General features: G+C 72.4%; 102 protein-coding genes, 4 tRNA genes and 3 pseudogenes (1 of these 109 cut by a window edge). 78 read left to right on the top strand and 31 right to left on the bottom strand.

The genetic code is table 11. The features are described 5' to 3' along the window. The 6 genes from OP86_RS15870 to hemB all read left to right on the top strand — a co-directional run. A protein-coding gene (locus tag OP86_RS15870; RefSeq protein WP_078589101.1) for a 3'-5' exonuclease crosses the window boundary here: on the top strand, positions 1-125 show its 3' portion. The gene continues 724 nt to the left of window position 1, outside the view; the window shows 125 of its 849 coding nt (coding positions 725-849); its start codon lies off the left edge, out of view; it ends in the stop codon at positions 123-125. 107 nt (positions 126-232) lie between these two features. Continuing rightward, on the top strand, positions 233-1,129 hold the full coding sequence (locus OP86_RS15865) for a redox-sensing transcriptional repressor Rex (protein WP_051830137.1): 897 nt from the start codon (positions 233-235) through the stop codon (positions 1,127-1,129). A gap of 25 nt (positions 1,130-1,154) precedes the next feature. Beyond that, a complete protein-coding gene (locus OP86_RS15860) occupies positions 1,155-2,495 on the top strand; it encodes a glutamyl-tRNA reductase (RefSeq protein WP_051830129.1) in 1,341 nt (446 codons plus the stop codon). Positions 2,496-2,536: 41 nt separating this feature from the next. Continuing rightward, the gene (hemC, locus tag OP86_RS15855; RefSeq protein ID WP_051830128.1) at positions 2,537-3,544 is read left to right on the top strand and encodes a hydroxymethylbilane synthase; all 1,008 of its coding nucleotides are present in this window, start codon (positions 2,537-2,539) and stop codon (positions 3,542-3,544) included. Further along, positions 3,541-5,190 (top strand): bifunctional uroporphyrinogen-III C-methyltransferase/uroporphyrinogen-III synthase, encoded by a 1,650-nt coding sequence (locus OP86_RS15850; RefSeq protein ID WP_030259122.1) that lies wholly within the window; start codon positions 3,541-3,543, stop codon positions 5,188-5,190. The genes hemC and OP86_RS15850 overlap by 4 nt, the downstream gene beginning before the upstream one ends. A 76-nt stretch (positions 5,191-5,266) precedes the next feature. Then, on the top strand, positions 5,267-6,247 hold the full coding sequence (gene hemB, locus OP86_RS15845; protein WP_030259124.1) for a porphobilinogen synthase: 981 nt from the start codon (positions 5,267-5,269) through the stop codon (positions 6,245-6,247). Positions 6,248-6,344: 97 nt separating this feature from the next. Here the strand turns inward: hemB and OP86_RS15840 are convergent, their stop codons facing one another. From OP86_RS15840 to OP86_RS15830, 3 genes are all read right to left on the bottom strand, one after another. Further along, on the bottom strand, positions 6,345-6,611 hold the full coding sequence (locus tag OP86_RS15840; RefSeq protein WP_030055686.1) for a hypothetical protein: 267 nt from the start codon (positions 6,609-6,611) through the stop codon (positions 6,345-6,347). 210 nt (positions 6,612-6,821) lie between these two features. Then, on the bottom strand, positions 6,822-7,169 hold the full coding sequence (locus OP86_RS15835; protein WP_030055687.1) for a hypothetical protein: 348 nt from the start codon (positions 7,167-7,169) through the stop codon (positions 6,822-6,824). Between the two features lie 86 nt (positions 7,170-7,255). Further along, a complete protein-coding gene (locus tag OP86_RS15830; protein WP_030259131.1) occupies positions 7,256-7,603 on the bottom strand; it encodes a hypothetical protein in 348 nt (115 codons plus the stop codon). Positions 7,604-7,905: 302 nt separating this feature from the next. Between OP86_RS15830 and OP86_RS33600 the strand changes: the two genes are divergently transcribed. After that, positions 7,906-8,625, top strand: coding sequence for a hypothetical protein (locus OP86_RS33600; protein WP_051830127.1), 720 nt, complete (start codon positions 7,906-7,908; stop codon positions 8,623-8,625). Between the two features lie 72 nt (positions 8,626-8,697). Here OP86_RS33600 and OP86_RS15820 read toward each other — a convergent pair whose 3' ends face one another. The 3 genes from OP86_RS15820 to OP86_RS15810 all read right to left on the bottom strand — a co-directional run bounded on the left by OP86_RS15820 (position 8,698) and on the right by OP86_RS15810 (position 9,813). Further along, the gene (locus OP86_RS15820; protein WP_030055690.1) at positions 8,698-9,078 is read right to left on the bottom strand and encodes a hypothetical protein; all 381 of its coding nucleotides are present in this window, start codon (positions 9,076-9,078) and stop codon (positions 8,698-8,700) included. A 113-nt stretch (positions 9,079-9,191) separates the two neighbouring features. Continuing rightward, a complete protein-coding gene (locus OP86_RS15815) occupies positions 9,192-9,461 on the bottom strand; it encodes a chaplin (RefSeq protein WP_030259137.1) in 270 nt (89 codons plus the stop codon). A gap of 109 nt (positions 9,462-9,570) precedes the next feature. Then, a complete protein-coding gene (locus OP86_RS15810; RefSeq protein ID WP_030259139.1) occupies positions 9,571-9,813 on the bottom strand; it encodes a chaplin in 243 nt (80 codons plus the stop codon). Between the two features lie 577 nt (positions 9,814-10,390). Between OP86_RS15810 and OP86_RS15805 the strand changes: the two genes are divergently transcribed. Then, positions 10,391-10,630, top strand: a complete 240-nt coding sequence (locus tag OP86_RS15805) for a chaplin (protein WP_030055692.1) — start codon at positions 10,391-10,393, stop codon at positions 10,628-10,630. Between the two features lie 245 nt (positions 10,631-10,875). Beyond that, positions 10,876-12,558 (top strand): RICIN domain-containing protein, encoded by a 1,683-nt coding sequence (locus tag OP86_RS15800; RefSeq protein ID WP_234435027.1) that lies wholly within the window; start codon positions 10,876-10,878, stop codon positions 12,556-12,558. 21 nt (positions 12,559-12,579) lie between these two features. Here the strand turns inward: OP86_RS15800 and OP86_RS15795 are convergent, their stop codons facing one another. Next, positions 12,580-13,167 (bottom strand): DUF4291 domain-containing protein, encoded by a 588-nt coding sequence (locus tag OP86_RS15795; protein ID WP_030055693.1) that lies wholly within the window; start codon positions 13,165-13,167, stop codon positions 12,580-12,582. A gap of 155 nt (positions 13,168-13,322) precedes the next feature. Between OP86_RS15795 and OP86_RS15790 the strand changes: the two genes are divergently transcribed. The 3 genes from OP86_RS15790 (at position 13,323) to OP86_RS15780 (ending at position 16,681) form a co-directional block, all read left to right on the top strand. Further along, positions 13,323-14,603 (top strand): glycosyltransferase family 39 protein, encoded by a 1,281-nt coding sequence (locus OP86_RS15790; protein WP_030259141.1) that lies wholly within the window; start codon positions 13,323-13,325, stop codon positions 14,601-14,603. Between the two features lie 63 nt (positions 14,604-14,666). After that, on the top strand, positions 14,667-15,155 hold the full coding sequence (locus OP86_RS15785; RefSeq protein ID WP_030055694.1) for a MarR family winged helix-turn-helix transcriptional regulator: 489 nt from the start codon (positions 14,667-14,669) through the stop codon (positions 15,153-15,155). Between the two features lie 86 nt (positions 15,156-15,241). After that, entirely contained in the window at positions 15,242-16,681 is a 1,440-nt protein-coding gene (locus OP86_RS15780; RefSeq protein ID WP_030055695.1) for an MFS transporter, read from the top strand. Between the two features lie 63 nt (positions 16,682-16,744). On the opposite strand, the gene OP86_RS15775 is transcribed toward OP86_RS15780, so the two are convergent. Further along, positions 16,745-17,227: a hypothetical protein gene (locus OP86_RS15775; protein WP_078589103.1), complete on the bottom strand. Its 483-nt coding sequence runs from the start codon at positions 17,225-17,227 to the stop codon at positions 16,745-16,747. Positions 17,228-17,666: 439 nt separating this feature from the next. Between OP86_RS15775 and hemL the strand changes: the two genes are divergently transcribed. The 7 genes from hemL to OP86_RS15740 all read left to right on the top strand — a co-directional run bounded on the left by hemL (position 17,667) and on the right by OP86_RS15740 (position 24,778). Next, the gene (gene hemL / locus OP86_RS15770; RefSeq protein ID WP_030055697.1) at positions 17,667-18,995 is read left to right on the top strand and encodes a glutamate-1-semialdehyde 2,1-aminomutase; all 1,329 of its coding nucleotides are present in this window, start codon (positions 17,667-17,669) and stop codon (positions 18,993-18,995) included. 63 nt (positions 18,996-19,058) lie between these two features. Then, positions 19,059-19,709, top strand: coding sequence for a histidine phosphatase family protein (locus OP86_RS15765; RefSeq protein WP_078589118.1), 651 nt, complete (start codon positions 19,059-19,061; stop codon positions 19,707-19,709). 209 nt (positions 19,710-19,918) lie between these two features. Next, on the top strand, positions 19,919-20,536 hold the full coding sequence (locus OP86_RS15760; protein ID WP_106973429.1) for a TlpA family protein disulfide reductase: 618 nt from the start codon (positions 19,919-19,921) through the stop codon (positions 20,534-20,536). Continuing rightward, entirely contained in the window at positions 20,533-21,324 is a 792-nt protein-coding gene (locus OP86_RS15755; protein WP_078589108.1) for a cytochrome c biogenesis CcdA family protein, read from the top strand. The genes OP86_RS15760 and OP86_RS15755 overlap by 4 nt, the downstream gene beginning before the upstream one ends. Positions 21,325-21,326: 2 nt before the next feature. Continuing rightward, the gene (gene resB / locus OP86_RS15750; protein ID WP_030055701.1) at positions 21,327-23,111 is read left to right on the top strand and encodes a cytochrome c biogenesis protein ResB; all 1,785 of its coding nucleotides are present in this window, start codon (positions 21,327-21,329) and stop codon (positions 23,109-23,111) included. Positions 23,112-23,114: 3 nt separating this feature from the next. Next, positions 23,115-24,245 carry a c-type cytochrome biogenesis protein CcsB gene (gene ccsB, locus OP86_RS15745; RefSeq protein WP_030055702.1) on the top strand — a complete coding sequence of 377 codons (1,131 nt, stop codon included), beginning with the start codon at positions 23,115-23,117 and terminating at the stop codon, positions 24,243-24,245. A gap of 122 nt (positions 24,246-24,367) precedes the next feature. After that, positions 24,368-24,778 carry a hypothetical protein gene (locus OP86_RS15740; RefSeq protein WP_030055703.1) on the top strand — a complete coding sequence of 137 codons (411 nt, stop codon included), beginning with the start codon at positions 24,368-24,370 and terminating at the stop codon, positions 24,776-24,778. A gap of 36 nt (positions 24,779-24,814) precedes the next feature. Here the strand turns inward: OP86_RS15740 and OP86_RS15735 are convergent, their stop codons facing one another. Then, on the bottom strand, positions 24,815-25,915 hold the full coding sequence (locus OP86_RS15735) for a ScbA/BarX family gamma-butyrolactone biosynthesis protein (RefSeq protein ID WP_051830126.1): 1,101 nt from the start codon (positions 25,913-25,915) through the stop codon (positions 24,815-24,817). Positions 25,916-26,266: 351 nt separating this feature from the next. On the opposite strand from OP86_RS15735, the gene OP86_RS15730 reads away from it, so the two are divergent. After that, a complete protein-coding gene (locus OP86_RS15730) occupies positions 26,267-26,893 on the top strand; it encodes a ScbR family autoregulator-binding transcription factor (protein WP_051830125.1) in 627 nt (208 codons plus the stop codon). A gap of 58 nt (positions 26,894-26,951) precedes the next feature. Here the strand turns inward: OP86_RS15730 and OP86_RS37455 are convergent, their stop codons facing one another. The 4 genes from OP86_RS37455 to OP86_RS15710 form a co-directional block, all read right to left on the bottom strand. Beyond that, positions 26,952-27,569: a ScbR family autoregulator-binding transcription factor gene (locus tag OP86_RS37455; RefSeq protein ID WP_030055706.1), complete on the bottom strand. Its 618-nt coding sequence runs from the start codon at positions 27,567-27,569 to the stop codon at positions 26,952-26,954. A gap of 258 nt (positions 27,570-27,827) precedes the next feature. Next, positions 27,828-28,037 (bottom strand): acyl-CoA carboxylase subunit epsilon, encoded by a 210-nt coding sequence (locus OP86_RS15720; RefSeq protein WP_030055707.1) that lies wholly within the window; start codon positions 28,035-28,037, stop codon positions 27,828-27,830. A gap of 72 nt (positions 28,038-28,109) precedes the next feature. Further along, complete coding sequence (locus OP86_RS15715; RefSeq protein WP_030055708.1) at positions 28,110-29,711, bottom strand: acyl-CoA carboxylase subunit beta; 1,602 nt, start codon at positions 29,709-29,711, stop codon at positions 28,110-28,112. A 451-nt stretch (positions 29,712-30,162) separates the two neighbouring features. Beyond that, positions 30,163-30,585 (bottom strand): PLD nuclease N-terminal domain-containing protein, encoded by a 423-nt coding sequence (locus OP86_RS15710; RefSeq protein WP_030055709.1) that lies wholly within the window; start codon positions 30,583-30,585, stop codon positions 30,163-30,165. A 94-nt stretch (positions 30,586-30,679) separates the two neighbouring features. Here OP86_RS15710 and OP86_RS15705 point away from each other — a divergent pair, with 94 nt between their 5' ends. Then, positions 30,680-32,137 carry a menaquinone biosynthesis decarboxylase gene (locus tag OP86_RS15705; RefSeq protein WP_030055710.1) on the top strand — a complete coding sequence of 486 codons (1,458 nt, stop codon included), beginning with the start codon at positions 30,680-30,682 and terminating at the stop codon, positions 32,135-32,137. After that, positions 32,125-33,030: a menaquinone biosynthesis prenyltransferase MqnP gene (mqnP, locus tag OP86_RS15700; protein ID WP_030259152.1), complete on the top strand. Its 906-nt coding sequence runs from the start codon at positions 32,125-32,127 to the stop codon at positions 33,028-33,030. The genes OP86_RS15705 and mqnP overlap by 13 nt, the downstream gene beginning before the upstream one ends. Before the next feature lie 89 nt (positions 33,031-33,119). Here mqnP and OP86_RS15695 read toward each other — a convergent pair whose 3' ends face one another. Both OP86_RS15695 and OP86_RS15690 read right to left on the bottom strand, forming a co-directional pair. Beyond that, positions 33,120-33,875, bottom strand: a complete 756-nt coding sequence (locus tag OP86_RS15695) for an alpha/beta fold hydrolase (protein ID WP_030055713.1) — start codon at positions 33,873-33,875, stop codon at positions 33,120-33,122. A 77-nt stretch (positions 33,876-33,952) separates the two neighbouring features. Beyond that, positions 33,953-35,176: an FAD-dependent oxidoreductase gene (locus OP86_RS15690; protein WP_030055714.1), complete on the bottom strand. Its 1,224-nt coding sequence runs from the start codon at positions 35,174-35,176 to the stop codon at positions 33,953-33,955. 111 nt (positions 35,177-35,287) lie between these two features. Between OP86_RS15690 and OP86_RS15685 the strand changes: the two genes are divergently transcribed. Next, positions 35,288-36,076, top strand: coding sequence for a TetR/AcrR family transcriptional regulator (locus OP86_RS15685; RefSeq protein ID WP_033332047.1), 789 nt, complete (start codon positions 35,288-35,290; stop codon positions 36,074-36,076). A gap of 33 nt (positions 36,077-36,109) precedes the next feature. On the opposite strand, the gene OP86_RS15680 is transcribed toward OP86_RS15685, so the two are convergent. Then, entirely contained in the window at positions 36,110-36,826 is a 717-nt protein-coding gene (locus OP86_RS15680) for an MOSC domain-containing protein (RefSeq protein ID WP_030055716.1), read from the bottom strand. Positions 36,827-36,914: 88 nt separating this feature from the next. Further along, positions 36,915-37,673, bottom strand: coding sequence for a cyclase family protein (locus OP86_RS15675; RefSeq protein ID WP_030055717.1), 759 nt, complete (start codon positions 37,671-37,673; stop codon positions 36,915-36,917). A 66-nt stretch (positions 37,674-37,739) separates the two neighbouring features. Between OP86_RS15675 and OP86_RS15670 the strand changes: the two genes are divergently transcribed. The 6 genes from OP86_RS15670 (at position 37,740) to OP86_RS15645 (ending at position 43,723) form a co-directional block, all read left to right on the top strand. Continuing rightward, positions 37,740-38,417 (top strand): UbiX family flavin prenyltransferase, encoded by a 678-nt coding sequence (locus OP86_RS15670; protein ID WP_030055718.1) that lies wholly within the window; start codon positions 37,740-37,742, stop codon positions 38,415-38,417. Between the two features lie 119 nt (positions 38,418-38,536). Then, on the top strand, positions 38,537-38,995 hold the full coding sequence (locus OP86_RS15665; protein WP_030055719.1) for an Lrp/AsnC family transcriptional regulator: 459 nt from the start codon (positions 38,537-38,539) through the stop codon (positions 38,993-38,995). A 3-nt stretch (positions 38,996-38,998) separates the two neighbouring features. Then, entirely contained in the window at positions 38,999-39,961 is a 963-nt protein-coding gene (locus OP86_RS15660) for a threonine ammonia-lyase (RefSeq protein WP_030055720.1), read from the top strand. 106 nt (positions 39,962-40,067) lie between these two features. Continuing rightward, positions 40,068-41,231: an aminofutalosine synthase MqnE gene (mqnE, locus tag OP86_RS15655; protein ID WP_030055721.1), complete on the top strand. Its 1,164-nt coding sequence runs from the start codon at positions 40,068-40,070 to the stop codon at positions 41,229-41,231. A 127-nt stretch (positions 41,232-41,358) separates the two neighbouring features. Next, the gene (locus OP86_RS38070; RefSeq protein WP_051830124.1) at positions 41,359-42,654 is read left to right on the top strand and encodes a L,D-transpeptidase family protein; all 1,296 of its coding nucleotides are present in this window, start codon (positions 41,359-41,361) and stop codon (positions 42,652-42,654) included. 124 nt (positions 42,655-42,778) lie between these two features. After that, entirely contained in the window at positions 42,779-43,723 is a 945-nt protein-coding gene (locus OP86_RS15645) for a beta-ketoacyl-ACP synthase III (RefSeq protein WP_030055724.1), read from the top strand. 315 nt (positions 43,724-44,038) lie between these two features. On the opposite strand, the gene OP86_RS15640 is transcribed toward OP86_RS15645, so the two are convergent. Then, positions 44,039-44,686 carry a TetR family transcriptional regulator gene (locus OP86_RS15640; protein WP_030055725.1) on the bottom strand — a complete coding sequence of 216 codons (648 nt, stop codon included), beginning with the start codon at positions 44,684-44,686 and terminating at the stop codon, positions 44,039-44,041. A gap of 449 nt (positions 44,687-45,135) precedes the next feature. Here OP86_RS15640 and OP86_RS15635 point away from each other — a divergent pair, with 449 nt between their 5' ends. Continuing rightward, positions 45,136-47,538, top strand: a complete 2,403-nt coding sequence (locus OP86_RS15635) for an outer membrane protein assembly factor BamB family protein (RefSeq protein ID WP_030259162.1) — start codon at positions 45,136-45,138, stop codon at positions 47,536-47,538. Between the two features lie 135 nt (positions 47,539-47,673). Here the strand turns inward: OP86_RS15635 and galE are convergent, their stop codons facing one another. Next, positions 47,674-48,654 carry a UDP-glucose 4-epimerase GalE gene (gene galE, locus OP86_RS15630; protein WP_030055726.1) on the bottom strand — a complete coding sequence of 327 codons (981 nt, stop codon included), beginning with the start codon at positions 48,652-48,654 and terminating at the stop codon, positions 47,674-47,676. 269 nt (positions 48,655-48,923) lie between these two features. On the opposite strand from galE, the gene OP86_RS15625 reads away from it, so the two are divergent. Beyond that, a complete protein-coding gene (locus OP86_RS15625; RefSeq protein WP_033332043.1) occupies positions 48,924-49,991 on the top strand; it encodes a S1C family serine protease in 1,068 nt (355 codons plus the stop codon). Between the two features lie 129 nt (positions 49,992-50,120). Here the strand turns inward: OP86_RS15625 and OP86_RS15620 are convergent, their stop codons facing one another. After that, on the bottom strand, positions 50,121-51,290 hold the full coding sequence (locus tag OP86_RS15620) for a sensor histidine kinase (RefSeq protein ID WP_033332042.1): 1,170 nt from the start codon (positions 51,288-51,290) through the stop codon (positions 50,121-50,123). A 367-nt stretch (positions 51,291-51,657) separates the two neighbouring features. On the opposite strand from OP86_RS15620, the gene OP86_RS15615 reads away from it, so the two are divergent. The 11 genes from OP86_RS15615 (at position 51,658) to htpX (ending at position 62,714) form a co-directional block, all read left to right on the top strand. Beyond that, positions 51,658-52,074: an NADH-quinone oxidoreductase subunit A gene (locus tag OP86_RS15615; RefSeq protein WP_030259562.1), complete on the top strand. Its 417-nt coding sequence runs from the start codon at positions 51,658-51,660 to the stop codon at positions 52,072-52,074. Then, positions 52,065-52,709, top strand: coding sequence for an NADH-quinone oxidoreductase subunit B (locus tag OP86_RS15610; protein ID WP_030055730.1), 645 nt, complete (start codon positions 52,065-52,067; stop codon positions 52,707-52,709). Before OP86_RS15615 ends, OP86_RS15610 begins: the two co-directional genes overlap by 10 nt. Then, on the top strand, positions 52,706-53,842 hold the full coding sequence (locus OP86_RS15605; protein WP_051830123.1) for an NADH-quinone oxidoreductase subunit C: 1,137 nt from the start codon (positions 52,706-52,708) through the stop codon (positions 53,840-53,842). Before OP86_RS15610 ends, OP86_RS15605 begins: the two co-directional genes overlap by 4 nt. A gap of 2 nt (positions 53,843-53,844) precedes the next feature. Continuing rightward, the gene (gene nuoH, locus OP86_RS15600) at positions 53,845-54,798 is read left to right on the top strand and encodes an NADH-quinone oxidoreductase subunit NuoH (protein WP_033332038.1); all 954 of its coding nucleotides are present in this window, start codon (positions 53,845-53,847) and stop codon (positions 54,796-54,798) included. Further along, positions 54,795-55,352 (top strand): NuoI/complex I 23 kDa subunit family protein, encoded by a 558-nt coding sequence (locus tag OP86_RS15595; protein WP_033332025.1) that lies wholly within the window; start codon positions 54,795-54,797, stop codon positions 55,350-55,352. The genes nuoH and OP86_RS15595 overlap by 4 nt, the downstream gene beginning before the upstream one ends. Further along, positions 55,349-56,047 (top strand): NADH-quinone oxidoreductase subunit J family protein, encoded by a 699-nt coding sequence (locus OP86_RS15590; protein WP_033332023.1) that lies wholly within the window; start codon positions 55,349-55,351, stop codon positions 56,045-56,047. The genes OP86_RS15595 and OP86_RS15590 overlap by 4 nt, the downstream gene beginning before the upstream one ends. Continuing rightward, a complete protein-coding gene (gene nuoK, locus OP86_RS15585; RefSeq protein ID WP_030055736.1) occupies positions 56,047-56,421 on the top strand; it encodes an NADH-quinone oxidoreductase subunit NuoK in 375 nt (124 codons plus the stop codon). Before OP86_RS15590 ends, nuoK begins: the two co-directional genes overlap by 1 nt. After that, positions 56,418-58,439 (top strand): NADH-quinone oxidoreductase subunit 5 family protein, encoded by a 2,022-nt coding sequence (locus OP86_RS15580; RefSeq protein ID WP_030055737.1) that lies wholly within the window; start codon positions 56,418-56,420, stop codon positions 58,437-58,439. The genes nuoK and OP86_RS15580 overlap by 4 nt, the downstream gene beginning before the upstream one ends. A gap of 59 nt (positions 58,440-58,498) precedes the next feature. Next, positions 58,499-60,055 (top strand): complex I subunit 4 family protein, encoded by a 1,557-nt coding sequence (locus OP86_RS15575; protein ID WP_030055738.1) that lies wholly within the window; start codon positions 58,499-58,501, stop codon positions 60,053-60,055. Between the two features lie 56 nt (positions 60,056-60,111). Continuing rightward, positions 60,112-61,665 (top strand): NADH-quinone oxidoreductase subunit N, encoded by a 1,554-nt coding sequence (locus OP86_RS15570; protein WP_030259567.1) that lies wholly within the window; start codon positions 60,112-60,114, stop codon positions 61,663-61,665. A gap of 185 nt (positions 61,666-61,850) precedes the next feature. After that, on the top strand, positions 61,851-62,714 hold the full coding sequence (htpX, locus tag OP86_RS15565) for a zinc metalloprotease HtpX (RefSeq protein WP_030055739.1): 864 nt from the start codon (positions 61,851-61,853) through the stop codon (positions 62,712-62,714). A gap of 27 nt (positions 62,715-62,741) precedes the next feature. Here htpX and OP86_RS15560 read toward each other — a convergent pair whose 3' ends face one another. Beyond that, the gene (locus tag OP86_RS15560) at positions 62,742-64,196 is read right to left on the bottom strand and encodes an aminotransferase-like domain-containing protein (RefSeq protein ID WP_030259569.1); all 1,455 of its coding nucleotides are present in this window, start codon (positions 64,194-64,196) and stop codon (positions 62,742-62,744) included. Here OP86_RS15560 and OP86_RS15555 point away from each other — a divergent pair. The 3 genes from OP86_RS15555 (at position 64,195) to OP86_RS15545 (ending at position 66,679) form a co-directional block, all read left to right on the top strand. Further along, complete coding sequence (locus OP86_RS15555) at positions 64,195-65,103, top strand: DMT family transporter (protein ID WP_030055742.1); 909 nt, start codon at positions 64,195-64,197, stop codon at positions 65,101-65,103. The genes OP86_RS15560 and OP86_RS15555 overlap by 2 nt on opposite strands. Before the next feature lie 136 nt (positions 65,104-65,239). Further along, complete coding sequence (locus OP86_RS15550; protein ID WP_078589218.1) at positions 65,240-65,719, top strand: BlaI/MecI/CopY family transcriptional regulator; 480 nt, start codon at positions 65,240-65,242, stop codon at positions 65,717-65,719. Positions 65,720-65,722: 3 nt separating this feature from the next. Next, entirely contained in the window at positions 65,723-66,679 is a 957-nt protein-coding gene (locus OP86_RS15545) for a M48 family metalloprotease (RefSeq protein WP_030259572.1), read from the top strand. A gap of 52 nt (positions 66,680-66,731) precedes the next feature. Here OP86_RS15545 and OP86_RS15540 read toward each other — a convergent pair whose 3' ends face one another. Further along, positions 66,732-67,421, bottom strand: a complete 690-nt coding sequence (locus OP86_RS15540; protein WP_030259574.1) for an NAD(P)H-dependent oxidoreductase — start codon at positions 67,419-67,421, stop codon at positions 66,732-66,734. A gap of 74 nt (positions 67,422-67,495) precedes the next feature. Between OP86_RS15540 and OP86_RS15535 the strand changes: the two genes are divergently transcribed. Continuing rightward, positions 67,496-68,476, top strand: coding sequence for a sigma-70 family RNA polymerase sigma factor (locus tag OP86_RS15535; protein ID WP_234435046.1), 981 nt, complete (start codon positions 67,496-67,498; stop codon positions 68,474-68,476). Positions 68,477-68,551: 75 nt separating this feature from the next. Here OP86_RS15535 and OP86_RS32940 read toward each other — a convergent pair. Further along, positions 68,552-69,516 (bottom strand): annotated as a pseudogene (locus OP86_RS32940) (zinc-binding dehydrogenase). Here OP86_RS32940 and OP86_RS15525 point away from each other — a divergent pair. After that, positions 69,413-70,195 (top strand): annotated as a pseudogene (locus OP86_RS15525) (LysR family transcriptional regulator); the annotation flags it as partial. The pseudogenes OP86_RS32940 and OP86_RS15525 overlap by 104 nt on opposite strands. 32 nt (positions 70,196-70,227) lie before the next feature. On the opposite strand, the gene mug reads toward OP86_RS15525, so the two are convergent. The 4 genes and pseudogenes from mug to OP86_RS15505 all read right to left on the bottom strand — a co-directional run bounded on the left by mug (position 70,228) and on the right by OP86_RS15505 (position 74,245). Further along, on the bottom strand, positions 70,228-70,920 hold the full coding sequence (gene mug, locus OP86_RS38065; RefSeq protein ID WP_234435047.1) for a G/U mismatch-specific DNA glycosylase: 693 nt from the start codon (positions 70,918-70,920) through the stop codon (positions 70,228-70,230). Further along, positions 70,917-71,915, bottom strand: coding sequence for a phosphatase PAP2 family protein (locus tag OP86_RS15515; protein WP_157849744.1), 999 nt, complete (start codon positions 71,913-71,915; stop codon positions 70,917-70,919). Before OP86_RS15515 ends, mug begins: the two co-directional genes overlap by 4 nt. 200 nt (positions 71,916-72,115) lie before the next feature. Then, positions 72,116-72,862 (bottom strand): annotated as a pseudogene (locus OP86_RS15510) (M24 family metallopeptidase); the annotation flags it as partial. Between the two features lie 30 nt (positions 72,863-72,892). After that, positions 72,893-74,245 (bottom strand): dipeptidase, encoded by a 1,353-nt coding sequence (locus tag OP86_RS15505; protein WP_030259583.1) that lies wholly within the window; start codon positions 74,243-74,245, stop codon positions 72,893-72,895. A gap of 340 nt (positions 74,246-74,585) precedes the next feature. On the opposite strand from OP86_RS15505, the gene OP86_RS15500 reads away from it, so the two are divergent. After that, entirely contained in the window at positions 74,586-75,080 is a 495-nt protein-coding gene (locus OP86_RS15500) for a hypothetical protein (protein WP_033332032.1), read from the top strand. Positions 75,081-75,487: 407 nt separating this feature from the next. After that, positions 75,488-75,805, top strand: a complete 318-nt coding sequence (locus OP86_RS15495) for a hypothetical protein (RefSeq protein WP_030055754.1) — start codon at positions 75,488-75,490, stop codon at positions 75,803-75,805. A gap of 84 nt (positions 75,806-75,889) precedes the next feature. Here the strand turns inward: OP86_RS15495 and OP86_RS15490 are convergent, their stop codons facing one another. Then, positions 75,890-76,378 (bottom strand): YajQ family cyclic di-GMP-binding protein, encoded by a 489-nt coding sequence (locus tag OP86_RS15490; protein WP_030055755.1) that lies wholly within the window; start codon positions 76,376-76,378, stop codon positions 75,890-75,892. Between the two features lie 217 nt (positions 76,379-76,595). Between OP86_RS15490 and OP86_RS15485 the strand changes: the two genes are divergently transcribed. The 8 genes from OP86_RS15485 to OP86_RS15450 all read left to right on the top strand — a co-directional run bounded on the left by OP86_RS15485 (position 76,596) and on the right by OP86_RS15450 (position 87,250). Next, a tRNA-Tyr gene (locus tag OP86_RS15485) sits at positions 76,596-76,676 on the top strand. 394 nt (positions 76,677-77,070) lie between these two features. Then, the gene (locus OP86_RS15480) at positions 77,071-78,903 is read left to right on the top strand and encodes an APC family permease (RefSeq protein ID WP_030055756.1); all 1,833 of its coding nucleotides are present in this window, start codon (positions 77,071-77,073) and stop codon (positions 78,901-78,903) included. A 377-nt stretch (positions 78,904-79,280) separates the two neighbouring features. Then, the gene (kdpF, locus tag OP86_RS35850) at positions 79,281-79,370 is read left to right on the top strand and encodes a K(+)-transporting ATPase subunit F (RefSeq protein ID WP_033332018.1); all 90 of its coding nucleotides are present in this window, start codon (positions 79,281-79,283) and stop codon (positions 79,368-79,370) included. A 1-nt stretch (position 79,371) separates the two neighbouring features. Further along, positions 79,372-81,036: a potassium-transporting ATPase subunit KdpA gene (gene kdpA, locus OP86_RS15470; protein ID WP_030055757.1), complete on the top strand. Its 1,665-nt coding sequence runs from the start codon at positions 79,372-79,374 to the stop codon at positions 81,034-81,036. Further along, the gene (gene kdpB, locus OP86_RS15465; RefSeq protein ID WP_030259585.1) at positions 81,036-83,150 is read left to right on the top strand and encodes a potassium-transporting ATPase subunit KdpB; all 2,115 of its coding nucleotides are present in this window, start codon (positions 81,036-81,038) and stop codon (positions 83,148-83,150) included. The genes kdpA and kdpB overlap by 1 nt, the downstream gene beginning before the upstream one ends. 22 nt (positions 83,151-83,172) lie before the next feature. Next, on the top strand, positions 83,173-83,802 hold the full coding sequence (kdpC, locus tag OP86_RS15460; protein WP_030055760.1) for a K(+)-transporting ATPase subunit C: 630 nt from the start codon (positions 83,173-83,175) through the stop codon (positions 83,800-83,802). A gap of 121 nt (positions 83,803-83,923) precedes the next feature. Next, positions 83,924-86,506 (top strand): sensor histidine kinase, encoded by a 2,583-nt coding sequence (locus tag OP86_RS15455; protein WP_030259588.1) that lies wholly within the window; start codon positions 83,924-83,926, stop codon positions 86,504-86,506. A gap of 69 nt (positions 86,507-86,575) precedes the next feature. Further along, the gene (locus OP86_RS15450) at positions 86,576-87,250 is read left to right on the top strand and encodes a response regulator (protein ID WP_030055763.1); all 675 of its coding nucleotides are present in this window, start codon (positions 86,576-86,578) and stop codon (positions 87,248-87,250) included. A 316-nt stretch (positions 87,251-87,566) separates the two neighbouring features. Here the strand turns inward: OP86_RS15450 and OP86_RS15445 are convergent, their stop codons facing one another. Continuing rightward, a complete protein-coding gene (locus tag OP86_RS15445) occupies positions 87,567-88,835 on the bottom strand; it encodes an amidohydrolase family protein (RefSeq protein ID WP_033332015.1) in 1,269 nt (422 codons plus the stop codon). A 252-nt stretch (positions 88,836-89,087) separates the two neighbouring features. Between OP86_RS15445 and OP86_RS15440 the strand changes: the two genes are divergently transcribed. From OP86_RS15440 to OP86_RS15405, 8 genes are all read left to right on the top strand, one after another. Continuing rightward, positions 89,088-89,160 (top strand) — tRNA-Thr (locus OP86_RS15440). 43 nt (positions 89,161-89,203) lie between these two features. Continuing rightward, positions 89,204-89,276 (top strand) — tRNA-Met (locus OP86_RS15435). A gap of 83 nt (positions 89,277-89,359) precedes the next feature. Further along, the gene (rpmG, locus tag OP86_RS15430) at positions 89,360-89,524 is read left to right on the top strand and encodes a 50S ribosomal protein L33 (RefSeq protein WP_006604855.1); all 165 of its coding nucleotides are present in this window, start codon (positions 89,360-89,362) and stop codon (positions 89,522-89,524) included. A 131-nt stretch (positions 89,525-89,655) separates the two neighbouring features. Beyond that, positions 89,656-90,114: a MaoC family dehydratase N-terminal domain-containing protein gene (locus OP86_RS15425; RefSeq protein ID WP_030055765.1), complete on the top strand. Its 459-nt coding sequence runs from the start codon at positions 89,656-89,658 to the stop codon at positions 90,112-90,114. A 5-nt stretch (positions 90,115-90,119) separates the two neighbouring features. Further along, complete coding sequence (locus OP86_RS15420; RefSeq protein ID WP_030055766.1) at positions 90,120-90,542, top strand: MaoC family dehydratase; 423 nt, start codon at positions 90,120-90,122, stop codon at positions 90,540-90,542. Positions 90,543-90,625: 83 nt separating this feature from the next. Continuing rightward, complete coding sequence (locus OP86_RS15415) at positions 90,626-91,195, top strand: TetR/AcrR family transcriptional regulator (RefSeq protein WP_234435048.1); 570 nt, start codon at positions 90,626-90,628, stop codon at positions 91,193-91,195. Between the two features lie 87 nt (positions 91,196-91,282). Next, the gene (locus OP86_RS15410) at positions 91,283-92,785 is read left to right on the top strand and encodes an MFS transporter (RefSeq protein WP_030259593.1); all 1,503 of its coding nucleotides are present in this window, start codon (positions 91,283-91,285) and stop codon (positions 92,783-92,785) included. Positions 92,786-92,861: 76 nt separating this feature from the next. Then, the gene (locus tag OP86_RS15405) at positions 92,862-93,905 is read left to right on the top strand and encodes a UDP-N-acetylmuramate dehydrogenase (protein ID WP_030055770.1); all 1,044 of its coding nucleotides are present in this window, start codon (positions 92,862-92,864) and stop codon (positions 93,903-93,905) included. A gap of 25 nt (positions 93,906-93,930) precedes the next feature. On the opposite strand, the gene OP86_RS15400 is transcribed toward OP86_RS15405, so the two are convergent. Together OP86_RS15400 and OP86_RS15395 are read right to left on the bottom strand one after the other, a co-directional pair. Beyond that, positions 93,931-95,004, bottom strand: coding sequence for an adenosine deaminase (locus OP86_RS15400; protein ID WP_030259596.1), 1,074 nt, complete (start codon positions 95,002-95,004; stop codon positions 93,931-93,933). Between the two features lie 116 nt (positions 95,005-95,120). Continuing rightward, positions 95,121-96,368, bottom strand: a complete 1,248-nt coding sequence (locus OP86_RS15395; RefSeq protein WP_030055771.1) for a pyridoxal phosphate-dependent aminotransferase — start codon at positions 96,366-96,368, stop codon at positions 95,121-95,123. Between the two features lie 284 nt (positions 96,369-96,652). On the opposite strand from OP86_RS15395, the gene OP86_RS15390 reads away from it, so the two are divergent. The 13 genes from OP86_RS15390 to OP86_RS15330 all read left to right on the top strand — a co-directional run bounded on the left by OP86_RS15390 (position 96,653) and on the right by OP86_RS15330 (position 113,324). Next, a tRNA-Trp gene (locus tag OP86_RS15390) sits at positions 96,653-96,725 on the top strand. Positions 96,726-96,871: 146 nt separating this feature from the next. After that, positions 96,872-97,201 carry a preprotein translocase subunit SecE gene (secE, locus tag OP86_RS15385; RefSeq protein WP_030055772.1) on the top strand — a complete coding sequence of 110 codons (330 nt, stop codon included), beginning with the start codon at positions 96,872-96,874 and terminating at the stop codon, positions 97,199-97,201. 210 nt (positions 97,202-97,411) lie between these two features. Beyond that, positions 97,412-98,314, top strand: coding sequence for a transcription termination/antitermination protein NusG (gene nusG / locus OP86_RS15380; RefSeq protein WP_063832387.1), 903 nt, complete (start codon positions 97,412-97,414; stop codon positions 98,312-98,314). Positions 98,315-98,479: 165 nt separating this feature from the next. Continuing rightward, entirely contained in the window at positions 98,480-98,914 is a 435-nt protein-coding gene (rplK, locus tag OP86_RS15375; RefSeq protein ID WP_030055774.1) for a 50S ribosomal protein L11, read from the top strand. 77 nt (positions 98,915-98,991) lie between these two features. Continuing rightward, complete coding sequence (gene rplA / locus OP86_RS15370; protein ID WP_030055775.1) at positions 98,992-99,714, top strand: 50S ribosomal protein L1; 723 nt, start codon at positions 98,992-98,994, stop codon at positions 99,712-99,714. A gap of 200 nt (positions 99,715-99,914) precedes the next feature. Then, on the top strand, positions 99,915-100,697 hold the full coding sequence (locus OP86_RS15365; RefSeq protein ID WP_030259602.1) for a hypothetical protein: 783 nt from the start codon (positions 99,915-99,917) through the stop codon (positions 100,695-100,697). A gap of 124 nt (positions 100,698-100,821) precedes the next feature. After that, complete coding sequence (locus OP86_RS15360) at positions 100,822-101,667, top strand: SCO4651 family lipoprotein (protein WP_033332011.1); 846 nt, start codon at positions 100,822-100,824, stop codon at positions 101,665-101,667. A gap of 100 nt (positions 101,668-101,767) precedes the next feature. Continuing rightward, positions 101,768-102,724: an SCO4651 family lipoprotein gene (locus tag OP86_RS15355; protein WP_078589228.1), complete on the top strand. Its 957-nt coding sequence runs from the start codon at positions 101,768-101,770 to the stop codon at positions 102,722-102,724. A 165-nt stretch (positions 102,725-102,889) separates the two neighbouring features. Beyond that, positions 102,890-103,765, top strand: a complete 876-nt coding sequence (locus OP86_RS15350; RefSeq protein WP_157849743.1) for an SCO4651 family lipoprotein — start codon at positions 102,890-102,892, stop codon at positions 103,763-103,765. Between the two features lie 360 nt (positions 103,766-104,125). Beyond that, positions 104,126-104,689: a 50S ribosomal protein L10 gene (gene rplJ / locus OP86_RS15345; protein WP_030055779.1), complete on the top strand. Its 564-nt coding sequence runs from the start codon at positions 104,126-104,128 to the stop codon at positions 104,687-104,689. 85 nt (positions 104,690-104,774) lie between these two features. After that, the gene (gene rplL, locus OP86_RS15340) at positions 104,775-105,158 is read left to right on the top strand and encodes a 50S ribosomal protein L7/L12 (RefSeq protein ID WP_198959424.1); all 384 of its coding nucleotides are present in this window, start codon (positions 104,775-104,777) and stop codon (positions 105,156-105,158) included. Positions 105,159-105,853: 695 nt separating this feature from the next. Next, positions 105,854-109,330: a DNA-directed RNA polymerase subunit beta gene (gene rpoB / locus OP86_RS15335; protein ID WP_030055781.1), complete on the top strand. Its 3,477-nt coding sequence runs from the start codon at positions 105,854-105,856 to the stop codon at positions 109,328-109,330. A 100-nt stretch (positions 109,331-109,430) separates the two neighbouring features. Next, positions 109,431-113,324, top strand: coding sequence for a DNA-directed RNA polymerase subunit beta' (locus tag OP86_RS15330; RefSeq protein WP_030055782.1), 3,894 nt, complete (start codon positions 109,431-109,433; stop codon positions 113,322-113,324). The last annotated feature ends 92 nt before the right edge of the window (positions 113,325-113,416 follow it).

The following is a 113,416-nucleotide window of genomic DNA, read 5'->3' as shown; positions in this document are numbered from 1 at the left end:
GTGCTGTGACTCCTCCCTCGTGCGAGCACGGGGGCTTCTCGGTCGGATCGGTCGACCCTCACGACGGCCAAGCCCTGACCGCGGCCGGAAGGCGGTGCGCCGACACTACCGGTTCGACGGCGTGATGCGCATCACTGTGCGGGGACAAATCGGACACCATCTTTGTGCACACGTTCACAAACGCATAGCCTGGCTGCCAAAGCCCAGCTTCACCCACAGGAGCACCGTGGCAATCGGCCGATCACCACAGAGCAGTTCGCAGACGCCCGACCAGGGCGCCGCGCGCCGACCCTCGCGTGCCCGGGGCATCCCGGAGGCGACCGTCGCGCGCCTCCCCCTCTACCTGCGGGCCCTCACCGCGCTCTCCGAGCGCTCGGTGCCGACCGTCTCCTCCGAGGAGCTGGCCGCCGCGGCCGGCGTGAACTCGGCCAAGCTGCGCAAGGACTTCTCCTACCTCGGCTCGTACGGCACCCGCGGCGTCGGCTACGACGTCGAGTACCTCGTCTACCAGATCTCCCGCGAGCTCGGCCTGACCCAGGACTGGCCGGTCGTCATCGTCGGCATCGGGAACCTCGGCCACGCCCTCGCCAACTACGGCGGCTTCGCCTCCCGCGGGTTCCGGGTGGCCGCCCTGCTGGACGCCGACCCGAACGTGGTGGGCACCAGCGCGGCCGGGCTCCCGGTGCGCCACATGGACGAGCTGGAGTCGATCGTCGAGAGCCAGCACGTCTCCATCGGCGTGATCACCACCCCGCCCGGTGCCGCCCAGCAGGTGTGCGACCGGCTGGTCGAGTCCGGCGTCACCAGCATCCTGAACTTCGCCCCGACCGTGCTGACCGTCCCGGACGGCGTGGACGTGCGCAAGGTGGACCTCTCCATCGAGCTGCAGATCCTCGCCTTCCACGAGCAGCGCAAGGCCGGCGAGGAGCCGGACGACCGCTCCGAGTCGATGCTCGACCGCGCCCCCGGCCCGGTCCGGGCGGCCGCGGCCAAGCTGCGCCGCGCGGCCGGCGGCAACGGCAAGGCCCGCGGCGCCGCCGACCCGGCGGCCAAGGACCCGGCCGAGCAGGCCAAGGGAAAGACCGCCAAGGGCGGCGACGGGGATCTCTCCGCGGTGATGCCCGCATGAACACCGAGAGCTGTGGGGGGCGGGCATGAGCCTTCTCGTCGTAGGGCTGAGCCATCGCACGGCCCCGGTCGGGGTGCTGGAACGCGCCGCCCTGACCGGTGAGGTGCCGACCCGGCTGCTGCACGACGCGGCCGCCACCGCGACCGTCGCCGAGGCCGCGCTGCTGAACACCTGCAACCGGATCGAGCTGTACGCGGACGTGGACAAGTTCCACGCCGGCGTCGCCGAGCTGTCGCTGCTGCTGGCCCACCACAGCGGGGTGGACCTGGAGGAGCTGACCTCCCACCTGTACGTCCACTACGAGGACCGCGCCGTCCACCACCTCTTCTCGGTGGCGTGCGGGCTGGACTCGATGGTCGTCGGCGAGGGCCAGATCCTCGGCCAGCTGCGCGACGCGCTGGCCAAGGCGCAGGAGGAGCACACCGCCGCGCGCGGCCTGAACGAGCTGTTCCAGCAGGCGCTGCGGGTCGGCAAGCGGGCGCACAGCGAGACCGGCATCGACAAGGCCGGCCAGTCGCTGGTCACCTTCGGCCTGGAGCAGGTCGCCGCGGGCGCGGGCGAGATCGCCGGCAAGCGCGCGCTGGTGGTCGGCGCCGGCTCGATGAGCTCGCTGGCCGCCGCCACCCTGGTCCGCTCCGGCGTGACCGACCTGCTGATCGCCAACCGGACGCCGGCCCGCGCCGAGCGCCTGGTCGAGATCCTGGGCCCGGACGTGGCCCGCACCGTGGACCTCGCCAAGGTGCCCGAGGTGCTGGCCGACGTGGACCTGGTGATCTCCTGCACCGGCGCGGCCGGCGTGGTGATCAAGGCCGAGGACGTGGCCGCCGCCGTCGCCTCCCGTACGTCCGCGCACCCGCTCGCCCTGCTCGACCTGGCCATGCCGCGCGACGTCGACCACGCCGTGCACGAGCTGCCCGGCGCCCTGCTGGTCGACCTGGAGAGCCTTTCCCACGCGCACGCCGCCACCCCCGGCGCCGGCGACGTCGACCAGGTCACCCGGATCGTCGCCGACGAGGTCAGCGCCTTCGGCGCCGCCCAGCGGGCCGCCCGGATCGCGCCGACCGTGGTCGCACTGCGCGCGATGGCCTCCGACGTGGTCGCCGCCGAGCTGGGCCGGCTGGAGTCCCGGCTGCCCGACCTGGACGAGCGCTCCCGCGCCGAGATCACCCAGACCGTCCGCCGCGTCGTCGACAAGCTGCTGCACGCCCCGACCGTCCGGGTGAAGCAGCTGGCCGCCGAGCCCGGCGGCGCCTCCTACGCGGAGGCCCTGCGCGAGCTGTTCGACCTCGACCCGGCGGCCGTGCACGCCGTGTCGGGCACGCCCGTCGGCGGCGCGCCCCAGCCCTCCGCCGGGGGCACCAGATGAACCGTCAGCCATCCCACGAGTACCACCGGGACGATCACCTCATGAATGGTCAACCGATCACGGAGCAGCCTCCGGCCGCCGCGCCCCTGCGGCTCGGCACCCGGCGCAGCGCCCTCGCCATGGCCCAGTCGGGCATGGTGGCCCGCGAGGTGACCAGGCTCACCGGGCGCCCCGTCGAGCTGGTCGAGATCACCACCTACGGCGACACCTCCCGCGAGGCGCTGGCGCAGATCGGCGGCACCGGTGTGTTCGTCTCCGCGCTGCGCGACGCGCTGCTGGAGGGCCGGATCGACTTCGCCGTGCACTCGCTCAAGGACCTGCCCACCGCCGCCCCCCAGGGCCTGGTGCTGGCCGCCGTCCCGGAGCGCGAGGACGTCCGGGACGCGCTGGTCGCGGCCGAGGGCCTGGCCCTGGACGAGCTGGTGGAGAAGCTCGCCGGCGCCGGCCGTACGGCCCGGATCGGCACCGGCTCGCCCCGCCGGATGGCACAGCTGAACGCCTGGGCCACCGCCCGCGGCGCCCAGCTGGAGACCGTCGCGATCCGCGGCAACGTGGACACCCGGATCGGCTACGTGACCGCCGGCGAGCTGGACGCGGTGGTGCTGGCCACGGCCGGCCTCAACCGGCTCGGCCGCAGCGCCGAGATCTCCCAGCACCTCGACCCCGAGGTGATGATCCCGGCCCCCGGCCAGGGTGCGCTCGCGATCGAGTGCACGAGCGCCGACCCGGCGCTGACCGCCGCGCTCTCGGCCCTGGACCACGCCCCCACCCGGGTCGCCGTGGCCGCCGAGCGCGCCCTGCTGGCCACCCTGGAGGCCGGCTGCTCGGCGCCGGTGGCCGCACTGGCCACCTGGGGCCGGGAGAACGAACTGCGGCTGGACGGAGTGGTCGGCAACCCCGACGGATCCGCCCTGCTGAAGATGTCCGCCAATGGTCCGATCGTCCTCGACGAGACCGCCGAGCAGCAGGCGGCGGCCCTCGGCCGCGCGCTGGCTGACCGGCTGCTCGCCGGGGGCGCGGCCGCCCTGATGGGGGAGCGAGCCCGATGAGCCCCACCGCCGCCACCGACGCCCTGTTCCCGGCGGGACAGCCCGCCACCGGACGGTGCACCTTCCTGGGCGCGGGCCCCGGGGACCCGGGCCTGCTGACGCTCCGCGCGGTCGAGGTGCTCTCCACCGCCGACGTCCTGGTCGCCGACCCGCTGACCGCGGCCGCCGTGCGCAGCCACTGCCCGGCCGCCGTGCAGGTGCACACCCCGGCCGCCGAGGGCACCGACTTCGACCTGGCCAAGCTGGTCGCCGAGGCCGTCCGCTCGGGCAAGCACGTGGTCCGCACCGTCGACGGCGACCCGGGCCTGGACGGCTGCGCCGCCGAGGAGATGCTCAGCTGCGCGGGCGACGGCATCCCCTTCGAGGTGATCCCGGGCGTCGCCCAGTCGGTCGGCGTCCCGGCGTACGCGGGCGTCCCGCTGCGGGCCGGGGCCGGCACCGACGTGCGCTTCGTGGACGGTGCCCAGCTGCTGTCCGGCGGTCCGGTGGACCTGGGCGTGGCGGAGACCACCCTGGTGGTCCGCACCACCCTGGGCCAGCTGCCGGCCACCGCGAACGCGCTGGTCTCCAACGGCCGCAAGCCGGAGTCGGCGCTGAGCGCGACGCTCTCCGGCACCACCACCCGCCAGCGGACCTTCACCTCCACCCTGGCCGGCATCGCGGCCGACCTGAAGGCCGCCCGGGTGCTGCCCTCGCCGGTCTCCGCCCCGGTCGACCCGGCCACCTCGGTGATAGCCGTGGTGGGCGAGCAGGTCGCCCACCGGGCCTCGCACTCGTGGTTCGAGACCAAGCCGCTGTTCGGCTGGAACGTCCTCGTGCCGCGCACCAAGGAGCAGGCCACCGGCCTGTCCGAGCAGCTGCGCTCGTACGGCGCGGTGCCGCAGGAGGTGCCGACCATCGCGGTCGAGCCGCCGCGCACCCCGCAGCAGATGGAGCGGGCCATCAAGGGCCTGGTCACCGGCCGCTACGAGTGGATCGCCTTCACCTCGGTGAATGCGGTGCGCGCCGTCCGGGAGAAGTTCGAGGAGTACGGCCTGGACGCCCGCGCGTTCGCCGGGATCAAGGTCGCGGCGGTCGGCGAGACCACCGCGCAGGCCCTGGTGGACTTCGGCGTGAAGCCGGACCTGGTGCCCTCCGGCGAGCAGTCCGCCGCCGGTCTGCTGGAGGACTGGCCGCCCTACGACCCGGTCTTCGACCCGATCGACCGGGTGCTGCTGCCGCGCGCCGACATCGCCACCGAGACCCTGGTGGCCGGCCTGGTCGAGCTCGGCTGGGAGGTCGACGACGTGACGGCGTACCGGACGGTGCGCGCCTCGCCGCCGCCGGCCGAGACCCGCGAGGCGATCAAGGGCGGCGGCTTCGACGCGGTGCTGTTCACCTCGTCCTCGACCGTCCGGAACCTGGTCGGCATCGCGGGCAAGCCGCACAACGTCACGGTCATCGCCTGCATCGGCCCGGCGACCGCCAAGACCGCCGAGGAGCACGGCCTGCGGGTCGACGTGATGGCTCCGGCGCCGTCGGCGGCCGCGCTGGCCCAGGCGCTGGCAGACTTCGGGGCCAAGCGCCGCGACACCGCGACGGCGGCCGGCGAGCCGGTCTACCGGCCGAGCGAGCGCCGTCCGGGCTCGCGCCGCAAGGCCCGCTGAGGGCCTGCCCCAACCCCCGGCCGGGGGCGGCGAGTCACCGCCCCCGGCGCTGTACGACCGTTCGGAGAGAGAAGCCGTGTCCGCTGAATTCCCGTACGTACGCCCGCGCCGACTGCGCCAGAGCCCGGCGATGCGCCGGCTGGTCGCCGAGACCCGGCTGCACCCGGCGGAGCTGATCCTGCCCGCCTTCGTCAGCGAGGGCATCACCGAGGCGAAGCCGATCGCCTCGATGCCCGGCGTGGTCCAGCACACCCGGGACACCCTGCGCAAGGCCGCGGTGGAGGCGGCCGAGGCCGGCGTGGGCGGCATCATGCTGTTCGGCCTGCCCGTGGTGAAGGACGCCGTCGGTTCCGAGGGGACCAACCCGGACGGGATCCTGCAGCAGGCCATCCGCGACGTGGTCGCCGAGGTCGGCGACCAGATGGTGGTCATGTCGGACCTCTGCCTGGACGAGTTCACCGACCACGGCCACTGCGGCGTGCTGGCCGAGGACGGCAGCGTGGACAACGACGCGACCCTGGCGCGCTACGCCGAGATGGCCGTGGTCCAGGCCGAGGCGGGGGTCCACATGGTCGGCCCGTCGGGCATGATGGACGGTCAGATCGGAGTCGTCCGCCGGGCGTTGGACGAGGCCGGCCACCAGGACGTCAGCATCCTCGCCTACACCGCCAAGTACGCCTCCGCGCTGTACGGCCCGTTCCGTGAGGCCGTCAACTCCTCGCTCAAGGGCGACCGCAAGACCTACCAGCAGGACCCGGCCAACGCCCGTGAGGCACTGCGCGAGCTGGAGCTGGACCTCGCCGAGGGTGCGGACCTGGTGATGGTGAAGCCGGCCATGCTGTACCTGGACGTGCTGCGGCAGGTCGCCGACGTCTCCCCGGTGCCGGTGGCCGCCTACCAGATCTCCGGCGAGTACTCGATGGTGGAGGCCGCTGCCGCCAACGGCTGGATCGAGCGGGAGCGCACCATCCTGGAGACGCTCACCTCGATCCGCCGGGCCGGCGCCGAGCAGATCCTCACCTACTGGGCCGTCGAGGCCGCCGCGATGCTGGGTTAGTCGCCCGCTCGGCGCGTTCGCCCGCTCGGGGCGGGGGCGCCCGTGCACGCAGAAGGCCGGGCCGATCCCCGCGGGGATCGGCCCGGCCTTCCGGCTGCTACTGCCAGCCCTTGATGTGGGCGAAGCCCTCGCCGCCGCCGATGATGTCGGTGGAGGTGGCGGCGACGGTGCCGAAACCGCCCGCGGCGGTGTCCGTGGTGTGGGCGATGCCGAAGCCCTCGGCCGCCAGGAACGGCTCGTCGGCGGAGGCCGCGAACGCGCCGCCACCGACCAGGCCCGCGTGGGCGAAGGCCGGGGTGGCGGCCCCCGCGAGCGCCAGTGCGGCGGTGGCGGTCAGTGCGGCCTTGGCCAGCATGCTCTTCATGGATCTGCCCTCTCTCTGGGAGCGCCCGCTCGGGCGCTCTGACACGTGTTCACATCCGGTCGTCCGGCCGGGCGCCCGCGCGCCGGCCCGGACGACCGGTCACCCGGCTGGTCCGCCTTGTGGCGGCCGGCCGGACACTTCGTCCGCCAAGCCCGGAGGGCCCGGGGAGACCTTCCTCCCCGGGCCCTCCGTCCGTGCCGTGCCCCTTGATCAGCCGATCAGGTGCGAGATGCCCGCGTCGCCCGAGGACTGGGTGTTCTGGCCGACGTTGCAGATCTGCTTCGGGGTGCTGTTCAGGATCGGCACCTCGATCGGAACCGCGGCGCCGATGGCGGCGGCGACGGCGATGTTGTGGATCTCCGGCAGGCAGAGGTTCGGGTTGTCCAGGGTGTGGAAGTTCGGGCTGCCGTTGCCGTGGGTGCCGGTCTGGTTGGTGCCGCCGTGGCCCTGGACGGAGGTGGCGGCGCCGTCCGAGTCGGCGATGGCGGAGGCCGAGCCCGCGGACATCGCGAGGGCGGCGGCGGCCAGGCCGGCGGCGGCGAGGGTCTTCTTGATCATTCCGGTTTTCCTCTCGGGGGGTGAATCGGGGGGCGATTCGAAGGTGGATCAGAGGGGGAGCTGAGCAGGGAGCTGAGCGGGGAGCGTCAGCCGATCAGGTGGGACACGCCCGCGTCGCCGTGGCTCTGGGTGCCCTGCCCCTGGGTGCAGTACTGCTTGCCGCCGCTGTTGGCGATCGGGACCTCGATCGGGAGCGCGATGCCTCCGGCCGCGCCGACGGCGATGTTGTGGATCTCCGGCAGGCAGATGTTCGCGTTGTCCAGGAAGTGGAAGTTCGGGCTGTTGTTCCCGACGGTGCCGGTGAAGTTGCTGCCGCCGTTGCCCTGGATGGTGGCGGCGCCGCCGTCCGCGTCACCGATGGCCGAGGCGGGCGCGGCGGCGGCGGCCAGCGCGGCGACGGCCAGGCCGGCGGCGGCGAAGGACTTCTGGATCATGGGGAGATCCCTCTCTGAAATGCTTTCGGTTTCCGTGCGTAGCAACGCGTAGAGCGCTCGGACCCGGTCTGCAGTCACTGACGTCCAGATCAAAGAATGACGGCACGGAAGGTTACGGGCATTTTTGAAAAGAGTCCCGGAGGCGCGTCCGCAGGTGGTTTTCGATCGGATTATTAGGCCGAATCGGTTAACCGCCGCATTCCGCATTCCTGGTCACTCGTTGGCAGATTGCTTTCCGGCTGCGCCCCGCAGCCGTTCCCCACAAGAGATCTCCAGTACGGACAGGCAGAACGGTGAAAAGCATGAAGTTCTCCAAGCGGGCCGGCGCGATGCTGCTGGCGGTCGGTGCGGGCATGCTCGCCTCCCAGGGATCGGCCTCCGCCGCCCCGGTCGGCCCCGAACACGTCGGGGCCCTGGAGGACGCGCTGGCCACCCGGCAGGTCCCGGCGGACATCCCGCTCACCCCGCTGGGCAGCCACGTCTCGGCCGGCATCCCGACCTCGCTGCTCATGCCGCCGGTGCCCGGCCGGACCACCAGCACCAGCACCGAGCTGGTCCCGGAGCGGATCGTCCCCCAGCTGAGCACCGGCAAGGTCGGCCCGGGCGCCAAGGCCGACCTGCCGCTCCCGCTGGTCGACCAGGGCGCCGACCTCGGCCGGGTGCTGCTGGACGCCCCGGCCGCGCCCCTGCACGCCGACACCCCCGGCCTCACCCTCGGCAAGCCGCTCTCGCTCACCCAGGACGGCGCGGGCCAGCTCGCCGACGGCCGGTTCAAGGTGGGCGAGGCCGACCCGCGGCTGCTCACCGGCGCCGTGCAGGCCGTCCCCGGGGCCAGCGCGGGCCTCGGCACCGAGAACCACCGGCTCTCCGTCACCGACGAGGTGGACGACCTGACCACGACCACCGCCGCGACCGCCACCGAGGTGGTCCAGCAGACCGGACTGGCCGACCCCGCGGCCACCACCGCGACGGCCACCGGCGTGGTGCAGCAGACCGGGCTGGCCGACCTCACCCGGCTCTGACCCGGGCGGCAGCGCCGGAGCCCGGCACCCCACCGTACGAGCGGGGCGCCGGGCTCCGGCGCGTCCGGACGCTCAGCCCGGCAGGACGCCGGTCAGCCCGCCGACCAGCGGGAGGTCCTTGACGCCGCCGCCCGCGCTCAGCGGACCGGTCAGCGTGCCGGTGCCGACCGGGGCCAGGCCCTGGTCCGGCTGGACGGTCGCGCCGTTGTTGAGCACGTCGGCCGAGGAGTTCGCCCACGGGTCCAGACGCAGGCTCTTCAGCGGCGCGATGCCGTAGCCGAGGCCGGAGGTCGTCCCGTTCAGCGCCTGGCCGACGTCGGTCTTGGCCAGCGTGGCCGGCCCGGCCGGTGCCTGCCCGGCGGGTGCGGTGGCGGCCTGCGCCGAACCGGCGCCGAGCAGCACCGCGGCACCGACGGCGGCGGCCAGGCCGGCCCCGCTCTTCTTCGAAACCATGCGGATCACCCTTCGGTGGATCGGGGGTCCCGGACGGTCGCCCGGGGATGCCGAACTGCCCCCCGGCCGGCTGGTCGGGGGGCAGTACGGCGGGAACACGTGCCGATCGGGGATCAGCAGTCGTCCGCGGGCTTCGGGTGCGCCTCGACGTTGGCGCAGGTGTTGCCGAAGGCCGGGTTGAGCAGGCCGCCCGCGTTGATGGTGTTGCCGCACAGGTTGATCGGGATGTGCACCGGGATCTGGATCTGGTTGCCGGAGACGACACCGGGGGAGCCGGCGGCGACGCCCTCGGCGCCCGAGCTCGCGGCGGCGGAGCCCGCCGCGCCGAGCACCAGGCCGGCAGCGGCGGCGGAGAGGACGGCGGCCTTCTTCACGTTCTGCATGGGGGTTGATCTCCTCGATCACACACGGGTGGAGCGTGCCGGGCTCAGGCTCTGCGGGGCGCGGCACGGGCTCGGTGAGTCAGCTGTCGCCGGTGTGGCGACCGCGGGTTCAGCCGATGTTGGCGCAGGTGTTGCCGAAGGCCGGGTTGAGCAGGCCGCCCGCGTCGACGGAGTTGCCGCACAGGTTGACCGGGATGTGCACCGGGATCTGGAGCTGGTTGCCCGAGATGACACCGGGGGAGCCGGCGGCGACGCCCTCGGCGCCCGAGCTCGCGGCGGCGGAGCCCGCCGCGCCGAGCACCAGGCCGGTGGCGGCCAGGGACAGCGCGGCGGCCTTCTTGAAGTTGCGCATGATGTCTTTCCTCCGATTTCTGCCCGACGGAATGGAATTGTCGGGAGGCGGGCGAGCAGGAATGCTCACCCGATGGCTTCAGGGATTGCCGTGATTGTCACTCGGGCGGCGCACACCGGCGTGTTCCGCCCATGGCTCGGGCGTGGACGCAGCCGCCGTGTTGCAGCGCCTCTCGAAATCCCGCCCCGCACGGCCGGGAGGGTTTCGGACAAAGGCGCGACCAGGTGGAATTCCCGGTCAGGCGTTCCGGCGGGGATTGCCGGACGCCGCGTTCGGGAGGCCCGCCACGTCGACCGAGCCGCCGGTGGCCGCGGTGCCGACGATGCCGTGGGCGAGCTTGCGCATGGGCGGTACTCGATTCGTGTTGTAGGGGCCGGTGGACCGGGTTCCGTCAGGGAGAACGAGGTGCCGCGCTAGGGGAAACGGTCCGGCCCGCTGATCACCCGAATGCCCGTCACGGGGGCCCTGTTGCGCCGGACGGGTGACACTGCGCGCACCGTCGCAACCGGTCCGGGGAGGTGTCGTTCTTGATGTCGCACTCCCCGTGCATCTCTGTTTGAACAGTCAGGAGGCTCGCATGAGCATCAAGAAGACCGCCGCTGTCGGCGCGGCCGTGGTGGGCATCGTGGCCGCCGGCGCCGGCACCGCGATGGCCAGCTCCGGCGCCGAGGGCGTCGCCGCCGGTTCCCCCGGTGTCATCTCGGGCAACCAGGTTCAGGTTCCGGTGCACATCCCGATCAACCTGTGCGGCAACACCATCGGCGTCGTCGGTCTGCTGGACCCGGCGTTCGGCAACCACTGCGTCAACGCGGGCTGAGTCCGTACCCGGTTCGGCCGGTGCGAGCCGCCGTTCCGTGCTTCCCTCCTGGGGCGCGGGGCGGCGGCTCTCCGCATGTCCGGGAATTCGTCGCGCCGTCAGTTCCCGGCGCTGTCACAAGCCTTGTTGCGTTACTTGTCAGTACCTAGAATGCGAGACCTGCTCACCTTTTTCAGCTCCTCTCTTGCACCGCGCCGCTCGGCGCCCCCGCCCGGGCGGCCCCCACCCCCCGCAAGGAGTCGCGTGTGATCAGGTCCCGACTGTCAGCGGCGCGGCGCCCCCGGAGGCCGGCGGGCCGCCCCCGGTGCGCCGCGCTGCTCGCCACCGGCGCCCTCATCGCCACCCTCGGCCTGGCCGGCGCCCCCGCCGCCCTCGCCGATTCCGCCCCCGCCCCGGCCCCGGCCGGCGCCCGTCCGGCCGCGGTCGTCGCCCTCGGCGACAGCGCCATCTCCGGGGAGGGCGCCGGCACCGACACCAACGACGGCTACTTCCCGGAGACCGACAGCCCCACCAACTACTGCCATCGGCATCCCAAGTCGGAGATCTTCGTCACCGACATCCCCGGAGTCACCCCGATCGACCTCGCCTGCTCCGGCGCCCAGACCGGCGACCTGGTCAGCGACCCGGAACTGGCCAAGATCACCGGCTCGGGCAGCGGCGACTTCGGCGAGCCCAAACAGGACGTCAAACTCGCCGACACGGCCGCCAAGTACGACGTCAAGCTGGTCGTCGTGACGATCGGCGCCAACGACGACTTCGACTTCAGCGGCATCATGATGCACTGCCTGGCGCAGTACTTCCCGGTCCCCAAGGACCAGGGCTGCCGCGACACCATCGGCAGCGACGAGATCCGCCGGCGGGCCAAGGGCGTCCAGCCCAAGGTCGTCGCGGCGCTGCAGAACATCCGGCAGACCATGCGCAAGGCCGGCTACGCCGACTCGTCGTACCAGCTGGTCTACCAGTCGTACTTCAATCCGATCACCCCGGACATCCGGCGCAACGACTACCTCGGCAAGGTCGCCGACGGCTGCCCGGCCTTCCCCGAGGACCTCGCCTGGGGCCACAACTGGGTGGTGCCGACCCTCAGCGACGCGCTGCGCGGCGCGGCCGAGCAGGTGCCCGGCGTCCGGTACCTGGACCAGCGGAGGGTCGCCTTCGGGCACGAGGTCTGCGCGGAGTGGACGAGCTCCCCGTACGAGTACTCCAACGGGGACGTCATCAACCTCTCCGAGTGGGTGCGCAACGGCTGCGACTCGCAGATCGGCATCCCCGGGCTCTGCATGAACATGGTCCGCCAGTCGTACCACCTGAGGGTGGCCGGCTACCGCGGCGAGGGCGTCTGCCTCGGCCAGTTCTACGCCCGGCCCGAGCTGACGCAGGCCTACTGCACCCTCAACCAGCAGAACGCCACGTCCATCCAGCCGCTGACCCCCGGACAGCCCTTCGCGGACGTCCCGGAGGACGGCGCCTGGTACCAGCTCACCAACGCGGCCACCGGCAACGCCCTCGACCTCACCGGCGGCGGCACCTACGGCGACTCCACCGACGGCCGGCCCGCCATCAGCTACCCGGCCACCGGCAGCCTCAACCAGTCCTTCGTCCTGGAGGCCAAGGCCGGCGGCAGCTACGAGCTCGACTTCAGCGGCAACCGCGACATGTGCCTGGACGCCAACGCCGCCGCCACCGCCCCGGGCACCCGGATCCAGCAGTGGAGCTGCAACGGCGGCGGCAACCAGCACTGGGTGTTCAAGCCGGCCGGCAACGGCCGCTACAAGATCGCCGACTCCCAGGACCAGAGCAAGGTCCTCGCCGCCGGCGCCACCGCCGACGCCAAGGGCAACCCGTACGTCGTGCTCGCCGCCGACACCGGGGCCCCCGAGCAGCTCTGGCAGCTCACCAAACTCGGCATCGTCTACGTCAAGGGCTGACCCAGCCCCCGCCATCGCCGCTCAGCCCGTCGCCGCCCCCACCCGGGCGGCGACGGCCGCGCTCACCGGGTACGGCGTCTCCGCCGGCAGCAGCCCCGCATCCCGCTCCAGCCGTACCCGCTCGGCCAGCCCGGTGACGTCCGAGATCCGCCGGATCCACTCGTCCGCGTACCGGCGCACCGCCTCGCCGCGCAGCCCGACCTGGATCGCCCGCCGGTCCAGCGGCCGCAGGTGCAGATCGCGCTCCGGGTCCCACTGCACCCGTACCGGGCTCTGCCGCAGCTCCCGCTTCCACGCCGCCTGCGACTCGTGCACCCGGCCGGTGTACGCGCTCAGCACCGCCCGCTCCAGCGCCCAGTCGAAGCCCTCCCGGCTGATCTCCAGCGCCAGCACCCGCTCCTGCCCGGGGCTCCGTCCCCAGTCACTGCGGTGCATCATCCAGAGGAACGAGGGCTTGATCCAGGTCATCCGGTCGCGCTTGAACGCCTCCGGGAACCGCCCCTCGGCCGCCGCGGGCTCGGCGATCTCGGGTGGGAAGGCCTGGTAGACGGTGATCGTGTCGGCCGTGTGGGCGGCCCGGATCCGGCGTGTCGACGGGGTGTTCGGCATGCCCGGAATCGTCGCGGGCGCCCCGGCCGCAGCGCCAGCGGATTTCCCCGCCGGGCGGGGGTCGGCGGGGGTGCAGGGGGCGTGCCGTAGGCTCACGGGAACATCGTTGCGCCGGAGCCGCGCGGACCACGAGCGGGGCGGGGAGTACCCAGAGCATGAGCACGGCATCGAGCACCGAGTCGTCCAGCACCGAGCCCGGAGTTCCCGCCGCGCCGCCCGCGGAGCGGTCCGAGGAACGGGCGGGCCGGGCGCCCGGGCGGTTCGGGGCACTGGTGGACCGCTTCGCGCCTGCGCTGGGCGCGTACGCGGTGGTCAAGGCGATCGGCCTGACCGTCTTCCTGCTGCTCCTGGAGCACACCGGGGACTACCTGAAGAAGCAGGTCGGCCGCGGCGGCGGCACCCACGCGTGGGACGTGCTGGGCACCTGGGACGGCGTCTGGTACCAGCGGATCGCCGAGAACGGCTACGACCCGCAGCTGATCCCGCTGCACGGCTGGCCGCTGGCCACCTACTACGAGAACTCGGCCGCCTTCTTCCCGCTCTACCCGTGGCTGATGCGGCTGGTCGGCGCGGTCACCGGGCTCGGCTCGTACGGGTCCGGGATCGTGGTCTCGGTGCTCGCCTCGCTGGTCGCGGCGGCCGGGATCTTCGCGATCGCCGAGCGGCTGGGCGGTTTCCGGGCGGGTGTGACCGCCGCGGTGATCTGGGGCCTGTTCCCGGGCTCCGGCGTGGAGTGGGCGGTCTACTCGGACTCGCTGTTCGTCGCGCTGTCCGCCTGGGCCTGCTACTGCGTGATGACCCGCCGCTGGGTCGCGGCCGGCCTGCTGGCGCTGGTGGCGGGCCTCAACCGGCCGACGGCCGCCGCGCTGATCGCGGCCGTCTCGATCGCCGCGCTGGTCGCGCTGGTGCGCCGCACCGACGGGGTGGCCCGCCCGCTGACCGCGATGCTGATCACCCCCTGGGGCCTGATCGGCTACGTCGCCTGGGTCGGCTGGAAGATGGGCGACTGGGGCGGCTACTTCAAGCTCCAGCGCGGCGCCTGGAACCGCTACTTCGACGGCGGCGCCTCCACCCTGCGCACGATCATGGACGTGATCACCGGCCACTGGGACTTCTGGCAGTCCAACCCCGTCCCGGACCTGATCGCCATCGCCCTGCTGATCGCCCTGCCCGGCCTGCTGGTGCTGCTCCGGCGTACCCGGCCGCCGCTGGTCCTGTGGGTCTACACCGCGCTGACCATCATCACCGCGTTGAGCAGCAACCAGATCTTCGGCAACATCTCGCGCTACCTGCTGCCGGCCTTCCCGCTCTGCATCGGCCTGGCGTTCGCGCTGCGCCGGGTGCGGACCTCCTCGCTGGTCGGGCTGTTCGCGATGCCCGCGATCGCGGCGGGCTGGTACGCGGGCTATGCGCTGTTCGAGTTGGGCATCCCGTAGACCCGGCGTTGGTTGGCAACGGGATCATCCGGCAGCAGACGGGCCGTTGCTAACCTCGGACGTATGACGACGACCCCGCCCGTGCGCCAGATCCGCGACATCTCCGGGCTGCTGGACCATGCGAGCCACGTGCTGGCGACCCGGATGGCGGCTGCCTTCACCGAGCTCGGGATCACCCCGCGCGCGTACTGCGTGCTGTTCCACGCGCAGGAGGCCGAGCGCACCCAGATCCAGCTGGCCGAGCTGGCCGACCTCGACAAGACCACCATGGTGGTCACCGTCGACGAGCTGGAGAAGGCGGGCCTGGCCGAGCGCCGCCCGTCCGCGACCGACCGCCGGGCCCGGATCATCTCGGTCACCGAGGCGGGCGAGCAGGCCGTGGTGCAGGGCACCGCGATCGCCGACCGAGTGCACCGCGAGCTGCTGGAGTCGCTGCCGCAGCCCGAGCGCGCGGTCTTCGTCTCGGCCCTGACCCACCTGGTGGAGGACCACCTCGCGGAGCCGGTGGAGAGCGAACGCACCGTACGCCGGGCCCGGCGGTCCCGCGGGTAGCCGAAGCTGCTCCCGAAGTAGATAGTCCCGAACAAAACAATCTGATAGCGTTCCTACCCGGTACCCAACGAACCGGGAGAACCGCCATGACCACGCACGCCCCGGCCGCGCCCCGCACGGCTCCCACGGCCCCCGCCCGCTCCCGCACCCTCGCCCTCGCGGTGCTCTGCGCGGGCATGCTGATGATCATCCTGGACGGCTCGATCGTCACCGTGGCACTGCCCGCGATCCAGGACGACCTGCACTTCTCGCCCGCCGACCTCACCTGGACGGTCAACGCGTACCTGATCGCCTTCGGCGGCCTGCTCCTGCTCGCCGGCCGGCTCGGCGACCTGATCGGCCGCAAGCGGGTGTTCGTCGCCGGGCTCGCCCTCTTCACCGCCGCCTCCCTGCTCTGCGCCCTCGCCACCGGGCAGGGGATGCTGATCGCCGCCCGCTTCCTGCAGGGCATTGGCGGCGCGATGGCCTCCTCGGTCAGCCTCGGCATGATCGTCACGCTCTTCCCCGAGCCGCGCGAACGCGGCCGCGCGATCGGCGCGTTCAGCTTCGTCGGCGCGGCCGGCGCCTCGATCGGCCAGGTCCTCGGCGGGGTGCTCACCGAGGCCCTCGACTGGCACTGGATCTTCCTGATCAACCTGCCGCTCGGCCTCACCGCCGCCCTGCTCGCCGTCCGGGTGCTGGAGGCCGACCGCGGCCCCGGCCTGAGGGCCGGCGCCGACGCCCTCGGCGCCGCGCTGATCACCGCCGCCCTGATGCTCGGCATCTACACCATCGTCGGCGCCGCCGGGCACGGCTGGGCCTCCGCCCGCACCCTCGGCCTCGGCGCGCTCTCGCTCGCCCTGCTGGCCGGCTTCCTGCTCCGCCAGGCCCGGGCCGCCCAACCCCTGCTCCCGCTGCGGATGTTCCGCTCGCGCACCGTCTCCGGCGCCAACCTGGTGCAGGTCCTGACCATCGCCGGGATGTTCGGCTTCCAGATCATCGTCGCGCTCTACATGCAGCAGGTCCTCGGCTACGGCGCGGCCGCCACCGGCCTGGCGATGCTGCCGGCGGCGGTCGCCATCGGCGCGGTGTCGCTGGTGCTCTCCGCCCGGTTGAGCGCCCGGTTCGGCGAGCGTGCCGTGCTGCTCGCGGGCCTCGCCCTGCTGCTCGCCGCGCTCGGCCTGCTGGTCCGGCTGCCGTCCGACGCCGACTACGTCGTCCACCTGCTGCCGACGATGCTGCTCATCTCCGGCGGCGGCCTGGTGCTGTCCACGCTCGCCGTCCTCGGTATGTCGGGCGCGGGCCCGGAGGACGCGGGCACCGCCTCGGGCCTGTTCAACACCACCCAGCAGGTCGGCGGCGCGCTAGGGGTCGCCGTCCTCACCACTCTCGCGGGCGGCCGTACCGCGGCACTGGCCGCGGCCGGGCACCCCGCCGCCGAGGCGCTCACGGCGGGCTTCCGGCTCGCCTTCGCGGTGGCCGCGGGCCTGCTGGCGGTGGCCCTGGTGCTCGCCGCCGCCGTGCTCCGACCGCCCGTCAAGGATTGACGGAGTGTCAACTCATCTCACCCCGGCCCGCGTTCGGCGGCGTCCGGGGTGGCGTGTCGAGCTCTACGGCCAGACCAGGCAGTACAGCTGGTGGCCGGCCTCGTGCAGCCGGTTGGCGAAGTCCTGCCACTCGTGCAGCATGCTGTAGATCACGAAGGCGTCCCGCGGGCCGCGCCGGTCCGGCACGGTCGACCAGATGAAGGCGGCGGCGCCGAGCTCGGTCTCGTCGGCCTTGCGGAGCGGTTCGACGACGTTGTGGGGGAGCTGGACCACGGCGTAGTCCGGGTGCAGTACGACGAGTTCCAGTGGCGGCACCTGGTGCAGCGGGACGCCCTGGATGCCGGTGAGGACCATGGCGCTCATGGTCTCCGGCTTGATCTTGGTGGAGAGGTGGCCGGTGGGGGAACCGCTGGTCTCCATCAGGTCGCCGAGCCGCCCCAGCGAGCCGAGTTCCCCGGCGTCCAGGCCGAGCCCGCCCGGGCCGAGCGCGGTGGGGACTCTGGCGGCGGTGGCACGGTCCGGGGCTCCGAAGTACTTGTAAGTCACCCCCACGCGTCCCTCACCCCGCCTCTCACCACCGCGACGACCACGACCCGTACCCGCTCCCGTACCCCCGCGTGCGGCCTCGGCGGGCCTGCGGGAGCCCCCCGCAGCCTCGTCGTAGCCGTCCTGCGCCTCGGACACTCGGACCATCCTCACCGGAATTCGCCGGAATCGACAGACCCCCGCACGCCAGGCGTCCCACCGGACGTGCTCCTTACCCGTCATGCGCCGCCGTACCCACTCGCGGTACGCGGCAGTCCTCTCCACACCCCTGCACACAACCGGAGCGCTCGCGCACCCTGCGTGCCCAGTCTGACGTGTCCGCCCCGCGGAGCAGTCAGCGGCCCCGTCTGTCGGGACAACCGTACAGACAACGGTGCCCGGATCATCGTTCCAGATGATCGGGTCCGACATGCAGAGCTCAAGGACACGATTTGAGACCATGTCTCCCGTGAGCTACCCCTACGAAGCCCCCCAGTCCCAGTCGCTGTTCGATCGCGCCTCCGTGGTGACGCCCGGCGGCGTCAACTCGCCGGTGCGCGCCTTCCGCGCGGTCGGCGGCACGCCGCGCTTCATGGTGTCCGGCACTGGCCCCTACCTCACCGACGCCGACGGCCGCGAGTACGTCGACCTGGTGTGCTCGTGGGGCCCGATGATCCTCGGCCACGCGCACCCCGCGGTGATCGACGCCGTCCAGCAGGCCGTCACCCTCGGCACCTCCTTCGGTACGCCCGGCCAGGGCGAGGTCGAGCTGGCCGAGGAGATCGTCGCCCGGGTCGCCCCGGTCGAGCAGGTCCGCCTGGTCTCCTCCGGCACCGAGGCCACCATGTCCGCGATCCGGCTGGCCCGCGGCTTCACCGGCCGCGCGAAGGTGGTGAAGTTCGCCGGGTGCTACCACGGTCACGTGGACGCGCTGCTGGCCGCCGCCGGTTCCGGGGTGGCCACCTTCGGCCTGCCGGACACCCCCGGTGTCACCGGCGCCCAGGCCGGCGACACCATCGTGCTGCCGTACAACGACCTGGCCGCCGTCGAGCGGGCCTTCGCGGCCCACCCGGGCGAGATCGCCTGCGTGATCACCGAGGCCTCGCCCGGCAACATGGGCGTCGTCCCGCCGCTGCCCGGCTTCAACGGGGGCCTGGCCCGGCTCTGCCGGGAGAACGGCGCGCTGTTCATCTCCGACGAGGTGATGACCGGCTTCCGCGTCTCCAAGGCCGGCTGGTACGGCCTGGAGGCGGCGCACGAGGGCTGGGCGCCCGACCTGCTGACCTTCGGCAAGGTCATGGGCGGCGGCTTCCCGGCCGCGGCCTTCGGCGGCCGCGCCGACGTGATGGCGCACCTGGCCCCGGCCGGCCCGGTCTACCAGGCGGGCACCCTGTCCGGGAACCCGATCGCCACCGCGGCCGGTCTGGCCCAGCTGCGCGGCTGCACCGACGAGGTGTACGCGACGGTGGACCGGGTCGCCGCCGAGGTGTCCGGCCTGGTCTCCGAGGCGCTGACCAAGGAGGGCGTGGCGCACCGGCTGCAGACCGCCGGGAACATGTTCTCGGTGTTCTTCACCGAGGCCGCCGTCACCAACTACGACGAGGCGAAGACCCAGGAGGCGTACCGTTTCACCGCCTTCTTCCACGCGATGCTGGCCGAGGGCGTCTACCTGCCGCCGTCCGCCTTCGAGTCCTGGTTCGTCTCGGCGTCCCACGACGAGCGGGCGATCGAGCGGATCGCCGCCGCCCTGCCGGCCGCCGCGCGCGCCGCTGCCGCCGCCACGGCCTAGTCAATTCCGAGCCCCAGGAGCAGTTGAGAAGTGAGCGCCAAAGAGATCACCGTCGTCCACGTGATGCGCCACGGTGAGGTGCACAACCCGGAGGGCATCCTGTACGGCCGCCTCCCGGGCTACCACCTGTCCGAGCTGGGCCGGCGGATGGCCGACCGGGTGGCCGAGGACCTGGCCGACCGGGACATCACCCACGTGGTGGCCTCGCCGCTGGAGCGGGCCCAGGAGACCGCCGAGCCGATCGCCAAGGCGCACGGCCTGGACGTCGCGGCGGACGCGCGGCTGATCGAGGCGGAGAACATCTTCGAGGGCAAGACCTTCGGGGTCGGCGACGGCTCGCTGCGCAACCCGGGGTACTGGAAGTACCTCACCAACCCGTTCAAGCCCTCGTGGGGCGAGCCGTACCTCGACCAGGTGGTGCGGATGATGGGCGCGCTCGGCGCCGCCCGGGACGCCGCGCGCGGGCACGAGGCGGTCTGCGTCAGCCACCAGCTGCCGATCTGGATCGTCCGCTCCTTCGTCGAGCGCCGCCGGCTCTGGCACGACCCGCGCAACCGGCAGTGCTCGCTGGCCTCGCTGACCAGCTTCACCTTCGAGGGCGACCGGATCGTCTCGGTCGGCTACCGCGAGCCGGCCCGCGACCTGCTGCCCGCGCACCTGGTGGGCAAGGGCCGCAAGGGCGACAAGCCGGTGGGCAAGAGCTTCGGCGCCTAGCTCCGGTACGGGCGTGCGAGCGGTGTCGCGAGGCGGCGTGCGAGCGGCGTCACACGCCCGCGCGCACGGCGCGTAAGCGGTATGTAAGTATGACTTCGGGTCACCCGGCGAGCGCCGGGTGACCCGATTTCGTCGCAGGTCAGAGGCGGTGCGACGCGCAAGGCAGGACCCCCCCGAACCTGCCCGGAACTCCATGCGAAACTTTTCACATGTCTGCCATGACGCGCCCCCGTCCCCGTGTCGCCGCAGCCGCTGCCGCCATCGCCGCCGCCGCTGCGCTCGCCCTCACCGGCTGCTCCTCCTCGGGATCGTCGGGCAGCGGCGAGGGCCAGGTCGGCTTCGTCACGGTCAAGAACACCAACCTGTCGAAGGCGGACGTCGGCAAGCGCGCGGACGCGCCGGACATCGTCGGGGAGACCCTGGAGGGCGCCCCGGCCAAGCTCTCCGACTACCGGGGCAAGGTCGTCGTGCTCAACGTCTGGGGCTCCTGGTGCGGGCCGTGCCGGGCCGAGGCGAAGAGCCTGCAGGCCGTCTCGGAGAAGTACAAGGACCAGGGCGTCCAGTTCCTCGGCATCAACACCCGGGACACCGAGAAGAACAACGCCGTCCGCTTCGAGCAGGAGCAGGGCGTCACCTTCCCGAGCATCTTCGACCCGGCCGGGACCCAGCTGCTCAAGTTCGCCAAGGGCAGCCTCAACCCGCAGTCCATCCCGACCACGCTGATCGTCGACCGCGACGGCAAGCTCGCCGCCCGCGCCGTCGGCGGCACCACCGAGGACGCGCTGGAGTCGATCCTGCAGCCGGTGGTCGCGGAGCAGAAGCAGTGAGCCTGCCGCCCCTGCAGTCGGCCGGGCTCCAGCTGGCCGACACCACCTCGACCGTGCAGAGCGGTGCGCTGCTGGTCGCCGCCCCGGTCGCGCTGCTGGCGGGGCTGGCGTCGTTCTTCTCGCCCTGCGTGCTGCCGCTGGTCCCCGGCTACCTCTCGTACGTGACCGGGTTCTCCGCCGCCGACCTCGCGGACGCCCGCGGCACCCGGCGCGGCCGGATGCTGCTCGGCGTGGCCCTGTTCATCCTCGGCTTCACCGCGGTGTTCGTCTCCACCGGCGCGCTGTTCGGCTACTTCGGCCAGGAACTGCAGGACTACAAGCGGACCATCAACATCGTGCTGGGCTCGCTCACCGTGCTGATGGGCCTGGCCTTCATGGGCCTGGTGCCCGGGCTGAGCATGCGCGAGGTCCGCTCGCACCGCCGCCCGGCCGTCGGCCTGCTGGGCGCCCCGATGCTCGGGGTGGTCTTCGGCGTCGGCTGGACGCCCTGCATGGGGCCGACCCTGACCGCCGTGCAGAACCTGGCGCTCAACCAGGCCGACGCCCAGCGTGGCGCGCTGCTGACGACCTTCTACTGCCTGGGCCTCGGCGTACCGTTCATCCTGGCCGCGGTGGCCTTCCGCCGGGCGCTGGGCGCCTTCGGGTGGGTCAAGCAGCACTACCCGCTCGTGATGCGGATCGGCGGCGGCATGCTCGTCGCGGTCGGTCTGCTGCTCGTCACCGGGGCCTGGGACTCCATGATGAGCCAACTGCAGTCCTGGACCGCCGACTTCCGGATCGGAATCTGACCGTGAGCAACACCACGACCGAGACCGAGCAGCCGCCGGCGCCGGACGACAGCGCCGCCGAGCGGCTCAGCACCGCGCCGGTCGAGTCCGACGGCCCGACCGGCATAGGGGCGTTCGGCTGGGCGCGCTGGATGTGGCGCCAGCTGACCTCGATGCGGGTCGCCCTGATCCTGCTCTTCCTGCTCTCGCTGGCCGCCATCCCCGGCTCGCTGATCCCGCAGTACCAGAACGGTCAGGGCCAGCTGAAGGTCGAGGCCTGGAAGGCGCAGCACACCACGGTCGCGCCGCTCTACGAGAAGCTCCAGCTGTTCGACGTCTACAGCTCGATCTGGTTCTCCGCGATCTACATCCTGCTGTTCGTCTCGCTGGCCGGCTGCATCGTCCCGCGCACCTGGCAGTTCGTCGGCGTGCTGCGCGCCCAGCCGCCGGCCGCGCCGCGCAACCTGACCCGGATGCCGGTGTACGCGGCCTGGCGCACCGAGGCGGACCCCGCCGCGGTGAACGCCGCCGCACACCGGCTGCTGCGCAGGCGCCGCTTCCGCGCCGACCTGTCCGGCGGCGCGGTGGCCGCCGAGAAGGGCTACCTGCGCGAGGTCGGCAACCTGCTCTTCCACCTGTCGCTGTTCGCCCTGCTCGGCGGCTTCGCCTGGGCCAGCCTGGCCTCCGGCACCGGCGGCAAGCTGATGGTCGAGGGCGAGGGCTACTCGAACACCATCACCCAGCTCGACGACTTCAACGGCACCCGGTTCTACGGCAACCAGGACCTCGACCCGTTCTACCTGAAGCTGGACGGCTTCACCTCGAAGTTCCAGACCAAGGGCGACCAGATCGGCGCCGCCCGGCAGTTCACCGCGAACGTCGAGTACTACCAGGGCAGCGACGAGTCGAAGCTGAAGAAGTCGACGATCGAGGTCAACCACCCGCTGGAGATCGGCGGCAGCAAGGTCTACCTGATCGGCCACGGCTACGCCCCGGTCATCACCGTCCGCAACGGCAACGGCGACGTCGTCTTCAAGGGCGCCGTCCCCTTCCTGCCGCAGGACGGCAACATGACCTCCACCGGCGTCGTGAAGGCCTCCGACTACGGCCTGGGCCCGGACGGCAACAAGACCCAGCTGGGCTTCTCCGGCTTCTTCCTGCCGACCGCGCCGCTGAGCTTCGAGGGCACCGGCCCGATCTCGCTGTTCCCCGGCGACGCCGCCCCCGAGCTGGTGCTGAACGCCTTCGCGGGCGACCTCGGCACCGACTCCGGCCTGCCGCAGAACATCTACCAGCTCAACACCCGCAAGCTCACCCAGCTGACCCAGGACGGCCAGCCGGCCAAGGCCCGGCTCAAGCCCGGCCAGGGCTGGACCCTCCCCGACGGCTACGGCTCCGTCACCTTCGAGGGCTACAAGCAGTGGGCCAGCTTCAACGTCTCGCACCGCCCCGGCAACGAGATCGCGCTGGCCGGCGCCGTGCTGGCGATCCTCGGCCTGATCGGCTCGCTGTTCATCCAGCGCCGCCGGATCTGGGTGCGGGCGGTCGCCCTGCCCGGCGGCGGCACCCAGGTGGAGCTGGCCGGCCTGGCCCGCAGCGAGTCGGCGAAGATCGCCGAGGAGCTGGCCGAGCTCGCGGTGGACCTCCAGGACGACGCCCCCGCCTCCGAGGACGAGGACGAGGACGAGGACGACACCCGGGCTCCGGACGGCGAGGAAGCCGCCGCCGCGCCCGACGCAGTACCCGACGACCCCGAGGCCGAGGCCTCAGACCCCGCAGTCCCTGCCGACCAGAACTCCAAGGAGTAGACGGTGCAACTCGCCTCGGCGGTCGACCCACAGCTGGCCGACCTCTCCAACAAGCTGATCTATTCGGCGATGGTGGTCTACACGCTCGCCATGTTCGCCCACATGATCGAGTGGACCTTCGGCAGCAAGGGCGCCGTCGCCGTCCGCTCGAAGGAGCAGTCCGGCAGCCTGGCCGAGACCGTCGCCACGGCCGGGAAGAAGACCGGGAAGAAGGTCACCGTCACCGTGGCGGGGGCGGGCGGCGGCACCACCACGCTCACCCGCACCGCGATCGCGGGCGAGGGCGCGACGGTGGTCACCAGCGGGCGCGGCACCGACGAGGAGGACGGCCCGGGCGCGGCCGGCACCAACGAGAAGGCCGACCTGGCCGGCCGGATCGCGGTCTCGCTCACCGTGCTCGGGGCCCTGCTGCACGCCGGCGGCATCGTCACCCGCGGTCTGTCGGTGTCCCGCTGGCCGTGGGGCAACATGTACGAGTTCTCCTGCGCCTTCGCCTTCGCCATGACGGCCGCCTACCTGGTGCTGCTGGCGGCGAGGAAGAACGTCCGCTGGCTCGGCCTGCCGGTCGTCCTCGCGGGGCTGCTGACCCTCGGCATCGCGACCACGGTGCTGTACACCGATTCCGAGCAGCTCGTCCCGGCGCTGCACTCGCCGTGGCTGGCGATCCACGTCTCGACCGCGATCTTCTGCGGCGGTGCCTTCTACGCGGCGTTCATCGCCACGCTGCTGTACCTGGGCAAGGACTCCTTCGACAAGCGGATGGCGGCCGGCCTGACCACCGGCCCGCTGGGCACCTCGGCCTCGATCTGGCGCCGGCTGCCCGCCGCGTCCACCTTCGACAAGCTGTCCTACCGGATCAACGCCCTGGTCTTCCCGCTCTGGACCTTCACCATCATCGCGGGCGCGATCTGGGCCGAGGCGGCCTGGGGCAAGTACTGGGAGTGGGACCCGAAGGAGACCTGGTCGTTCATCACCTGGGTCGCCTACGCCTGCTACCTGCACGCCCGCGCGACGGCCGGCTGGAAGGGCCGCAAGGCCGCCTACCTGGCGCTGGCGGCCTTCGCCTGCTGGCTCTTCAACTACTACGGCGTGAACATCTTCGTCACCGGCAAGCACTCGTACGCGGGGATCTGACCGGGGCGCAATCACCCACCGGCCCGGCTTTCCGAACGAGATGGCCGGGCCGAGGTGCGACAGGGGTAGTTCGTGCCGGCCGTCCGCGCCGGTACGGGGAGGAACGAGGAGGAAATCGCGCAATGGAGTGCGACGAGGTCATGCTGACCGTCCGAATCACCGCCGCCGAGCGCATGTTGCTCCGCCGGCTCGCCCAGGGACACCGGAGCGACGTCTCCGAGGTGGTGGCCGACGCTCTGCTGGACATCATTCCCACGCTCAGCGCGCCGGGGGACGCCTACCGGCTGCTGGGGGCGCTCGCGATGCCCGCGCCGTGTGCCCTGACGGTCTGGCTGCCGAACCCGCTGGCCGACCTGCTGGTGCCCGGCGCGGCCCGGATCGCGCAGATCACCGATGTCCGGATCGAGTCGGCCTGCGCCGCCCTGGGAGCGGCGCTGCGGCTCTGGCTCGCCCAGGACCCGGTCAGACTGGCGACCAACCTCAGCGTGATGCACGCCGGGCGGCGGCCGGCGTCGGCGCTGGTGGCCGCCTGACGGTCCGGGGCGCTGCCCGACGGCCCGCGCAGCGGCTCAGCTGGCCAGCGGCAGCCGGGTGCCGCCGAGGGCCGGCGTGGCGGGGCAGCCGTCCAGGGCGTCCCGCCGGGCCGGCACCGTCGGGCCCTCGGCGGGCCCGTCCACCGGCCCGTCCAGCGGTTCGGTGAGCACCCGGCACTCGGCGGCCGTCCGCCCGTCCTGGATCAGCTGGACCCGGACGGCCAGCCGGCGGCCGTCCGCGCCCGGTTCGGGGACGGCCCGGACGAAGCAGGGGCGGTCCAGCTCTATGTAGTGGTCGAAGGAGGTCACCAGCTCGACCGGAACGACCGGCTCGGGGTGGCGCAGTCGCTGGGCGGCCTGCCGGGCGGCCTCCAGCACCAGCATCCCGGGCACGTGGTCCAGCTCGTGGTCGAACAGCACGGGGTGCGCGGCGTCGGCGCGCAGCACCCAGGTGTCCGGCCGCAGGGTCGGGCTGAGCACCACGTCCGCGGGCTCCGCCCGGCCGACGAGTTCGGGCGCGGTGGGGGCGGGCGGGCGCAGCGGGGCGACGGCGTGCCGGCCGGGGCCGCGCAGCCGGTCGTACGAGGCGGGGGAGACCACCCGCAGCTGGCCCGAGCCGCGGCCGATCGGCCGGCCGTCCCGGGTGATGTCGGCGTGCACCCGCAGCGAGCCCAGCCGGCCGTGCCGCATCCGGACGTCCTCGCAGTCGATGGCGAGCATCAGCGAGGCCGGTCCCGTGCTGACGGCCAGGCCCGGCAGGCCGGGGTCGGCGAGCGCGTAGGAGAGGTCCTCCATGACGAAGTGGTGGCCGCGCGGCACCCCGAACCCGGCGTGGCCGATCAGCAGCCCGGCCTGCCGGACGGTCTCGGCCATCAGCACCGGGTCGTGGTAGCGGTCGCCGGGCAGCCGGTAGAAGCCGTGCAGCCGGGGCCACTGGGCGCCGAGCAGGAAGTCGTACGGGCCGGTGGCCTGCCAGCCGGTGAGGAAGACCTCGGAGACCGAGGCGCGGTGCACCAGGTGCCGGGAGACGGTCCGGTCGTGGAAGTCGTAGCCGGTGCCGGTGCCGGCGCCGGTGCCCGGTTCGGGGCCGGGGTGGGCGTACGGGCCGTGCGGGTCCGGCTCTACGATCGATGGCATGACTGGCCCCCGCTCCCAGGGTGTCGGTCGAGCGGCCGCCATGGACGCCCGAGCAAAACATACATACCACCCGGTTTGTGTCCTGCGACTGGGGTGCCCCGGCCGCACAGCCCGGCCCGATCACGCTACCCCTGTCGTGGACTGGGGCGATGCCCCCCAAGGCACCAGCAGACCTTGGGCGGGGGGCCGTCCCCCCTGGACGGCGGGGGCGATACAGGCGCTAGATTAGATACCAACCATGCGGTTTCGGTAGATGCCGTCCGCATGCGAGCGCCGCTCCTGGTCGGGGGCGTGCCGACAGCAGCCGGGGCGGGGCGGGGGATCGCGCCCGGTCGAGTCCGGAGGGGGCCAGTGGTCAAGCAGGAACGGGCTGGGCGGACCCGGCAGGCCGTGCTGCTCGCCGCGGCGGAGACCTTCGCGCGGGCGGGCTTCGAAGCCGCCAGCCTGGTCGACATCAGCCGCCGTGCCGGGGTCAGCAAGGGCGCGCTCTACTTCCACTTCGTGTCCAAGCAGGCCCTCGCCGACGGCGTGCGCCACGCCGCCGGACGGGAGGTCGGCTCGGCCGCGCTGCGCGCCCTGCGCGCCGACGGTCCGGCCCTCCAGGGCCTGATCGACCTCTCGCACGAGCTGGCCCGGATGCTGCGCGAGGACATGGTGGTGCGGGCCGGCGTCCGGCTCGGCCACCAGGGCCCGCGCCGGGACGGCGCCCCGGGCTCCCCGCCCGGCCCCGACGCCACCTGGCGCGGCCTCGCCGGCGTCGTCCACCGGCTGCTGGACCGCGCGGCCGCGACCGGCGAGCTGCTGCCCGGGGTGGACCGGCGGGCCACCGCCGAGCTGCTCATCGCGGTGGCGGCCGGGCAAGTGCTGCTGGCGGGCGAGGAGGCCGACCGGCCCCGGCCGGAGGCGGTGCGCCGGGTCTGGGCGGCCGCGCTGCCGGCCCTGGTGGCGGCGGACCGCAGGGCCGGCTACCGGGTCTGACCGACTCCTGGCGCCGGGAGCCCGGGCGCCGGGAGTCCGAACCCCAGGGCCCCGTGCCTCAGGAGGCCGCGCGCTCGGCCACGCTCAGCCGGGCGAGCGCGTGCGGCTGGACCAGGCCGGGCAGCAGCAGCGTCCACAGGTCAGCCATCCGCTGGATCAGGTCCTGCCGGTCGGCCAGCACCTGGGAGCTCAGCTGGATCCCGGTGACGGCCCCGGTGATCACCCCGGAGGCGGCGACCAGGTCGATGCCAGGGTGGAGGTCCCCGGCGTCCCTGGCCTGCTCCAGCAGCCCGCGGACCAGGTCCATCCAGCCCTGGTAGGCCGCGATCTGCGGCTGGGTGAAGCTGCCGTGCTCGATCGTCAGCCGGATGCTGCCGCGCACCAGCGGGTCGGACTGCAGCGCGTGGGCGAAGGCGTACCCGAGGTCGATCAGGTTCTGCACCCAGCTGTCCGAGGCCGGCTCCCAGCCGGCGATCCAGGCGCCCTGCCCCTCGATGACGGCGAGCGCCAGCTCCTGCTTGGAGTGGAAGTGGAAGTACAGCGCGCCCTTGGTGACGCCGGCGCGGTCCAGGATCTCGGACATCGTGGCGGCGGCGTAGCCCCGCTCGTCGAAGACCTCGGCCGCCGCGAGCAGTACCGTCTGGCGGGTCGCCAGCGCGCGGGCCTGTTTGGCCATCGCAGCCTCCCTGGGAAGTTCTGGTACCTCGGCAGCGGCCGATCCTATGGGGGCCGACGGGGTGGCGGAGGCATACCGTCCAGTAGGCATCCTACCGAGCCGTCCGGGGACGACCGGACGGGACGACCGGACGGGCGGGACGGGTGGGCCGGGTGGGCAGGACGCGTCCGGCCCGCGACGGGCCCGCCCGAGGCCGGGAACGCCCGACGGCCGGTCACCCGAACGGGGTGACCGGCCGTCGGCGGAAGCCGCGGTGCGTCAGGCGGCCTGCTGCCAGCTGACCGGCGAGAAGTACGCCGGGCGGCGCTCCAGGCGGTGCCAGGTGGCGATCGGCTCGACCGGCGCGGTGGCGGCGGCCTGCTGCGCGGCGGCGGCGCGCGCCATCAGGACGGCGGTCAGGGCGGCGAGTTCCTCGTCGGTGAGGCTGCCGCGGACGATGCGGACGAGGGGTTCGGCGGAAGCGGTCATGTCCTGGTTTCTCCCCCGGTGGCTGTGGTGTGAGGTGGTGGCCGGTGCGGCGTGCTGCGGTGGACCGCGCTGCTACATCGGCGGGTTGCCGTGCTTGCGGCTGGGCAGGTCGGCGTGCTTGGTGCGGAGCATGGCCAGGGCGGAAGCGATCACCTGGCGGGTCTCGGCGGGGTCGATGACGTCGTCCACGAGGCCGCGCTCGGCCGCGTAGTACGGGTGCATCAGCTCGCTCTTGTATTCCTTGATCTTCTGGGCGCGCATGGCGTCCGGGTCCTCGGCGGCGTTGATCTCGCGCCGGAAGATGACGTTGGCGGCGCCCTCGGCGCCCATCACGGCGATCTCGTTGGTCGGCCAGGCGTAGGACAGGTCGGCGCCGATGGAGCGGGAGTCCATCACGATGTAGGCGCCGCCGTAGGCCTTGCGCAGGATCAGCGAGATGCGCGGCACGGTGGCGTTGCAGTACGCGTACAGCAGCTTGGCGCCGTGGCGGATGATGCCGCCGTGCTCCTGGTCGACGCCGGGCAGGAAGCCGGGGACGTCGAGCAGGGTGACCAGCGGGATGTTGAAGGCGTCGCACATCTGGACGAAGCGTGCGGCCTTCTCGCTGGCGTTGATGTCCAGCACGCCGGCCAGCGACTGCGGCTGGTTGGCGATGATGCCGGTGACGTGGCCGTCGACGCGGGCCAGCACGCAGAGCACGTTGGTGGCCCAGCGCTCGTGGACCTCCAGGTACTCGCCGTGGTCGACGATCTCCTCGATCACCTTGCGCATGTCGTACGGGCGGTTGCCGTCGGCGGGCACCAGGTCCAGCAGGCTGTCGTTGCGACGCTCGACCGGGTCCTCCGACACCACGGACGGCGGCATCTCGCGGTTGTTCTGCGGCAGCAGCGACAGGAGGTAGCGGACCTCCTCGATGCAGGACTGCTCGTCGTCGTAGACGAAGTGGGAGACACCGGAGACGCCGGCGTGCACGTCCGCGCCGCCGAGGCCGTTCTGGGTGATCTTCTCGCCGGTCACCGCCTGGACGACGTCCGGGCCGGTGATGAACATCTGCGAGGTCTCGCGGACCATGAAGACGAAGTCGGTCAGCGCGGGGGAGTACGCGGCGCCGCCGGCGCACGGGCCGAGCATCACCGAGATCTGCGGGATGACGCCGGAGGCCTTGGTGTTGCGCTGGAAGATGCCGCCGTAGCCGGCGAGGGCGGTGACGCCCTCCTGGATGCGGGCGCCGGCGCCGTCGTTCAGCGAGACCAGCGGCGCGCCGGCCGCGATGGCCATGTCCATGATCTTGTGGATCTTCTGCGCGTGGGCCTCGCCCAGTGCGCCGCCGAAGATCCGGAAGTCGTGCGCGTAGGTGAAGACGGTGCGGCCGTGGACGGTGCCCCAGCCGACGACGACGCCGTCGGTGTGCGGCTTCTTGGCCTCCAGGCCGAAGCCCTGAGCGCGGTGCCGGCGCAGCGGCTCGACCTCGCGGAAGGAGCCCTCGTCCAGCAGCAGCTCGATGCGCTCGCGGGCGGTCAGCTTGCCCTTGGCGTGCTGGGCCTCGGTCGCCTTGTCGCTGGGGCCGCGGCGGACCTTCTCGCGCAGCTCGTGCAGCTCGGCGACCCGCCCGCGGGCGTCGGCCGGGACCTCGGGGACCTCGCCGTCGACCGGCGCCTCATGCACAACCGTCATCTCGAACCACTCCAAGGGTGAGGGAACTGTCCGACAGCCAACGTCTGCTGTGCCCCCGGCCGCGAATCACTTTCTTCACTTATGACTGTACGAGGGGCCGTGCGCTGGTTTCGGCGTCGATTCCGTACAAGGTCGGGTTCGTTTAGCTGTCAGGGCTGTACAGAAGCAGCCGCTTCGGAGCCGGAGCTCACCGTGTTCGTTCGAATACTGGGGGTTGTCGTCGAGATGATGGCCAGATGATCTGAACGTGAAGAAAAGTGCAGGTCAGAGCTGTCGTCCGGCCGTGCGGGCTCGCCGTCCGGGGCGTCGCCCGCGGTCCGCCCCGGCCGGGGGTCCGGGCCGCGGCCATGCGGGTGAGAGGGCGTCCAGTCGTAGGGAAGCGCCAAAAACGCCGCAGCCCACCCGAGGCCGCCCGGGTGGGCTGTTGGAGGGAGCGTGCGAACCCCCGTGATCAGCTTTTCCGGCCGTCCTCGGGCTCGTCCCGGTCCCGCAGCTCCTGCTCCCGACGGCGCAGATCGGCCTCCCACTGCTTGAGCATGTCCTCGTGCTCGTTGTTGCCCTTCTTCAACGAGGCGAGGAATTCCGGGTTGTCGTCGGGCGCGAGCGGGCGCCCGCCGGCGGACGGGTGGCCGGGCCGGCCCGCGCGGCCGTCGGCGGCCGGGTACCCGTCGGCGGTGGCGGTCCGCAGGAAGCCGCGCTGCTTGCCGGCGATCAGCCAGGCGATCGGGCCCAGCGGCGGGAAGAGCAGCACGATCAGCACCCAGACGACCTTCGGCAGGTGCCGCACCTCGTCCTCGGGCGTGGTCAGGCAGTCGACGAACGCCCAGACCCAGAGCGCGAGCGGAAGGACGATGGTCAGCAGAATCCGCAACATGGCTGCGATCTCCCCCCAAACGGGCGGCGGTGGCGGGCGCCTTCCCGGGGCCCTTGACGCAAGCCAGGCTATCGGGTGGCGGATACTGACAGGCATGGCATACGACGATCTCCGCTCGTTTCTCCGGGCCCTCGACCGTGAAGGCGACCTCAAGCGCATCAAGGCGGAGGTGGACCCCCACCTGGAGATCGGCGAGATCGTCGACCGCGTCCAGAAGGCCAAGGGCCCCGCCCTGCTCTTCGAGAACGTCAAGGGCTCGTCGATGCCGCTCGCGATGAACGTCTTCGGCACCGAGCAGCGCCTGGCCAAGGCGCTCGGCCTCAAGGGCCCGGACGACGTCTCCGAGAAGATCGCCGGCCTGCTCAAGCCCGAACTGCCGCAGGGCTTCACCGGCTTCCGCGACGCCTTCGGCAAGCTCGCCTCGATGGCGCACGTCCCGCCCCGGCACGTGAAGTCCGGTGACGCGCCGGTCCAGGAGGTCGTGCTCACCGGCGAGGACGTGAACCTGGACGAGCTGCCCGCCCTCTTCACCTGGCCGCTGGACGGCGGCTCCTTCTTCAACCTGGGCCTGACCCACACCAAGGACCCGGACACCGGCATCCGCAACCTGGGCCTCTACCGGCTCCAGCGGCACGACCGCCGCACCATCGGCATGCACTGGCAGATCCACAAGGACAGCCGCAACCACTACGCGGTGGCGGCGAAGCGCGGTGAACGCCTCCCGGTCGCGATCGCCTTCGGCTGCCCGCCGGCCGTCACCTACGCGGCCACCGCGCCGCTGCCCGGCGACATCGACGAGTACCTGTTCGCCGGCTTCATCGCCGGGGAGCGGGTGCGGATGGTCGACTGCAAGACCGTGCCGCTGCAGGTCCCGGCCGACGCCGAGGTGGTCCTGGAGGGCTGGCTGGAGCCCGGCGAGATGCTGCCCGAGGGCCCGTTCGGCGACCACACCGGCTTCTACACCCCGCAGGAGCCGTTCCCGGCGCTCACGATCGACTGCGTGACGATGCGCCGCCGCCCGATCCTGCAGTCCATCGTGGTCGGCCGCCCGCCGACGGAGGACGGCCCGCTGGGCAAGTTCACCGAGCGGTTCTTCCTGCCGCTGCTGAAGATCATCATCCCGGACATCGTCGACTACGACCTGCCCGAGGCCGGCGGCTTCCACAACTGCGTGATCGTCTCGATCGACAAGAAGTACCCCAAGCACGCCCAGAAGACGATGCACGCCATCTGGGGCGCCCACATGATGTCGCTGACCAAGCTGATCATCGTGGTGGACGCCGACTGCGACGTGCACGACTACCAGGAAGTCGCCTGGCGGGCCTTCGGCAACGTCGACTACAGCCGGGACCTCACCGTGGTCGAGGGCCCGGTGGACCACCTGGACCACGCCTCGTACCAGCAGTTCTGGGGCGGCAAGGCCGGCATCGACGCGACGAGGAAGCTCCCCGAGGAGGGCTACACCCGGGACGGCGGCTGGCCGGAGATGGTGTCGTCCGACCCGGCGACGGCTGCGCTGGTTTCGCGGCGCTGGAAGGAATACGGACTGTGAGCACGGCCGCAGTTGAGACCCCGGGCCGTACGAAGGCCTTCCTGCGCCTGGTGATGATCGAGCACTCGGTCTTCGCCCTGCCCTTCGCGTACATCGCCGCGCTGACGGCCATGTTCCTCGCCGACAAGCGGGTGCACTGGGGCGAGTTGTTCGTCGTCACGGTGTGCATGGTCGGCCTGCGCACGTTCGCGATGGCGGCGAACCGGATCATCGACCGCGAGATCGACGCCCGCAACCCGCGGACGGCCTCGCGCGAACTCGTCACCGGCGCCGTGTCGTTGAAGACCGCGTATGTCGGCTCCGCCGTCGCGCTGGTGGTGTTCCTCGGCGCGGCCGCGATGCTCAACCCGCTCTGCCTGGCGCTCGCGCCGGTGGCCGTCGTGCCGATGGTCGTCTACCCGTACGGCAAGCGGTTCACGGACTTCCCGCAGGCGATCCTCGGCCTGGCCCAGGCGATGGGCCCGGTCGGCGCCTGGCTCGCGGTGACCGGCACGTGGTCCTGGGAGGCCGCCGTGCTCGGGGGCGCGGTCGGCATCTGGATCGGCGGCTTCGACCTCATCTACGCCTGCCAGGACGTCGAGTCCGACCGCCACGGCAAGGTGCGCTCGGTGCCCGCCCGCTTCGGCATCCCGGCCGCCATCCGGGGCGCGCGGGTCTGCCACGTCCTGACGACGCTCCTGCTGGGCTGGTTCGCGCTCCTGACGGATGCCGGAGTGGCCTTCTGGATCGGCCTCGTGGTCGTCGCGGGCGCATTCGTCTACGAGCACACCATCGTGAAGCCGAACGACCTGTCGCGGCTCAACCGGGCGTTCTTCCAGACCAACGGGTTCGTGGGCATCTCGCTGTTCTGCTTCGCCCTGCTGGACCTGGTCATCCGCGGCCTCGGGGTCTGAGTCCCGCAGGGCCACTCGCGAGGCGGCCGGCCCCACCCGGCGCGCGGGAAGTCGGCCGGACCGACTTCCTGCGCACCGGATCCGGGGCCTCAGTTGTGGAGGAAGCCCTCCAGAGAGGCCGCCAGGGCGACCGGGGCCTCGTACATCGGGTAGTGGCCGCTGCCGTCGAGCTCCTCCAGCTCGGCATTGGGGTAGTGGGCGAGGAAGGTGCCGCGCATGACGTCGGCGGTGAGGGCGAGGTCGTGCGCGCCGACGATCACCTTGACCGGGACGGGGTTTCCGCTGATCCGGCGTTCCAGGTCCGCGGTGGCCCAGTCGCGGACGTAGCCGCCGAAGGCCTCGGGAGTGGAGAGGTGCAGCGACTGGTCGACCATGCGGTCGAGCCAGACCCGGCCGGCCCGTTGCCCGGTGACCAGGTCGAGGATCGCGAGGCGCTTCTCCCGGTCCTCGGCGGCGCCGTAGAACAGCGCCTCGCCGGCCTCGTCGAGCGGGTAGGCCCCGGCCGGCACCGGAGCCAGGCCGACCAGCTTGCGCACCCGCAACGGCGCCTCGGCGAGGACCTGCTGGGCCGCCTTGCCGCCCATCGAGTGGCCGACCACCGAGAAGCGGTCCCAGCCGAGTTGGTCGGCGAGGGCGAGCGCGTCGGCGGCGATCTCGGCGAGCGTGTAGCTGCCGGTGACGTCCTTGCGCTGCCCGTAGCCCCGGTAGTCGAGGAAGGCGTAGCTGAAGGCGCGGCCGTCGAGGTAGTCGAGGAAGGGGCCCCAGCCCGCGCTGGTGCCGAACCAGTCGTGCAGGACCAGGACGTGGTGGTCGCCGGTGCCGGTCAAGCGGTGAGGGATCGTCATGCCGTGGGTCGTTCCCGCCGGCCGGCCCGTCCGAACGGGCGGGCCGGGGGATTCCGGCGGACCGGTGCGGGCGGGGATCAGCCGTCGCGCCGGGCGAAGGCCGGGGCGTGCTCGGGGAGCGGGCCGAAGGCGACCATGCGGGAGAGCAGCAGCCGGAAGCCGGGGACGTACCGGGCGAGCAGCGCCAGGCGGGTCGGCGGGCCGACCCGGCGGCCGGTGAGCACGGGCTCGAACATCACGCCGTGCAGGACCCGTTGCATGCGTTGCACGATCACGGTGGGCCGCCACCGGCGGCGCTGGACGCGGGCCAGGGCCGCGACGGTCGGGCGGCCGCGCCGCAGTGGTTCGGCGAGCAGGGTGGCGGCGGCGACGGCGTCCTGGATGGCGAGGTTGATGCCCACCCCGCCGGCCGGGGACATCGCGTGGGCGGCGTCGCCGATCAGCAGCAGGCCGTCCTGGTACCAGCGGTCCAGCCGGTTGAGCCTGACGTCGAGCAGGTGGACGTCGTCCAGGCTCGCCAACTGGTCGACCCGGTCCGCGTACTGGGGCAGCAGCAGGGCGATCCGCTCGCGGAAGCGCTCGATGCCCTCGGCACGCAGCTGCGGGTCGGCGCCCTTGGTGCGGAAGTAGGCGATCTGGAAGTAGTCGTCCCGGGTCAGGCTCAGCGCCATGTCGCCGCGCCCGAAGCCGGGGACGAGGTTGGGCGGCACGTCCCGCTCGTGGGCGTGCCGGGGGAGCCGGAACCACCAGGTGTCGAAGGGCACCGGGTACTCCTCGGGCACCAGCCCGGCCTCCCGGCGCAGGGTGGAGTGCCGTCCGTCGGCGGCGACGGTGAGCGCGGCGCGCAGCTCGCCCTCCTCGCCGTCCCGGGTGCGGTACCGCACGCCGACGACCCGGCCGCGCTCCCGGAGCAGGCCGGTCGCCTCGGTGTTCATCCGCACCGTGAAGGTGGGCTCCCGCTGCGCCTGCGCGACGAGGAAGTTCAGCAGGTCCCACTGCGGGATCATCGCGACGTGGTCGTACGGCGCGCGCAGCCGGTCGAAGGAGCTCAGCTTGACGGGGCCGACGCCGGGCACCGTCACCACCAGGTTGCCGAGCCTGCTCTGCGGCAGCGCGGCGAACCCGCGGCCCAGGCCGAGTTCGTCCATCAGCCGCACGGTGGACGCGTGGACCGTGTCGCCGCGGAAGTCGCGCAGGAAGTCCCCGTGCTTCTCCAGCACCGTCACCTCGACGCCCGCGCGGGCCAGTACCAGGCCCAGCATCATTCCGGCCGGTCCGCCCCCGGAGATCACGACGCTCATGGCCGTCTCCCTTCACTGTCGATCGGTGTTCGACCGATCACCGTCCGTGTGGAACTTGCATTAACAGACTCTATGGAACCGTCTCAGGTGTCAAGTAGTACGATGCTCCACATGAAGGATCTGGTGGCGGCCGCCCTCGCGGCGGCGAAGGAGCGGGGCCAGGACGTCGCCGACGTCCCGCTGACGGCGATCGCCACGGCGGCCGGCATCTCCCGCAGCACACTGCTGCGCCGGATCGGCGGCTCCCGGGCGGCACTGGACGAGGCCGTCCGGCGGGCGGGCGTCGACCCGGGCGGACGGCCGCCGGTGCGCGAGCGCGCGATCGAGGCGGCGGCCCTGCTGGTCGCCGAGCGCGGCCTGGCCGGAATCACCCTGGACGCCGTCGCCGACCGGGCCGGGTGCTCGCTGCCCAGCCTGCACACCGTCTTCGAGGGGCGGGACGGCCTGCTCGCCGCCGTCTTCGGCCAGTACGGCCCGCTGCCGGACCTGGAGGCGCTCGCAGCCGACCCGCCGGATCGCCTGGACGACACCGTCCGGGCGCTCTACGAGACCTTCGCCGCGTCCTTCGCCGAGGAGCCCCGGATCGTCCCGGCCGTCTTCGCCGACCTGTTCAGCCGCCCGGACGGCCCCGCCGCCCGGATGATGGCGGCGAACCTGCCGCGGACGTACGGCGGCCTCAACCGGCTGCTGCAGCCGCACATCGAGGCCGGGCGGCTGCGACCGCTGCCCTTCCCGGTGCTGATCCAGCTGCTGCTCGGCCCGCTGATCACCCACCTGCTGCTGCGCCCGGTGCTCGAACCCGCCTTCGGCGCCGGGCTGCCCTCCCTGGAGGGGGCCATCGACCTCTTCGTCGACTCCTACCTGCGGGCGGTCGCCCTCCCGGAACCCGGGCAGGACTGAGAGGCCCTGCGCACAGCGGCAGTTGACGGTGTGTCAGTGCAGCGTCAGCCGGTCGCCGACGCGGAGGCGGCCCGGGGCGGCGACCTCGGCGAGGGCGTCGAGGCGGCCGTCGTGGGCGTGCGCGATGGCCTTGAGGATCTCGGGCGCGTGCGGCAGTCCGGGCTGCGGGGCGCCGGCCATCGCGCAGCGCTCGCTGGAGGTGACGAAGGCGAGCCGGGCGCTGCCGGGGGCCTCGCCGCGGGCCTGGCGGCCGAACCAGTCGTCCTCGACGAAGGGCGGGGTGCCGGGCGGGGTGCGCAGCACGATGTTGGGGCGGAACCGGCGCTCGTCGACGGCGGCGAAGGGGGCGGCCTCGCGGACCCAGTCCAGGGTGGCGGTGGTGAGCACGCTGACCGGCAGCCGGTCGAAGTGCGAAACGGCGTCCTCGCGGGCGAGTTCGACGTCCTCGCGTTGGAGGTAGGCGCGCAGGAAGGCGGTCGGCCGGTCGACCGGGCGGCCGAGCGGGTCGAACAGTTCGGGGCCGTCGATCCGGTGGCCGAGGCGGGCGGAGAGGCGGAGCAGGCCGTCCATCCGGCGGAAGCGGCGGGTGTTCTTGCCGGAGCCGAGCTTCCCGGCCGCGTCGCGGACGGCGTAGAGGCGGTCGCCGGCGAGGCCGCGCTCGTCCACCTCGACGGAGTCGAGCCGCTCGCCGCCGGTGGATTTCACGGGGTAGCGCCAGAGTCGCTCGATCACTCCGATGATCTCTGCCATGGCCGGACAGCCTAGTGGCGCCACCGGGGGATGGTCTAGACCAAGTATCGCCCGGGCGGCGGCGATCGGCGCGCGGGCCGGTGCGGGATCAGCCCAGTCGGGCCACCGCCCGGACCGGTGCGCCGTCCGCCGCGACCAGCCGCAGCGGGAACAGCGAGACCTCCACCGGGCGGCCGGCCTCCTGTGCCTCCAGCAGTGCCCGCAGGTCGGTCAGGTTCTCGGCGATCACCCCGCCGCCGGGCGCCCCCAGCAGCACCCGGTGCGCGGCGAGCGACGGCTCGTCGGGGCCCTCGTCGCGTGCGTCGTGCTCGTCGGTGAGGTCGGCGAGCAGCGCCGCCACCGCCCGGTCGCCCGGGCCCGGGTCGGGGGTCGGATCGACGCTCAGCGCGTCCACCCCGACGGTCCGCACCCCGGCGGCGACGATCGCCTCCGCGGCCTCCGGGGTCAGGCTGGGGTGGGCGAGGTAGGCGTCGGTGCCCCAGTGCCGGGCCCAGCCGGTGGCCAGCAGCAGTACGGTGCCCTCGCCGGAGTCCGCGGCCCGCTCCAGCGCGGGCGCCAACTGCTCGGGCGTGACAGCCGCCCGGGGCTCCAGCCCGCGCAGGTCGGCGACGACGGCCGGGCCGCTGAACCGCCCCAGCGGCAGCCCGTCCAGGGTCGGCCAGGTCACGTCCACGTGGTACGGCGCGTCCACGTGCGTCCCGGACTGAGAGCCGAGGTGCAGGGCCAGCACGTTCACCCCGGCGGTGGCGGTGGTGAGCGCGGGCTCCAGCAGGACGGCCGGATCGCCGGGGTAGACCGGCATCGCGGTGGTCACCTGATGGGTGAGGTCGACGAGGGTCGCTGCCATGCCCCCATCCTTCCAGGGGTGACCGCGGATGCGGCTGCGCCGGATGAAGCCGGATAGAAATGCCCCATGGGAACTGCGAAGCGTCAGCCGTGGGTGGTCGGGGTCTCGGGTGCGTCGGGGACGCCGTACGCGGCCTCGGTGATCCGGGGGCTGCTGGCCGCCGGGGAGGCGGTGGACCTCGTCGTCAGCCGGGCCGCCCGGCTCACCATCCTGGACGAGACCGGCATCTCCTTCCGGGACGCCCACTGGCGCACGGACCTGGCGGCCTGGCTGGCCGTCGACGAGAGCGGGCTGGAGGACGTTCGCTACTGGCCCGCCGGGGACTTCGCGGCCGGCCCGTCCAGCGGCTCGTACCCCGCCAAGGGCATGCTGGTGGTGCCCGCGACCACCGGCGCGGTGGCCGGGATCGCGCTCGGCCTGAGCAAGGACCTGTTGCAGCGGGTCGCCAGCGTCACCCTCAAGGAGCGCCGTCCGCTCGTCGTGTGCGTGCGCGAGACACCACTCAACGGGGTGACGTTGAAGCACTTGGTGGAACTCGACGCGCAGGGCGCGGTCGTGCTGCCCGCCTCGCCCGGTTTCTACGCCGGCGGCTCCACCGTGCGCGAACTCGTGGATTTCGTGGCCGGACGGGTGCTGGACGCCGTCGGCGTGCCGCACTCCCTGTACCTGCGCTGGGAAGGGGAGTTGGGGGCGGCTGCCCGCCGGAGCGACGCCGGAGGAGCCGGATCTGCTGAGGGGGAGTAAGGAGACCGGGGGCGGGAGAGTATCTTCTCTGCGATATCCGGGTCTTTCGGCGCACGGCGCCTTTGAATCCGGATAATGATCTGTGGGTCTGGAGAGGTTCGGAAGGACGCGGACGGTATATGGACACGGTGGACAGACAGCTCATCCAGGCGCTCCGGGAGAACGGCCGTGCGTCCTACGCCGAGCTGGGCCGGCTGGTCGGACTCTCCGGCCCGAGCGTCACGGACCGGATCAACCGCCTGGAGCAGGCCGGGGTCATCACCGGCTACCGCGCGACGGTCAACCCGGCCTCGCTCGGCTTCGGCGTCACGGCCCTGATCGGCCTTCAGCTCACGGACGCCGCGGACCACGAGGACGTCGCGTTCCGGCTGAAGGACCTCAACGAGGTCGAGGACTGCTGGTTCATCGCGGGTGACGACTCCTACATGCTCAAGGTCCGGGTGGCCGACGTGGCCGGCCTGGAGTCGGTGGTGAAGCGGATCTCGGGCACGAAAGGCGTGGCCCGGACCCGCACCACCGTCGTACTCTCCACGAAGTGGGAGAACCGGGTGAGTGAACTTCCTCCTGTAGGAGAGTGACGTATGGCACTGGTCGGTCTGGAGGAGCTGCGCGCCGCTCGGCAGCGGATCGCGGGGGTCGCCGTGCGCACCCCGCTGGTTCCCGCCCCCTGGGCGGCCGAGGGGGAGCGGCGGCTCTGGCTCAAGCCCGAGAACCTCCAGCCGACCGGGGCCTTCAAGACCCGCGGCGCCTACAACCGGCTGGCCGCGCTCACCGCGGACGAGCGGGCCCGCGGCGTGGTCGCCCAGTCGAGCGGCAACCATGCGCAGGCGGTGGCGTACGCGGCCCGGATCCTCGGCATCAAGGCCGTGATCGTGATGCCGGACACCTCGCCGGCGGTGAAGGTGGAGGCCACCCGGGGGTTCGGCGCCGAGGTGGTGCTGGTCTCCCCGGCGGAGCGGGACACCCTGCCGGGCGAGCTGGCGGAGCGGCACGGCTACGTCTGGGTGCCGCCGTACGACGATCCGTTCGTCATCGCGGGCCAGGGCACGGTCGGCCTGGAGATCGCCGAGGACGCCCCGGCCGAGCTGGACACCGTCCTGGTGCCGGTTAGCGGCGGCGGTCTGATCGGCGGGACGGCGGCCGCGCTCAAGCTCACCCGCCCGGGCATCCGGGTGATCGGGGTGGAGCCCGAGCTGGCCGCCGACGCGCAGGCGAGCCTGCGCTCCGGGCGCCGGGTCGAGTGGCCGGTCGCCGACACCTACCGGACGATCGCGGACGGTCTGCGCACCCCGTCCGTCGGCGTGCTGCCCTACGAGCACATCACCACCTACGTGGACGACATCGTCACCGTCACCGAGGACGAGATCCGCGCCACCGTCGCCCTGCTGGCCCGCCGCGGCCGGCTGGTCGCCGAGCCCTCCGGCGCGGTCGCCCCGGCCGCGTACTTCCACCGCGCCGCCGAGACCGGGGGCCAGGCGGTGGCGGCCGTGGTCAGCGGCGGGAACATCGAACCCGCCCTGCTCGCGGAACTGCTCTCGGCGTAGGGCAGGCCCCACCGCCCCGGGACGGACGCCCTCGCCGAGCTGCCTGCGGCATAGGCGTACGCTCGTTCCGGCAAGGAATCGAATGTCTGAGGAGGCGGGGCACCGCATGGACGCAGGGCTCAAGCGCGAGCTGGAGGCGAAGGTCTACGCGGGTGAGCGGCTGACCCGCGAGGACGGGATCGCGCTCTACGAGAGCGACGACCTGGCCTGGCTGGGCGGCCTGGCCCACCACGTGCGGACGCGCAAGAACGGTGACGTCGTCCACTTCAACGTCAACCGCCACCTCAACATGACCAACGTGTGCAGCGCCTCCTGCGCGTACTGCTCGTTCCAGCGCAAGCCGGGCGAGAAGGACGCCTACACGATGCGCATCGAGGAGGCCGTCCGCCTCGCCAAGGCGATGGAGGTGGAGTCCCTCACCGAGCTGCACATCGTCAACGGCCTGCACCCGACCCTGCCGTGGCGCTACTACCCGCGCTCGCTGCGGGAGCTGAAGGCGGCGCTGCCGAACGTCTCGCTGAAGGCCTTCACCGCCACCGAGATCCACTGGTTCGAGAAGATCAGCGGCCTGTCCGCCGACGAGATCCTGGACGAGCTGATCGACGCCGGCCTGGAGTCGCTGACCGGCGGCGGCGCGGAGATCTTCGACTGGGAGGTCCGGCAGCACATCGTCGACCACGACACCCACTGGGAGGACTGGTCGCGGATCCACCGCCTCGCGCACAGCAAGGGCCTCAAGACGCCGGCCACCATGCTGTACGGCCACATCGAGGAGCCCCGCCACCGGGTGGACCACGTGCTGCGGCTGCGCGAGCTGCAGGACGAGACCGGCGGCTTCCAGGTCTTCATCCCGCTGCGCTACCAGCACGACTTCCACGACTCCAAGGACGGCGTCGTGCGCAACAGGCTGATGGCCCGCACCGAGATGGCCACCGGCGCCGAGGCGCTGAAGACCTTCGCGGTCTCCCGGCTGCTGTTCGACAACGTGCCGCACGTGAAGGTCTTCTGGGTGATGCACGGCGTCACCACCGCCCAGCTGGCGCTCAGCCACGGCGCGGACGACATGGACGGCTCGGTGGTCGAGTACAAGATCACCCACGACGCGGACAACTTCGGCACCCCGAACAAGCTCGGCCGCGACGACCTGCTCGGCCTGATCCGCGACGCCGGCTTCCGCCCGGTCGAGCGCAACACCCGCTACGAGGTCATCCGCGAGTACGAGGGCCCGGACCCGATGCGCCGCGAGGCCCCGCAGGCGATGCGCCTCTGACCCACCGTCCGACCTGCGGACTTCCCCGCCGCCCGGGCCGCCCTCCGGCCCGGGCGGCGGCGTCTTCACGGCCTCCGCACGCGACCCGGGTTTACCAACGGGTACGGCGTTTGGCAGGATCGACAGCATGTCCGGTTCTCATCGCGCCACCGAGTACCCGCCGTACCAGCCGATGCAGGAGCCGGGGTACGGGGTGCCGCAGCAGTCGTATGAGCAGTCGTACGAGCAGCCGCACACCTCCTACGAGGCCTACGGGCAGCCGGCCCCGCAGGAGTACGGCCAGGGCGGCTACCAGCCGTACCAGCAGACCCCTGACGGCTACTTCGAGCCGTACGACCAGCCGTTCCAGCCGTACGCGGCGGAGCCGGAGCAGTTCCCCCAGGAGCCCGAGCCGCTCTACCAGCCCGAGCCGTTCCACCAGCCCGAGCCGTTCCACCAGCAGCCCGAGTCGGTGTACGCGCCCGAGCCGGCCTACCAGCCGGAGCCGGTGTACGTGCCCGAGCCCCTCGCCCCCGTCGTGCCGGTGGCGGCCGCCGCCCCCGTGGCGGGATCCAGGACCGCCGCCCGCGGCCGGCGCCGCAAGGTGAAGCAGAAACGTCACGGCAAGGCCGTGATGGCCGGCACCGCCCTGCTGGTCGCGGCCACCGCCGGCTGGTACGCCGTCGGCCAGGACGACGCCAAGCCCGGCCTCACCGCCGCCGACGGCCCCGGCCCGGACGGCGTCAGCAAGCCCGACCAGCCCGCCCCGGCCCCCGCGGCCGTCCAGGCCGCCGCCGACCGCCAGTCCTCGGCTGCGGCCGCCGGCCGCAGCCAGAGCCGCCCGGACGCCTCGGTGGCCGCGATACCCGGCCTCGGCGCCACCTTCACCGCGAAGATCCCCGCCGAGACCACCCAGGTCCTGGTCGCCTCCGGCGCGGACCGGAACACCGACAAGAACACCGTCGTCCTCTGGACCCGCACCCCCGAGGGCCGCTGGCTGGCCGGCGAGACCTGGCAGGGCCACAACGGCAAGAACGGCTGGACCGCCGACCACAACGAGGGCGACCTGCGCAGCCCGATCGGCGTCTACAACCTCACCGACGCCGGCGGCCGCAAGGACGACCCGGGCAGCAAGCTCCCGTACGACAAGGACCCGAGCTTCGTGGTCTCCGGCACGGGCTTCTTCGGCGACCAGCTGGCCGGCTCCTTCGACTACGTCGTCGCGATCAACTACAACCGGGTGGCCGGCAACTCCCCGCTCGACACGCGCCGCCCGATGGGCCCCAAGAAGGGCGGCGGCATCTGGCTCCACGTGGACCACGACGGCCCGACCCACGGCTGCGTGTCGATCCCCGAGGACAAGATGGCCCAGCTGATCCGCACCCTGGACCCGGCCGCCCACCCCGTCATCGTGATGGGCGACGCACCGACGCTCGCCACCTGACCCGGCGGACGGGCAACGGCCCGGGCGCCGCATGGCCCCTTGTCGATCTCCTACAGATCGCGGGGCCGGATCCTGTCGCCGGTCATGCCCCGCTGACCAGCGGGTAACCCGGTTCCATGGCACTATGAGCGGTTCGCGCATTGTGGCACTCGGCCACTACCAGCCTCCCAAGGTCCTCACCAACGACGACCTGGCGGCGCTCGTCGACACCGACGACGAGTGGATCCGCGCCCGGGTGGGCATCCGTACCAGGCACATCGCCGAGGACGAGACCCTGGTCGACCTCGCCACCGAGGCCGCGCAGAAGGCGCTCGCCAACAGCGGCCGCACCGCGGAGGAGATCGACCTCGTCGTGGTCGCCACCTGCACCGCGATCGAGCGCAGCCCCAACACGGCCGCCGCCGTGGCGGCCCGGCTGGGGGTGCGCACTCCGGCCGCGTACGACATCAACACGGTCTGCTCCGGCTTCTCGTACGCCCTGGCCACCGCCGACCACGCGATCCGGGCGGGCGCGGCCCGCCGCGCACTGGTGATCGGCGCCGAGCGTATGTCCGACACCCTGGACTGGACCGACCGCTCCACCTGCGTGATCTTCGGCGACGGCGCGGGCGCCGCGGTGGTCGAGGCCCAGGAGGAGGGCGCCGAGCCCGGGATCGGGCCGGTGGTCTGGGGCTCCGAGCCGGAGAAGGGCGACGCCGTGGTGATCACCGGCTGGGACCCGGTGATCAGCCAGCAGGGCCAGGCGGTGTTCCGCTGGGCCACCACCCAGCTCGCCCCGCTCGCCCGGCAGGCCTGCGAGCGGGCCGGGATCGACCCGTCGGAGCTGAAGGGCTTCGTCCCGCACCAGGCCAATCTGCGGATCATCGACGCGATCGCCAAGAAGCTGGGCCTCGGCGACGCGGTGGTGGCCCGGGACGTGGTCGACTCCGGCAACACCTCGGCCGCCTCCATCCCGCTGGCCTTCTCCAAGCTGGTCGAGCGCGGCGAGCTCTCGCCCGGCGACCCGGTCCTGCTCTTCGGCTTCGGCGGCGGCCTGGCGTACGCCGGCCAGGTGGTCCGCTGTCCTTGATTCGCCCGCTCGGCTCGGGGCGCCCGCCCCGAGCCGAAGGGGCGCGCCGGTGCCGAAAGGGAGAGCGCGAGGGAGCGACGCAGGAGCGAGGGAGCGCCGACCGTCGGCACCGGGTCGGAGCGCCCCGGAGGCGAGCGGGCGAACAACAGCATGCCGGTGGGCGGGCACCCCGTGTGAGGGGTGCCCGCCCACCGGCATGTCTGGCGCGCGTGCGGCACGTCGGCGGACCTCCCCCGAGGACACGGCCGCCGTCCGTCGTTCCCCGGACAGGAGGCCGGGGCTGTGCGCGGAGCGGATGGTGGGTTGGCGGTGGGTCTACTTGGGCGGCTTCTTGCCGGTGACGCCCAGGTACACCAAGGGAGCGAGGTTGGGCTTGAGGTCCTTGACCTTGACGCCCCAGGAGGTGAAGGCCTTCTGGTGCTCGGCCGCCGACGCGAGCAGCGAGACCAGGGCCCCGGCCACGGCGTTGGGGTCGAGCGACTTGTCCGCCTGACCCTTCGCCTGGAGTTCCTTGACGGCCTCCGCGAGTGGCTTCGCGACCGCGTTGAGGACCGTCATGCGGATCTTGAAGAACCGCTTGTCCCCTTCGGCGGCACCGAGCGTGACCACTCGGAGAATGGCGTCGTTCTTGCGCCAGAAGGCGAGGAATCCGTCGACCAGTTCTTCCGAAGTGGTCGGTCCGGACTTCCCTGCCCAGGACTTTCCGGCCACCAGCTCTTTGAGGGTGTCGGCGTCCTTGGCCATTTCCTCGGCGATTTCGAGGACTGCGCCCTCGACATCCGGGAAGTACTGGTAGAAGGTCGCGGGGGAGGTACCCGCCATACGGGCGACGTCGATGACCTTGACGTCCCGATAGGGCGACGTGCTGAGCATCTCGCGGAGGCAGTCGAGCAGCTTCTGCCGCGTCTCCTGTCCGCGTCGCCCGGCGACGCGACCGTCGACGGTGCGAACTTGTCCTGTCATGCCGTCAGCTTACCGTGGCAAGATCTTGGCGCGATTCGGTGATGCGACTATTACTCCGCACGGGGGGTCGGTATAGCGGCATGAACCACGTCGGACGGATATTCACCGGGCTCTGAACGGCCTGTTGAAGCCCCCCCGTGTGCTTTCGATCTCGCAGCGTGACGGCGAGTCCGCTGAGGGATGGTCGTGTGACAGAGCGTGACGAACTTGGGTTGGTGGCGAACCGTCCGGAAGTGGACGGTCCGGCGGGACCTGCGCAAGCCCCGGCCGGATCGGACGTCAGAATCCGGCCGTTCCGTCCGCACTGACCGGGGGGCCGTCCGGCGGGCCGTCCGGTCGGGGGTGGCGCGCCCCTCCGGGCGGGGGAGGTTGGAGATGCGCCGGGCGGCATTGGAGAATCGGGTCCGGCACCACGCGGCGGGTGCGGACAACGGGGAGGTGGCAGCGGAGTGGACCAGCTGACGGCGCACGATCCGAGGCGGATCGGGCCCTTCGAGGTGCTGGGGCGGCTCGGCGCGGGTGGGATGGGGCTGGTCTACCTGGCGCGCTCCGCCGCCGGCCGACGGGTGGCCATCAAGACCGTTCGGGCGGAGCTGGCCGAGGACGATCTGTTCCGCGTCCGCTTCGCCAGGGAGATCGCGGCCGCCAAGACGGTCGGCGGCTTCTACACGGCGGCGGTGGTGGACGCCGACGCGGACGCCCGGGTGCCCTGGCTGGCCACCGCGTACATCCCGGCCCCCTCGCTGGAGGACCTGGTCGAGGACTGCGGCCCGCTGCCGGTGGAGGCCACCCGCTGGCTGGTCGCGGGCATCGCGGAGGCCCTGGAGTCCATCCACGCGGCCGGACTGATCCACCGCGACCTCAAGCCCTCCAACGTCCTGGTGGTCGAGGACGGGCCGAAGGTGATCGACTTCGGCATCGCGGCCGGGGTCTCCAGCACCCGGCTCACCATGACCAACGTCGCGGTCGGCACCCCCGCCTACATGTCCCCCGAGCAGGCCCGGGACAGCCGGACCGTCCGGGGCGCCAGCGACGTCTTCTCGCTCGGCTCGCTGATGGTCTTCTGCGCCACCGGCCACCCGCCCTACCGGGGCTCCAACCCGGTCGAGACGGTGTTCCAGCTGCTGCGCGAGGAACCGGACCTGACCGGCATGCCGCCGGAGCTGATGGACCTGGTTCGCGCCTGCATGCAGCAGGCGCCCGAGCGCAGGCCCACCCCGGCGCAGATCCAGGCCGAGCTGGCCCCGCACCTGTTCTCCCGGGACGACGCCTCCGGCGAGGCCAGCGACTGGCTCCCCGCCAACGCGCTGGAGCTGATCGAGCGCAAGCGCGGCCGCCGGCCGACCGCGCCGCCGCCCCGGCCGTCCCACGGCCCGGCGGAGCCGCCGCAGTCGCATCCGCACGCGCCCTCGCCGCATCCGCAGGTCCCGCCGCAGGGCCACGGGCCGGCCGACCCGCGCACCAACCCCGGCGGCCGGCACGCCCAGCCGCCGGCCGGGCCGGTGCACCACGGGCCGCAGCCGGGCCAGGCCTCCGACGCCGAGATCCCGACCGCGAAGATCGCCGCCCCGAACCGGCACCGCGCGCCCACCGGCGGCGGCGCCGTCGAGGTGCAGCTGTCCGGCGCCTCGGTGCGGATAGGCCCGGGGCCGCGGGCCGAGCACGAGCAGCCCGGCCCGAACACCGCCCCGGCCGCGACCGACTGGGTCCGCCGGACGGCCCCCACCCCGCCGCCCACGCCGGCCCCGCGGGTTCCGGCCGCCCGCTGGCGCCCCTGGCGGTTCCGGATGTCCAACGACGTCTGGGGCACCCCGCTGGTCGCCGACGGCACGCTCTTCGTCTCCAGCTTCGAGGTGCACGCGCTGGACATCGGCTCCGGCGAGCGCCGCTACAAGACCAGGGACGTCGCCTGGGCGCTCGCGGTGGACGCCGGCCGGGTGCACGCCGCGGACGGCCCGCACCTGTACACCGTGGACGCCGCGGACGGCACCGAGCGCTGGCGCACCTCGCTGGAGGGCTGGGTCTACTCGCTCTCCGCCGCCGACGGCGTGCTCTGCTGCGGCATCAGGGGCGGCGGCGTCCAGCTGCGCTCGGCCGCCAACGGAGCCGAGCTGTGGCGGGCCGACGACGCCCAGCAGGACTACGAGAACCCGCAGTCCGGCCCCGTCCTGGTGGGCGGCGCCGCCTACTACTACGGCGCCGGGCGGCTGCGCTGCATCGACCCGCGCGGCGCCGGCCTGCGCTGGTCCTTCCCGGTCGGCGAGGACGTGCCCTCGCACCCGGTCGAGCGCGGCGGCGTGCTGTACGTGACGGCCGGCACCCGGGTGTACGCGCTGGACGCGGCCAGCGGGGCCGAGCGCTGGCGCTTCGAGGCCCCGGTGGTGCTGTTCACCCCGCCGGCCCTGGACGCCGACGCGGTCTACGTGGCCGACTACCTGGGCACCGTCTACGCGCTGGACGCGGCCACCGGCCTCGACCGCTGGCGCGGGGTCACCGGCAGCCGCCAGGGCGCCGAGCCGGTGGTCGTCGGGGACGGCATGGTGCTGGTCGGCAGCGGTGAGGTGCTGTACGCCTTCGAGGCGGCGACCGGCCGGGAGCGCTGGCGCTACACCGCCCGCGGCGAGATCGTCGGCTCCCCGGCGGTGGCCGACGGCCTGGTGCACCTGGGCAGCCGGGACCACTCGCTGCACACCCTGGACCTGGCGAGCGGTCAGCTGCGCTGGGAGCTCGGCACCAAGGGCGAGCTCACCGGCTCACCGGTGGCGGTCGGCGGGCGGGTCTTCGTCGGCTCCAAGGACCGCTGCGTCTACGCGCTGGACGCCTTCTACGGCACGGCCGTCCCGGTGCGCTGAGCCCGCCTCGGCGGCGGGGCACCCGCCCCGCCGCCGAGGGCTCCGCAGTGGCTCCCTCCTCCGCCTTGCGATGCACGCACCCCAACGCCGCCCCGCCCGCCCTCCGGGCGGACGACGGGAGTCCGAAGACAGGCCCTACCGGGCCTCGGGGTGGCGGCTGCACCAGCCCTCCCACGCGGAGGCCACCATCTCCTCCACGCCGTGGCGCGCGGTCCACTGCAGCTCGCGGTGGATCAGGTCGGCGGAGGCCACCACCCGGGCGGGGTCGCCGGGGCGGCGCGGCGTCACGTCGGCGGTGGTGTCGTAGCCGGTGACCTTGCCGATCACCTCCAGCATCTCCTTGACGCTGACGCCCTCGCCGCGGCCGATGTTGAGCACCAGCGTGGTCTCCCCGGCCGGGTCGGCGGCCAGCCGCTTGGCGGCCGCCACGTGCGCCGAGGCGATGTCGGAGACGTGGATGAAGTCGCGCACGCAGGTGCCGTCCGGCGTCGGGTAGTCGCCGCCGAAGATCCGCGGGGCCTGGCCCGCGGTCAGCCGCTCGAACACCATCGGGATCAGGTTGAACACGCCGGCGTCGGAGAGCTCGGGGGAGGCGGCACCGGCCACGTTGAAGTAGCGCAGGGCCACGGTGGACATCCCGTAGGCCTTCCCGGCCGCGGCGACCAGCCACTCGCCGGCCAGCTTGGTCTCGCCGTAGGGGCTCATCGGGGCGCAGGGGGTCGACTCGGTGACCAGGTCGACGTCCGGCATGCCGTAGACCGCGGCGGAGGAGGAGAACAGGAAGCGCTTGACCCCGCCCTCGGCGGCCGCCTCCAGGACGGTCTGCAGGCCGATCACGTTCTCGCGGTAGTACAGGAACGGCTGCTCGACCGACTCGCCGACCTGCTTCTTGGCGGCGAAGTGCAGGACGCCCTGGACGCCGTGCTCGCGGATCGCGGCGTCCAGGACGGCGCGGTCCAGGGTGGAGCCCTCGACCAGGACCACGCCGGACGGCAGGCGGGACGCGTCCCCGGTGCTGAGGTCGTCCAGGACGACGACGCGCTCACCGGCGTCGAGCAGCTGGCGGACGACGTGTCCGCCGATGTATCCGGCACCGCCGGTGATCAACCAAGTCATGCGCAGATCCTAGGGCGTGTCCCAGGCGTTCGGATCCGGTCGAAATTCCGGCCGACTTTCCGGGCGAGTCCAGTCGGTGAATCGGACAAATCGGTGAAATGCTGCCAAAGATTTCCGTGCTCTCATGCCCGCGCTCATCGGCGTGGTGACGAATCGGAGGCCGCCAGGTGAGCCGTAAGAAGGAACACACCCGCCCCCGGCCCGCCGGGCCCCGTCCGACCGGGCCCAAGGCGGCGTACGGGCGGTGGCCGGCGGCGGTCGCGGTCGCGGTGGTGACCGCGCTGGCCCTCGCCGGCTGCAGCAGCGGCTCGTCCTCCTCGGCCTCCTCCGCGCCCTCGCCCTCCAGCGGCGCCCCGTCCGGCTCCGGCAGCGCCAAGCAGGCCTCCTCGGCCCCCGCGCAGGGCGCCAACCAGCTGCAGGACGCCTACCAGAAGGTGATCGCCGACGTGCTGCCCTCGGTGGTGCAGATCACCACCGGCGACAGCCTCGGCTCCGGGATCGTCTACGACGACAAGGGCGACATCGTCACCAACGCCCACGTGGTCGGCGCCGCGAGCACCTTCACCGTGACCCTCGCCAACAGCACCAAGGCGCTGGACGCCAGCCTGGTCGGCACCTACCCCGACTCCGACCTCGCGGTGATCCGGCTGAGCAGCCCGCCCGGCGGCCTGAAGCCCGCGACCTTCGGCGACTCCTCCAAGGTCGAGCTCGGCCAGATCACCCTCGCCATGGGCAGCCCGCTCGGGCTCTCCAGCAGCGTCACCCAGGGCATCGTCTCGGCCACCGGCCGGACCGTCTCCGAGCCCCAGGCCCCCGGCTCGCCGGGCGCCACCATCGGCAACATGGTGCAGACCTCGGCCGCGATCAACCCGGGCAACAGCGGCGGCGCGCTGGTCAACCTGGACAGCCAGGTGATCGGCATCAACACGCTCGCCGCGACCGAGCCCCAGACCAACGGGGCGGCCGCCCCCGGCATCGGCTTCGCCATCCCGGCGACCACCATCACCAACATCGCCGACCAGCTGATCAAGCAGGGCAAGGTCACCAACTCCGGCCGGGCCGCGCTCGGCATCACCGCCCGGACCAGCTTCAACCAGCAGTTCCAGCCGGCCGGCGCGGTCATCGTGGCGGTCGGCCAGGGCGGCGCGGCCGCCTCGGCGGGGCTGCAGCCCGGGGACGTCATCACCAAGATCGGCGACACCCCGGTCGACTCGCTGAACGCGCTCACCACCGCGCTCGCCTCGCTCACCCCGGGCAGCAAGGTCACCGTCACCTACCTCCGGGACGGCAGCACCAAGACCGCCGACGTCACCCTCGGCACGCTGGAAACCCCGTAGCCCCGGTGCGGCGGTGCCGGGCCGCACGCCGCGCAAGGGTTCCGCGGGCCGACCGTCGCACCGGATCGGCGCCGGCCCCCCGTCACTGCCTCGACGGGGGCCCGGCGCCGTGCCGTCGTCTTCGGCGGCTCAGCGGCGGGCGGTGTGGGTGCGCCAGGGCAGTTCGACGGTGACGGTGGTCGGGCCGCCCGCCGGGCTCTCCACCAGGAAGACCCCGTCCACCGCGCGGATCCGCTCGGCCAGCCCACCCAGGCCGCTGCCCGGGTAGGGGGCCGCGCCGCCCTTGCCGTCGTCCTGGACCAGCACCATCAGCTGGTCGTCCGAGCGCCAGACGTCGACCGCGGCGGTGCGGGCGCCCGCGTGCTTGGAGACGTTGGTCAGCAGCTCGCTGACGGTGAAGTAGGCGATGCCCTCGACCGCCGAGTCCGGACGCTCCGGCTCGCCGTCCGGCCCGGCCAGGTCGACGTTCACCCTGACCCCGCCGGGGACGGTGCAGCGGGCCGCGACCGCGGACAGCGCGGCGTCCAGGCCGCGGTCGGTGAGCACCGCCGGGTGGATGCCGCGGGCCAGGTCACGCAGCTCCTGCAGGGCCAGCTTCACCTCGCCGTGCGCGTTGTCGACCATCTTCGCGGCGACGGCCATGTCCTCCTCGGTCTCCACCTCGCGCAGCCGCTCCTTGGCCATGCCGAGGTCCATCGCCAGCGCGACCAGCCGGGCCTGGGCGCCGTCGTGCAGGTCCCGCTCGATCCGGCGCAGGTCGGCGGCGGCGGTGTCGACCACGGTGCCGCGGTCGTCCTCCAGCTCGCGCACCCGCTCGGCCAGGGCGCCCGGGAAGAGCAGCGACTCGATCAGGATCCGGTCGACCGCGGCCAGGCCGCGGATCACCCAGGGCAGCACCGGCCACAGCACCACGACCGCGACCAGGGTCACGGTGAAGCTGAGGATGCCCCAGGGCAGCATCAGCACGTTGTAGAGCGCGGTGCGCCAGTTCAGCAGGTCGGTGAGGTGGGCGATGGTGTAGCCGACCATGCCCGGGCGGCGCGGGCGCACCGGCTCCGGCTCATGGATCCCGGAGTCGTACGCGGCCCGCGCCCGGCGCCGGGCCAGCGCACCCAGGGAACGCTGGGCGGCCAGCCCGCCGGCCAGCAGCGGCAGGCCGATCACGGTGACCGACAGCCCCAGGCCGACCGAGAGCGTCACGACGGCGAGGACGAAGCCCGCGATGCCGAGCGGCAGGTTGAGCAGCAGCTGCCCGGCCTGGCGCCACATCCGCGCACCGTACAGCGGCGGGCGCTCCATCCGGGCGTCCTGCTCCTTGATGGCGTCCATGGCGCGGCGGTGCAGCGGCTTCATCCGGATCTACCGTCCCTCTTGATCGTGTGGCTGGACCAAGCTTCCCGAACCGGGGGCGGTGGGTGCCATGGGGGTGATACATCTTCCAGGCCGGGGGTTATCCCCACCCCCGGCCCGGCAGCCGTCCCGGTCGCCGGGTGTTCACCGGGGTGTCCACGGGGCGTCTTGCGGAGCGGGCAGGGTTCGGGCGGAGCTGAGCCGTCCCCTTAGACTCACGCATTGGCCGTGGTTGTGATCAGGGCTATGACCGTGCGAGGAAACGTCGTAGAACTGCCTTGAGGGGCGGGTTCACGGCCGAGGTGGAGGCGAAGGCATGGAGGGGCAGCACACGGCTGCCGTCGTGGCCGACCCGGCGGCCGGCAGCGGCTACTTCGACGCGTACGCCGCGATGGGCCTGCTGGCCGTCGTCGGGGTGCTCTTCGTCACCGTGGCGTTCACCGCCAACCGCCTGCTGCGGCCGGTGGTGTACTCGCCGGAGAAACTCCTCGCCTACGAGTGCGGTGTGGACCCGGTGGGCGAGGACTGGGCGCACACCCAGATCCGCTACTACGTGTACGCCTTCCTGTACGTGATCTTCGCGGTCGACGCGATCTACCTGTTCCCGTGGGCGACCGTCTTCGCCACCGCCGGGTACGGCGCCGGAACGCTGATCGAGATGTTCCTCTTCATCGGCTTCCTCGCGGTCGGGCTGCTCTACGCCTGGAAGAAGGGCGTTCTGGAATGGACGTGACGCACTCCCACTCGCACGGCGCGCAGGGCGGCCCCGTCCCGCTCGGCCTGCCGGACCCCGCGCGCCCCGGCGCCGTCGAGCGCCGTGGCATCGGGCCGCTGGCCCGGCTCGCGCCGGACCCGGTCAAGGTGGTCCTCAACTGGGGCCGCCGTTACAGCCTCTGGTGCTTCAACTTCGGCCTGGCCTGCTGCGCGATCGAGTTCATCGCCGCGTCCATGGCCAAGCACGACTTCATCCGGATGGGCGTCATCCCGTTCGCGCCGGGGCCCCGCCAGGCGGACCTGATGATCGTCTCCGGGACGGTCACCGACAAGATGGCGCCCGCCGTCAAGCGCCTCTACGAGCAGATGCCCGAGCCGAAGTACGTGATCTCCTTCGGCGCCTGCTCCAACTCCGGCGGGCCCTACTGGGACTCGTACTCGGTCACCAAGGGCGTGGACCAGATCATCCCGGTCGACGTCTACGTGCCCGGCTGCCCGCCCCGGCCCGAAGCGCTGCTCCAGGGCATCCTCAAGCTGCAGGAGAAGATCGCCGAGGAGTCGCTGCCCGGCCGCTACACCGCGCCCGCGGCGTCCGCTGCGGCGCTGCGGCGTCCGCTGGTGACCAGGCCTTCGACCGAGGGAGGGGCCTCGTGACCACTGCCGAGCAGTACGCGGCGTCGGTCGGGGAGTGGGCGACCGGCGCCGAGGCGTACGGGCTGATCACCGTCGACGTCCCGGCCGAGCACTGGACCGAGGCGCTCACCAACGCCCGGGACGTCCTGGGCCTCGGCTTCTTCGACTGGCTGAGCGCCGTCGACGAGCTCGCCGACGGCTTCTCCGTGGTCGCGCACCTGGCCGCCGTCGAGGCGCCCGGCGTGCGGCACCTCGCGCTGCGCACCAGGCTGCCGCGCGACAAGGCGGCCCTGCCGACCGCCGTCTCCGTCTACGCCGGTGCCGCCTGGCACGAGCGCGAGACGCACGAGATGTTCGGCATCGACTTCCCCGGGCACCCCCACCTGGCCACCCTGCTGCTGCCGGACGGCTTCGAGGGGCACCCGCTGCGCAAGGAGTTCGTGCTCGCGGCCCGGGTCGCCAAGGACTGGCCGGGCGCCAAGGAGCCGGGCGAGTCGGACCACGGCGGCGGGCCGGCCCGGCGCAAGATGCAGCCGGCCGGCGTGCCGGACCCGAACGAGTGGGGGCCGCTCAAGGGCACCCTGCCGCCGGTCGCCGAGCGGCCCGCGCGCGGTGCGCGGGCGGCGGGCGCGGCGGCGCGCACGCCCAGGGCGGCTGCCGGTGGTGCCGCTGCCGCCGGTGCTCCCGCCGAGGGGGCGCCTGCGGTGCGGGCCGACCGGCCGCGGCGGACCCGCTCGGTGTCGGAGGGCTCGGCCAGCCAGGAGGCTCCTGCTGCCGGTGCTGCCGGTGCTGCCGACGCTCCTGTCGCCGCCGATGCTCCTGCTGCTCCCGCTGCCGCCACTCCTGCCGGGGAGGCGCCTGCGGTGCGGGTGGACCGGCCGCGGCGGACGCGGTCCGTCTCCGACGGGTCGGTCAGCCAGACCGCCGACGAGCCCAAGCCCGAGCGTCCGGCCGCCCCCGCGCGGCCCTCGTCCTCCGACGCGCCCTGGCACAACCCGGTGCCGGCCCACGACGAGAAGCCGTCGGGTGAGAAGCCGTCGGGCGAGAAGCCCGCGCGGGAGAACGACGCGCAGGAGCAGGCCGGGCCGGAGCAGAAGGAGCAGAAGGACGAGACGGCGGCCGACCCGGCCGACCGGGACGGAGACGGCACGTGAACCTGCTCGACACGCTGCTGCGCTGCGTCGCCACCCTCGTCGTCTTCCTGACCTTCCCGCTGGTCATCGGCCAGACCGAGCACAAGGTGATGGCGCACATGCAGGGCCGGCTCGGCCCGATGTACGCGGGCGGCTTCCACGGCTGGGCGCAGCTCGTCGCGGACGGCGTGAAGTTCGCGCAGAAGGAGGACATCGTCCCGGCCGGGGCGGACCGCCGGATCTTCCAGCTCGCGCCGGCCGTCTCGCTGCTGCCGTACCTGTTCGTGCTGCTGGCGATCCCGGTCGGCCCGAACGGCTTCGTCGGCCAGGCGGTCGACGCCGGGCTGTTCTTCGTGCTGGCCGTGCTGGGCGTCGGCGTGATCGGCAAGCTGATGGCCGGTTGGGCCTCGGCGAACAAGTTCTCGCTGCTCGGCGGTCTGCGCACGGCCGCGCAGCTGATGTCGTACGAGTTGCCGATGGTGCTGGCGGCGGCCTCGGTGGCGATGGCCGCCGGGACGCTCTCGCTGCCCGGGATCCTGGACGCCTGGCAGTGGTACTGGCTGCCCTGGCAGATCATCGGCGCCTTCATCTTCTTCACGGCCGGTCTGGCCGAGCTGCAGCGGCCGCCGTTCGACATGCCGATCGCCGACTCGGAGATCATCTTCGGCGCGTACACCGAGTACACCGGCCTGCGCTTCGCGCTGTTCCTGCTGTCCGAGTACGTGGGCATCCTGGTGGTGTCGGCGCTGACGGCGGTGCTCTTCCTCGGCGGCTGGCACGGGCCGATGTCGGACCAGCTCGGCTGGCTCTGGATGCTCCTCAAGACCTTCGCGCTGGCCTTCGTGGTCATCTGGCTGCGGGTCACCTACCCGCGGCTGCGCGAGGACCAGCTGATGCGCTTCGCGTGGACGGTGCTGATCCCGCTCGCCCTGGTCCAGCTGGCCCTCACCGGCATCATCAAGGTGGCGATCTCATGAGTTTTCCCGGTATCGGCCTGGCGAAGGGCCTGGCCGTGACCCTGCGGACGATGACGAGGAAGACCGTCACCGCGCAGTACCCCGACGTGCAGCCGGTGCTGCCGCCGCGCTCGCGCGGCGTCATCGCGCTGCTGGAGGAGAACTGCACGGTGTGCATGCTCTGCGCGCGCGAGTGCCCCGACTGGTGCATCTACATCGACTCCCACAAGGAGACGCTGCCGGCCGCCGAGCCGAACGCCAGGGCCCGCACCCGCAACGTGCTGGACCGGTTCGCCATCGACTTCTCGCTCTGCATGTACTGCGGGATCTGCATCGAGGTCTGCCCCTTCGACGCGCTGTTCTGGTCGCCGGAGTTCGAGTACGCGGAGACCGACATCCTTGAGCTGACCCACGAGCGGGAGAAGCTCCGCGAGTGGATGTGGACCGTCCCCGCGCCGCCGGCCCTGGACCCGGCGGCCGAGGAGCCCAAGGAGATCGCCACCGCGCGCAAGGCCGCGGACAAGCTGGCGGCCGCCGCCGCGGCCGCCCTGGAGGAGAAGGGTGACGACGCATGAACGTAGCCGCCACGCTTCTCGCGGCGACCGGCTCCCTGGAGCCGGCCGCCCGTTCGTTCCTGTCCCCGACCGGGCAGGAGATCGTCTTCCTGCTGGTCGGCATCGCCGTGCTCGGCTCGGCCGTGGTCGCCGTCACCACCAAGCAGCTGGTGCACGCCGCGCTCTGGCTGGTCGTCGCGCTCGGCGGCCTGGCGGTGGAGTTCCTGCTGCTCACGGCCGAGTTCATCGCCTGGGTGCAGGTGCTGATCTACCTCGGCTCGGTGGTCGTCCTGGTGCTGTTCGGGCTGATGCTCACCAAGGCGCCGATCGGGCGCTCGCCGGACGCCGACTCCAAGAACCGCTGGGTGGCCCTGGCCGTGGCGCTGGCCTCGGCCGGGACGCTGGTCACGCTGGTGGTCGACGCCTTCCGGACCTCCTGGATCGACCTCGGAGCGGGCGGCGGCTCCGCCTCCGTCACCGGGGCGAGCCTGTTCCGGAACTGGGTGCTGCCCTTCGAGGCGCTCTCCGTCCTGCTGCTGGCGGCGCTGGTCGGCGCGATCGTGCTGTCGCGCGGTTCGAAGCGCCGGGTACCGGCGCCCCGGGCCGGCAGGCTGCGCGCCGGGCGGCCGGTCGGGTCGAACGGGACGGTGGCCGCGACCGCGCCCCGGCCGGCCCCGGAGGCCCCCGCCGCGACGACCCCCGAGCAGGAGGGCTGATGCACCTCGTCTACCCCGCCGTCCTCGCCGCGCTGCTGTTCGCCGTCGGCGTGTACGGCGTGCTCGCCCGGCGCAACGCCGTCCTGGTGCTGATGTCGGTCGAGCTGATGCTCAACGCCGTCAACCTCAACCTGGTCGCCTTCGACGCCTGGCTGCGCGACTCGCTGCACGCCGGGCAGGCGCTCACCCTGTTCACCATCACCGTCGCCGCCGCCGAGGTCGGGCTGGGGCTCGCCATCGTCCTGCTGCTGTTCCGGGCCCGGGGCACCGCGGACATCGACCGGGCCACCGCGCTCGGCGACCCGGCCGAGTCGCTTGCCACCGAGGAGCCGCCAAACGGAGCCGAGGCGCTGAAGGGCCAGGCCGCCGCATGAACCTCGCCCTGCCCGCACTCGTCCCCGCGCTGCCCGCGTTCGGCGCGGCCGCGACCCTGGCCACCGGGAAGAAGGCCCCCGGGCTGGCCCGGCCGCTGGCGATCGTCCCGGTCGCCGTCTCGGCCGTGCTCGCCCTGGTGGTCGCCCTCCAGCTCGGCACCGGCCAGACCCTCGACGCGGCCACCCGGCTCACCCCGACCGGCGGCCCGGACATCGCGCTCGCCCTCCACCTGGACGGCTTCAGCTCGCTGATCTCCGTCCTGGTCGGCCTGGTCGCCACCTGCGTCCAGGTCTACTCGACCGCGTACCTGAAGCAGGACCCGCGCTACCCCTCGTACGCGGCGCTGGTCTCGCTGTTCACCGCGGCGATGTTCCTGGTGGTCTACTCGGGCGACCTCATCGTGCTGCTGGTCGGCTGGGAGGTCATGGGCCTGTGCTCGTACTTCCTGATCGGCCACCACTGGGAGACCGCCGACGCCCGGTCGGCCTCGCTGAAGGCCTTCCTGGTCACCAAGCTCGGCGACGTGCCGTTCCTGTTCGGGATCTTCCTGCTCGGCGCGGACGCCGGCAGCTTCCGGATCCCGGACGTGCTGGCCGCCGCCGGTGAGGGCAGGCTCGGCCACCCGACGCTGATCGCGCTGCTGCTGCTCGCCGGAGTGGCCGGCAAGAGCGCGCAGTTCCCGCTGCACACCTGGCTCCCGGACGCGATGGCCGGCCCGACGCCGGTCTCCGCGCTGATCCACGCCGCCACCATGGTCGCGGCCGGCATCTACCTCGTCGCCCGGCTGCTGCCGGTCTTCCTGCTGTCGGGCGCGGCCCTGGTCGTGCTCGCGGTGATGGCCGCCGTGACGATGATCGGCTCGGCGCTGTGCGCGCTCGCCCAGGACGACCTCAAACGGGTGCTCGCCTACTCCACCGTCGGCCAGCTCGGCTACATGGCCGGGGCGCTGGCCACCGGGGACCGCGAGGCCTCGGTGTTCCACCTGGTCAGTCACGGCGCGTTCAAGGCGCTGCTGTTCCTGGCCGCCGGCGTGGTGATCCACGCCGCGCACACCAACTCGATCTCCGCGATGTCCCGGATCCCGGGGCTGCGCAAGCGCGTCCCGGACGCCTACTGGACGATGGGCATCGCGCTCTTCGCCCTGGTCGGGCTGCCGCCGTTCTCCGGCTTCTTCAGCAAGGAGGCGGTGCTGACCGCCGCCGAGCACGCCGCCAACGGCGAGGCGCTCACCAACAGCCTCGGCCCGGCCTCGGCGGTGCCCCAGGCCGCCGGGTGGATCGTGCTGATCTCGGCCGCGCTCACCGCACTGCTCACCGCCGCGTACGCGACCCGGCTCTTCCTGGTCGCCTTCCACAGCCCGGCCGTGGCCGGGGCAGCCGTCGCCGACCACGAGGCCGACGCGCCGTACTCGCCGGAGCTCGACGAGGCCGACCCGGCCACCGCCGAGCCGCCCGCGATGCGCTGGCCGCTCTGGGTGCTGGCCGTGCCGACCATGGGCTTCGGCATCGCCGGCCTGCGCTCGGACTGGCTGCCCGCGCTGCTGGACGGCGGCTCGCTGCGGCCCTCCGGGGTCACCGCCGTCACCGGCACCGGGCTCGCCGTGGTCGGCGTGCTCGCGGCGTACGGCGCCTGGCGCTCGGCGACCGCCCGGCTGGGCACCGGACGGCCCGCCCCGGCCGCCGCCGGCCGGGTGCCCGAGCAGGCCGGGGCACCCGCCGCCGAGGTGATCGTCGCCGACCCCGGACGCACCCTGCTCGGCCCGCTGTTCGGCCCGGCCCGGCACGGCTTCGGCGTCGACCGGCTGTACCACGCGCTGTTCGTCCGGCCGGTGGCCGCCGCCGCCCGGCTGGTCCGCTTCCTCGACCGCGAGGTCGTCGAGGGCTACGTGCAGGGCAGCGGGATCGGCGCCAACCTGCTCGGCCGGGCCGTCCGGCTCGCGCAGACCGGCAACGCGCAGACCTACCTCAGCGCGCTGCTCGCCGGCGTCGTCCTGCTGGCCGTCCTGGTGGCGGTGTAGCCGGTGCCGTCCTTCACCTCCGTCCCCGTCCGCTCGACCGCCCTCTGTAGGAGCCCCCGATGAACGCAGTCCTCATCGCCCTCCTGCTGCTGCCGCTGCTCGGCGCCGCGCTCACCCTGGCCCCGGTGTTCGGGGCGGACCGGGCCGTCGCCGACCGGCGGGCGCTGCGGTGGAACACCGTCGTCACCGGCGCGGTGCTCCTGCTCGCCGTCGCCCTCGCGGCCGGCTTCGACCACGACGAACCCGCCCGGATGCAGGCCACCACCGACGTGTCCTGGATCCCGGCCCTGCACGTGCGCCTCCACCTCGGCGTGGATGGCGTCTCGCTGCCGCTGATCGTGCTGACCGCGCTGCTCACCTTCCTCTGCGCGCTGTACTCGGAGAAGCGCCTGCCCGACGGAGACGGCGTGCCGTCCGCGCAGGCCTTCGTCGGGCTGTTCCTCCTCCTCGAAGTCGGCATGCTCGCCACCTTCGCGGTGCTGGACCTCCTGCTCTTCTTCCTGGCCTTCGAGATCGTGCTGATCCCGATGTACTTCCTGATCGCCCGCTGGGGGAGCGGCGCCAAGGCCCCGGCCGCCAACCGGTTCATCCTCTACACGCTGCTCGGCTCGGCCGTCATGCTGCTCGGCTTCCTGCTGATCGGCAGCAAGGCCGGCACCTTCGACATGCAGGCCCTGGCCGCCGCGCACGGCAGCGGGCTGAGCCACACCACCCAGGTGATCGCCGCACTGGCGATCCTGGTCGGCCTCGCGGTCAAGGCCCCCGCCTGGCCGCTGCACAGCTGGCTCCCCGACGCGCACACCGCCGCCCCGACGGTGGGCTCGGTGCTGCTCGCCGGCGTGCTGCTGAAGATGGGTACGTACGGCCTCGTCCGCGTCCTCCTCCCGATCGTGCCGGACGGCACCAGCACGCTCGCCCCCTACCTGGGCGCCTTCGCGGCCGTCGGCATCGTCTACGGCTCACTGGCCTGCCTGGCGTTGGCCCGCCCCGGATCCAAGGGCGACCTCAAGCGCCTGATCGCGTACTCCTCCGTCGGCCACATGGGCTTCGTACTGCTGGGCATCGCCTCCCTCACCCCGGTGGGCGTCAACGGCGCACTGTTCGCCAACATCGCCCACGGCCTGATCACCGGCCTGCTGTTCTTCGTCGTCGGCGCCATCAAGGACCGCTACGGCACGGCGGACCTCGACACCCTCTCCGGCGCCACCGGCGCCGCCCTGTACGGGCGGGCACCACGGCTCGGCGCACTGCTCGCCTTCGCCGCCGTCGCCAGCCTCGGCCTGCCCGGCCTGGCCGGCTTCTGGGGCGAGCTGCTCGCCATGTTCGGCGCGTTCGACCCCGCCGAGGGGCTGTCCCGCCCCGCCTTCGTCACCTACATGGTCCTGGCCGGCCTCGGCACCCTCCTCACCGCCGCCTACCTGCTGATCGTGGTCAAGCGCGTCTGCATGGGCGACCCCGAGCAGCCCGCGCCGGTGGCCGAGGTGGCCGAACTGCGCCCGTACGAGGCCGTCAGCTGGACGCCGCTGGCCGCGCTCACCCTGCTCGCCGGCCTCTGGCCCGCGCTGCTGCTCGGCCTCTCGAACCCGGCCGTCAAGCACCTCCTCGGAGGTGGCTGACCGTGCTCGCAGCCCAGACCGCCGCACTCGGACCTCACTCCACGGGGCAGCACACTGTGACCTCCCTCGCCGTAGCCAACCCGGGCAGCCTGATCCAGTCCGTGGACTGGGTGGCGATCGCGCCCCCGCTGATCGCCGCCGTGGCCGCCCTCGCCGTGCTGGTCACGGACCTGTTCCTGCCCGAGCGGTACAAGAAGTGGCTCGGCCGCCTCACCGCGGCCGGACTCGCCCTCGCCCTCATCGCGCTCCTCCCTCTCACCGGTGGGTCACCCCGAGCGACCTTCTGCGTGCAGAACGTAGCAGGAGCCACTGACAACGCTGGCTGCTCGTACGTCGCCGACCACTTCGCCCTGGTGTTCCAGCTGCTCGCCCTCGGCGGCGCGCTCATCGCGGCCCTGCTGTCGGCCCACACGGTCGAGGACGAGAAGCTCCCGCGCGGCGAGTACTGGTTCCTGCTGCTCTCCAGCGCCACCGGCGCCGCGCTGCTGCCCGCCTCCCGCGACCTCGCCACCCTGGTGATCGCCCTGGAGGTCGCCTCGCTGCCCGCCTTCGCCCTGGTCGCGCTGCGCCGGGACGGCCGGGGCGCGGAGGCCGCGCTCAAGTTCTTCGTCTCCTCCGTGACCGCGACCGCCGTGATGCTGCTCGGCATCGGCTTCGTCTACGCGGCGAGCGGCAGCCTGCACCTCGGCGCCGTCGCCCAGGGCCTGGAGCACGCCCCCGGCCAGCTCAAGCCGCTGGCCGAGGCGGGCGCGGTGCTGACCCTGGTCGGCTTCGCGTTCAAGGTCGCCGCCGTCCCGTTCCACTTCTGGGTGCCCGACACCTACACCGGCGCGCCGCTGCCGGTGGCCGGCTACCTCTCGGTGGTCGGCAAGGCGGCCGGCCTCTCCGGGCTCGCGCTCGCCACCACCGTCGCCTTCCGGCCGTACGCGCACACCTGGGGGCTGGCGCTCGCCGTGCTGGCCGCCCTCACCATGACCGTCGGCAACGTCGGCGCGCTGCGGCAGCGCTTCGACACCCGGTACAGCGCGGTGCGGCTGCTCGCCTGGTCCTCGGTCGGCCAGGCCGGGTACCTGCTGGTGCCGCTCGCCGCGGCCGGCTACGCGCCCACCGGGGCCGACCCGCTCGGCGCCACCGCCGCGTACGCGCTGATCTACGGCGTGGTGAACCTCGGCGCCTTCGGGGTGGTCGCGGCCGTCGGCCGCCGGGCCGGGACCAGCGTGGACGACTTCCGCGGCCTGTTCGCCCGCCGCCGCTGGACGGCGCTGGCACTCGCCTTCTTCCTGCTCTGCCTGGCCGGGCTGCCGCCGGGCGTGATCGGGCTGTTCGGCAAGGTCGTGGTGTTCCGCGCGGCCGTCGACGCCGGGCTGGGCTGGCTGGCCGTGGTGATGGCCGTCAACGTGGTCGTCGCCCTGTACTACTACCTGCTGTGGACGGCGCGGCTGTTCGCCCCCGCGGGCGACGAACCGGCCTCCGCCGGTGCGGGGGCCCCGGACGAGCGCCGGCTGCCGGCCAGCCTGACGGCGACGCTGGGGCTCACCGCCTCGGTGGCGGTGGTCCTGTCGGTGGCGCCGCAGCTGGTGCTGCAGGTCGCGGGCGGTTCGCTGTTCTGAGCCGGCGTCCGTCCGGACGGGCGGGGCGGCGTGGTGGGGCGGCCCGCCCGGGGTGGTGGTGCGGCGGCGTGGCGCGGTGGTGTCGCGTCGGTCACAAGGGAACAAGCTCCCAGGCCCCGCCCGTTGACCGGGCAAGAGGGACGAGGCAGAAAGGGCTTCCCCACCGCACCACAGGAGGGCCTGACGTGCACCGCCGGCACAACGGACTGAGGACCGCCGTCCTGCTCGGCGGCCTCTCGGCGCTGATCCTGGTGATCGGCAGCTTCTTCGGCCGCACCGGCCTCGTGATCGCCCTGCTGATCGCCCTCGGGACCAACGCCTACGCGTACTGGAACAGCGACAGGATCGCGCTGCGGGCCATGCGGGCCCGGCCGGTCAGCGAGTTCGAGGCGCCCCAGCTGTACCGGATCGTGCGCGAGCTCTCCACCTCGGCCCGCCAGCCGATGCCCCGCCTCTACATCTCCCCTACCCCGGCCCCGAACGCCTTCGCCACCGGCCGCAACCCGCGCAACGCCGCGGTCTGCTGCACGGAGGGCATCCTGCGGCTCCTGGACGAGCGCGAGCTGCGGGGCGTGCTCGGGCACGAGCTGAGCCACGTCTACAACCGGGACATCCTGATCTCCTCGGTCGCCGGGGCGCTCGCCTCGGTGGTGATGTTCCTGGTGAACTTCGCCTGGCTGATCCCGTTCGGACGGGACGAGGACGACGACGGGCCGGGGCTGTTCGCGGTGCTCGCCATCATGATCCTCGGGCCGCTCGCGGCCGGGCTGATCCAGCTGGCGGTCAGCCGCTCCCGCGAGTACCAGGCCGACGCCGACGGCGCCCTGATCACCGGCGACCCGCTCGCCCTCGCCGGCGCCCTCCGCAAGCTCGACGCCGGCACCCGGCAACTCCCCCTCCCGCCCGAGCCCCAGCTCCAGACGGCGAGCCACATGATGATCGCCAGCCCGTTCCGCCCGGGCGAGGCCGGCGCGAGGCTGTTCTCCACCCACCCCCCGATGGCGGAGCGCATCGCCCGTCTGGAGGGGATGGCGGGGCGCGGGCGGTAGGGGCCGCTGCGCCGGTGGGGCGGGGTGTCAGGGGGCGGTGTTCTCGTACGCCGTGCGCAGGCGGTGGATGCCGTCGACGACCTGGGCGGGGCTCTCGGCGGCAGCGTAGCTGAGGCGCAGGTGCGGGGCCGGGGGTTCGGCGGCGTGGTACGGGCGGCCGGGGGTGATCTGGACGCCGGCGCGCCGGGCGGCGGCGGCCAGGGCACTGTCGTCGGTGCCGTCCGGCAGGCGCAGCCACAGGTGGTAGCCGCCGGGGCGGTGGGTGGTGAGGAGGCCGGGCAGTTCGCGGTGCAGCGCGGCGACGGCGGCGGTGCGGCGGTCGCGCAGTTCGGCGCCGAGGGTGCGCAGGTGGCGGGCCCAGGCCGGGTCGGCGACGAGTTCCAGCGTCGCCTCCTGGAGCGGCCGGGGCACGAAGAAGCTGTCCACGACCTGGGTGGCCCGCAGCCGGGCCAGGGCCGGGCCGCGGGCGGTGAGGGCGCCGACCCGCAGGTTGGGGGAGGCGGCCTTGGTGAGCGAGCGCAGGTGCACCACGACGCCGTCCTGGTCGTCGGCGGCGAGCGGGCGCGGCAGCGCGGGGGCGTCGGCGTGGACCAGCAGCCGGGCGAAGTCGTCCTCGACCACGAAGGCCCCGGCGGCCCGGGCGATCCGCAGCACTTCGGCCCGTCGTTCGGGCGAGAGTACGGCGCCGGTGGGGTTCTGGAAGAGCGGCTGGCAGACGAAGACCCGGGCCCGGGTGGCCGCGAAGGCGTCCGCCAGCAGGTCGGTGCGGACGCCGTCGGCGTCGACGGGGACGGGGACGGGCCGCAGTCCGGCCGCGCGGATGACGGCCAGGATGCCCGAGTACGTCGGCGACTCGACCAGGACGGGCGAGCCGGGTGCGGCGAGCGAGCGCATGGCGACGGTGAGCCCGCCCTGGCCGCCGGAGGTGATCAGGACGTCCCCGGCGCCGATCGGTCCGGCATGGCCGCCGATGTCGCGGGCGAACCAGCCGCGCAGTTCGGTGAGGCCGTCGGTGGGCGGCCGGTCCCAGGCGCCCGGGCGTCGGCCGGCCCGGCCGAGGACGGCGGCGAGCAGGCGCTCGGGCAGCATCGAGGCGTGCGGGTACCCGCTGTTGAGGTCGATCACGTCGGGCGGCGGCACCCGGAGGGTGGCGAACACCGGGGCGGCGAGGAGGTCGCGCGGGCCGGAGTCGGCGCTGAGCGCGATCTCCTGCCAGGAGAGGTCGCCGGGCCGTCCGGCCGGTGCGGCGGGGACGGCCGGGGCCGCGGCGAAGGCCGCCGCCCGGAACACCCCCGCGCCCGGCCGGGAGACCACCAGGCCTTCGGCCACGAGCACCGCGATGGCCCGGGAGACCGTCACCGGGCTGACCTGGTGGCGCTCCATCAGGGCCCGGCTGGAGGGCAGCTTCCGTCCCTCCGGGTAGCGCTCGACCTCCCGCCGCAGACTGTCGGCGAGTTCGGTCACGCTGCTACGCTCATTCATGACGGCACAAGATAGCGCTATCCGCTCCGAGGCGGTAGCACCGCAGCAGGCCCCGACCTCCGGCACCGCCCTCGCCGCCCTCGGGGTGGCCTCCTTCTCGCTCAGCTTCCCCGCCACCGCGTGGTCCCTGACCGGCTTCGGCCCGTGGTCCTCGACGGGCCTGCGCGGCGTCCTGGCCGGGGTGCTGGCCGGGCTCTACCTGCTGGCCTCCGCCGCCCCGCTGCCGAAGCGGCGGCACTGGCCCGGCCTGCTGGTGGTCTCCGCCGGCTGCGTCCTCGGCTTCCCGCTGCTGACCACGCTCGCCCTGCGCACCTCCTCGACCGCCCACTCGGCGGTGGTCATCGGCGTCCTGCCGCTGGCCACCGCGGTGGTCGCGGCGGTGTGGACGGGGCGCCGGCCGTCCCGGGCGTTCTGGGCGGCGGCGCTGGCCGGGGCGTCGGCCGTACTCGTCTTCACCCTGCTGCAGAGCCACGGCCGGCCGACCGTCGCCGACCTCTACCTGTTCGTGGGGCTGGTGGTCTGCGCCGCCGGGTACGCGGAGGGCGGGCGGCTGTCCCGGGATCTGCCGGGCGCCCAGGTGATCGCCTGGGCGGTGGTGGCGGCGCTGCCGGCGATGGCGCTGACCTCGGCGGTCGGGCTGTCCACCGAGCCGGTGCGGCTGGGTGCGAAGGCGCTGGTGGGGCTGGTGTACATCGCGGCGGTGTCGCAGTTCGGCGGGTTCGTGCTCTGGTACCGGGGGATGGCCGGGATCGGGGTGCCGAGGGCCAGTCAGCTGCAGTTGGCGCAGCCGCTGCTGACGCTGCTCTGGTCGGTGCTGCTGCTCGGCGAGGACCTGCCCGCGGCCGCGCCGGTCACGGCGGTGGTGGTGCTGGTCTGCATCGCGGTGACCCAGCGCGCCCGGACCTGAGCCGTCGCGCGCCCCGGTTCCGGGCGGCCGTGACGCCCGGAACCCTTGCGCGGACCGGTTCGGCGCGGTCCCGCGCTCGTTAGGATGAACGCGTGCCCGTCGGTCCGGGCGCGGCATCCGGAGGGAGTGGGCCGTCATGGCAGACGAGAGGCACGCCCCGGCGGCCGGGGACGCACCGGCCAGACGACGCGGCCAGGGCGAGCTGGAGGCGCAGGTGCTGGCGGTGCTCCAGCAGGCGCCCGGCCCGGCTGCCGCGGGGTGGGTCCAGGAGCGCCTGGAGGGCGACCTGGCGTACACCACGGTGATGACCATCCTGTCCCGGCTGCACGCCAAGAACGCCGTCTCCCGGACTCGTTCCGGCCGCTCCTACCTGTGGCAGGCCTCCGCCGACGCCGCCGGGCTGGCGGCGCTGCGGATGCGCCGGATGCTCGACGGGGAGGCGGACCGGGACGCCGTCCTGGCCAGCTTCGTCAGCGCGCTGCTGCCGCACGACGAGGAACTGCTGCGGGCGCTGCTCGACGCCGCGTCCGCCGATCCGGAAACGTCAGCCGACCCGGAAACGTCCGCCGATCCGGGGACGTCCGCCGATCCGGCAGCGACCGACCGTGAGAGCTGACCCGTGGGCTTCTTCGTCTTCCTCCCGCTCATCCTGCCGCTCACGGCGGTACCGATCGCGCGTCTGACCGAGCAGCACCTGCACCCGCGCGGCGCGGCCCGGCTGATGACCGTGATCAGCACGGTGATGGCGGTGTGCAGCGTGCTCTGCCTCGGGCTGATCGGGGTCGTCGGCACCGCGCAGATCCCCGGCAACCCGCTGCCGGACAGCTGGTCCGACCCGGAGGTGCGGGCCGCGCTGCCGTACCACGAGACGGTCGGTACGGCCGCGATGTGGCTGCTGGCGCTGGTGGGCTTCGCCTGCGCCCGGACGGTCGTCCGGCACCTGCGGGTGCGGGCCCGGGCCCGCCGGGCGCTGGCCGGGCTGCCCGACGGTACCGGGCCGTCCGGCGACCTCGCGGTGCTGCCGGACCGCAGTCCGTACGCCTACGCGCTGCCCGGCTCGCCCGGGCGGGTGGTGGTCTCCACCGGGATGCTGGAGGGCCTCGCCGCGGACGAGCGCGAGGCGCTGCTCGCGCACGAGCGGGCGCACCTGCGCCACCGTCACCACCGGTACCTGCTGACCACCCAGCTGGCCGCCTGCGTCAACCCCTTCCTGCGGCCGCTGCAGTACGCGGTGGCGTACAGCGCGGAGCGGTGGGCGGACGAGGACTCGGCGCAGGCCGTCGGGGACCGCCGGATCACCGCGCGGGCGGTGGCCCGGGCGGCCCTCGTCTCGCACGCCGCGCCGGCGCCCGGCTTCGCGGCCTTCGCCGCCCCGGCCGCCGCGGCCGGCCCGGTGCCGCGCCGGGTCGCGGCGCTGCTCGGCCCGGTGCCGACCTCCCGCAACTGGCCGCCGGCCAAGACCCCGGCGGGCCTGGCGGCGATGGTCGCCGCGGCCGGTACGGCGGCGTCGGCGCTGTGCGCGCTCAACGCCGCCGTGGCCCTGCTGGTGGTGCTCAAGGCCGTCACCCCGCTGTAGCGCCGGGGCTGAGCGCGTCGGGGCCTCGGCGCCGGGGCTCGGAGCGTCGGGCTCAGAGCGTCGCGGCCAGCCGGTCGAGGGCGGCTTCGGCCGCCGCCAGCGACTCGACGGCGAGCGGCTGGAGGCCGTTCAGTGCGTGGATGTCCGCGGCCCGGGTGAGCTCGGCGGTGACGACGTGCAGGTGCTCCGCCGCGACCCCGAGGTAGTCGAAGTACGTCCGCAGGTACGGGACCTGGAAGTCGCAGTGCTCCCGCGGCGTGCCCGGCCCGTACCCGCCGCCGCGCACGGCGACGACCACCACCCGGGTGCGGCGCAGCAGCCGCTCGCCGGAGTCCGGGTCGAGGTAGGCGCCGGGGAAGGAGACCCGCTCGATCCACGCCTTGAGGCCGGTCGAGACGGTGAGGTTGTACATCGGGCTGCCGAGCAGCAGGGTGTCGGCGGCCCGCAGCTCCTCGATCAGCGGGCGGGTGAGCGCCCACTCGCGTGCCTCCTCCGGGCCTTCGGCCAGGGTGGCGACGTCGTCGAGCGGCAGCACGCCCTTGCGCTCGGTCCGGCGGGCGAGGGCGTCGTAGGCGGCGCGCACCGCGGGCACCGGGTCGGCGGCGAGGTCACGGTGCCGGTGCCGGGCGGCGGCGCCGTGCCGGGCGCGCCAGGCGGCGGCGAAGCGGGCGGTCAGGGCGCGGCTGACGGAGTCGGCCGGGCTGATGCTGGAGTCCAGGTGGAGCAGCGTGGCGGAGGTCATGGTGGTCTCCTGGTCACCTCGGGGGAGGACGGATCGTCATAGCGGTGACGAGTCGGGCTGGGGAAAGGTGACCGATGGGACCGAGGGGCCCGATGGGCGGGAACGGGATGCCGGGGGCGACGGCCGGCGCGGCGGCGGTGGCCGACGGGGCGGCGGTGGCCGACGGTGCGGCGGCGGAGACATCGACGGCCGACGGGACTGCCGCGCGCTTCGAGGCCGAGCGCGGACGGCTGCGGGCGATCGCCCAGCGGATGCTCGGGTCGACCGGGGAGGCCGATGACGCCGTGCAGGAGGCCTGGCTCCGGCTGGTCCGGACCGACCCCGCGGAGATCGACAACCTGCCCGGCTGGCTGACCACGGTGGTCTCCCGGATCTGCCTGGACCTGCTGCGCGCCCGGGCGGCGCGCCGTGAGGACCCGACCGGCGAGGCGCTGCCGGTCGCGGCGGGTGGTGGGGCGGACCCGGAGCGGGAGGCGTTGCTGGTCGAGTCGGTGGGCCGGGCGCTGCTCGTGGTGCTGGACCGGCTGGGCCCGGCCGAACGGGTCGCCTTCGTGCTGCACGACGGCTTCGCGGTGCCCTTCGACCGGATCGCGCCGATCGTGGGACGGACCCCGGTGGCCGCCAAGAAGCTGGCCAGCCGCGCCCGGCAGCGGGTGCGGGGCACGGCCGCGCTGCCCCCGGAGCCGCTGGCCGGGCACCGGCGGGTGGTGGAGGCCTTCCTGGCCGCCGCCCGGGACGGGGACCTGGCCGGGCTGCTGGCCGTGCTCGCCCCGGACGTGGTGCGCCGGGCCGACCCGGCCGCGTTGCCGCGCGGCCGCTCCGCGGTGGCCCGGGGCGCGGAGACGGTGGCCCGGGAGACCACGGTCTTCGGCCGCCGGGCCCGCCACGGCGCGGTGGCCCTGGTGGACGGGGTGCCCGGCATCCTGATCGCCCCGGCCGGGCGGCTGCGGCTGGTGCTGCGGGTGGCGGTCGCGGACGGCCGGGTGGCCGGTTACGAGGTGGTCGCCGACCCGGCCCGGCTGGCTGCCCTGGACCTGGCCGTGCTGCCGGAGTGAGCCGGCGCGCGGTCAGCCCGGCTCGGGGACGGCCGGCACGGGGTCAGCCCGATACAGGATCAGCCCGTCGCGCGGTCAGCCGGCGATCCGGACGAGCATCTTGCCGGTGTTCATGCCGAGGAAGGCGTCCACCACGTGGTCGAAGCCGTCCACGACGGTCTCGTCCGGGACGACGGCGCCCGAGCGCAGGTGCGGGACGAGGAAGTCGTACAGCTCCGGCCGGGCGTCGAGGTGGTTGCGGACCAGGAAGCCCTCCAGCCGCAGGCTCTTGCCGACCACGTCGTAGAGGTTGCGCGGCGCGGGCGGCGGGGACTGCAGGTTGTTGTACTGGGCGACGGCGCCGCACCAGGCGATCCGGCCGTGGTCGCGCAGGGCGTCGATGGCGGCCTCCAGGTGGTCGCCGCCGACGTTGTCGAGGTAGACGTGCAGCCCCTCGGGGGCGGCCTCGCGCAGGCGCTCGACGATCGGGCCGTCGTGGTAGTCGAAGGCGGCGTCGAAGCCGAGGTTCTTGGTGAGGTGGGCGGCCTTGGCGGCGGAGCCGGTGCTGCCGATGATCCGTCCGGCGCCGAGCAGCCGGGCGAGCTGTCCGGCGGCGGTGCCGACGCCGCCGGCGGCCGCCGAGATGAAGATCGTCTCGTCGGGCTGGAGCCGGGCGATCCTGGTCAGGCCGACCCAGGCGGACAGGCCGGTGCCGCCGAGCACCGACAGGTGGGCGCTGAGCGGGACGCCGGCGAAGTCGGGCAGCAGGAAGGCGCCTTCGGCGGTGACCACCGAGTGGGTGCGCCAGGCCTGGCGGTGGAGGATGACCGCCCCGACGGGCAGGGCGTCGGCCCGGGACTCCACCACCCGGCCGACGGTGCGGCCCTCCAGCGGGGCGTGCAATCCCAGCCGCCCTCGTCCATCTCCTCGCGCATGTACGGATCGACGGACTGGTAGAGCCTGGACACCACCCAGTCCACCGTCTCGCACGCCGTGCGCGCCTGCGAGCGGAAGCTCGGGGCGGTGCTCTTCGAGCGCGGGCGCCACGGCGCACGCCCCACCGCGGCCGGCGCCCGCGCCGTAGCGTACGCCCGCCGGATCCTGCGGCTGCTGGACGCGATGGGCCCCGAGGTGCGCGGCGCGGGCACGGACGGGCCGTTGACCGGCACCCTGCGGATCGCCGCCTTCCGCAGCGCCGCCGCCCACCTGCTGCCGTCCGTCCTGGCCCGGCTCGCCGAGCGCCACCCCGGGCTCGGCACGCACGTCCGGATCGTCCGGGAGATCGGCCGCGGCACCGCCGGGGAGGTCGCCGACGGCCGCGCCGACCTCGGGCTGGCCACCCTGGACGCCACCCGCCCGCCGGCCGTACCCGGGCTGGTCGCGGTGAGCCTGTACGAGGAGTCGTACGCGCTCGCGCACCCGCAGGGCCACCCGGCGCCGCGCGAGCTGCCGCTGGTCGACTGGGACGAGAACTGCGGCTCGTACACCCGGGACTGGTGGCAGCGGCAGGACTGGATCCCGCCCGCGACCGTGAACGTGGAGGACGACACGGTGGCCCTCTCGCTGGTCGCCCAGGGCCTCGGCATGGCGATCATGCCCCGGACGGCCCTGCTCGGCGCCCCGGCCGGCCTCGCCGTCACCGACCTCGGGCCGCGCCCGCCCAGCCGCTCCGTCGGGTACGTCACCACGCCCGAGCTGGCCGGGACGGCCGCCGTCCGGGCGCTGATCCGCGAACTGCGCGACGTCCGGCTGCCGATGGGGCTGGCGCCCGCTCAGCCCTCGGAGGCGGGTCGACCCCAGGCGTCGGCTCGACCCCCGGCGCCCGCTCGACCCCCGGCGCCCGCTCGGCCGTCGACAGCCTCCCGGAGCCGCCGGAACTCCTCGGCCAGCGCGTCCAGCGTGTAGTGCGCGTTGAGGCCGCTGGGGTTGGGCAGCACCCACACCTCGGTCGAGCCGATGCCCTCCGGCTGGCGCCCGATCGCGGCCCGCCGCTGCCCGAAGGCCGTCCGGTAGGCGCCGATGCCGAGCACGGCCAGCACCCGCGGGCGCAGCCGCAGCACCCGCTCGCGGAGCGCGGCGCCGCCCTCGCGCAGCTCCTCGGCGGTCAGCTCGTCCGCCTTGGCGGTGGTGCGCGGGGCGACGTTGGTGATGCCCAGGCCGAGCGCGAGCAGTTCGTCCTGTTCGTCCGGCCGGTACTGGCGCCCGGTGAAGCCGGAGCGGTGCAGGGCGGGCCAGAAGCGGTTGCCGGGGCGGGCGAAGTGGTGCCCGGTGGCGCCGGACCACAGGCCCGGGTTGATGCCGCAGAACAGCACCCGCAGCCCGGGCCCGGCGACGTCCGGGATGGTGGTGTCCTTGGCGGCCAGCAGCTGTTCGGCGGTGGGCTTGGCAGCGGGCTTGGTGGCGGATCCGGCGGCGGGCCGGGCGGCGGGCCCGGCGCTGGGCTTCATCGGCGTCTGCGACTTCACCCGGCCAAGTCTGCCGTGCCCCCGGCCGGCACCGTGCGGCGGCTGCGCAGCCACCGCAGGCCGAACACCACCACGGCCGCGTACGCCCAGCCGACGAAGACGTCGATGATGAAGTGCTCCGCGCCGTAGACCAGGGTGAACGTCATCGCGAGCGGATAGGCGACCAGCACCGCCCGCAGCCAGGGCCGGGCGGTGGGCCAGAAGTAGAACAGCAGCATCGCCGGGTAGGCGGAGTGCAGCGAGGGCATCGCGGCGACGTCGTTGGCGAACTGGCTGCCGTTCTCCAGCAGCGAGTCGGCCTGCGGCAGCCCGCTCACCGAGATCACCTCCCAGACCACCCGGGACAGGTGCGGCAGGTTGCCCTCCTGGGCGACCAGCCACGGCGGGTCGGCCGGGTAGAGCAGGTAGGTGGCGAAGCCCGCGAAGGTGAGTGTCAGGTAGCAGGCGAGCAGCTGCCGGAACCGGTGGTGCGCGCGCCGCCAGAGCACCGCGAGCAGGAGGAAGACCACGAAGAAGTGCGAGAGGTAGACGCCCACCGCCGCGTAGTCGTACCAGTGCGGGGAGCCGGGGGTGTAGAGGGCGTGCTGGAGCCGGACGGTCCAGGTCTCGCCGAAGCCCAGCACCTCGTCGAAGCGCAGCTGCGGCAGCCAGTGCGGGGCCCACGGGGTGTGCGCGCCGTAGCCGCGCAGCAGCGAGTACGTCCACACCACGGCCATCACCGGGACCCAGTCGCGCAGGACCAGGACGAAGCCGCGGGAGCCGTGCCCGCTGTGCACGGCGGCGGTGAGCAGGGCCCCGATCAGCCAGAGGAACAGCACGTCGTTGGCCGCCGGGATGCCCTCGGTGCGCAGGAACCAGACGAGACCGGTCAGGTAGAGCGGCCACGCCAGGAGCCGGAGTCTCGACCAGGCCGTCACGCGGGGGCGGGGCGGAGGCACCGGGCGCGGTTGCCCGGGCCGAGCGGGTGGCGCGGCCGGGGAGAGGGTCTTGGTCATGCGCACTGAAAATAGCAAGCCAAACTTGGAGGACTCTGGGTGAAGCATGACCGGATCGTAAGAACGCCCGATCCGGTCGGTGGCACGGTCGTCGGCGGCACGGTTGACGGCAGCACGGGTTGACGGCAGCCCGGTTGACGGTGCGGCCGGCACGGAGGCCGAGGGCACGGCCGGGGCCGGGGCCGGGGCCGGGCGCGCGGTCAGGCGACGATGCCCAACTCGTGCGGGGTGTTGTTGAAGCGGCGGCCGCCGGTCGTGGTGACGGTGACGATGTCCTCGATCCGCACCCCGAACCGGCCGGGCAGGTAGATCCCGGGCTCGATCGAGAAGCACATGCCCGGCACCAGCGGCCGTTCCTCGCCCTCGACCGGGTACGGAGGCTCGTGCGTCGTGGTGCCGATCCCGTGCCCGGTGCGGTGGATGAAGTACTCGCCGTAGCCGCCCTCGGTGATCACCCGGCGGGCGATCCGGTCGATCTCCTGGCAGCCCACGCCGGGGCGGACGGCCTCGAAGGCGGTCTGCTGCGCGGTCCTGACCAGGTCGTGCACCGCCCGGACCTCGGCCGGGACGTCCGCTCCGACGTGCACCGTGCGGGTGGTGTCGGAGCCGTAGCCGTCCTTGAGGCCGCCGAAGTCCAGCACCACGGTGTCACCCGTTCGGATGACCCGGTCACCGGCCTCGTGGTGGGGGTTGGCGCCGTTGGGGCCGGAACCGACCACGGTGAAGTCCACCTGACTGTGCCCGTACTGGATGAGCAGCGGGCCGGCGGTGGCGAACGGGTCCTCGCCGTCGGACCAGTCGAGCAGCCGGACGGCCGCGGCGCCGACCGCCTTCTCGGCGTCCGGGCGCTCCAGCCTGGGGACGACCAGGGCGGGCTCGCGACCGGCGGTGAGGACGAGGGTGGTCAGCCGCTCGGTGATCGCGGTGGGCGTGTAGCCGCACAGGTAGGCCTCGAATCGCTCAGGGCCTCGAATCGCTCAGCGCCTCGCCGAGCCGGCGAAGTGCCGCAGGAACAGCGCCTCCACGTGGGCCATGTGCGCGATCTCGTCCGGGTCGACGCTCTCGTTCGGCGCGTGGATCAGGCAGCGCGGCTCCTCGACGCCCATCAGGATGATCTCCGCGTCGGGGTAGGTGGCGGCGAGGACGTTGCAGAGCGGGATCGAGCCGCCCTGGCCGAGGAAGGACATCGGCCGGCCGTAGACCTCCTGCATCGCCTTGCCGAGCGCGGCGTACGCGGGCCCGCCGGTGCCGGCCCGGAACGGCGAGCCCGCGCCCTCCCGTACGACCTCCACCTGCACGCCCCAGGGTGCGGCCGCCTCAAGGTGGCCGATGAGCGCGTCCTGGGCGGCGCCGGCGTCGGTGCCGGGCGGCACCCGCAGGCTCACCCGGGCCCGGGCGGTGGCCGGGACGGCGGCGGCCGAGCCGACCACCGGCGGGCAGTCGATGCCGAGGACGGTGACGGCGGGGCGGGCCCAGAGCCGGTCGGCGACGGTGCCGGAGCCAGTCAGCCGGACGCCGTCCAGGACGCCGGCGTCGGTGCGGAAGGCGTCCTCGTCGTAGCCGGCGCCGCTCCACGTCCCGTCACAGTCCAGGCCGTCGATCCGGGTGCCGCCGTCGGCGTCGCGCAGCGAGTCGAGCATCCGGACCAGCGCGGCGAGGGCATCCGGGGCGGCGCCGCCGAACATGCCGGAGTGCATGTCGCCCTTCAGCGCCCGGACGGTGACCACCACGTTGGCGACCCCGCGCAGCGAGGTCGTGGCGGTCGGGACGCCGACGGCGGCGTTGCCGGTGTCGCAGATCAGCAGGGCGTCGGCGTGCAACTCCCCGGCGTGCGGGGGCAGGTACTGCTCCAGGCCGCCGGTGCCCTGCTCCTCGGAGCCCTCGACCACCAGCTTGAGGCCGACCGGGACGGACTCCCCGAGCGCGCGCAGCGCAGTGAGGTGCATGACGATGTTGCCCTTGCAGTCGGCGGCGCCGCGCCCGTACCAGCGGCCGTCGCGCTCGGTGAGCCGGAACGGCGGGGACTCCCAGGCGGCGTCGTCCAGCGGGGGCTGGACGTCGTAATGGCTGTAGAGCAGCACGGTCGGGGCGCCGGGCGGCGGCGGGCGGTGGCCGATCACGGCGTGGCTGCCGTCCGGGGTCTCCTCCAGGTGGACGTCGCGCAGACCGGCCTCGGTGAAGGCGGCGGCGACCCACTCGGCGGCCTGCCGGCACTTCTCCGGCGGGTACTGCCGGGGGTCGGCGACGGACGGGATGGCCACCAGCTCGGCCAGGTCGGCCTGGGCGCGCGGCATCAACGCGGCGATGCGGCTGGCGAGTTCGTCGGTCATTCGAGCTCCCGTGGGCTGTTTTGCGGCGTGCGTGCGACGCCTGTGGCGGCCGTGGCGGCCGTGGCGCGGGGCGAAGTCGGCGGCGGTCGGCGGCAGTCGGCGGGACGGGAGTCGGGGGAGGCCCCCGGGGTGGGCCGTACCCGGCCAGTCCACCCGGGTGCCGGGGCCGCCGCATGCGGCATGCGCCCGAGCGGGTGACCTACCGCGGGTGCCGGGGTGCCGGGGTGCCGGGGTGCCGGACCGATTCGTGACGGTGCTCAGTCTGCTCTACGGTCTCCGACCGGGCACGGAATCATAAATTCCGGGCCGACTGTCAGTGCAGTGGGACACGATGTCCGGCATGTCCTATGAACTCCAGGCGCTGATAGGAACATTGGAGCTGCTGAGGGTGGCGGCCGCAGAGGTGTCGGCGGCCCGGGTGGTGCCGTTGGGGCAGGGGCTGGCACTGATCCCGGTCACCTCCTCGGTCCTCGCCGCCCTCCAGGGCGACGGCAGCGTCCACAAACCCTTCGGTGGGGCCGGGTTCGGCCGGCACGCGGACGGCTTCGAACTCCGGCTGGCCGCTTGGTCGAAGGCCGGCCCGATCGCCTGCGTGGAGGCCGAGTACTTCGGCGGCAGCGGCACCCAGCGCGCCGCCGTGTGGGAGAACGGTCGGATCGTCCTCGGCCCGCTCACCAGCGGCGAGTTCGAGCCCTCGGCACCCGAGGGCACCCCGATCTCCCGCGCCCTGCGGCGGCTCGGCGCGCACACCGGGGAGGGCCGGGCGGACGAGTTCGCCTCGGTCGGCCTCGGACTGCACCGCAGCACCCGGGACTGGGCGGCGGAGGCCGATTAGCGCGGATCGACCCCGAGCCGGCCCGCACCGTTCGGCGTACCTGCGGTGGCTGCGTCCGGATGACTGCCCGACCTTGTGAAGCAGGCGATCTCGCCTGATCCACAGTGAGAGGAAGCAGTACCCATGCGTGCCACCCGGATGGCCGTCGTGCTGACCACAGCGTTCGCGCTGACCACGGTCGCCGCGGCGTCCGCCACAGCCGTCGGCAATGGAGCCGCGGCCGCCCGTACCACCGTCTCGGTCCCCGCCGTCCCTGTCGTTCCCGTCGCCCCCGTCGTCCCTGCTGTTCCCGCCGTCCCCGTCGTCCCTGCGGCTCTCGCCGCCGTCGTCGGCGGGGCGCCGTCAACTCTCCCGACCCGGCCGACCCGGACGACCCTGCCATCCCAACCATCCCGGCCATTCCCGCCGTGCCGGACCCGACCGCCGCGCTCGGGGCGGTCGGGGACGTCATCAAGCTGGTCACCGGCCTGCTCTCGACGGTGACCTCCGGCGCCCTCGACCTCAGCGCCGTCCAACAGCTCGTCGCCACCCTGCTGAGCACCCTGCAGGGCCTGATCGGCCAGCTCCCGACCCCGCCGGTGACCGTCCCGACCCCGCCGGTGACGGTCCCGGCCCCGACCACGGTGCCCGGCTCCGCCGCCACCCTGCACCAGCAGCTCGACGCCCTCCGCGCCCAGGCCCAGGCCCTGACCGCCGCGGCCCGCTCCCACCCCGCCACCGGCTGACCCGCCCCGTCCCACCACCGACGCGAACGGCTCCGCTCCCGAATCCGGGAGCGGAGCCGTTCCGTCGTCCGACCGACCGGAGGGTCAGCGGTAGTTCACGAACTGGATCGCGAAGTCCAGGTCCTTGCCCTTGAGCAGGGCCTGCACGGTCTGGAGGTCGTCGCGGCTCTTCGAGCTGACGCGCAGCTCGTCGCCCTGGACCTGCGCCTTGACGCCCTTCGGGCCCTCGTCACGGATGATCTTCGCGACCTTCTTCGCGTCCTCCGTGGTGATGCCTTCCTTGATGTCGGCGAAGATCTTGTACTCCTTGCCGGACAGCTGGGGCTCGCCGGCGTCCAGCGCCTTCAGCGACAGGCCGCGCTTGATGAACTTCGTCTGCAGCACGTCGAGGATGGCCCGCACGCGCTCCTCGCCGTTGGCCTTCATCTCGATCTTCTCGCCCGAGCGGCTGATCTCGCCGCCCACGCCCTTGAAGTCGAAGCGCGTCGCGATCTCGCGGGAGGTCTGGTTGATCGCGTTGTCGACCTCCTGCCACTCGACCTTCGAGACGATGTCGAAACTGGAGTCGGCCATGGGTGTTGGTCTCCTTGATGCTCTGGCTTCACTGACACGGCCCGCCCCACGGGGCGACCGCCGCCCCAGCCTATCCAGCACCGCCCCGCGCTCGCCCGCGCCGACCGCACGTCATTCCTTGATCATCGCGTGATCTATCGAGTGGCGGAGCACCCCCTGGCATCAGGTATGGTTTACCAAGTCGAACGGGGCAAACGCCCCGGGCGGTGAAAATCCTGGCTGGTTGCCCGAGCGGCCAAAGGGAGCAGACTGTAAATCTGTCGCGCAAGCTACGCAGGTTCGAACCCTGCACCAGCCACAGGATAGAGAAAAGGCCCCCGATCTGCGGAAACGCGGATCGGGGGCTTTTTCGTTCCCGTGCCCTCCTCATCGCCCCGCCCTCCCCGGGCCGCATGTGGGCGCACTTATTGCGCATGGCTTGCAATTACGGGAGACGGGCAGCAGAGTGGTGGGCCGGGGGTGGGAGTCCTTCGACCGAGCTGATCGTCTTCCCAACCGGCGCCCGCCGGGACAACGGCTCACCCCACCCCCGCCAACAGCCATCGGGCCGGAACCCCGCGCGGCACGGCGGCCGCGTCAAGGGCCCGTCAAAGCCGCTCGTGGCCGCGTCAGGAACGCGTAGGGGCCGGGGGAGGGCCGGGCGGGCGGACCGCAGGATCGGAGCAACTGCCCGACTGCGGAGGTTCCGTTCGATGTCCAGCGCCACCACCACTGCGGCCGTCACGGCCGAGCCCGAGCCGCCGGACACCGGTGCGGGCGACGAACGGCACCGGCTGACCGCGCTCGGCGGGCTGGCGGCGCTGTCGCTGGACGCCATGGCCTCGGTCGCGTACGGGCCGGAGTCGATTGTGCTGGTGCTGGCCGCCGCGGGGGCGTACGGGCTGGGCTTCACGCTGCCGGTGACCGTGGCGATCGCCGTCCTGCTGGCGGTGCTGGTCGCCTCCTACCGGCAGGTGATCGCGGCGTTCCCGGACGGCGGCGGCTCCTACGCCGTCGCCAAGGCGCACCTGGGCCGCCGGACGGCGCTGACCGCGGCCGCCTCGCTGGTGATCGACTACATCCTGAACGTCGCGGTCTCGGTCACCGCCGGCGTGGCCGCGCTGACCTCGGCCGTCCCGGGCCTGTACGACCAGCGGGTCTGGCTCTGCCTGGGCGTGCTCGCGCTGGTCACCGCGGTGAACCTGCGCGGGATCGCCGAGTCGGCGCGCTGGTTCATGGCCCCGACGGCCGTCTTCGTCCTCTCCATCCTGGCGATCATCGTGGTCGGCCTGTTCCGGGACGGCCCGGCCGGCACCGCGGCCGCCGCCGGCCACGCCTCGGCGCTCGCCGAGAACGCCACCACCGTCGGCGCGCTGCTGCTGCTCAAGGCCTTCGCGGCCGGCTGCTCCGCGCTGACCGGCGTGGAGGCGGTGGCCAACGCCGTGCCCTCCTTCCGCACCCCGCGGGTCAAGCGCGCCCAGCACACCGAGGTCGTGCTCGGCGCCCTGCTCGGCGTGATGCTGATCGGGCTGGCCGTGCTGATCGGCCGCTTCCACCTCCAGCCGGTCGAGGGCGTCACCGTGCTCGCCCAGCTCGCCGACGCCTCGCTCGGGCACGGCTTCGGCTTCTACGTCGTGCAGTTCGCCACCGTGGTCCTGCTCGGGCTGGCCGCCAACACCTCCTTCGGCGGGCTGCCGGTGCTGCTCGACCTGCTCGCCCGGGACAACCACCTCCCGCACGTGTTCGCCCTGCGCGCCGACCGCCAGGTGTACCGCTACGGCGTGCTGTTCCTGGCCGCGGTGTCGGCCGCGCTGCTGGTCGGCTCCGGCGGGGACGTCAACAGCCTGGTGCCGCTGTTCTCGATCGGCGTGTTCGTCGGCTTCACCGTCTGCCAGGTCGGCATGGTCCGGCACTGGCTCCTCGGGCGGCCGTCCGGCTGGCGGTGGAAGGCCGCGCTGAACGGCTTCGGTGCGCTGCTCACCGGTGTCGCCGCGCTGGTCGTCACCGGCACCAAGTTCACCGAGGGCGCCTGGGGCATCGTGGTGGCCCTGCCGCTGCTGGTGCTGCTGTTCGAGGCCGTCCACCGCAGCTACGCGCGGATCGGCGAGCGGCTGGAGCTGGGCCGGGTGCCCGGCCCGGTGACCCGTCAGCGGAGCCTCGTCGTCGTCCCGGTGACGGCGATCACCCGGCTCACCCGGGACGGCCTGTCGGCGGCGCTCTCGCTCGGCGACGAGGTCATGGCGGTGACCGTGGTGCACGAGCCGGCCGCGGCCGAGGCGCTGCGCCGGGACTGGGAGCTGTGGCAGCCGGGCGTTCCGCTGGTGGAGATCCCGGACGACCACCGCCGTCTGGGGCCGCCGATCGCCGCCTTCGTCAACGAGCTCGGCGCGGAGCACGCCTACGGCCGGCTGACCGTCCTGATCCCCGAGGTGGAGCCCGCCCGCTGGTGGCAGCGGGCGCTGCAGAACCGGCGCGGCGCCGTGATCGACCGCGCCCTGCGCCGGCACACCGACGCGGTGGTCTGTCGGCTGCGGATGCGGATGTGACCTGGGGAGAGGCACCCGAACGGCCCCTGACGGCGAGCGCTGTCAGGGGCCCTTCGCCGTCCCACCACCCGTCCCGCTGCCCGTCCCGCTGCCCGTCCCACGGCCCGCCCCGCCGCCCGTCACCGCCCGTTCGGCGTCAAGGTCGCGTCAACGCGGCGCTATCACCCGTATGGAGGGCGTCAGGGCTCCTAAACGCGCCCCTAACCGCTGATTTGCTGCATCTGCCGGTCGTCCGCCGGCGCCGCGCGAGCCCTTCGGCCTGGTCGCGGCATCTTCCGAACCACCCTGGTGGAGCCCATGTCCGATCTCATCTACGTCGGTGTCACGGTCGCCGTGTTCGCCGTCATCGCCCTGATCGCGCGGGGGGTGGAGAAGCTGTGAACGCCGAGAACATCGCTGGTCTGGTCGTGGCCGTCGCTCTCGTCGGCTACCTCGTCGTCGCGCTGATCTTCCCGGAGAAGTTCTGACATGGGATCCACTCTCGCGGGCTGGCTGCAGGCCCTCGCCCTCGTCGGCGCGCTGGCCCTGTGCTACCGCCCCCTTGGCGACTACATCGCCAAGCTCCTCACCACCTCGAAGCACCTCAGAGTCGAGCGCGGCATCTACAAGGTGATCGGCGTCGACGGCGACGCCGATCAGCGGTGGCCGGTGTACCTGCGCTCGGTGCTGGCCTTCTCGGCCGTCTCCGTCCTCTTCCTGTACGGCCTGATCCGGCTCCAGGGCCACCTGCTGCTGAGCCTGGGCGTTCCGCAGATGGACGGCCACCAGGCCTGGAACACCGCGATCTCGTTCGTCGCCAACACCAACTGGCAGTCCTACGCGGGCGAGTCCGCGATGGGCCACCTGGTGCAGATGGCGGGCCTGGCGGTGCAGAACTTCGTCTCGGCGGCTGTCGGCATCGCCGTGGTGGCCGCGCTGATCCGGGGCTTCACCCGCAACCGGACCGACCGGGTCGGCAACTTCTGGGTGGACCTCACCCGGATCAGCCTCCGGCTGCTGCTGCCGATCTCGATCGTGTTCGCCCTGGTCCTGGCCGCCTCCGGCGTGATCCAGAACTTCCACGGCTTCCACGAGGTGACCACGCTCAGCGGCGAGGTGCAGAAGATCCCCGGCGGCCCGGTGGCCTCCCAGGAGGTCATCAAGCTGCTCGGCACCAACGGCGGCGGCTTCTTCAACGCCAACTCGGCGCACCCGTTCGAGAATCCGAACGGCTTCTCCAACCTGGTCGAGATCTTCCTGCTGCTGGTGATCCCGTTCGCGCTGCCCCGGACCTTCGGCCGGATGGTCGGCGACAACCGCCAGGGCTACGCGATCGTCGCCGTGATGGGCCTGTTCTGGGTCGCCTCGACCGCCCTGCTCACCTTCGCCGAGTCGCAGCACTCCGGCAGCGCCCTGCAGGCCGCGGGTGCCGCGATGGAGGGCAAGGAGCAGCGCTTCGGCATCGCCGCCAGCTCGCTGTTCGCCGCCTCAACGACGCTGACCTCGACCGGTGCGGTGAACTCCTTCCACGACTCGTTCACGCCGTTCGGCGGCGGGCTGACGGTCTTCAACATGATGCTGGGCGAGATCGCGCCCGGCGGCACCGGCTCCGGCCTGTACGGGATGCTCGTGCTGGCGATCGTCGCGGTGTTCGTCGCCGGCCTGATGGTCGGTCGCACCCCCGAGTACCTGGGCAAGAAGCTCGGCGGCCGGGAGATGAAGTTCGCCTCGCTGTACATCCTGACCACGCCGACGATCGTGCTGGTCGGCACGGGCGTGGCGATGGCCCTGCCGGGCGAGCGGGCCGGGATGCTCAACTCGGGCGCCCACGGCTTCTCCGAGGTGCTGTACGCGTTCACCTCGGCCGCCAACAACAACGGTTCGGCGTTCGGCGGCATCACCGTCAACACCGACTGGTACGACACCGCGCTCGGTCTGGCGATGATCTTCGGCCGTCTGCTGCCGATCGTCTTCGTCCTGGCGCTGGCCGGCTCGCTCGCCCAGCAGCAGCCCGTCCCGGCCACCCCGGGCACCCTGCCCACCCACAAGCCGCTGTTCGTGGGCCTGCTGTCGGGCGTGATCCTGATCGTCGTCGGCCTCACCTACTTCCCGGCCCTGGCTCTCGGGCCGATCGCGGAAGGTCTCACCTCCTGATGTCCACCCCCACGCTCACCCCCGCGCCGGCCGACCAGGCCGAACCCGCCGCGCCGCACAGAGTGTCCAGCGGCCTCCTCGACCCGAAGCTGATCGTCGCGTCCCTGCCGGACGCGGTGAAGAAGCTCGACCCCCGGGTGATGATCAAGAACCCGGTGATGTTCGTGGTCGAGGTGGGCTCGGTGGTCACCACCGTCGCCGCGATAGCCGACCCCAGCGTCTTCGCCTGGGCCATCACCGTCTGGCTCTGGCTGACCACGATCTTCGCCAACCTGGCGGAGGCCGTCGCCGAGGGCCGCGGCAAGGCCCAGGCCGACACCCTGCGCAAGACCAAGACCGAGAGCGTCGCCCGCCGCCTGCTGGACTGGCCGAAGAGCCAGGCCGAGGAGGAGGTGCCCGGCACCGCCCTGCGGCTCGGCGACCACGTGGTGGTCGAGGCCGGGCAGGTCATCCCCGGTGACGGTGACGTCGTCGAGGGCGTCGCGTCCGTCGACGAGTCGGCGATCACCGGTGAGTCCGCGCCGGTCATCCGCGAGTCCGGCGGTGACCGCTCCGCGGTGACCGGCGGCACCAAGGTGCTGTCCGACCGGATCGTGGTGAAGATCGCCTCGGAGCCCGGCAAGTCGTTCATCGACCGGATGATCGCCCTGGTCGAGGGCGCGGCCCGGCAGAAGACGCCGAACGAGATCGCGCTCAACATCCTGCTGGCCTCGCTGACCATCGTCTTCCTGGTCGCGGTCGTCACGCTCCAGCCGATGGCCACCTACGCGGGCGCCCCGCAGTCGATGATCGTCCTGGTCGCCCTGATCGTGGCGCTCATCCCGACCACCATCGGTGCGCTGCTCTCCGCGATCGGCATCGCCGGCATGGACCGCCTGGTGCAGCGCAACGTGCTGGCGATGTCCGGCCGCGCCGTCGAGGCCGCCGGCGACGTCAACACCCTGCTGCTCGACAAGACCGGCACCATCACCCTGGGCAACCGCCAGGCCGCCGAGTTCCTCTCGGTGAGCGGCGTCTCCACCGACGAGCTGGCCAGTGCGGCGCAGCTCTCCTCGCTCGCGGACGAGACCCCCGAGGGCCGCTCGATCGTGGTCCTGGCCAAGACCGAGTACGGTCTGCGGGCCCGCGCCCAGGGCGAGCTCAGCCACGCCACCTGGGTCCCGTTCACCGCCCAGACCCGGATGTCGGGCGTGGACCTGGACGAGGCCGAGGGAGTCCACCAGGTCCGCAAGGGCGCGGCCGCCGCCGTGTCCAACTGGGTCACCGAGAACGGCGGCAAGGTCGGCGACGAGGTGTCCGCACTGGTCGACGGCATCTCCGCGGCCGGCGGTACCCCGCTGGTGGTGGCCACGAAGATCGGCAGCGAGCCCGCCCGCGTCCTCGGGGTCATCCACCTCAAGGACGTGGTCAAGGAGGGCATGCGGGAGCGCTTCGACGAGCTCCGCCGGATGGGCATCAAGACCATCATGATCACGGGCGACAACCCGCTGACCGCCAAGGCGATCGCGGAGGAGGCCGGCGTGGACGACTTCCTCGCCGAGGCCACGCCCGAGGACAAGATGGCCCTGATCAAGAAGGAGCAGGAGGGCGGCAAGCTGGTCGCGATGACCGGCGACGGCACCAACGACGCCCCCGCGCTCGCCCAGGCCGACGTCGGCGTCGCGATGAACACCGGGACCATGGCGGCCAAGGAGGCCGGCAACATGGTCGACCTGGACTCCAACCCCACCAAGCTGATCGAGATCGTGGAGATCGGCAAGCAGCTGCTGATCACCCGCGGTGCGCTGACCACCTTCTCGATCGCCAACGACGTGGCCAAGTACTTCGCGATCATCCCCGCGATGTTCGCCGGGGTCTACCCCGGCCTGAACCACCTCAACATCATGGGCCTGCACAGCCCGCAGTCCGCGATCACCTCGGCGATCATCTTCAACGCCCTGGTCATCATCGGCCTGATCCCGCTCGCCCTGCGCGGCGTCAAGTACCGCCCCTCCGACGCCAGTTCCCTGCTGCGCCGCAACATCGGGATCTACGGCTTCGGCGGCCTGGTGGTGCCGTTCATCGGCATCAAGCTGATCGACCTGATCGTCCAGTTCATCCCCGGTCTCAACTGACGCAGGGAAGGAGAGAAACACCATGTCCAAGCCCCTGCCGACCGCCGTCCGCACCCACTTCACCGCGCTGCGCGCACTGTTGGTGCTCACCGTGATCCTCGGAGTCGCCTACCCGCTGCTGGTCACCGGCATCTCCCAGGTCGCCTTCAACGAGAAGGCCAACGGCTCGATCGTGAAGTCCGACGGCAAGGAGATCGGTTCCAGCCTGCTCGGCCAGAACTACAACCTCCCGAAGAAGAACCCGGACGACCCGAAGGAGGAGGCCAAGCCGGACCCGAAGTGGTTCCAGCCCCGGCCCGCCGCCAACGGCTACGCCGGTGACAACTCGGGCGCCGGCAACCTCGGCCCGAACAGCGAGGACCTGCTGAAGGCCGTCAACGACCGTCGCGCCGCCGTCGCCGAGTTCGACGGCGTGGACCCGGCGAGCGTCCCGGCCGACGCGCTGACCGCCTCCGGCTCCAGCCTCGACCCGGACATCTCGCCGGCCTACGCCAAGGAGCAGGTCAACCGGGTCGCCAAGGAGCGCGGGCTGGCGGTGGAGAAGGTGGCCGAACTGGTCGACAAGTACACCGAGAGCCGCTCGGCCGGCTTCCTCGGCAACGAGGTCGTCAACGTCGTGCTCCTCAACAAGGCGCTCAGCGAGCAGAAGTGACACCAGCTCACACAGGCGGGTGACCGGGCCGGCCCGGGCGCGGGAGGATACCTTCCGCGCCCGGGCCGGCCGCCCCGCGTCCGCAGACGTGCACCACCTCCCGATGGAAAGAGCAGTGCCCATGGCCCGCGACCTCGCCCCCGGCTCCGGCAACCGCCGCGGCCGGCTGAGGGTGTACCTCGGCTCCGCGCCCGGGGTCGGCAAGACCTACCGGATGCTGGACGAGGCCCGGCGCAGACAGGAACGCGGGTCCGACGTCGTGGTCGGGTTCATCGAGTGCCACGGCCGGCGCCACACCGAGGGCATGCTGGACGGCCTGGAGATCCTGCCGCGGGTCCACCGCTCCTACCGGGACGCCGAGTTCGAGGAGATGGACCTCGACGCCGCGCTCGCCCGCCGCCCGGCCGTCGTCCTGGTGGACGAGCTGGCGCACACCAACATCCCCGGCGGCCGGCACGCCAAGCGCTGGCAGGACGTCGAGGAACTGCTCGCCGCCGGGATCGACGTCATCACCACCGTCAACATCCAGCACCTGGAATCGCTGAACGACGTCGTCCGGAAGATCACCGGCATCCCCCAGCGCGAGACCGTCCCGGACGAGGTGGTCCGCCGGGCCGACCAGATCGAACTCGTCGACATGGCCCCGCAGGCGCTGCGCCGCCGGATGGCCCATGGCAACGTCTACAAGGCGGAGAAGGTGGACGCCGCACTCTCGAACTACTTCCGGGTCGGCAACCTCACCGCCCTGCGCGAGCTCGCCCTGCTCTGGGTCGCCGGGCGGGTGGACGAGGGCCTGCGCGACTACCGCGCGGCCCACAGCATCGACCGGGTCTGGGAGACCCGCGAGCGGGTCGTGGTCGCCCTCACCGGCGGCCCCGAGGGCGAGACCCTGATCCGCCGCGCCGCCCGGATCGCCGACCGCACCGCCGGCGGGGACCTGCTGGCCGTCCACGTCACCCGCAGCGACGGCCTGGCCGGCGCCTCCTCCGGCGCGCTCGCCCAGCAGCGCCAGCTCGTCGAGACCCTCGGCGGCAGCTACCACGTGGTGGTCGGCGACGACATCCCCACCGCGCTGCTGGCCTTCGCCCGCGCCCACGACGCCACCCAGCTGGTGCTCGGCACCAGCCGCCGAGGCCGGATCAACCGCTTCCTCACCGGCCCCGGCATCGGCGAGACCACCGTGGACGCCTCCGAGGACATCGACGTCCACATGGTCACCCACGAGTTCACCGGCCGCGGCCGGCTGCCCTCACTCGGCCGGCGCCACTCCAGGCGCCGCACCGTCCTCGGCTACGCGGCCGGCTTCGTCGTGCCCTGGGTGCTCACCGCGCTGCTCTCCCAGGCGCACCAGCGGATCAACCTCACCACCGACGCGCTGATCTTCCAGCTCGGCGTGGTCATCGTCGCCCTGCTCGGCGGCGCGATGTCCGCCCTGGTGGCCGCGCTGATCGCCTCGGTGCTGCTGAACTACTACTTCATCCCGCCGATCCACAGCCTGACCATCGGCGAGACCAACAACATCGTCGCCCTGGTGGTCTTCGCCGCCATCGCGCTCGCCGTCTCCACCGTGGTCGACCACGCCGGCCGGCTCACCACCCGGGCCGCCCGGGCCACCGCCGAGGCCGAGACCCTCTCCACCCTGGCCGGCAGCGTGCTGCGCGGCGCGGACGCGCTGCCCGCCCTCCTGGAGAAGTCCCGGACGGCCTTCGGCATGCGGGCCGTCGCCCTGCTCTCCCGGCGCGACGGCGAGGTGCTCGCCCACCGCGAGGGCGAGCACCCGGCCGACCCCGAGGACACCGCAGACGGGCCGAACGAGACCACCGAGGTCCCGGTCGGCCCGGACGCCGTCCTGGTCCTCACCGGCCGCCGGCTGCCCGCCGCCGACCAGCGGGTGCTCACCGCCTTCGCCGCCCACGTCGCCGCCGCGCTGGAACGCGACCGGCTGGCCGTGGTCGCCGCCGAGGTCGAGCCGATCAAGGCCGCCGACCGGATGCGCACCGCCCTGCTCGCCGCCGTCAGCCACGACCTGCGCACCCCGCTGGCCGCCGCCCGCGCCTCGGTCGGCTCGCTGCGCAGCCCCGACGTCGAGTTCTCGCCCGAGGACCAGGCCGAACTCCTCGCCACCGCCGACGAGTCCCTGGTCAAGCTCACCCGCCTGGTCGACAACCTCCTCGACATGAGCCGCCTCCAGGCCGGCGCACTCACCCTGCACGTCACCGAGATCAACCTGGACGAGATCCTGCCCAGGGCGCTCGACAGCCTCCCCGACCCGTACGCGCCGATCCAGCCGCTGGACCTCGACACCGCCCCGCCGGTGCTCGCCGACCCGCCGCTGCTGGAACGCGTACTCGCCAACGTCATCACCAACGCGCTGCGCCACAACGCACCCGGCGCCCCCGTCCTGGTCACCGCCAGCCACCACGCCGACCAGGTCGAGATCCGGGTGATCGACCGCGGCCCGGGCATCGCCCCCGAGGACCGCGACCGGGTCTTCCTGCCCTTCCAGCGCCTCGGCGACACCGACAACACCACCGGCGTCGGCCTGGGCCTTGCTCTCTCCCGCGGCCTCGCCGAGGCCATGGGCGGCAGCCTGGAGGTCGAGGACACCCCCGGCGGCGGCACCACGATGCTGCTCACCCTGCCCGCCGCCACCACGCCCGAAGCCATGCCCGCCGCCCCCGGGGAGGAGCCACCGCATGAGTGAACGAAGTGAACGAATCATCGGAAGGTGCGTGTTTCGCGAAGCGACTACCGAGCGAAGCGAGGCGGGCGCATGAGTGAAATCCTGGTCGTCGACGACGAACCCGCGCTCCTGCGCACCTTACGGATCAACCTCAGCGCCCGGCAGTACGCCGTCCGCACCGCCGCCAGCGGCGGCGAGGCGCTCGACCGGGCCGCGCACTGCGCCCCGGACGCCGTCCTGCTCGACCTCGGCCTGCCCGACCTCGACGGGATGGACGTGCTGCGCGGCCTGCGCGCCCACAGCGCGATGCCGATCATCGTGCTCTCCGGCCGGAGCGACGCCGCCGACAAGGTCGGCGCCCTGGACGCGGGCGCCGACGACTACCTCACCAAGCCGTTCCTGATGGACGAACTGCTGGCCCGGCTGCGCGCCGTGCTGCGCCGGCCGCCGAGCGGGGTCCTCCCGGGCCGGCCGGTGATCGGCGACTTCACCGTGGACCTCGCGGCCACCACGGTGAACGGCCCCGACGGCACCGTGCGGCTCACCCCGACCGAGTGGCGGATCCTCACCCTGCTGCTCGCCAACCCCGGCCGGCTGGTGCCCGGACGGCAGATCCTGCGCGAGGTGTGGGGCCCCGCCCAGGAGGGGCGTGGCAACTACCTGCGGGTCTACCTCGCCGGGCTGCGCCGCAAGCTGGAGCGCGACCCGGCCCGGCCGCGGCACCTGATCACCGAGCCGGGGATCGGGTACCGGTACGTGCCCTGACCGGCCCTCCCGACAGCGTCCCGGCAACGGCCCGGCAACGGCCCGTCAACGGCCCGTCAAGAGCGGCCGGTTCGCCGACAGGAGAGCGTCAAGGCCGGTCGGCGGGGGTGCTCCGTGGGCGTAGCGTCAGTGCTGACCGAGCGGGCCCTGCTCCGTGTGGGGGAAGCCTGGGGCCGCTCCAGCCGCCGTTGATCGGCGGCCAGCAGGTGGGGGAGGGGCGCGCGACATCCGTCGCGCGCCCCTCGGTCTTTCCCGGCCGCCGCCCGGCCCGCGCTCAGTCCTCGGCCCTGAGACTTCGGCCCTGAGTCTTCGGCCCTCAGCCCTCGGTGCTCCCGGACTGCCGGGGCAGCGCCAGCGCCACGGTGTCGGCGAACTCCCGCACCGCGCTGGTCCGGCTGACCACCCGGCCGCTGTGCACCACCAGCCGGCTGTGCCCGCCCGCGAGCGCCCCGGCCAGGCTGTCCCCGCGCACCGCCAGCAGCTCCGCCGGGAACCCGGCGTCCACCCGGACCGGCGGCAGCCCGAGCACCGCCCGGGCCTGGTTCGCCACCGCGTCGTACGCCGCCTCCGGGCCCAACTCCCCGCCCGCCGCCAGCAGGTACGCCGCCTCCAGCGGATCCGCCCGGCCGACCGGGTTGGACGGGTCGCGCAGCGCCCCGCTGCCCGCCGCCAGCGGCACCTGCGCCGCCGCCAACTCCCGTAGCAGGCCCGGCCGCAGGCCAGCCGCCCGGCCCTCAAGCCCGGTGCAGCCGCCGTTCTGCGGCAGGCAGACCACCCGCACCCCGCTGGTCGCCAGCACCGTCGACGCGCCGCGGGCCAGCGCACCGCACGGCCCGAGCGTCACCCGCGGCCGCAGCGGCGCCAAGGCCCCTGCCAGCCTGGCGAGTTGGGTGGCGTCGCCAGCGGTGGTGTGCAGGTCCACCGGACAGTCCGCCTCCCGGGCGGCCTCCAGCAGCAGCTGCACGTACCCGGCCGGGTCAGGGTCCAGCTCCGGGCAGCCGCCGGCCGCCGTGGCGCCCAGCTTGAGCGCCTCGCGCAGCTGCGCCCGGCCGTCCGCGCCGGCCCGGCCGGTGAGCAGCCGGGGCATCGCCACCGCCTGCAGTTCGGCCAGCCCGCGCAGTGCCTGCCGGGCGGTGAGCACCGCCTCCAGCCGGCGCAGCCCGTGCACGTCGCCGATCCGGACGTGGGTGCGCTGGGCGGTGGCGCCGTAGCCGAGCGAGGTGAGCGCGGCCTCGGTGACCCGGCGGGTGAGGTCGGTCTGGGTGTCCGGCGGCGGGGCGGACAGGGCGGCGGAGAAGGCGGTGTCGTAGTGGGCGTGCGCCTCGGCGGGGGCCGGGAGCAGCAGGTAGCCCTTGAGGTCGATCCGGGCGCCGGTGGTGACGGTGGGGGCGCCGGGCAGGGCGGGCAGCGGGCCGAGGCTGCCGACGGTGCCGACGGCCTGGATCCGGTCGCCGCTGACCCGGACGTCCACCACCCGCCCGTCGGCCAGCCGGGCGCCGGTGAGCAGCAGGACCGGTCCGTGCCCGAGCGGGTTGGCCGCCGGGCCGGAGCCGTGGTGTGGCCCGTCGGCGGCTGCGCTGTCCATCGTCGGCTCCTTCTCGTGCCGGCCCGTGGGGTCGGCCGGTCGATCCCGATCAATGAGGGTCGAGCCTATGGCGCGCGGGGGCGGGGCGCCGGGAGGCGGGCAATAGTCGTATCGGTTCGGGCCGTGCGGCTCGCGGGCCGATCGAACGCCCGGCCTTGGATCGCTCCTCCGTGCACCTCGCCCACCTGCGGTCTTCGCCGCGGGATACGGATTTCACCTCCGGGCGCGAAACGTGTAATCTCTTCCTCGTTCGCCCCTATAGCTCAGTCGGTAGAGCGTCTCCATGGTAAGGAGAAGGTCTGCGGTTCGATTCCGCATGGGGGCTCTGGTGAGAGGCAGTCAGCTTCGGCTGTGCTGCGGATCACTGTGGCGGTGTAGCTCAGTTGGTAGAGCAAGCGGCTCATAATCGCTGTGTCACCGGTTCAAGTCCGGTCACCGCTACCCCGCGTAGTCGGTCGGGAGATCGCACTCCCGGTCGGCTACTCTTGTTGTGTTCTTATTCGTTGTCCAAGGAAGGCACTCCCGTGGCTGCCACCGACGTCCGCCCGAAGATCACGCTGGCCTGCGTGGAGTGCAAGGAGCGGAACTACATCACCAAGAAGAACCGGCGTAACGACCCGGACCGTCTTGAGATGAAGAAGCACTGCCCCCGCTGCAACTCGCACACCGCGCACCGCGAGACCCGCTGACCCTCTCGCAGGGCATCGGGCCTGTGTGAACCAGGTCTTCGACTCCGGGCCGCATCCCTCACGAGGGGTGTGGCCCGGAGTCTTTTTCATATCCGTCCGCTTCGTATCCATCCGTGTTCCGAGGAGCTGCCATGGCACTCGACCCCTCCTTCATCGGGCGTAGTTACCCGCCCACCGAGCCGTACGAGGTCGGCCGGGAGAAGATCCGCGAGTTCGCGACCGCGATCGGCGACGCCAACCCGGCGTACACCGACGCGGAGGCGGCGAAGGCGCTGGGCCACCTGGACGTGATCGCCCCGCCGACCTTCCCGTTCGTGATCACCTACCGCGCGGCCGGCCAGGTGGTCGAGGACCCGGAGCTGGGCCTGGACTTCAGCCGGGTGGTGCACGGCGACCAGAAGTTCGCCTACACCCGCCCGGTGCGGGCCGGTGACCGGCTGTCGGTCGCGGTGACCATCGACAACATCAAGTCGCTGGCGGGCAATGACGTGCTCACCGTGCGTGGTGAGGTGACGGACGCGACCGGCGAGCACGTGGTGACGTCGGTCATGACGCTGGTGGCCCGGGCCGCCGACGAGGCGGGGGAGTGAGCGCGATGGCGATCAGCTACGACGAGGTCGAGGTCGGCACCGAGCTGCCGGCGCAGTCCTTCCCGGTGACCCGCGACACCCTGGTGCGGTACGCGGGCGCCTCGGGCGACTTCAACCCGATCCACTGGAACGAGAAGTTCGCCCTGGAGGTGGGCCTGCCGGACGTCATCGCGCACGGCATGTTCACCATGGCCGAGGCGATCCGGGTGGTCACCGACTGGGTCGGCGACCCGGCCGCGGTGGTCGAGTACGGCGTGCGCTTCACCCGTCCGGTGCCGGTGCCCAACGACGGGGTCGGCGCGGTGGTCGAGGTCTCGGCCAAGGTCGCCAAGAAGCTGGACGACCGCAAGGTGCAGGTCGACCTGCTGGCCACCACGGGCGGGCAGAAGGTCCTCGGGATGTCCCGGGCAGTAGTCCGGCTCGGCTGAGCCGTCGGGCCGCGGTGGGGAGCCCCCCCCCGCGGCCGGCCCGGGTCTTGCAAAGATAGTGATTGGCCACTAACTTAGAACGCATGGCGAAGTCGAGCATCCGGATGAGCGCGGAGGAGCGGCGTGAGAGCGTCGTCCGCGCCGCGTTGATCGAGTTCGCCCGGGGTGGCTACCGGGGCACCTCCACCGAGGCGATCGCCCGTCGGGTGGGCGTCTCGCAGCCGTACCTGTTCCGGCTGTTCCCGGGCAAGCAGGCCATCTTCGAGGCGGCCGCCGAACGCTGCGTCGAGGAGACCTGGCGGGTCTTCGACGAGGCCTCGGCCGGGCTGACCGGCGAGGCGGCGGCCGATGCGATGTCCGGCGCGTACCTGGGCCTGGTCGAGGACCGCGACCAGCTGATGATGCAGATGCAGCTCTACGTCTCGGTGTCCGCGGCCACGGCGGCTGGCGAGGAGGAGATCGGGGAGGCCGCCCGGCGGCTGTGGGAGAGCCTGTTCGATCGGGTCAGGATCAGGATCGGCGGCGACATGAAGGACGCCACGCAGTTCTTCGCGTACGGGATGCTGATCAACACGCTGGTGGCGCTGGGCTACCCGCCGGACCACCGGATCTGGACCGGGTTCGGCGATCACGAAGTGGCCGAGGCCGAATAGGCGGGCCGCACGGTGCGTCCGTGCGGCTCTTTTTCGGCCCATGAAAGTTATTGAGCAATCACTATCCTTAGGAGCCTGGGGGACGTCATGACGCAGACAACGGAGACAACGGAGAAGACGCAGAAGACGGAGGGTCCGGCCTTCGGCAGGACCGCGATCTGGACCCTGGTGATCGTCAGCGCGGCCAGCTTCATGGCCGCCCTGGACAACCTGGTGGTCACCACCGCACTGCCGTCGATCCGCGAGGAACTCGGCGGCGGGCTGTCCGACCTCGAATGGACGGTCAGCGCCTACACCCTGAGCTTCGCCGTGCTGCTGATGTTCGGCGCGGCCCTCGGCGACCGCTTCGGCCGGCGCAGGATCTTCCTGGTCGGCCTGGCGGTCTTCACCGCCGGCTCCGCCGCGGCCGCCCTCTCCCCGGGCATCGGCGAGCTGATCGCCGCCCGGGCCGTCCAGGGCGTCGGGGCCGCGGTGATGATGCCGCTCACCCTCACCCTGCTCACCGCCGCCGTGCCCGAGGCCAGACGGGGGCTGGCCTTCGGCATCTGGTCGGGCGTCAGCGGCCTCGCCGTCGCCGCCGGACCGCTGATCGGCGGCTCGCTGACCGAGCACTTCTCCTGGCAGTGGATCTTCTGGGTGAACGTTCCGGTCGGGCTCGTCCTGCTGCCGCTGGCCTTCCTCCGCCTCGGTGAGAGCCGGGGCGCGAACCGGGCCCTGGACGTCCCCGGAACGCTCCTGGTCAGCCTGGGGATGTTCGGGGTCGTGCTCGGCCTGATCCGCGGCAACCCGGACGGCTGGACCAGCCCGCTGGTCCTCGGCGCACTGATCGTCGGCGCCGTGCTGCTGGCCGCGTTCGTCCGGTACGAGCAGAGCGTGGCCGTCCACCCGATGCTGCCGATGCGGCTGTTCCGCAGCCGCGCCTTCTCGGCCGTCAACGCCGCCAGCCTGCTGATGTACCTCGGGATGTTCGGCTCGATCTTCCTGATCAGCCAGTACCTCCAGGGCGTCGGCGGCTACAGCCCGCAGGAGGCCGGCATCCGGATGCTGCCGTGGACCGCGATGCCGCTGCTGGTCTCGCCGATCGCGGGCATCGTCTCGGACCGGATCGGCGGCCGGCCGATCGTGGTCGCCGGGCTGGCGCTCCAGGCCCTCGGCCTGGCGCTGTTCGCCCTGGTCGCCGACACGGGCAGCGGGTTCGACTACCCCGCCGAGATCCCCGCCATCGTGATCTGCGGGATCGGCATGGCGCTGTACTTCGGCCCCACCGCCCAGCTGGTGATGGCCAGCGTCCGGCCGCAGGAGCAGGGCATCGCCTCCGGCGCCAACAACTCCCTGCGCGAGGTCGGCGGGGCGCTCGGGGTCGCCGCGCTCTCGGCGGTGTTCTCCGCGCAGGGCGGCTACCAGTCGGCACGGGCCTTCACGGACGGGCTGGCGCCCGCGCTGTACGTCGGCGCGGCCGCCGTCGCGGTCGGGGCGCTCGCCGCGGTGTTCATCCCGCGCCGGCGCAAGGCCGCGGTCGGGGCGGAGACCGCGGAGACGGCCGGGCAACCGGTGGCGGACCGGGCCGAGGCCGAGGCCGTACGGGTCTGAGCGGGTGCGGAGGGGAAAGCCCTGCCGGAAGGACACGCTGTCCTTCCGGCAGGTCCTCCCCCGTACGCTGGTGGGCGTGCTGGTAGAAAACGACGCCCCCCTCGCCCCGCTGACCACGCTCCGGCTCGGCGGCCCGGCCCGCCGGCTGGTGACCGCCCACACCGACGACGAGGTGATCGCCGCCGTCCGCGAGGCCGACGCGGCCGGCGAGCCGCTGCTGGTCCTCGGCGGCGGCTCCAACCTGGTCATCGGCGACGCCGGCTTCCCCGGCACCGTGCTGCGGATCGCCACCGAGGGCTTCGTCCTGGACGGCACCGCGCTGGAGGTCGCGGCCGGCGAGACCTGGTCCGAGGTGGTCCACCGGACGGTGCTGGACCACGACCTGGCGGGCATCGAGTTCCTGGCCGGCATCCCCGGCTCGGCCGGTGCCACCCCGGTGCAGAACGTGGGCGCGTACGGCCAGGAGGTCGCGCAGTCGATCACCGAGGTGGTCGCGTACGACCGCGCGGCCGACGAGGTCGTCACCCTCTCGAACGCCGAGTGCGCCTTCTCCTACCGGCACAGCCGCTTCAAGGCCGAGCCGGACCGCTACGTGGTGCTGCGGGTGCGCTTCCGCCTGGAGGACAACGGCGGGCTCTCCACCCCCATCCGCTACGCCGAGACCGCCCGGCAGCTGGGCGTCGAGCAGGGCGAGCGGGTCGCGGTCGCCGCGGCCTGGAACACGGTGCTGCTGCTGCGCGCCGGCAAGGGCATGGTCCTGGACCCGGCGGACCACGACACCTGGTCGGCGGGCTCCTTCTTCACCAACCCGGTGCTCACGGCCGCCCAGTACGAGTCCTTCCGGACCCGCCCGGGCACCGAGAACGCGCCCGCCTACCCGGCGCCGGAGGGCTGCACCAAGACCTCCGCGGCCTGGCTGATCGACCGGGCCGGCTTCGGCAAGGGCTACGGCAGCGGCCCGGCGACGCTCTCCACCAAGCACACCCTGGCGCTCACCAACCGCGGCTCGGCCACCGCCGAGGACCTGCTGGTGCTGGCCCGGGAGATCCGGGACGGGGTCCGCGAGGCCTTCGGGGTGGAGCTGGTGAACGAGCCGGTGATGGTGGGCGTCGCGCTCTGACGTGCGTTAGGCGGTCTGACGAGCGCTAGGCGGTCGCAGCGGTGACGGCGGTCGTGTCCGCGGGGGCGTGGCCGTCCGCCAGCCAGGCGTCGATGTCCGCCAGCAGCTCCTTGCGGACCGCCTCCGGCGCGACCGAGCCGCGCACCGACTGCCGTGCCAGCTCGGCGAGTTCGGCGTCGCTGAAGCCCAGGACGTCCCGGACCAGCTCGTACTGGGCGGCCAGCCGGCTGCCGAACAGCAGCGGGTCGTCCGCCCCCAGCGCCAGCGGCACCCCGGCGTCGAAGAGCCGGCGCAGCGGGACCTCCTCGGGGCGCTCGTAGACGCCGAGCGAGACGTTGGAGGACGGGCAGACCTCGCAGGTGACCTGGCGGTCCGCCAGCCGCTGCATCAGCCGCGGGTCCTCGGCGGCCCGCACGCCGTGGCCGATCCGGGCGGCGCCCAGGTCGTCCAGGCAGTCCCGGACGGACTCCGGGCCGGCCAGCTCGCCACCGTGCGGGGCGGCCAGCAGCCCGCCGTTGCGGGCGATCGCGAAGGCCCGGTCGAAGTCCCGGGCGAGGCCCCGGCGCTCGTCGTTGGAGAGGCCGAAGCCGACCACCCCGTGGTCGGCGTAGCGGACGGCGAGCCGGGCCAGCGTCCGGGCGTCCATCGGGGACTTCATCCGGTTGGCCGCGACCAGCACCCGGATGCCCACCCCGGTGGCGGCGGCCGCGTGCTCCACCGCGTCCAGGATCAGCTCCAGGGCGGGGATCAGCCCGCCCAGCCGGGGCGCGTACGAGGTCGGGTCGACCTGGATCTCCAGCCAGCGGGAGCCGTCCCGCCGCTCGTCCTCGGCGGTCTCCAGGACCAGCCGGCGGATGTCCTGTTCGTCCCGCAGCACCGAGCGGGCGGTGTCGTACAGGCGCTGGAAGCGGAACCAGCCGCGCTCGTCGGTGGCCCGCAGTTTCGGCGGCTCGCCGGAGCTGAGCGCCTCCGGCAGCCGGACGCCGTGCTTGTCGGCCAGCTCCAGGAGGGTGGCGGGGCGCATCGAGCCGGTGAAGTGCAGGTGCAGGTGGGCCTTCGGGAGGCCCCTGACGTCTCGCGGGTTCAACAGGCGTTCCATTCACCGATACTGCCGTATGCGGCCCCCAAACGGGAACCGCCCTCTTTTCGTCCCCCGAAGGGGTGAAAGAGGGCGGTGCGCCGGGTGAATCCCGTATGTCGGCCTGACGGCGGACGTCAGTCGCGGGCCTCGCCGAGCAGCTTCTGGATCCGGCTGATGCCCTCGACCAGGTCCTCGTCGCCGAGCGCGTAGGAGAACCGCAGGTAGCCGGGGGTGCCGAAGGCCTCACCCGGGACGGCGGCGACCTCGACCTCGTCCAGGATCAGGCTCGCCAGCTCGGCGGAGGTCTGCGGGCGCTGACCGCGGATCTCCTTGCCCAGCAGGCCCTTGACCGACGGGTAGGCGTAGAAGGCGCCCTCGGGCTCGGGGCAGATGACGCCCTCGATCTCGTTGAGCATCCGCACGATGGTCTTGCGGCGGCGGTCGAAGGCGGTGCGCATCTCGTGCACGGCGGAGAGGTCGCCGGCCACGGCGGCGATCGCGGCGCGCTGGGCGACGTTGGAGACGTTCGAGGTGGCGTGCGACTGCAGGTTGGTCGCGGCCTTGACGACGTCCTTGGGGCCGATCACCCAGCCCACCCGCCAGCCGGTCATCGCGTAGGTCTTGGCCACGCCGTTGACCACGATGCACTTGTCGGCCAGCTCGGGCAGCAGGGCGGGCAGCGAGGTGAAGGTCGCGTCGCCGTAGACCAGGTGCTCGTAGATCTCGTCGGTGAGCACCCACAGGCCGTGCTCCAGCGCCCAGCGGCCGATCGCCTCGGCCTCGTCCCGGGTGTACACCGCGCCGGTCGGGTTGGACGGCGAGACGAACAGCACCACCTTGGTGTTCTCGGTGCGGGCGGCCTCCAGCTGCTCGACCGAGACCTTGTAGCCGGTGGTCTCGTCCGCGACGACCTCCACCGGGACACCGCCCGCCAGCTGGATCGACTCCGGGTAGGTGGTCCAGTACGGGGCCGGGACGATGACCTCGTCGCCCGGGTCCAGGATCGCCGCGAAGGCCTCGTAGATCGCCTGCTTGCCGCCGTTGGTGACCAGCACCTGGGAGGCGTCCACCTGGTAGCCCGAGTCGCGCAGCGTCTTCGCGGCGATCGCGGCCTTGAGCTCGGGCAGGCCACCCGCCGGGGTGTAACGGTGGTTCTTCGGGTCGCGGCAGGCCTCGACGGCCGCCTCGACGATGTAGTCCGGCGTCGGGAAGTCGGGCTCGCCGGCGCCGAAGCCGATGACCGGGCGGCCGGCGGCCTTGAGGGCCTTGGCCTTGGCGTCCACGGCGAGGGTCGCGGACTCGGCGATCGCACCGATCCGGGCGGAGACCCGGCGGTCGGCGGGGCGGATGGACTGGTCGGGCTGCGGGGTGGAAGCGCTCATGCCTGCATCGTCGCAGAACCCGGACGTACCGGGCAGCGCGGTTCCAGTATCCGTACGGTTCCGTCCGGATCCCGGCCCCTGGCGATCCGTCGGCGGACGCCCCGTCGGACCGGACATCCGCCCGGCGTCGGGCCGTCCCGGAAGAAGAGGTTCGACCAAACACCCCTCGACCACGTACACTCGCTGCTCGACGGCCCGCCGAAAAGACCGGAGCTTTCACCGCTGTTACAGACAGCGGGGGGAGATGCGGTAGGTTGGTCGCCACCGGAGCCGCGAGGCACCGTAGGGCAATAGCTCAATTGGTAGAGCACCGGTCTCCAAAACCGGCGGTTGGGGGTTCGAGTCCCTCTTGCCCTGCTGCTAGATCCGTTCCAGCCCGTTCGCTCCACAGAGCGAGCGGGCTTGATGCGGAGATGGCACCGATCAGCACCGCTACGCCGGCTGGTCGTGCCCCATCGGGTGCGCGGCGAAGACCGGCAGGACCCGGATTCAGGTGAGGACGAGTGACGGAGACCACGGGCTCCACCGCAACGCCTGAGAGCGGCAACCCCGAGGGTGCCGACGGCGCTGCCGAGACCACGCCTGCCGATGGCGAGAAGAAGTCGGGCAAGCGTGAGAAGAAGTCCGGCAAGCGGGCCAAGAAGGGCCTCTTCGCCCGGATCGGCCTGTTCTACCGCCAGATCATCGCGGAGCTGCGCAAGGTCGTCTGGCCGACCCGGAGCGAGCTGACCAACTACACCGCCGTCGTGGTCACCTTCGTCGTGGTCATGATGGCCGTCGTGGCCGGTCTGGACTACGGCTTCTCCAAGCTGAGCCTCTGGATCTTCGGCTGACGCAGCCGCCCACCTTCGAAACAGCTTCCCGACCCGGGCCGACCTTCGGTCCGGGTCGAGCTGTCGGTGGCGGACGTACGCGCCGTTACCGTTGACTCGGTACTGTTGAAGTCTCCGAGACCTCAACCAGGCGCCCGCGTCAGCGGCAGCGTGCCGGGTCTGGTCCCGGAGCGCGCCACCTTCACCATCTCCAGGAAAGAAGCAGCCACCGTGTCTGAGTCCCCCCTGTACGACGCCGACGAGACCGTCCGCGAGGCGGATGTCGCCGCCGACCTGGACGCGGCCGAGCTGGCTGTCGACGCCGAGTCCGCCGAGCAGATCGCGGACTTCGCGGACAGCGACGAGGACGAGGTCGAGGCGTACGACGAGGCCGAGGCCGGCGAGCCGGCCGAGGAGGCCGCGCTGCACGTGGAGGTCGAGGTCGAGGCCGCCGCCGAGGAGACCGAGGACGAGGTCGAGGTCGAGGCCGAGGTCGAGGCCGAGGCCGAGGCCGAGGAGCCCGCCGAGGTCGACCCGGTCGCCAAGTTCCGCGAGGACCTGCGCTTCATGCCGGGCGAGTGGTACGTGATCCACACCTACGCCGGCTACGAGAACCGGGTGAAGCAGAACCTGGAGCAGCGTGCCGTCTCGCTGAACGTCGAGGAGTACATCTTCCAGGCCGAGGTGCCGCAGGAGGAGGTCGTCCAGATCAAGAACGGCGACCGCAAGACCATCCGCCAGAACAAGCTCCCCGGCTACGTCCTGGTGCGCATGGACCTCACCCCGGAGTCCTGGGGCGTCGTGCGCAACACCCCGGGTGTCACCGGCTTCGTCGGCAACGCCTACGACCCGTACCCGCTGACCCTGGACGAGGTCGTCAAGATGCTCGCCCCGGACGTCGAGCGCCAGGCGGCCAAGGAGGCCGGCAAGCCCTCGCCGGTCAAGCCGAGCGAGATCCAGGTGCTGGACTTCGAGGTCGGCGACTCGGTCACCGTCACGGACGGCCCGTTCGCGACCCTGCAGGCGACCATCAACGAGATCAACCCCGACTCGAAGAAGGTCAAGGGCCTGGTCGAGATCTTCGGCCGGGAGACCCCGGTCGAGCTCTCCTTCGACCAGATCCAGAAGAACTAGTCATACGGTCTTCGGATTCGGGGCGGGGCCGAGGGCCCTGCCCCGAATCCGTTTTGGTCCAGCGGCGCGGACGCGTTAGCCTGGTCCGATGTGTGTGCTGGCGGCCGGGTGTCGCCCCGGTGCCGCACGCACCAGCAATCACCTCTCGGAAGGACCCGGAGAGACATGCCTCCCAAGAAGAAGAAGATCACGGGGCTTATCAAGCTCCAGATCAACGCCGGTGCGGCCAACCCGGCGCCGCCGGTCGGCCCCGCGCTGGGCCAGCACGGCGTCAACATCATGGAGTTCTGCAAGGCCTACAACGCTGCGACCGAGTCGCAGCGCGGCATGATCGTGCCGGTGGAGATCACGGTCTACGACGACCGTTCCTTCACCTTCATCACGAAGACGCCGCCGGCCGCGCGCCTCATCCTGAAGGCCGCCGGTATCGAGAAGGGCTCCAGCGAGCCGCACAAGACCAAGGTCGCCAAGCTCACCAGCGCCCAGGTCCGCGACATCGCCACCACCAAGATGCCCGACCTGAACGCCAACGACCTGGACGCCGCGGAGAAGATCATCGCCGGCACCGCCCGGTCGATGGGCATCACCGTCGAGGGCTGACCAGCTCTTCTCGTCCCTGTGGTAGGGCCTGCGCAGGCCCGTGACACCACAACTCCCATCACCTTTCAGGAGCAGCAGTGAAGCGCAGCAAGGCTCTGAAGGCCGCGGACACCCAGGTGGACCGCGAGCGCCTTTACGCCCCCCTCGAGGCCGTCCGCCTCGCCAAGGCGACCAGCACCACCAAGTTCGACGGCACCGTCGAGGTCGCCATGCGTCTGGGCGTCGACCCGCGCAAGGCCGACCAGATGGTCCGCAGCACCGTGATCCTCCCGCACGGCACCGGTAAGACCGCTCGGGTCCTGGTCTTCGCGACCGGCGAGCGTGCCGAGGCCGCGCGTGCTGCGGGTGCCGACATCGTCGGTTCCGACGAGCTCATCGACGAGGTCGCCAAGGGCCGCCTCGACTTCGACGCCGTCGTCGCCACCCCGGACCTCATGGGCAAGGTCGGCCGCCTCGGCCGCGTGCTCGGTCCCCGTGGCCTGATGCCGAACCCGAAGACCGGCACCGTGACCCCGGACGTGGCCAAGGCCGTGAACGAGATCAAGGGCGGCAAGATCGAGTTCCGCGTCGACAAGCACTCGAACCTGCACTTCATCATCGGTAAGGTTTCCTTCACCGACGAGCAGCTGGTCGAGAACTACGCCGCCGCGCTGGACGAGGTGCTCCGCGCCAAGCCGTCCGCCGCCAAGGGCCGCTACATCAAGAAGACCGCCGTTTCGACCACCATGGGCCCCGGCATCCTGGTGGACCCGAACCGCACCCGCAACCTCCTCGTCGAGGAGGACCCGGCCGCGGTCTGAGCCCCAGCGCTCTAGAGCAGTCCGTACGACGGGCCCGTACCCCCTTCACCGGGGGTGCGGGCCCGTCGTCGTTCCCGGTGCCGGGCGGCGGGCGGAACGGTTGCCGGATCGGGACGCGGGCGGATGGGAACAGTTGGCTGGGACGTCGTACGCTCTGCCGGTCAGATCATGTGGAGAACCCGTGACCGCCGGAGAGTGCCGTGCCGCCCGCCCCCCGCTCCGCCGCCCTGCTCGCGGCCCTGCTGCTGATGGGCGGCGCCACCGGCTGCAGCCTGCTGGCTGCCCCGGACACCCGCACCCCCGGCAACCCCGCACCCGTACCGCCCAAGCAGGTGGTGCTGAAGGCCGCCCAGGCGCTGGACGACGCCGGCGGCGCCCGGATCGAGGTGGTGCAGGAGGGCCCGGAGGGCCGGCGCACCGCGAGCGGCACGCTGGTCTGGGGAGCCTCCGACGAGGCCGCGCTGACCGTCACCGACGAGGCGGGCGCCGGGCAGTTGGCCCTGAAGGACGGCGCGGTCGACCTCGTCTACCAGGGCGGTGCGGCCAGGCACGCCGACCGCTACACCGCGGAGTCGCTGGACCCGAAGGCCGGCCCCGGCCCGGACGGCTACGCCGGCGGCTGGATGACCGCGCTGGTCACCAACCCGGGCAGCCGTGCCTACGCGATCGCGCAGACCGTCAAACTGGGCTCGCTCGGCGGCGAGCAGCTGGCCGGGACGACCGTCGCGCACTACCAGGGCTCCGCCCCGGTGGACGAATTCTTCGGTGCGGACGAGGAGTTGAGCCCGCAGCGGCGCTCGGCGACGGTCGAGTGGTACCGGCAGCGCGGGGTGGCGGCGATCGGCTTCGACGTCTGGGTCGGGCCCGGCGAGCGGCTGTTGAGACTGCGTGAGACGGCCCGGGGGAGTGCCGGAACCACCGTGACCACGACGGATGTCCCTTCTCCCGGGACGGGCGATCCGACGCCCTCCGCAACCGGCTGACGGGAGCGGGATATCCGGTGCGTGGCGGTTCCGGCGATCCGTTAGAGTCCGCCTGGGAAAGGCCTGAGAAGAGCTGAAAATCGGCTCTTCCATGGATCGGATCTGATCTCACGGGGGTACCTTCATGCGCGCTGTGCGCCTCGCCTCGGTCGTCGCGACGACCGCCGTCCTGCTCGCCGGGGCCACCGCCTGCGGCGGCAGCAAGGGCGGCAACGACACCAAGAGCGGCGACGCCAAGGGCAGCGACGCCAAGGGCGGTGACCCGATCGCGGCCGCGCTGACCGCGGACCCGAAGGCGGCCCTGGCCGCGTCCGCGCTGGTGATGCAGAAGGCCGGGAACGGCAAGGTCAGCATGATCAGCCCGGACGACGCCAAGGGCGGCGGCACCGGCGACGCCGACTGGAAGGACCCGGGCAAGGTGTCCGTGGACCTCGTCGGCGACATGGGGAGCAAGAAGCTCAAGATCCGGGTGATCGGGGCGGACGCCTACCTCGGCGGCGACGGCGCGGCCCTGGGCGGCAAGCACTGGGTCAAGCTGCCCGCCGGGAACGAGGCCGGCGACGGCTTCCGGGCGGCGGGCCAGATGCTGAACCCGGTCGTCGTGCTCACCGTCGCCGCCCAGAGTGGCAAGCTCTCCAAGGTCGGCCAGGAGCCGCTGGACGGCGCCCAGACCACCCACCTGCGGGCTGTCGAGGACACCTCCGCCCTGGTGGCCGGGATGTCGGCACTCCCGGCGGACCAGCGCCAGGCCGTCCAGAAGACGCTGGAGCAGGACGGCAAGACCCTCACCTTCGACTTCTGGCTGAACGGCAAGCAGGAGCTCGCCCAGTACCAGGAGTACGGCGAGACGAACGGTGCGAAGGACGCCGTCACCGTCAAGTACTCGGACCTCGGCAAGGCCGCCGCGATCACCGCGCCCGCCGCCACCGACCTCGGCAGCGAGGCCGACCTCCTCAAGCTGCTCGGCTGATCCGGCCGGGGCCCGCACCGGAGCCCGGGGGGCTCCACCCGCACCAACCGGCTACCACCCCGGGCGCACCGCGCGCCCGGGGGTCCTCAAGGGGGGAATCATGGCTGGAACCCGCAAGATCGCCGTGGCCGTCGTCCTCGCCGCCCTGGCGCTGACCGCGACCGCGTGCAACGACACCGACGGCGGCGGCAAGAACGCCGCCCCGGCCGCGCCGACCACGGCCGCCGGGCCGTCCTCCGCCGCGCCGTCCTCAGCCGCGCCGTCCGCCGACGCTCCGTCCACCGGCGCGAAGCCGGTCAAGCTGACCCCGGCGGTCCTCCTGGAGCAGGTCACCCAGAAGACCACCGCCGCGAAGTCGGCGAAGATCGACGAGGTGATCACGCTCGGTCAGGTCACCATGAAGGGCAAGGGCGCGGTGTCCTGGGCCGACGGCCTCCAGGGCGACATCACCATGGACCTGTCCGGCTCCCCGCTGGGCAGCGTCCTGGCGCCGGTCACCGGCGGCAAGACCGCTCCGTACCGCTACACCAAGGACGCGATGTACATGCGCCTGGGCGGCGACGCGGTCGACGCCTTCGGCGGCCGGCACTGGCTGCACTACAGCAAGGCCGACATGGCCAAGGCCTCCGGCGGGTCGACCGACCAGCTCAAGAGCGCGGACCCGGTGCAGGGCGTCCGGACGCTGATCGCCGGCGGCAAGGTGACCGAGGTCGGCCAGGAGACCGTGAACGGCAAGGCCACCACGCACTACACCGGTGAGCTCAGCGCGGACGACATCGCCGGCGCCACCGGCACCGGCCTGACCCAGGACGAGCTGGCGCAGATCAAGGACAACCTGACCACGGCCGGCGTCACCAGCGAGACGATCGACGTCTGGGTCGACGCCGACAAGCTGGTGGTCAAGCGGACCGAGCAGGCGGACACCAAGGTCGGCGCGATGAAGGCCACCGTCAGCTACTCGGACTACGGCACCCCGGTCAGCACGACCGCGCCGGACCCGTCCGACACCGTGGAGCTCTCCGAGCTGGCGAAGCTCGACAAGGGCGCCACCAGCTGAGCCGCCCGGCCGGGGAGCCGACGCCGTCGGCTCCCCGCACCGGCGCCCGACTCGGCCGACCGGTGGATCCGCCCGGGCCCGAGGGGCTCGGCCAGGGGGCCGCCACCGGGCGGGCCGGGGACGGGTGACATGGTGGCGGGGACCAGGGCGAGGAAGGGAACGGGCGTGGCGGGACGGCAGCGGTTGGCGGCAGTGGCCGTCGTCGCCCTGCTGGCGAGCGGGCTGAGCGGCTGCGGCGGGGGAGACGACGCGACGGCCTCCTCCTCGGTCAGCCCGGCCCCGACCAGCGCCTCGCCGGCCGGCGCCTCCCCGAGCCCGGCCAAGCCGACCGACCGCTCGCCGCACGGAGTGCTGCTCTCCGCCCAGCTGGCCATGCAGACCGCCCGCCGGGCCAAGGTCAGCTACCGACTCGGCGCCGACGCCGGATCCGGCCCGCTGTTCTGGCAACCCAAGACGGCGCTGCAGATCAAGCGCTCCACCCCGGCCGACGCCGAGCAGCTGATCGCCGTGGACACCGTCGCCTACCAGGGCGGCGACGCCGCCACGGCCGTCCGGCAGGGTGGCAAGCACTGGGAGCGCTTCACCGTCCCGCCGGACCCGGACGGCCGCAAGGAGGTCCCGTACGCGGGGCTGGTCGACCTGCTGAACCCGGTCGAGGCGCTGGCCGCGGCCACCGCCGACGGGGTGGACCCGGCCTTCGTCGGCGAGGAGAAGTACGAGGACTCGACCGTCGAGCACTACAAGGTCACCACCACGGCCGAGAAGTACGCGGCCGCCCAGACCCAGCTGTCCCAGACCCGGCGGGACGGACTGCGGGCCGCGCTTGCGCCCGGCGGCTCGATCTCGCTCATCCTGGACCTCTGGCTCAACGACAAGGACCAGCTGGTCCGGCTCCAGCGCACCGGCAACGGTGACAGCGGCCGGGCGGACGACTCGGTGCTCTACACCGATCTCGCCGGGGCGCTGCTCTCGGCACAGGCGCCGGCCGAGACGGACACCGTGGACACCGGCGTCCGGACGGTCTCCCCGCTGGCCCGCTGAGCCGCGGGGGCAGCCTCCGGAGTTGCTCCGTCCGAGGGCGATTTGCACCGCGGGAGCGGCTCCGGCTACTGTGGCGGAAGCCAAAGACCGCTGGTTGTCGCCGTGCGCCCGTCAGGGAGCAGGTGACCGAAGGATCTGCGCTTCGTCGCAGGCAGCCCGCGCAGGTGCGTCTGGAGCTTCGACTTCCGGGTCCGCGTTCGCGCGGGAGCCCGTCGAGGTCGTTCCGAGCCCCGTGCCCCTGCGCACCGGGGCTCATTGCATTTCTGCAAGAGCTTTCCTTCCGTCCAGCCGGTCCGCGGCAGAATTGGTCGACTTTCGTGGTCGGCCTGACTTCTACATCACGGAAGGAGGCGTAAGCCTATGGCCAGGCCCGACAAGGCTGCCGCCGTCGCCGAGATCACGGACAAGTTCCGTGGCTCCTCCGCGGCGCTGCTGACCGAGTACCGCGGTCTCTCGGTGAAGCAGGTCAAGACCCTGCGTCGCTCGCTCGGCGACAACGCCGAGTACGCCGTGGTGAAGAACACGCTGACCAAGATCGCGGCCAATGAGGTCGGGATCACGGAGCTCGACGACCTGTTCACTGGTCCGACGGCTGTTGCCTTCGTCACCGGTGACCCGGTGGAGTCGGCGAAGGCTCTGCGTGACTTCGCCAAGGAGAACCCCGCTCTCATCATCAAGGGCGGTGTCCTTGACGGTAAGGCGCTGTCCGCCGATGAGATCAAGAAGCTCGCGGACCTCGAGTCCCGCGAGGTGCTGCTCGCCAAGCTGGCGGGTGCCCTGAAGGCCAAGCAGTCCCAGGCTGCCGCGCTCTTCCAGGCCCTGCCGTCGAAGCTCGTCCGCACTGTGGACGCGCTGCGCGACAAGGTCGAGCAGGGCGGTGCCGGTACGCCGGCTCCCGCCGCCGAGGACGAGGCCGCGGAGTAATTCCGCAGGCTCACGCCTCGCTGCGGGCCCGTGCCCGCCCAACCCGTACATACGGCACCACCTGCCGAATTAGTGGAAGGACGCCATCATGGCGAAGCTGACCCAGGACGAGCTGCTCGCGCAGTTCGAGGAGCTCACCCTCATCGAGCTCGCCGCCTTCGTGAAGGCCTTCGAGGAGAAGTTCGACGTCACCGCCGCTGCCCCGGTCGCCGTTGCCGCCGCCGGTGGCCCGGCCGCCGTTGAGGCCGTCGAGGAGCAGGACGAGTTCGACGTCATCCTCGATGGTGCCGGCGACAAGAAGATCCAGGTCATCAAGGAGGTGCGCACCCTGACCTCCCTCGGCCTGAAGGAGGCCAAGGACCTCGTTGACACCGCTGGTGCCAAGGTCCTGGAGAAGGTTGCCAAGGACGTTGCCGAGAAGGCCAAGGCCGCCCTCGAGGGTGCCGGCGCCAAGGTCACCGTCAAGTGATCATGCGCCCCCGCTGAGGGGGCGTGCGGCCGGGCCGATCACCCTTGCGGGTGGTCGGCCCGGCCTTTTCGCGTTCCCGGGGCCCGTGGCGGCACCCGGCCCCGTTCCCCCGTTCGGGCCCGTGGGGCCCACCGGTGTGGCCGATGACCCACTCGGCACCGTCGGTGCCGGGAGGTATGGTGATCACCGTCGTCAGGGCGGCCCCCACCACGGCTTCTGTAACGCCGGAGGGGTCCGGACCGATAGACGGGTCGAGGCCCGCGCCGTCGGCGGGCCCTTGACGAACCAGGCGCGGCGCGCGATTCTCAAGGCGCGAGTCCGCCCGGTTGGTTCGCTGCTGGATGCATAACCAGTGGCCCGGCGGGAAATGACTCCACGTGAGTTAGAGCAGTACCCGGTGGGCGTCCGCGCCCGCCGGCTACCGGGAGGAGTCTCCGATTCGGTCTCCGAATCAGAGCTGGACAGCAGTGTGGCCTTTGGCTACACTGTCCCTTTGCGCTGCCTGTTAGCTGCTCCGTGACTCGTCGCCCGGAGTTTGCGTTGCCCTGAAGGGGTCTGGCATCGCCTCCGCAAAGCGGCTCTGACCTGGGGTTTCGACCCCGGCGGAGGCCAGTGGCGAGGAGGCGGGACCAAGCCCGTGAAGGCCCGGCTGGTACGCGCGTAGTGAGCTCCGAGCCCTCGGAAGGACCCCCCTCTTGGCCGCGCCGCGCAACGCCTCGAACAATTCCGCCGCATCCACCGCCCCGCTCCGCGTCTCCTTCGCGAAGATCAAGGAGCCCCTCGAGGTCCCCAACCTCCTGGCCCTGCAGACCGAGAGCTTTGACTGGCTGCTCGGCAACGCGGCCTGGAAGTCCCGGGTCGAGGCGGCGCTGGAGAACGGTCAGGACGTCCCCACCAAGTCCGGTCTGGAGGAGATCTTCGAGGAGATCTCGCCGATCGAGGACTTCAGCGGGTCGATGTCCCTGACCTTCCGCGACCACCGTTTCGAGCCGCCGAAGAACTCCATTGACGAGTGCAAGGACCGCGACTTCACGTACGCGGCTCCGCTCTTCGTCACGGCCGAGTTCACCAACAACGAGACCGGTGAGATCAAGTCTCAGACGGTCTTCATGGGCGACTTCCCGCTCATGACCCACAAGGGCACGTTCGTGATCAACGGCACCGAGCGTGTCGTCGTGTCGCAGCTCGTCCGCTCCCCGGGTGTGTACTTCGACTCCACCCTGGACAAGGTGTCCGACAAGGACATCTACTCCTGCAAGGTCATCCCCTCGCGTGGTGCCTGGCTGGAGATGGAGATCGACAAGCGCGACATGGTCGGCGTCCGCATCGACCGCAAGCGCAAGCAGTCCGTCACCGTGCTGCTGAAGGCTCTCGGCTGGACCAACGAGATGATTCTCGAGGAGTTCGGCGAGTACGAGTCGATGCGCAACACCCTGGAGAAGGACCACACCCAGGGCCAGGACGACGCGCTGCTGGACATCTACCGCAAGCTGCGTCCGGGCGAGCCGCCGACGCGCGAGGCCGCGCAGACGCTTCTGGAGAACCTGTACTTCAACCCGAAGCGCTACGACCTCGCCAAGGTCGGCCGCTACAAGGTCAACCGGAAGCTGGGCAACGCCGAGTCGCTGGACTCCGGCGTGCTCACCGAGCCCGACATCATCGGTGCGATCAAGTACCTGGTGAAGCTGCACGCGGGCGAGACCGAGTGGAACGACGGCACCGGCCGCGACATCGTGGTCGAGGTCGACGACATCGACCACTTCGGCAACCGTCGCCTGCGCAACGTCGGCGAGCTCATCCAGAACCAGGTCCGTACGGGTCTCGCCCGTATGGAGCGCGTCGTGCGCGAGCGCATGACCACCCAGGACGTCGAGGCGATCACGCCGCAGACCCTGATCAACATCCGGCCGGTCGTCGCCTCCATCAAGGAGTTCTTCGGCACCAGCCAGCTGTCGCAGTTCATGGACCAGACGAACCCGCTGTCGGGCCTGACCCACAAGCGCCGTCTGTCCGCCCTCGGCCCCGGCGGTCTCTCCCGTGAGCGCGCCGGCTTCGAGGTCCGTGACGTGCACCCCTCGCACTACGGCCGCATGTGTCCGATCGAGACCCCCGAAGGCCCGAACATCGGTCTGATCGGGTCGCTGGCCTCGTACGGCCGGGTCAACGCCTTCGGCTTCATCGAGACCCCGTACCGCAAGGTCATCGAGGGTGTCGTCACGGAGCAGGTCGAGTACCTCACGGCCGACGAGGAGGACCGCTACGTCATCGCGCAGGCCAACGCCCCGCTGACGGCGGAGCTGACCTTCGCCGAGCCGCGCGTCCTGGTCCGCCGCCGTGGTGGCGAGATCGACTACATCCCCGGCACCGAGATCGACTACATGGACGTCTCGCCGCGCCAGATGGTGTCGGTCGCGACCGCCATGATCCCGTTCCTCGAGCACGACGACGCCAACCGCGCGCTCATGGGCTCGAACATGATGCGCCAGGCGGTGCCGCTGCTGAAGAGCGAGGCTCCGCTGGTCGGTACCGGCATGGAGTACCGCTGCGCCGTCGACGCCGCGGACGTCATCACCGCCGAGAAGGCCGGTGTCGTCCAGGAGGTCTCGGCCGACTACGTCACCGTGGCCAACGACGACGGCACGTACACCACGTACCGCGCCGCCAAGTTCACCCGCTCCAACCAGGGCACCGCCTTCAACCAGAAGGTGCTCGTGGACGAGGGCGCCCGGGTCGAGGCCAACCAGGTGCTGGCCGACGGCCCGTGCACCGACGAGGGCGAGATGGCCCTCGGCAAGAACCTGCTCGTGGCGTTCATGTCGTGGGAGGGTCACAACTACGAGGACGCGATCATCCTGTCGCAGCGCCTCGTGCAGGACGACGTCCTCTCCTCGATCCACATCGAGGAGCACGAGGTCGACGCCCGTGACACCAAGCTCGGCCCCGAGGAGATCACCCGGGACATCCCGAACGTCTCCGAGGAGGTCCTCGCCGACCTCGACGAGCGCGGCATCATCCGCATCGGCGCCGACGTCGTCACCGGCGACATCCTGGTCGGCAAGGTCACGCCCAAGGGTGAGACCGAGCTGACCCCCGAGGAGCGCCTGCTCCGCGCGATCTTCGGCGAGAAGGCCCGTGAGGTCCGCGACACCTCGCTGAAGGTGCCGCACGGTGAGTCCGGCAAGGTCATCGGCGTCCGCGTCTTCGACCGCGAAGAGGGCGACGAGCTCCCGCCGGGCGTCAACCAGCTGGTCCGCGTCTACGTGGCCCAGAAGCGCAAGATCACCAACGGTGACAAGCTCGCCGGCCGTCACGGCAACAAGGGCGTCATCTCCAAGATCCTGCCGGTCGAGGACATGCCGTTCCTGGAGGACGGCACCCCGGTCGACATCATCCTCAACCCGCTGGGTGTCCCGTCCCGAATGAACCCGGGACAGGTCCTGGAGATCCACCTCGGGTGGCTCGCCAAGCAGGGCTGGGACGTCTCCGGCCTCGCCGACGAGTGGGCCCAGCGCCTGCAGGCGATCGGCGCCGACACCGTCGAGGGCGGCACCAACCTCGCCACCCCGGTCTTCGACGGCGCCCGCGAGGACGAGATCACCGGCCTGCTGGACAACACCACCCTCACCCGTGACGGTGAGCGCCTGGTGAACTCCACCGGCAAGGCCCGGCTGTTCGACGGCCGCTCCGGCGAGCCGTTCCCGATGCCGGTCTCGGTCGGCTACATGTACATCCTCAAGCTGCACCACCTGGTCGACGACAAGCTGCACGCCCGCTCGACCGGCCCGTACTCGATGATCACCCAGCAGCCGCTCGGTGGTAAGGCGCAGTTCGGTGGTCAGCGCTTCGGTGAGATGGAGGTGTGGGCCCTTGAGGCGTACGGCGCGGCCTACGCGCTGCAGGAGCTCCTCACCATCAAGTCCGACGACGTGCTCGGCCGCGTGAAGGTCTACGAGGCCATCGTCAAGGGCGAGAACATCCCCGAGCCCGGCATTCCCGAGTCCTTCAAGGTCCTCATCAAGGAAATGCAGTCGCTCTGCCTCAACGTGGAGGTGCTGTCCTCGGACGGCCAGTCCATCGAGATGCGGGACTCCGACGAGGACGTGTTCCGCGCCGCCGAAGAGCTCGGCATCGACCTGTCCCGGCGCGAGCCGAGCAGCGTCGAAGAGGTCTGACGGAGGTTGGGCCGGCCACGTGACCGTGGCCGGCCCGCCCCCAGGCCCCCCTCAGACCACATGAACGACTCTCGACTTACGAAAGAGGGCTTGACGACCAGTGCTTGACGTCAACTTCTTCGACGAGCTCCGCATCGGCCTGGCCACCGCCGACGACATCCGCCAGTGGTCCCACGGCGAGGTCAAGAAGCCGGAGACCATCAACTACCGCACCCTGAAGCCCGAAAAGGACGGCCTCTTCTGCGAGAAGATCTTCGGCCCGACCCGGGACTGGGAGTGCTACTGCGGTAAGTACAAGCGCGTCCGCTTCAAGGGCATCATCTGTGAGCGCTGCGGCGTCGAGGTGACCCGCGCCAAGGTGCGCCGCGAGCGGATGGGCCACATCGAGCTGGCCGCCCCGGTCACCCACATCTGGTACTTCAAGGGTGTCCCGTCCCGCCTGGGCTACCTGCTGGACCTGGCGCCGAAGGACCTCGAGAAGGTCATCTACTTCGCCGCCTACATGATCACCTGGGTCGACGACGAGCGCCGCCAGCGCGACCTGCCGTCCCTGGAGGCGCACGTCTCGGTCGAGCGCCAGCAGATCGAGAACCGCCGCGACTCCGACCTCGAAGGCCGCGCCAAGAAGGCCGAGACCGACCTGGCCGAGCTGGAGGCCGAGGGCGCCAAGGCCGACGTGCGCCGCAAGGTGCGCGAGGGCGCCGAGCGCGAGATGAAGCAGCTGCGCGACCGCGCGCAGCGCGAGCTCGACCGCCTCGACGAGGTGTGGGCCCGCTTCAAGAACCTCAAGGTCCAGGACCTGGAGGGCGACGAGCTGCTCTACCGCGAGCTGCGCGACCGCTTCGGCACCTACTTCTCCGGCTCGATGGGCGCGGCGGCCCTCAAGGACCGCCTGGAGACCTTCGACCTGGCGGAGGAGTCCGAGCGCCTGCGCGAGATCATCCGCACCGGCAAGGGCCAGAAGAAGACCCGTGCGCTGAAGCGCCTCAAGGTCGTCTCCGCGTTCCTGCAGACCACCAACAAGCCCAACGGCATGGTGCTGGACTGCGTCCCGGTCATCCCGCCGGACCTGCGTCCGATGGTGCAGCTGGACGGTGGCCGCTTCGCGACCTCCGACCTGAACGACCTGTACCGCCGCGTCATCAACCGCAACAACCGCCTGAAGCGCCTGCTCGACCTCGGTGCCCCCGAGATCATCGTGAACAACGAGAAGCGCATGCTCCAGGAGGCCGTCGACGCGCTGTTCGACAACGGCCGCCGCGGCCGTCCGGTCACCGGCCCGGGCAACCGCCCGCTGAAGTCCCTCAGCGACATGCTGAAGGGCAAGCAGGGTCGTTTCCGCCAGAACCTGCTCGGCAAGCGAGTCGACTACTCGGCCCGTTCGGTCATCGTCGTCGGCCCGCAGCTCAAGCTGCACCAGTGCGGTCTGCCGAAGGCCATGGCGCTGGAGCTCTTCAAGCCGTTCGTGATGAAGCGCCTGGTCGACCTGAACCACGCGCAGAACATCAAGTCGGCCAAGCGCATGGTCGAGCGTGCCCGTCCGGTCGTGTGGGACGTGCTCGAAGAGGTCATCGCCGAGCACCCGGTTCTGCTGAACCGTGCGCCCACCCTGCACCGCCTCGGCATCCAGGCCTTCGAGCCGCAGCTGGTCGAGGGCAAGGCCATCCAGATCCACCCGCTCGTCTGCACCGCGTTCAACGCGGACTTCGACGGTGACCAGATGGCCGTCCACCTGCCGCTCTCCGCGGAGGCGCAGGCCGAGGCCCGCATCCTGATGCTGTCCTCGAACAACATCCTGAAGCCGGCCGACGGTCGCCCCGTCACCATGCCGACCCAGGACATGGTGCTCGGTCTGTTCTTCCTGACCTCGGACCGCGAGGACGTGAAGGGCGGTGGCCGTACCTTCTCGTCGACCGCCGAGGCGATCATGGCCTTCGACGCCCGCGAGCTGGACGTCCAGGCCCCGATCGAGCTGCGTCTGGCGGCCGGCACCGTCCCGCCGCGCGGCTGGACCCCGCCGCTGGACGAGGACGGCCAGTCGAACTGGTTCGACGGCGAGCCCTTCCGCCTGAACACCACCCTGGGCCGCGCGCTCTTCAACGAGCTGCTGCCCGAGGACTACCCGTTCGTCGACTACGAGGTGGGCAAGAAGCAGCTCTCCGCGATCGTCAACGACCTGGCGGAGCGCTACCCGAAGGTCGTCGTCGCGGCGACCCTGGACAACCTGAAGGCGGCCGGCTTCCACTGGTCGACCCGCTCGGGTGTCACCGTCTCGATCTCGGACGTCGTCGTCCCGCCGAACAAGCCCCAGATCCTGGAGGGCTACGAGGCGAAGGCGGAGAAGGTCCAGCGTCAGTACGAGCGCGGCCTGATCACCAACGACGAGCGCAAGCAGGAGCTCATCGGCATCTGGACCCAGGCGACCAACGAGGTCGCCGAGGCCATGAACGAGAACTTCCCGAAGACGAACCCCATCTTCATGATGGTCGACTCGGGTGCTCGTGGAAACATGATGCAGATGCGCCAGATCGCCGGTATGCGTGGTCTGGTGTCGAACGCCAAGAACGAGACCATCCCGCGACCCATCAAGGCGTCGTTCCGTGAGGGTCTGTCCGTGCTGGAGTACTTCATCTCCACCCACGGTGCCCGTAAGGGTCTGGCCGACACCGCCCTCCGTACCGCCGACTCCGGTTACCTCACCCGTCGTCTGGTCGACGTCTCCCAGGACGTCATCATTCGCGAGGAGGACTGCGGCACCGAGCGCGGCCTGAAGCTGGCGATCGGCTCCGTGGGTGCGGACGGCGTGCTGCGCAAGGCCGACGACGTCGAGACCAGCGTGTACGCCCGCATGCTCGCCGAGGACATCACCGTCGACGGCAAGCTGCTGGCCACCGCGAACACCGACCTCGGTGACGTGCTGATCGACGAGCTGATCCGCCACGGCATCGGTGAGGTCAAGACCCGCTCGATCCTGACCTGTGAGTCGGCCGTCGGCACCTGCGCCATGTGCTACGGGCGCTCGCTGGCCACCGGCAAGCTGGTCGACATCGGTGAGGCGGTCGGCATCATCGCCGCCCAGTCCATCGGTGAGCCCGGTACCCAGCTGACGATGCGTACCTTCCACACCGGTGGTGTGGCCGGTGACGACATCACCCAGGGTCTGCCGCGTGTCGTCGAGCTCTTCGAGGCCCGTACCCCCAAGGGTGTGGCCCCGATCTCGGAGGCGCAGGGCCGGGTCCGCATCGAGGACACCGAGAAGACCCGCAAGCTGGTCATCACGCCGGACGACGGCACCGACGAGATCGCCTACCCGGTCTCGAAGCGTGTGAAGCTGCTGGTCAGCGAGGGCGAGGCGGTCGAGGTCGGCCAGAAGCTGACCATGGGTGCCACCAACCCGCACGACGTCCTGCGGATCATGGGCCAGCGTGCCGTCCAGATCCACCTGGTCGCCGAGGTCCAGAAGGTCTACAACTCGCAGGGTGTGTCGATCCACGACAAGCACATCGAGATCATCATCCGGCAGATGCTCCGCCGCGTGACGATCATCGAGTCGGGCGACGCCGAGCTGCTGCCCGGCGAGCTGGTCGAGCGCGGCCGCTTCGAGCAGGAGAACCGTCGCGTCGTCGCCGAGGGCGGTCACCCCGCCTCCGGCCGTCCGCAGCTGATGGGTATCACCAAGGCCTCGCTGGCCACCGAGTCCTGGCTGTCGGCCGCCTCCTTCCAGGAGACGACCCGGGTCCTCACCGACGCGGCGATCCACGCCAAGTCGGACCCGCTGCTGGGCCTCAAGGAGAACGTCATCCTCGGTAAGCTCATCCCGGCCGGTACGGGTCTGCCCCGTTACCGCAACATCCGGGTCGAGCCGACCGAGGAGGCCAAGGCCGCGATGTACTCGGCCGTCGGCTACGACGACTACGACCTGTCGCCCTTCGGCGCCGGCTCCGGCCAGGCGGTTCCGCTGGACGACTACGACTACGGCCCGTACACCGGCTGAGTCGCGCGTCACTGATCGCAGGGCGGTCACCCCTCACGGGGTGGCCGCCCTGCGGCGTTCCCGGGGCTCGGAGGGGGTCTGTGGGGGTCTGC

It is taken from the genome of Streptomyces novaecaesareae, from assembly GCF_000716875.1.
In the GTDB taxonomy this organism is placed as follows: Bacteria; Actinomycetota; Actinomycetes; order Streptomycetales; family Streptomycetaceae; genus Kitasatospora; species Kitasatospora novaecaesareae.
This window is presented reverse-complemented; position numbering and strand designations above follow the sequence as displayed.

Excerpts from the sequence above, each read along its gene's own strand:
- OP86_RS15860 (WP_051830129.1), top strand. The coding sequence starts at position 1,155 with ATGAGCCTTCTCGTCGTAGGGCTGAGCCATCGCACGGCCCCGGTCGGG.
- hemC (WP_051830128.1), top strand. The coding sequence starts at position 2,537 with ATGAATGGTCAACCGATCACGGAGCAGCCTCCGGCCGCCGCGCCCCTG.
- OP86_RS15850 (WP_030259122.1), top strand. The coding sequence starts at position 3,541 with ATGAGCCCCACCGCCGCCACCGACGCCCTGTTCCCGGCGGGACAGCCC.
- OP86_RS15840 (WP_030055686.1), bottom strand. The coding sequence starts at position 6,611 with ATGAAGAGCATGCTGGCCAAGGCCGCACTGACCGCCACCGCCGCACTG.
- OP86_RS15835 (WP_030055687.1), bottom strand. The coding sequence starts at position 7,169 with ATGATCAAGAAGACCCTCGCCGCCGCCGGCCTGGCCGCCGCCGCCCTC.
- OP86_RS15830 (WP_030259131.1), bottom strand. The coding sequence starts at position 7,603 with ATGATCCAGAAGTCCTTCGCCGCCGCCGGCCTGGCCGTCGCCGCGCTG.
- OP86_RS33600 (WP_051830127.1), top strand. The coding sequence starts at position 7,906 with ATGAAGTTCTCCAAGCGGGCCGGCGCGATGCTGCTGGCGGTCGGTGCG.
- OP86_RS15820 (WP_030055690.1), bottom strand. The coding sequence starts at position 9,078 with ATGGTTTCGAAGAAGAGCGGGGCCGGCCTGGCCGCCGCCGTCGGTGCC.
- OP86_RS15815 (WP_030259137.1), bottom strand. The coding sequence starts at position 9,461 with ATGCAGAACGTGAAGAAGGCCGCCGTCCTCTCCGCCGCCGCTGCCGGC.
- OP86_RS15810 (WP_030259139.1), bottom strand. The coding sequence starts at position 9,813 with ATGCGCAACTTCAAGAAGGCCGCCGCGCTGTCCCTGGCCGCCACCGGC.
- OP86_RS15805 (WP_030055692.1), top strand. The coding sequence starts at position 10,391 with ATGAGCATCAAGAAGACCGCCGCTGTCGGCGCGGCCGTGGTGGGCATC.
- OP86_RS15795 (WP_030055693.1), bottom strand. The coding sequence starts at position 13,167 with ATGCCGAACACCCCGTCGACACGCCGGATCCGGGCCGCCCACACGGCC.
- OP86_RS15790 (WP_030259141.1), top strand. The coding sequence starts at position 13,323 with ATGAGCACGGCATCGAGCACCGAGTCGTCCAGCACCGAGCCCGGAGTT.
- OP86_RS15785 (WP_030055694.1), top strand. The coding sequence starts at position 14,667 with ATGACGACGACCCCGCCCGTGCGCCAGATCCGCGACATCTCCGGGCTG.
- OP86_RS15780 (WP_030055695.1), top strand. The coding sequence starts at position 15,242 with ATGACCACGCACGCCCCGGCCGCGCCCCGCACGGCTCCCACGGCCCCC.
- hemL (WP_030055697.1), top strand. The coding sequence starts at position 17,667 with ATGTCTCCCGTGAGCTACCCCTACGAAGCCCCCCAGTCCCAGTCGCTG.
- OP86_RS15765 (WP_078589118.1), top strand. The coding sequence starts at position 19,059 with ATGCGCCACGGTGAGGTGCACAACCCGGAGGGCATCCTGTACGGCCGC.
- OP86_RS15760 (WP_106973429.1), top strand. The coding sequence starts at position 19,919 with ATGTCTGCCATGACGCGCCCCCGTCCCCGTGTCGCCGCAGCCGCTGCC.
- OP86_RS15740 (WP_030055703.1), top strand. The coding sequence starts at position 24,368 with ATGGAGTGCGACGAGGTCATGCTGACCGTCCGAATCACCGCCGCCGAG.
- OP86_RS15735 (WP_051830126.1), bottom strand. The coding sequence starts at position 25,915 with ATGCCATCGATCGTAGAGCCGGACCCGCACGGCCCGTACGCCCACCCC.
- OP86_RS37455 (WP_030055706.1), bottom strand. The coding sequence starts at position 27,569 with ATGGCCAAACAGGCCCGCGCGCTGGCGACCCGCCAGACGGTACTGCTC.
- OP86_RS15720 (WP_030055707.1), bottom strand. The coding sequence starts at position 28,037 with ATGACCGCTTCCGCCGAACCCCTCGTCCGCATCGTCCGCGGCAGCCTC.
- OP86_RS15715 (WP_030055708.1), bottom strand. The coding sequence starts at position 29,711 with ATGACGGTTGTGCATGAGGCGCCGGTCGACGGCGAGGTCCCCGAGGTC.
- OP86_RS15710 (WP_030055709.1), bottom strand. The coding sequence starts at position 30,585 with ATGTTGCGGATTCTGCTGACCATCGTCCTTCCGCTCGCGCTCTGGGTC.
- OP86_RS15705 (WP_030055710.1), top strand. The coding sequence starts at position 30,680 with ATGGCATACGACGATCTCCGCTCGTTTCTCCGGGCCCTCGACCGTGAA.
- OP86_RS15695 (WP_030055713.1), bottom strand. The coding sequence starts at position 33,875 with ATGACGATCCCTCACCGCTTGACCGGCACCGGCGACCACCACGTCCTG.
- OP86_RS15690 (WP_030055714.1), bottom strand. The coding sequence starts at position 35,176 with ATGAGCGTCGTGATCTCCGGGGGCGGACCGGCCGGAATGATGCTGGGC.
- OP86_RS15685 (WP_033332047.1), top strand. The coding sequence starts at position 35,288 with ATGAAGGATCTGGTGGCGGCCGCCCTCGCGGCGGCGAAGGAGCGGGGC.
- OP86_RS15680 (WP_030055716.1), bottom strand. The coding sequence starts at position 36,826 with ATGGCAGAGATCATCGGAGTGATCGAGCGACTCTGGCGCTACCCCGTG.
- OP86_RS15675 (WP_030055717.1), bottom strand. The coding sequence starts at position 37,673 with ATGGCAGCGACCCTCGTCGACCTCACCCATCAGGTGACCACCGCGATG.
- OP86_RS15670 (WP_030055718.1), top strand. The coding sequence starts at position 37,740 with ATGGGAACTGCGAAGCGTCAGCCGTGGGTGGTCGGGGTCTCGGGTGCG.
- OP86_RS15665 (WP_030055719.1), top strand. The coding sequence starts at position 38,537 with ATGGACACGGTGGACAGACAGCTCATCCAGGCGCTCCGGGAGAACGGC.
- OP86_RS15660 (WP_030055720.1), top strand. The coding sequence starts at position 38,999 with ATGGCACTGGTCGGTCTGGAGGAGCTGCGCGCCGCTCGGCAGCGGATC.
- mqnE (WP_030055721.1), top strand. The coding sequence starts at position 40,068 with ATGGACGCAGGGCTCAAGCGCGAGCTGGAGGCGAAGGTCTACGCGGGT.
- OP86_RS38070 (WP_051830124.1), top strand. The coding sequence starts at position 41,359 with ATGTCCGGTTCTCATCGCGCCACCGAGTACCCGCCGTACCAGCCGATG.
- OP86_RS15645 (WP_030055724.1), top strand. The coding sequence starts at position 42,779 with ATGAGCGGTTCGCGCATTGTGGCACTCGGCCACTACCAGCCTCCCAAG.
- OP86_RS15640 (WP_030055725.1), bottom strand. The coding sequence starts at position 44,686 with ATGACAGGACAAGTTCGCACCGTCGACGGTCGCGTCGCCGGGCGACGC.
- galE (WP_030055726.1), bottom strand. The coding sequence starts at position 48,654 with ATGACTTGGTTGATCACCGGCGGTGCCGGATACATCGGCGGACACGTC.
- OP86_RS15620 (WP_033332042.1), bottom strand. The coding sequence starts at position 51,290 with ATGGAGCGCCCGCCGCTGTACGGTGCGCGGATGTGGCGCCAGGCCGGG.
- OP86_RS15615 (WP_030259562.1), top strand. The coding sequence starts at position 51,658 with ATGGAGGGGCAGCACACGGCTGCCGTCGTGGCCGACCCGGCGGCCGGC.
- OP86_RS15610 (WP_030055730.1), top strand. The coding sequence starts at position 52,065 with ATGGACGTGACGCACTCCCACTCGCACGGCGCGCAGGGCGGCCCCGTC.
- OP86_RS15595 (WP_033332025.1), top strand. The coding sequence starts at position 54,795 with ATGAGTTTTCCCGGTATCGGCCTGGCGAAGGGCCTGGCCGTGACCCTG.
- OP86_RS15590 (WP_033332023.1), top strand. The coding sequence starts at position 55,349 with ATGAACGTAGCCGCCACGCTTCTCGCGGCGACCGGCTCCCTGGAGCCG.
- nuoK (WP_030055736.1), top strand. The coding sequence starts at position 56,047 with ATGCACCTCGTCTACCCCGCCGTCCTCGCCGCGCTGCTGTTCGCCGTC.
- OP86_RS15580 (WP_030055737.1), top strand. The coding sequence starts at position 56,418 with ATGAACCTCGCCCTGCCCGCACTCGTCCCCGCGCTGCCCGCGTTCGGC.
- OP86_RS15575 (WP_030055738.1), top strand. The coding sequence starts at position 58,499 with ATGAACGCAGTCCTCATCGCCCTCCTGCTGCTGCCGCTGCTCGGCGCC.
- OP86_RS15555 (WP_030055742.1), top strand. The coding sequence starts at position 64,195 with ATGACGGCACAAGATAGCGCTATCCGCTCCGAGGCGGTAGCACCGCAG.
- OP86_RS15560 (WP_030259569.1), bottom strand. The coding sequence starts at position 64,196 with ATGAATGAGCGTAGCAGCGTGACCGAACTCGCCGACAGTCTGCGGCGG.
- OP86_RS15550 (WP_078589218.1), top strand. The coding sequence starts at position 65,240 with ATGGCAGACGAGAGGCACGCCCCGGCGGCCGGGGACGCACCGGCCAGA.
- OP86_RS15540 (WP_030259574.1), bottom strand. The coding sequence starts at position 67,421 with ATGACCTCCGCCACGCTGCTCCACCTGGACTCCAGCATCAGCCCGGCC.
- OP86_RS15535 (WP_234435046.1), top strand. The coding sequence starts at position 67,496 with ATGGGACCGAGGGGCCCGATGGGCGGGAACGGGATGCCGGGGGCGACG.
- OP86_RS15515 (WP_157849744.1), bottom strand. The coding sequence starts at position 71,915 with ATGACCAAGACCCTCTCCCCGGCCGCGCCACCCGCTCGGCCCGGGCAA.
- OP86_RS15505 (WP_030259583.1), bottom strand. The coding sequence starts at position 74,245 with ATGACCGACGAACTCGCCAGCCGCATCGCCGCGTTGATGCCGCGCGCC.
- OP86_RS15500 (WP_033332032.1), top strand. The coding sequence starts at position 74,586 with ATGTCCTATGAACTCCAGGCGCTGATAGGAACATTGGAGCTGCTGAGG.
- OP86_RS15490 (WP_030055755.1), bottom strand. The coding sequence starts at position 76,378 with ATGGCCGACTCCAGTTTCGACATCGTCTCGAAGGTCGAGTGGCAGGAG.
- OP86_RS15480 (WP_030055756.1), top strand. The coding sequence starts at position 77,071 with ATGTCCAGCGCCACCACCACTGCGGCCGTCACGGCCGAGCCCGAGCCG.
- kdpA (WP_030055757.1), top strand. The coding sequence starts at position 79,372 with ATGGGATCCACTCTCGCGGGCTGGCTGCAGGCCCTCGCCCTCGTCGGC.
- kdpB (WP_030259585.1), top strand. The coding sequence starts at position 81,036 with ATGTCCACCCCCACGCTCACCCCCGCGCCGGCCGACCAGGCCGAACCC.
- kdpC (WP_030055760.1), top strand. The coding sequence starts at position 83,173 with ATGTCCAAGCCCCTGCCGACCGCCGTCCGCACCCACTTCACCGCGCTG.
- OP86_RS15455 (WP_030259588.1), top strand. The coding sequence starts at position 83,924 with ATGGCCCGCGACCTCGCCCCCGGCTCCGGCAACCGCCGCGGCCGGCTG.
- OP86_RS15450 (WP_030055763.1), top strand. The coding sequence starts at position 86,576 with ATGAGTGAAATCCTGGTCGTCGACGACGAACCCGCGCTCCTGCGCACC.
- OP86_RS15445 (WP_033332015.1), bottom strand. The coding sequence starts at position 88,835 with ATGGACAGCGCAGCCGCCGACGGGCCACACCACGGCTCCGGCCCGGCG.
- OP86_RS15425 (WP_030055765.1), top strand. The coding sequence starts at position 89,656 with ATGGCACTCGACCCCTCCTTCATCGGGCGTAGTTACCCGCCCACCGAG.
- OP86_RS15420 (WP_030055766.1), top strand. The coding sequence starts at position 90,120 with ATGGCGATCAGCTACGACGAGGTCGAGGTCGGCACCGAGCTGCCGGCG.
- OP86_RS15415 (WP_234435048.1), top strand. The coding sequence starts at position 90,626 with ATGGCGAAGTCGAGCATCCGGATGAGCGCGGAGGAGCGGCGTGAGAGC.
- OP86_RS15410 (WP_030259593.1), top strand. The coding sequence starts at position 91,283 with ATGACGCAGACAACGGAGACAACGGAGAAGACGCAGAAGACGGAGGGT.
- OP86_RS15400 (WP_030259596.1), bottom strand. The coding sequence starts at position 95,004 with ATGGAACGCCTGTTGAACCCGCGAGACGTCAGGGGCCTCCCGAAGGCC.
- OP86_RS15395 (WP_030055771.1), bottom strand. The coding sequence starts at position 96,368 with ATGAGCGCTTCCACCCCGCAGCCCGACCAGTCCATCCGCCCCGCCGAC.
- rplK (WP_030055774.1), top strand. The coding sequence starts at position 98,480 with ATGCCTCCCAAGAAGAAGAAGATCACGGGGCTTATCAAGCTCCAGATC.
- OP86_RS15360 (WP_033332011.1), top strand. The coding sequence starts at position 100,822 with ATGCGCGCTGTGCGCCTCGCCTCGGTCGTCGCGACGACCGCCGTCCTG.
- OP86_RS15355 (WP_078589228.1), top strand. The coding sequence starts at position 101,768 with ATGGCTGGAACCCGCAAGATCGCCGTGGCCGTCGTCCTCGCCGCCCTG.
- rplJ (WP_030055779.1), top strand. The coding sequence starts at position 104,126 with ATGGCCAGGCCCGACAAGGCTGCCGCCGTCGCCGAGATCACGGACAAG.